Source organism: Caballeronia sp. LZ008, from assembly GCF_031451435.1.
GTDB classification, from domain to species: Bacteria; Pseudomonadota; Gammaproteobacteria; order Burkholderiales; family Burkholderiaceae; genus Caballeronia; species Caballeronia zhejiangensis.
In genome coordinates this window covers 633400-748742 of record NZ_JARUXK010000001.1, presented here as the reverse complement: position 1 = coordinate 748742, position 115343 = coordinate 633400, and the positions used below count along the sequence as shown (strand labels likewise).

At 64.2% G+C, this 115343-nt stretch carries 102 protein-coding genes and 6 tRNA genes (1 of these 108 running past the window's edge); 63 read left to right on the top strand and 45 right to left on the bottom strand.

Annotated elements, in window-relative coordinates:
- The first annotated feature begins 1193 nt into the window (after positions 1-1193).
- The 3 genes from QCE49_RS03525 to trmB all read left to right on the top strand — a co-directional run bounded on the left by QCE49_RS03525 (position 1194) and on the right by trmB (position 2699).
- Complete coding sequence (locus QCE49_RS03525) at positions 1194-1754, top strand: YggT family protein (protein WP_008350879.1); 561 nt, start codon at positions 1194-1196, stop codon at positions 1752-1754.
- A 54-nt stretch (positions 1755-1808) separates the two neighbouring features.
- A tRNA-Gly gene (locus QCE49_RS03520) sits at positions 1809-1883 on the top strand.
- Positions 1884-1958: 75 nt separating this feature from the next.
- Positions 1959-2699 carry a tRNA (guanosine(46)-N7)-methyltransferase TrmB gene (trmB, locus tag QCE49_RS03515; protein ID WP_250456527.1) on the top strand — a complete coding sequence of 247 codons (741 nt, stop codon included), beginning with the start codon at positions 1959-1961 and terminating at the stop codon, positions 2697-2699.
- A 69-nt stretch (positions 2700-2768) separates the two neighbouring features.
- Here trmB and QCE49_RS03510 read toward each other — a convergent pair whose 3' ends face one another.
- The 3 genes from QCE49_RS03510 to QCE49_RS03500 form a co-directional block, all read right to left on the bottom strand.
- Positions 2769-3602 carry an undecaprenyl-diphosphate phosphatase gene (locus QCE49_RS03510; RefSeq protein ID WP_034471340.1) on the bottom strand — a complete coding sequence of 278 codons (834 nt, stop codon included), beginning with the start codon at positions 3600-3602 and terminating at the stop codon, positions 2769-2771.
- Positions 3603-3664: 62 nt separating this feature from the next.
- A complete protein-coding gene (locus QCE49_RS03505; protein ID WP_008350882.1) occupies positions 3665-4258 on the bottom strand; it encodes a DUF1439 domain-containing protein in 594 nt (197 codons plus the stop codon).
- 72 nt (positions 4259-4330) lie between these two features.
- Positions 4331-4618 carry a YkgJ family cysteine cluster protein gene (locus QCE49_RS03500; RefSeq protein ID WP_250439322.1) on the bottom strand — a complete coding sequence of 96 codons (288 nt, stop codon included), beginning with the start codon at positions 4616-4618 and terminating at the stop codon, positions 4331-4333.
- Between the two features lie 148 nt (positions 4619-4766).
- On the opposite strand from QCE49_RS03500, the gene hemN reads away from it, so the two are divergent.
- From hemN to QCE49_RS03460, 8 genes are all read left to right on the top strand, one after another.
- Positions 4767-6149 (top strand): oxygen-independent coproporphyrinogen III oxidase, encoded by a 1383-nt coding sequence (hemN, locus tag QCE49_RS03495; RefSeq protein ID WP_250439320.1) that lies wholly within the window; start codon positions 4767-4769, stop codon positions 6147-6149.
- Positions 6150-6295: 146 nt separating this feature from the next.
- Positions 6296-7675, top strand: coding sequence for an amidase (locus QCE49_RS03490; protein ID WP_250456528.1), 1380 nt, complete (start codon positions 6296-6298; stop codon positions 7673-7675).
- Between the two features lie 145 nt (positions 7676-7820).
- Positions 7821-8339 carry a disulfide bond formation protein B gene (locus tag QCE49_RS03485; RefSeq protein ID WP_033536679.1) on the top strand — a complete coding sequence of 173 codons (519 nt, stop codon included), beginning with the start codon at positions 7821-7823 and terminating at the stop codon, positions 8337-8339.
- A 465-nt stretch (positions 8340-8804) separates the two neighbouring features.
- Positions 8805-9830 (top strand): xanthine dehydrogenase accessory protein XdhC, encoded by a 1026-nt coding sequence (xdhC, locus tag QCE49_RS03480; RefSeq protein WP_250456529.1) that lies wholly within the window; start codon positions 8805-8807, stop codon positions 9828-9830.
- A 40-nt stretch (positions 9831-9870) separates the two neighbouring features.
- The gene (locus tag QCE49_RS03475; RefSeq protein WP_008350888.1) at positions 9871-10893 is read left to right on the top strand and encodes an adenosine deaminase; all 1023 of its coding nucleotides are present in this window, start codon (positions 9871-9873) and stop codon (positions 10891-10893) included.
- Between the two features lie 9 nt (positions 10894-10902).
- Positions 10903-12273, top strand: a complete 1371-nt coding sequence (locus QCE49_RS03470; protein ID WP_250456530.1) for an NCS2 family permease — start codon at positions 10903-10905, stop codon at positions 12271-12273.
- Positions 12274-12298: 25 nt separating this feature from the next.
- Positions 12299-13627: a guanine deaminase gene (gene guaD, locus QCE49_RS03465; protein ID WP_309805711.1), complete on the top strand. Its 1329-nt coding sequence runs from the start codon at positions 12299-12301 to the stop codon at positions 13625-13627.
- A gap of 149 nt (positions 13628-13776) precedes the next feature.
- On the top strand, positions 13777-14211 hold the full coding sequence (locus tag QCE49_RS03460) for a hypothetical protein (protein ID WP_008350894.1): 435 nt from the start codon (positions 13777-13779) through the stop codon (positions 14209-14211).
- Here the strand turns inward: QCE49_RS03460 and QCE49_RS03455 are convergent, their stop codons facing one another.
- The 8 genes from QCE49_RS03455 to QCE49_RS03420 form a co-directional block, all read right to left on the bottom strand.
- The gene (locus QCE49_RS03455) at positions 14212-15276 is read right to left on the bottom strand and encodes a 2-aminoethylphosphonate aminotransferase (protein WP_250439294.1); all 1065 of its coding nucleotides are present in this window, start codon (positions 15274-15276) and stop codon (positions 14212-14214) included.
- The gene (aepY, locus tag QCE49_RS03450; RefSeq protein ID WP_250456531.1) at positions 15276-16433 is read right to left on the bottom strand and encodes a phosphonopyruvate decarboxylase; all 1158 of its coding nucleotides are present in this window, start codon (positions 16431-16433) and stop codon (positions 15276-15278) included. The genes QCE49_RS03455 and aepY overlap by 1 nt, the downstream gene beginning before the upstream one ends.
- Complete coding sequence (gene aepX / locus QCE49_RS03445; protein WP_250456532.1) at positions 16426-18123, bottom strand: phosphoenolpyruvate mutase; 1698 nt, start codon at positions 18121-18123, stop codon at positions 16426-16428. The genes aepY and aepX overlap by 8 nt, the downstream gene beginning before the upstream one ends.
- A complete protein-coding gene (locus QCE49_RS03440) occupies positions 18120-18896 on the bottom strand; it encodes an NTP transferase domain-containing protein (protein WP_008350902.1) in 777 nt (258 codons plus the stop codon). The genes aepX and QCE49_RS03440 overlap by 4 nt, the downstream gene beginning before the upstream one ends.
- A gap of 24 nt (positions 18897-18920) precedes the next feature.
- A complete protein-coding gene (locus QCE49_RS03435) occupies positions 18921-19937 on the bottom strand; it encodes a flippase-like domain-containing protein (protein WP_008350904.1) in 1017 nt (338 codons plus the stop codon).
- A complete protein-coding gene (locus QCE49_RS03430) occupies positions 19934-20746 on the bottom strand; it encodes a 2OG-Fe(II) oxygenase (RefSeq protein ID WP_008350907.1) in 813 nt (270 codons plus the stop codon). The genes QCE49_RS03435 and QCE49_RS03430 overlap by 4 nt, the downstream gene beginning before the upstream one ends.
- Entirely contained in the window at positions 20743-21441 is a 699-nt protein-coding gene (locus tag QCE49_RS03425; protein WP_008350908.1) for a CDP-alcohol phosphatidyltransferase family protein, read from the bottom strand. Before QCE49_RS03425 ends, QCE49_RS03430 begins: the two co-directional genes overlap by 4 nt.
- Positions 21442-21628: 187 nt before the next feature.
- Positions 21629-22348, bottom strand: a complete 720-nt coding sequence (locus QCE49_RS03420; RefSeq protein WP_051079049.1) for a DUF4136 domain-containing protein — start codon at positions 22346-22348, stop codon at positions 21629-21631.
- 223 nt (positions 22349-22571) lie between these two features.
- Between QCE49_RS03420 and pepN the strand changes: the two genes are divergently transcribed.
- The 3 genes from pepN to QCE49_RS03405 all read left to right on the top strand — a co-directional run bounded on the left by pepN (position 22572) and on the right by QCE49_RS03405 (position 26646).
- On the top strand, positions 22572-25289 hold the full coding sequence (gene pepN / locus QCE49_RS03415; RefSeq protein WP_250456533.1) for an aminopeptidase N: 2718 nt from the start codon (positions 22572-22574) through the stop codon (positions 25287-25289).
- 165 nt (positions 25290-25454) lie between these two features.
- On the top strand, positions 25455-26474 hold the full coding sequence (locus QCE49_RS03410) for a class 1 fructose-bisphosphatase (protein ID WP_008350914.1): 1020 nt from the start codon (positions 25455-25457) through the stop codon (positions 26472-26474).
- Positions 26475-26570: 96 nt separating this feature from the next.
- A tRNA-Thr gene (locus tag QCE49_RS03405) sits at positions 26571-26646 on the top strand.
- Between the two features lie 370 nt (positions 26647-27016).
- Here QCE49_RS03405 and QCE49_RS03400 read toward each other — a convergent pair.
- Positions 27017-27271, bottom strand: coding sequence for a hypothetical protein (locus QCE49_RS03400; protein ID WP_144403752.1), 255 nt, complete (start codon positions 27269-27271; stop codon positions 27017-27019).
- Between QCE49_RS03400 and QCE49_RS03395 the strand changes: the two genes are divergently transcribed.
- Positions 27270-27419: a hypothetical protein gene (locus QCE49_RS03395; protein ID WP_008350916.1), complete on the top strand. Its 150-nt coding sequence runs from the start codon at positions 27270-27272 to the stop codon at positions 27417-27419. The two genes, QCE49_RS03400 and QCE49_RS03395, sit on opposite strands and share 2 nt — an antisense overlap.
- A 234-nt stretch (positions 27420-27653) precedes the next feature.
- The gene (locus tag QCE49_RS03390; protein WP_250456534.1) at positions 27654-28256 is read left to right on the top strand and encodes a chorismate mutase; all 603 of its coding nucleotides are present in this window, start codon (positions 27654-27656) and stop codon (positions 28254-28256) included.
- Positions 28257-28263: 7 nt separating this feature from the next.
- On the opposite strand, the gene QCE49_RS03385 is transcribed toward QCE49_RS03390, so the two are convergent.
- Positions 28264-29409, bottom strand: a complete 1146-nt coding sequence (locus QCE49_RS03385; protein ID WP_008350920.1) for an exonuclease domain-containing protein — start codon at positions 29407-29409, stop codon at positions 28264-28266.
- Between the two features lie 1242 nt (positions 29410-30651).
- Between QCE49_RS03385 and QCE49_RS03380 the strand changes: the two genes are divergently transcribed.
- The gene (locus QCE49_RS03380) at positions 30652-31794 is read left to right on the top strand and encodes a porin (RefSeq protein ID WP_008350922.1); all 1143 of its coding nucleotides are present in this window, start codon (positions 30652-30654) and stop codon (positions 31792-31794) included.
- A 71-nt stretch (positions 31795-31865) separates the two neighbouring features.
- Here the strand turns inward: QCE49_RS03380 and greB are convergent, their stop codons facing one another.
- A complete protein-coding gene (gene greB / locus QCE49_RS03375) occupies positions 31866-32417 on the bottom strand; it encodes a transcription elongation factor GreB (RefSeq protein ID WP_008350924.1) in 552 nt (183 codons plus the stop codon).
- A 172-nt stretch (positions 32418-32589) separates the two neighbouring features.
- Here greB and QCE49_RS03370 point away from each other — a divergent pair.
- Positions 32590-32666: transfer RNA gene (locus QCE49_RS03370), tRNA-Arg, on the top strand.
- 87 nt (positions 32667-32753) lie between these two features.
- Positions 32754-32830, top strand: a tRNA-Arg gene (locus tag QCE49_RS03365).
- Positions 32831-32891: 61 nt separating this feature from the next.
- Here QCE49_RS03365 and QCE49_RS03360 read toward each other — a convergent pair.
- The 5 genes from QCE49_RS03360 to QCE49_RS03340 all read right to left on the bottom strand — a co-directional run bounded on the left by QCE49_RS03360 (position 32892) and on the right by QCE49_RS03340 (position 37822).
- A complete protein-coding gene (locus tag QCE49_RS03360) occupies positions 32892-33383 on the bottom strand; it encodes a phage protein NinX family protein (protein WP_008350926.1) in 492 nt (163 codons plus the stop codon).
- Between the two features lie 62 nt (positions 33384-33445).
- The gene (locus QCE49_RS03355) at positions 33446-35842 is read right to left on the bottom strand and encodes a bifunctional (p)ppGpp synthetase/guanosine-3',5'-bis(diphosphate) 3'-pyrophosphohydrolase (protein ID WP_008350928.1); all 2397 of its coding nucleotides are present in this window, start codon (positions 35840-35842) and stop codon (positions 33446-33448) included.
- Positions 35843-35914: 72 nt separating this feature from the next.
- Positions 35915-36118: a DNA-directed RNA polymerase subunit omega gene (rpoZ, locus tag QCE49_RS03350; protein ID WP_006999799.1), complete on the bottom strand. Its 204-nt coding sequence runs from the start codon at positions 36116-36118 to the stop codon at positions 35915-35917.
- Positions 36119-36187: 69 nt separating this feature from the next.
- Positions 36188-36862, bottom strand: a complete 675-nt coding sequence (gene gmk, locus QCE49_RS03345) for a guanylate kinase (protein WP_008350937.1) — start codon at positions 36860-36862, stop codon at positions 36188-36190.
- Between the two features lie 9 nt (positions 36863-36871).
- Positions 36872-37822, bottom strand: a complete 951-nt coding sequence (locus QCE49_RS03340) for a YicC/YloC family endoribonuclease (protein ID WP_008350939.1) — start codon at positions 37820-37822, stop codon at positions 36872-36874.
- A gap of 244 nt (positions 37823-38066) precedes the next feature.
- On the opposite strand from QCE49_RS03340, the gene rph reads away from it, so the two are divergent.
- The 6 genes from rph (at position 38067) to QCE49_RS03310 (ending at position 42685) form a co-directional block, all read left to right on the top strand.
- Positions 38067-38825 (top strand): ribonuclease PH, encoded by a 759-nt coding sequence (gene rph, locus QCE49_RS03335; RefSeq protein ID WP_250456535.1) that lies wholly within the window; start codon positions 38067-38069, stop codon positions 38823-38825.
- The gene (gene rdgB, locus QCE49_RS03330; RefSeq protein WP_008350944.1) at positions 38818-39435 is read left to right on the top strand and encodes an RdgB/HAM1 family non-canonical purine NTP pyrophosphatase; all 618 of its coding nucleotides are present in this window, start codon (positions 38818-38820) and stop codon (positions 39433-39435) included. The genes rph and rdgB overlap by 8 nt, the downstream gene beginning before the upstream one ends.
- On the top strand, positions 39432-40655 hold the full coding sequence (gene hemW, locus QCE49_RS03325; RefSeq protein WP_250456536.1) for a radical SAM family heme chaperone HemW: 1224 nt from the start codon (positions 39432-39434) through the stop codon (positions 40653-40655). Before rdgB ends, hemW begins: the two co-directional genes overlap by 4 nt.
- Before the next feature lie 11 nt (positions 40656-40666).
- Positions 40667-41875, top strand: coding sequence for an MFS transporter (locus QCE49_RS03320; protein WP_175981895.1), 1209 nt, complete (start codon positions 40667-40669; stop codon positions 41873-41875).
- Between the two features lie 45 nt (positions 41876-41920).
- Positions 41921-42010 (top strand) — tRNA-Ser (locus QCE49_RS03315).
- A 357-nt stretch (positions 42011-42367) separates the two neighbouring features.
- Entirely contained in the window at positions 42368-42685 is a 318-nt protein-coding gene (locus QCE49_RS03310) for a hypothetical protein (RefSeq protein ID WP_034471367.1), read from the top strand.
- Between the two features lie 14 nt (positions 42686-42699).
- On the opposite strand, the gene QCE49_RS03305 is transcribed toward QCE49_RS03310, so the two are convergent.
- Together QCE49_RS03305 and QCE49_RS03300 are read right to left on the bottom strand one after the other, a co-directional pair.
- On the bottom strand, positions 42700-42870 hold the full coding sequence (locus QCE49_RS03305; RefSeq protein WP_175981760.1) for a hypothetical protein: 171 nt from the start codon (positions 42868-42870) through the stop codon (positions 42700-42702).
- Positions 42871-42948: 78 nt separating this feature from the next.
- Complete coding sequence (locus tag QCE49_RS03300) at positions 42949-43107, bottom strand: hypothetical protein (protein ID WP_008350949.1); 159 nt, start codon at positions 43105-43107, stop codon at positions 42949-42951.
- A 140-nt stretch (positions 43108-43247) separates the two neighbouring features.
- On the opposite strand from QCE49_RS03300, the gene QCE49_RS03295 reads away from it, so the two are divergent.
- A complete protein-coding gene (locus QCE49_RS03295) occupies positions 43248-43727 on the top strand; it encodes a TonB family protein (protein ID WP_008350950.1) in 480 nt (159 codons plus the stop codon).
- 302 nt (positions 43728-44029) lie between these two features.
- Entirely contained in the window at positions 44030-45334 is a 1305-nt protein-coding gene (locus QCE49_RS03290) for an MFS transporter (RefSeq protein WP_034471371.1), read from the top strand.
- Positions 45335-45355: 21 nt separating this feature from the next.
- Here the strand turns inward: QCE49_RS03290 and QCE49_RS03285 are convergent, their stop codons facing one another.
- The gene (locus QCE49_RS03285; RefSeq protein ID WP_034471373.1) at positions 45356-46540 is read right to left on the bottom strand and encodes an OpgC domain-containing protein; all 1185 of its coding nucleotides are present in this window, start codon (positions 46538-46540) and stop codon (positions 45356-45358) included.
- Positions 46541-46800: 260 nt separating this feature from the next.
- On the opposite strand from QCE49_RS03285, the gene QCE49_RS03280 reads away from it, so the two are divergent.
- Positions 46801-46980 (top strand): hypothetical protein, encoded by a 180-nt coding sequence (locus QCE49_RS03280; protein ID WP_250456537.1) that lies wholly within the window; start codon positions 46801-46803, stop codon positions 46978-46980.
- Positions 46981-47332: 352 nt separating this feature from the next.
- Here QCE49_RS03280 and minE read toward each other — a convergent pair whose 3' ends face one another.
- The 5 genes from minE to map all read right to left on the bottom strand — a co-directional run bounded on the left by minE (position 47333) and on the right by map (position 50903).
- Positions 47333-47587: a cell division topological specificity factor MinE gene (gene minE, locus QCE49_RS03275; protein WP_008350955.1), complete on the bottom strand. Its 255-nt coding sequence runs from the start codon at positions 47585-47587 to the stop codon at positions 47333-47335.
- Between the two features lie 9 nt (positions 47588-47596).
- Positions 47597-48412, bottom strand: a complete 816-nt coding sequence (gene minD / locus QCE49_RS03270) for a septum site-determining protein MinD (protein ID WP_008350957.1) — start codon at positions 48410-48412, stop codon at positions 47597-47599.
- A gap of 88 nt (positions 48413-48500) precedes the next feature.
- Positions 48501-49268 carry a septum site-determining protein MinC gene (gene minC, locus QCE49_RS03265; RefSeq protein ID WP_250456538.1) on the bottom strand — a complete coding sequence of 256 codons (768 nt, stop codon included), beginning with the start codon at positions 49266-49268 and terminating at the stop codon, positions 48501-48503.
- A gap of 154 nt (positions 49269-49422) precedes the next feature.
- Complete coding sequence (locus QCE49_RS03260) at positions 49423-49947, bottom strand: GNAT family N-acetyltransferase (protein WP_008350962.1); 525 nt, start codon at positions 49945-49947, stop codon at positions 49423-49425.
- A gap of 173 nt (positions 49948-50120) precedes the next feature.
- Positions 50121-50903: a type I methionyl aminopeptidase gene (gene map / locus QCE49_RS03255; protein WP_008350964.1), complete on the bottom strand. Its 783-nt coding sequence runs from the start codon at positions 50901-50903 to the stop codon at positions 50121-50123.
- Between the two features lie 249 nt (positions 50904-51152).
- Between map and QCE49_RS03250 the strand changes: the two genes are divergently transcribed.
- Positions 51153-51503, top strand: coding sequence for a hypothetical protein (locus tag QCE49_RS03250; RefSeq protein WP_034471379.1), 351 nt, complete (start codon positions 51153-51155; stop codon positions 51501-51503).
- Positions 51504-51582: 79 nt separating this feature from the next.
- Here the strand turns inward: QCE49_RS03250 and QCE49_RS03245 are convergent.
- The 3 genes from QCE49_RS03245 to QCE49_RS03235 all read right to left on the bottom strand — a co-directional run bounded on the left by QCE49_RS03245 (position 51583) and on the right by QCE49_RS03235 (position 54505).
- A tRNA-Ser gene (locus tag QCE49_RS03245) sits at positions 51583-51673 on the bottom strand.
- 101 nt (positions 51674-51774) lie between these two features.
- Positions 51775-53073, bottom strand: coding sequence for a serine--tRNA ligase (serS, locus tag QCE49_RS03240; RefSeq protein ID WP_008350969.1), 1299 nt, complete (start codon positions 53071-53073; stop codon positions 51775-51777).
- Positions 53074-53188: 115 nt separating this feature from the next.
- On the bottom strand, positions 53189-54505 hold the full coding sequence (locus QCE49_RS03235; RefSeq protein ID WP_250456539.1) for a replication-associated recombination protein A: 1317 nt from the start codon (positions 54503-54505) through the stop codon (positions 53189-53191).
- 160 nt (positions 54506-54665) lie between these two features.
- Here QCE49_RS03235 and cytX point away from each other — a divergent pair, with 160 nt between their 5' ends.
- Positions 54666-55994, top strand: a complete 1329-nt coding sequence (cytX, locus tag QCE49_RS03230) for a putative hydroxymethylpyrimidine transporter CytX (protein WP_250456540.1) — start codon at positions 54666-54668, stop codon at positions 55992-55994.
- A gap of 3 nt (positions 55995-55997) precedes the next feature.
- Here the strand turns inward: cytX and speB are convergent, their stop codons facing one another.
- Positions 55998-57023 (bottom strand): agmatinase, encoded by a 1026-nt coding sequence (gene speB, locus QCE49_RS03225; protein ID WP_175981751.1) that lies wholly within the window; start codon positions 57021-57023, stop codon positions 55998-56000.
- 115 nt (positions 57024-57138) lie between these two features.
- Between speB and QCE49_RS03220 the strand changes: the two genes are divergently transcribed.
- Complete coding sequence (locus QCE49_RS03220; RefSeq protein WP_250456541.1) at positions 57139-58041, top strand: LysR family transcriptional regulator; 903 nt, start codon at positions 57139-57141, stop codon at positions 58039-58041.
- A 23-nt stretch (positions 58042-58064) separates the two neighbouring features.
- Here QCE49_RS03220 and lolA read toward each other — a convergent pair whose 3' ends face one another.
- Both lolA and QCE49_RS03210 read right to left on the bottom strand, forming a co-directional pair.
- Entirely contained in the window at positions 58065-58745 is a 681-nt protein-coding gene (gene lolA, locus QCE49_RS03215) for an outer membrane lipoprotein chaperone LolA (protein WP_081851844.1), read from the bottom strand.
- A 26-nt stretch (positions 58746-58771) separates the two neighbouring features.
- On the bottom strand, positions 58772-61087 hold the full coding sequence (locus QCE49_RS03210; protein ID WP_008350980.1) for a DNA translocase FtsK: 2316 nt from the start codon (positions 61085-61087) through the stop codon (positions 58772-58774).
- A gap of 354 nt (positions 61088-61441) precedes the next feature.
- Here QCE49_RS03210 and trxB point away from each other — a divergent pair, with 354 nt between their 5' ends.
- From trxB to QCE49_RS03185, 5 genes are all read left to right on the top strand, one after another.
- Positions 61442-62437 carry a thioredoxin-disulfide reductase gene (gene trxB / locus QCE49_RS03205; RefSeq protein WP_008350982.1) on the top strand — a complete coding sequence of 332 codons (996 nt, stop codon included), beginning with the start codon at positions 61442-61444 and terminating at the stop codon, positions 62435-62437.
- 156 nt (positions 62438-62593) lie between these two features.
- A complete protein-coding gene (locus QCE49_RS03200) occupies positions 62594-63430 on the top strand; it encodes a Smr/MutS family protein (RefSeq protein WP_008350985.1) in 837 nt (278 codons plus the stop codon).
- Positions 63420-64040: a trimeric intracellular cation channel family protein gene (locus QCE49_RS03195; RefSeq protein WP_008350988.1), complete on the top strand. Its 621-nt coding sequence runs from the start codon at positions 63420-63422 to the stop codon at positions 64038-64040. The genes QCE49_RS03200 and QCE49_RS03195 overlap by 11 nt, the downstream gene beginning before the upstream one ends.
- A gap of 143 nt (positions 64041-64183) precedes the next feature.
- Complete coding sequence (locus QCE49_RS03190; RefSeq protein ID WP_008350990.1) at positions 64184-64837, top strand: protein-L-isoaspartate O-methyltransferase; 654 nt, start codon at positions 64184-64186, stop codon at positions 64835-64837.
- A gap of 54 nt (positions 64838-64891) precedes the next feature.
- On the top strand, positions 64892-65215 hold the full coding sequence (locus QCE49_RS03185) for a rhodanese-like domain-containing protein (RefSeq protein WP_008350991.1): 324 nt from the start codon (positions 64892-64894) through the stop codon (positions 65213-65215).
- Positions 65216-65234: 19 nt separating this feature from the next.
- On the opposite strand, the gene QCE49_RS03180 is transcribed toward QCE49_RS03185, so the two are convergent.
- The 4 genes from QCE49_RS03180 to hemC form a co-directional block, all read right to left on the bottom strand.
- The gene (locus QCE49_RS03180) at positions 65235-66812 is read right to left on the bottom strand and encodes a GDSL-type esterase/lipase family protein (RefSeq protein ID WP_175981745.1); all 1578 of its coding nucleotides are present in this window, start codon (positions 66810-66812) and stop codon (positions 65235-65237) included.
- 186 nt (positions 66813-66998) lie between these two features.
- Entirely contained in the window at positions 66999-68192 is a 1194-nt protein-coding gene (locus QCE49_RS03175) for a heme biosynthesis protein HemY (protein ID WP_008350996.1), read from the bottom strand.
- A complete protein-coding gene (gene hemDX, locus QCE49_RS03170) occupies positions 68192-70261 on the bottom strand; it encodes a fused uroporphyrinogen-III synthase HemD/membrane protein HemX (protein WP_250434119.1) in 2070 nt (689 codons plus the stop codon). Before hemDX ends, QCE49_RS03175 begins: the two co-directional genes overlap by 1 nt.
- Entirely contained in the window at positions 70261-71268 is a 1008-nt protein-coding gene (hemC, locus tag QCE49_RS03165) for a hydroxymethylbilane synthase (RefSeq protein WP_008351000.1), read from the bottom strand. Before hemC ends, hemDX begins: the two co-directional genes overlap by 1 nt.
- A gap of 335 nt (positions 71269-71603) precedes the next feature.
- Here hemC and ppc point away from each other — a divergent pair, with 335 nt between their 5' ends.
- The gene (gene ppc, locus QCE49_RS03160; protein ID WP_250456542.1) at positions 71604-74681 is read left to right on the top strand and encodes a phosphoenolpyruvate carboxylase; all 3078 of its coding nucleotides are present in this window, start codon (positions 71604-71606) and stop codon (positions 74679-74681) included.
- 753 nt (positions 74682-75434) lie between these two features.
- Here the strand turns inward: ppc and QCE49_RS03155 are convergent.
- Positions 75435-76199, bottom strand: a complete 765-nt coding sequence (locus tag QCE49_RS03155; protein ID WP_008351004.1) for a class I SAM-dependent methyltransferase — start codon at positions 76197-76199, stop codon at positions 75435-75437.
- A 103-nt stretch (positions 76200-76302) separates the two neighbouring features.
- Between QCE49_RS03155 and QCE49_RS03150 the strand changes: the two genes are divergently transcribed.
- The 19 genes from QCE49_RS03150 (at position 76303) to QCE49_RS03060 (ending at position 95626) form a co-directional block, all read left to right on the top strand.
- On the top strand, positions 76303-77109 hold the full coding sequence (locus QCE49_RS03150; RefSeq protein WP_250456543.1) for a helix-turn-helix transcriptional regulator: 807 nt from the start codon (positions 76303-76305) through the stop codon (positions 77107-77109).
- A gap of 55 nt (positions 77110-77164) precedes the next feature.
- Positions 77165-78568 (top strand): argininosuccinate lyase, encoded by a 1404-nt coding sequence (gene argH, locus QCE49_RS03145; protein ID WP_008351007.1) that lies wholly within the window; start codon positions 77165-77167, stop codon positions 78566-78568.
- Between the two features lie 143 nt (positions 78569-78711).
- Positions 78712-79641, top strand: a complete 930-nt coding sequence (locus QCE49_RS03140) for a bestrophin family protein (protein WP_008351010.1) — start codon at positions 78712-78714, stop codon at positions 79639-79641.
- A 106-nt stretch (positions 79642-79747) separates the two neighbouring features.
- Complete coding sequence (gene gstA, locus QCE49_RS03135) at positions 79748-80353, top strand: glutathione transferase GstA (protein WP_008351011.1); 606 nt, start codon at positions 79748-79750, stop codon at positions 80351-80353.
- Between the two features lie 231 nt (positions 80354-80584).
- On the top strand, positions 80585-81100 hold the full coding sequence (locus tag QCE49_RS03130) for a spore coat U domain-containing protein (protein WP_244807785.1): 516 nt from the start codon (positions 80585-80587) through the stop codon (positions 81098-81100).
- A 68-nt stretch (positions 81101-81168) separates the two neighbouring features.
- Entirely contained in the window at positions 81169-81576 is a 408-nt protein-coding gene (locus QCE49_RS03125; RefSeq protein WP_144403598.1) for a hypothetical protein, read from the top strand.
- A gap of 391 nt (positions 81577-81967) precedes the next feature.
- A complete protein-coding gene (locus QCE49_RS03120; protein ID WP_250456544.1) occupies positions 81968-84094 on the top strand; it encodes a glycosyl hydrolase family 18 protein in 2127 nt (708 codons plus the stop codon).
- Between the two features lie 78 nt (positions 84095-84172).
- On the top strand, positions 84173-84643 hold the full coding sequence (gene gspG / locus QCE49_RS03115) for a type II secretion system major pseudopilin GspG (RefSeq protein ID WP_008351020.1): 471 nt from the start codon (positions 84173-84175) through the stop codon (positions 84641-84643).
- 17 nt (positions 84644-84660) lie between these two features.
- Complete coding sequence (locus QCE49_RS03110) at positions 84661-85845, top strand: type II secretion system F family protein (protein ID WP_034474466.1); 1185 nt, start codon at positions 84661-84663, stop codon at positions 85843-85845.
- A 3-nt stretch (positions 85846-85848) separates the two neighbouring features.
- Positions 85849-87492, top strand: a complete 1644-nt coding sequence (locus QCE49_RS03105; RefSeq protein ID WP_250456545.1) for a GspE/PulE family protein — start codon at positions 85849-85851, stop codon at positions 87490-87492.
- A gap of 12 nt (positions 87493-87504) precedes the next feature.
- Entirely contained in the window at positions 87505-88347 is an 843-nt protein-coding gene (locus tag QCE49_RS03100) for a hypothetical protein (protein WP_250456546.1), read from the top strand.
- Positions 88344-89090 carry a hypothetical protein gene (locus tag QCE49_RS03095; RefSeq protein ID WP_309805699.1) on the top strand — a complete coding sequence of 249 codons (747 nt, stop codon included), beginning with the start codon at positions 88344-88346 and terminating at the stop codon, positions 89088-89090. The genes QCE49_RS03100 and QCE49_RS03095 overlap by 4 nt, the downstream gene beginning before the upstream one ends.
- Positions 89087-89611, top strand: a complete 525-nt coding sequence (locus tag QCE49_RS03090) for a hypothetical protein (protein ID WP_250456548.1) — start codon at positions 89087-89089, stop codon at positions 89609-89611. Before QCE49_RS03095 ends, QCE49_RS03090 begins: the two co-directional genes overlap by 4 nt.
- Positions 89608-90171, top strand: a complete 564-nt coding sequence (locus QCE49_RS03085) for a hypothetical protein (protein WP_008351026.1) — start codon at positions 89608-89610, stop codon at positions 90169-90171. Before QCE49_RS03090 ends, QCE49_RS03085 begins: the two co-directional genes overlap by 4 nt.
- Positions 90168-92165, top strand: a complete 1998-nt coding sequence (locus tag QCE49_RS03080; RefSeq protein ID WP_250481505.1) for a secretin N-terminal domain-containing protein — start codon at positions 90168-90170, stop codon at positions 92163-92165. Before QCE49_RS03085 ends, QCE49_RS03080 begins: the two co-directional genes overlap by 4 nt.
- A gap of 22 nt (positions 92166-92187) precedes the next feature.
- A complete protein-coding gene (locus tag QCE49_RS03075) occupies positions 92188-92655 on the top strand; it encodes a type II secretion system protein (RefSeq protein ID WP_008351029.1) in 468 nt (155 codons plus the stop codon).
- 5 nt (positions 92656-92660) lie between these two features.
- A complete protein-coding gene (locus QCE49_RS03070) occupies positions 92661-93038 on the top strand; it encodes a type II secretion system protein (protein WP_008351031.1) in 378 nt (125 codons plus the stop codon).
- Positions 93013-93525, top strand: coding sequence for a type II secretion system protein (locus QCE49_RS03065; protein ID WP_008351032.1), 513 nt, complete (start codon positions 93013-93015; stop codon positions 93523-93525). The genes QCE49_RS03070 and QCE49_RS03065 overlap by 26 nt, the downstream gene beginning before the upstream one ends.
- Before the next feature lie 52 nt (positions 93526-93577).
- Positions 93578-95626 (top strand): glycoside hydrolase family 19 protein, encoded by a 2049-nt coding sequence (locus QCE49_RS03060; protein ID WP_250458227.1) that lies wholly within the window; start codon positions 93578-93580, stop codon positions 95624-95626.
- Between the two features lie 53 nt (positions 95627-95679).
- Here the strand turns inward: QCE49_RS03060 and QCE49_RS03055 are convergent, their stop codons facing one another.
- Entirely contained in the window at positions 95680-96507 is an 828-nt protein-coding gene (locus QCE49_RS03055; RefSeq protein ID WP_250458226.1) for a lytic transglycosylase domain-containing protein, read from the bottom strand.
- Positions 96508-96670: 163 nt separating this feature from the next.
- Between QCE49_RS03055 and QCE49_RS03050 the strand changes: the two genes are divergently transcribed.
- A complete protein-coding gene (locus QCE49_RS03050; protein WP_008351040.1) occupies positions 96671-97531 on the top strand; it encodes a 2OG-Fe(II) oxygenase in 861 nt (286 codons plus the stop codon).
- A 43-nt stretch (positions 97532-97574) separates the two neighbouring features.
- Here the strand turns inward: QCE49_RS03050 and QCE49_RS03045 are convergent, their stop codons facing one another.
- Positions 97575-99137: a lytic polysaccharide monooxygenase gene (locus QCE49_RS03045; RefSeq protein ID WP_250458225.1), complete on the bottom strand. Its 1563-nt coding sequence runs from the start codon at positions 99135-99137 to the stop codon at positions 97575-97577.
- A gap of 319 nt (positions 99138-99456) precedes the next feature.
- Between QCE49_RS03045 and QCE49_RS03040 the strand changes: the two genes are divergently transcribed.
- The 4 genes from QCE49_RS03040 (at position 99457) to QCE49_RS03025 (ending at position 104208) form a co-directional block, all read left to right on the top strand.
- Entirely contained in the window at positions 99457-99975 is a 519-nt protein-coding gene (locus QCE49_RS03040) for a spore coat U domain-containing protein (RefSeq protein ID WP_250458224.1), read from the top strand.
- Positions 99976-100079: 104 nt separating this feature from the next.
- Complete coding sequence (locus tag QCE49_RS03035) at positions 100080-100805, top strand: molecular chaperone (protein WP_250458223.1); 726 nt, start codon at positions 100080-100082, stop codon at positions 100803-100805.
- A gap of 22 nt (positions 100806-100827) precedes the next feature.
- Positions 100828-103242 carry a fimbria/pilus outer membrane usher protein gene (locus tag QCE49_RS03030; RefSeq protein ID WP_250439159.1) on the top strand — a complete coding sequence of 805 codons (2415 nt, stop codon included), beginning with the start codon at positions 100828-100830 and terminating at the stop codon, positions 103240-103242.
- A 3-nt stretch (positions 103243-103245) separates the two neighbouring features.
- On the top strand, positions 103246-104208 hold the full coding sequence (locus tag QCE49_RS03025; protein ID WP_250458222.1) for a spore coat U domain-containing protein: 963 nt from the start codon (positions 103246-103248) through the stop codon (positions 104206-104208).
- Positions 104209-104236: 28 nt separating this feature from the next.
- Here the strand turns inward: QCE49_RS03025 and QCE49_RS03020 are convergent, their stop codons facing one another.
- The 4 genes from QCE49_RS03020 to apbC form a co-directional block, all read right to left on the bottom strand.
- A complete protein-coding gene (locus QCE49_RS03020) occupies positions 104237-106522 on the bottom strand; it encodes an arginine/lysine/ornithine decarboxylase (protein ID WP_008351050.1) in 2286 nt (761 codons plus the stop codon).
- 91 nt (positions 106523-106613) lie between these two features.
- Positions 106614-107183, bottom strand: coding sequence for a dCTP deaminase (gene dcd / locus QCE49_RS03015; protein WP_008351052.1), 570 nt, complete (start codon positions 107181-107183; stop codon positions 106614-106616).
- A gap of 161 nt (positions 107184-107344) precedes the next feature.
- Complete coding sequence (locus QCE49_RS03010) at positions 107345-107878, bottom strand: superoxide dismutase family protein (protein ID WP_008351054.1); 534 nt, start codon at positions 107876-107878, stop codon at positions 107345-107347.
- Between the two features lie 119 nt (positions 107879-107997).
- Positions 107998-109086: an iron-sulfur cluster carrier protein ApbC gene (gene apbC, locus QCE49_RS03005; RefSeq protein WP_034472904.1), complete on the bottom strand. Its 1089-nt coding sequence runs from the start codon at positions 109084-109086 to the stop codon at positions 107998-108000.
- A 260-nt stretch (positions 109087-109346) separates the two neighbouring features.
- Here apbC and QCE49_RS03000 point away from each other — a divergent pair, with 260 nt between their 5' ends.
- Positions 109347-110003 carry an OmpA family protein gene (locus tag QCE49_RS03000; RefSeq protein WP_008351059.1) on the top strand — a complete coding sequence of 219 codons (657 nt, stop codon included), beginning with the start codon at positions 109347-109349 and terminating at the stop codon, positions 110001-110003.
- 314 nt (positions 110004-110317) lie between these two features.
- On the top strand, positions 110318-112465 hold the full coding sequence (metG, locus tag QCE49_RS02995; RefSeq protein WP_008351060.1) for a methionine--tRNA ligase: 2148 nt from the start codon (positions 110318-110320) through the stop codon (positions 112463-112465).
- 64 nt (positions 112466-112529) lie between these two features.
- Here metG and QCE49_RS02990 read toward each other — a convergent pair whose 3' ends face one another.
- On the bottom strand, positions 112530-115343 hold the 3' portion of the coding sequence (locus tag QCE49_RS02990) for a translocation/assembly module TamB domain-containing protein (RefSeq protein ID WP_250458221.1). Its footprint extends 1344 nt past the window's final position; only the last 2814 of its 4158 coding nucleotides appear in the window; its start codon lies beyond the right edge, outside the window; the stop codon is at positions 112530-112532.

Here is a 115343-nt window from a genome sequence, read left to right as displayed (position 1 = left end):
AGCCGGGCGATGGCCGCAAACAGGCTCCGATCGACCGTTCGGCGGACCTGCGCGCGGTGGCTCGACTCGATATACGCCATAAGTTAAAAAACGGCGTAACGTCTATTTACAAAAGAACGGAAAAGCCCCGACGGACAATGCGTCCGCCGGGGCTTCTCATGTATTGCGCGAGATTCTTAAAAGCTCGAAGCGTCGTTCAACCCACTTTGACGTAAGCGAATTCACGCGTGACGTTCGGCGGCACATAAGCCGCGCCGATAACGACGCGAGGCGTCAGTCGCTTTTTCTGATCCCACCAGCGGCGCCGTTGGGCTTGGCTCAAAAATCGCAGATGCTTTCTATAAGAGAAAATGCTCACGGCAACCTCCGAACGTAGCGAATGAAACCTTGATGGGAGAGTGGGCCGCATCCCGCCGCGCCTGCGCTCCCGCTGAAATCGTCTTCTCTTTAGTATCGAGCGCCCTGTTCGTTCCTCAATGTACGCAAAGAAACCAAGCCTTCACGTCGATATGCGATTGATGTGTGTCAAACCACATTCAGCGAAAAGCATGCTTTTTGGCCGGAAAATTCGTCCTGTCCGATTTCTCGCCCACTCATTCGAAGGGAAACAATCCCGCCCAATGAAGCGCTCGGCCCTTTCGCTTTCCGTCTTTATATCCTGCCAGTTTTGCGTCAAATACGCTTTTCGCGATCGTCTCAAAATGGCAACACTAGGGTTTTCCGACACTGGCGTTTCATGCGGATGAGTCTCCTGCGATTAACTTTCGCGTACCTTTCACGCAATCGCCCGACCAATCGCGCGCGGCGCGTGCGACAACGTCCCCAAGCGGCTGCAAAGCCATGTTAAGGTGACGTCCGGCGCCCCATCAGGCAAGCCTGTTGGGCGGGGAGTTCGAATCGCCGAGAACAGAAAAACGCGAAGCTTCGTCTAACGGCGTGCGTGCGACGGGCGCGCAAACGCGCATGATGCGCCGCGCGCCGCGCGCCGCGATGACTTCGACGAGATACTCAGTCCAGAGAACGAACAATGATCAAGGTCAGCATTCAAGATTCGCGCCGCGCGGACGGCCGCCATCCAGACATCACTCGCGGGCGGCTCTGCGCCCGCTAGCGCCTTTCGTCTCCCTTCACCTTTCGCTTAACCCGACCCGGCGCACGTCGCAACACTGCGCACGCATCCTAGAGGACCCGAGATGTTCGGCGATATCGCCCGTTTTCTGCTCAACACCCTTTTCACCCTGTTCGGCGCGGCGCTCCTGCTGCGCGCATGGATCCAGGTCGTGCGGATGCCGCCCTACAACCCCGTGTCGAACGCCGTGATGCAGGCGACCAACTGGCTCGTGCTGCCGCTGCGCAAGATTCTTCCCGGCGGGAAGATCGACTGGGCGAGCATCGTCGCGGCGTTCATCGCCTCGGCTGTCTACGTGACGCTGATGGTCGTGCTCGCGGGCGTCGATCCGACGCTCATGGCGCCGACCCTTCTGCTCGTTGCGTTGCTGACCGTCGTCAAATGGGCGCTGAACCTGATTATCTGGGTGACGATCCTGATGGCGCTCCTGTCGTGGCTCAATCCGCAGTCGCCGGCGATGCCGCTGCTGTATCAGATCACCGCGCCGTTTCTCGATCCGCTGCGGCGCATCCTGCCGCGACTCGGTGGCATCGATCTTTCGCCGATTCTGCTCTTCGTGATCGTCCAGGTGCTGCTGATGGTCGTGACGCGCGTCGCCGTCTCGATGACGCTCTTCGGCATCTGAAACCCGCGCGCAATTGCGCCTCGGGACGCGTTGCGCTTACAATAGCCGGCTCATGCGGGCGTCGTATAATGGCTATTACCGTAGCTTCCCAAGCTACAGACGTGGGTTCGATTCCCATCGCCCGCTCCAGAATCCCAGCGAAAGCCGCCCCAAGTCACGTTTGGGCGGCTTTTTAGTTTCGCGCATCCGTTCCAGCATCGCCTCATGAGCCACGATCCCCAAGACGAAGCCGACGACAACGGCACGCACCCGTCCGACGTCAACGAAAACGCCACGCTGCGGCATCGGCGCATCCGCAGCTTCGTCACGCGCGCGGGGCGCGTATCGCCGGGCCAGCAGCGCGCGATCGACGATCTCGGCCCGCGCTACGTCGTGCCCTACACGCCGCAGCTCGCCGACTGGGACGCGCACTTCGGCCGCCACGCGCCGCGCGTGCTCGAGATCGGTTTCGGCATGGGCGCGACGACGGCGGAAATCGCGGCCGCGCGTCCGGGCGATGACTTCATCGGCGTCGAAGTGCACGAGCCGGGCGTCGGCGCGCTGCTGAAGCTGATCGGCGAGCAAGGGCTCGGCAATATCCGCATCCTTCAGCACGACGCCGTGGAAGTGCTCGAACACATGATCGCGCCCGACAGTCTCGACGGCGTGCACATCTACTTTCCGGATCCGTGGCACAAGGCGCGCCATCACAAGCGCCGCCTGATTCAGCCGAAGTTCGTCGCGCTGCTCGTGTCGCGCATGAAGCCGGGCGGCTATATCCATCTGGCGACCGACTGGCAGAACTATGCCGGGCAGATGCTCGAAGTGCTGTCGGCGGAACCGGCGCTCGAAAACACCGCCGACGGCTACGCGCCGCGCCCCGATTTCCGCCCGGTCACGAAGTTCGAGCGGCGCGGCCTGCGGCTCGGCCACGGCGTCTGGGATCTGATGTTCCGCCGCCGCTGAACGGCATCGCCCAGAAAGGAAAACGCCACGGCAAGCCGTGGCGTTTTCCTTTGCGTGGCGAGAGCGGGATCAGTCGGCCCAGCTCAATCCGCCGCTGTATCCGACGATCAGGATCAGCAAGCCGAAGCCGATGCGATACCACGCGAACGCCGTGAAATCGTGCGACGCGACGTAGCGCAGCAGCCAGCGCACGCAGACGAACGCGCTGACGAAAGCCGCGACGAGCCCGATGACGAACAGCCCGATATCGTTCACGGTCAGCGTGCGCCAGTACTTGGCCATTTCGTAGAGCGTCGCGCCGAAGATGATCGGAATGGCGAGGAAGAACGAGAACTCCGTCGCCACGCGCCGTTCGAGCCCGAACAACATGCCGCCGATGATCGTCGCACCCGAACGCGAGGTGCCCGGAATCAGCGCGAAACATTGCGCGAGGCCGACCTTGAAGGCATCCCCATAGGAAAGATCGTCGACGGAATGCACGCGCGTGATGACGCCCCGCTCGCGCTGGCGCGACTCCGCCCAGAGAATGACGATGCCGCCGACGATCAGCGCGACCGACACCGGCACCGGCGAGAACAGCACCGCCTTGATGTGCTTTTCGAGCAGGAGACCGAGCACGATGGCCGGAATCGTCGCGATGATGACGTTGAGCGTGAAGCGCCGCGCATCGGAGCGTGCGGGCAGGCCGGCGACGACGGAGCCGATCTTCGCGCGGTATTCCCAGCAAATCGCGAGAATCGCGCCGAACTGGATGACGACGTCGAAGGTTTTCGATTGCGCGTCGGTGAAATTCAGCAAGCTGCCCGCCACGATCAGATGCCCCGTGCTCGAGACCGGCAGAAATTCGGTCAAGCCCTCCACGACGCCCAGGATGAGCGCCTTCACCATCAATATCCAGTCCATCCGTCAGCCCTTGTTCGCGGTGTAGCCGTAGGTTTTGATGCACATTGCGCAGCGATTTCGATTCACTTCTCGACAATCTGCACACGTATGCCGTTTGTAAGGACTGTGATTGTACCGGGTTCGTAAGACACCCCGGCGAACTGGAGCTCCTCGGGCTTGAAGGTGTGGATCGGATAGCGGTCGAGCAATTGCGCCGCGAGTTGCGCGCCGACCGACGCGATCTGCTGGTTATATTGCGCGGCATCGCCCGTGAACTGCGCATCGTCGACGGACGGCGACACGAGAATGACCGAACGGCTCGGCGCATCGTAGCCGAGCTGCGTCGAGAGCGTGAACGCGCCGATCACGGGATTCGGCATGAACGGCGTCGAAAGTCGCGCATCGACGCGCACGGTCACGCGATTGCGATCCGGCGCCATCCCGACGACGGGATTGCTCAGGACGACGTCGAAAATCTGCGAAGCCGTGCGTTGCAGCGGGAACTTGCGCGCGACGGCGGCTTGCACCTGCTGCGTCGAGAATGTGTAGTGATCCGGAATGAAGGGGAATATCGAGTTCGAGGCCGCGTGGGCCTTCGATGCGAGTGCGAGCGCGGGCAGCGCCATCAGCCCTGCCCGCACGAACCGGCGCCGCAGCGGCGCGACGGGTTCCGTCATGCTTGATCCTCCAGTGTTCTTCTTCGAATTTGCGCCGTCTTCGGCGCGGTCCGCGAATTGGACTGTCGATCGTCACGACAGTTGCGTCGGCTGCGTCGCTGTTTCGAGCCGCTCGATCCACGTCAGCGCATATTCGCGCGTCTCGCCGCACATCTCGTGCGAAGGCTGCAATCCGCCGCAGCACGCCGGCCTGCGCGGATCGCCGAAAATCCTGCAGCGCAGATCGTCGCCCAATTGAACGCAGCGTTCGCCCGCGCGCTTGCCATCCGGCATCCCCGGAATCGGACTCGAGATGGACGGCGCGATGCAACAGGCGCCGCAGCCCTGGCGGCAGGCATGGGGCGAAGAATCGATCGACATGGCGTGACTCAACAGCGCAAAAAGAACCGGCATTTTCTCATGCCTCTTCTTTGCGGTTCGTCAAATGCTGCCATTGGGCTGCGACCTTATCACGCAATGTTCGCGCGCATCGTCCGACTACACTCGGACGTTCCCCCCGAGGTCCGCCATGACTCCCGCCGCCCCGCTCTTTCGCCCCGACCTGCTCGCGCGCTACGACGCGCACGGTCCGCGCTACACGTCCTATCCGACCGCCGTCCAGTTCACCGATTCCTTCGACGCCGCGCACTATCGCGAAGCCGCGAGCCAGTCCAACGCGAACGCCGATCTCTCGCTCTACTTCCACATTCCGTTCTGCGACACCGTCTGCTTCTACTGCGGCTGCAACAAGGTCGCGACGAAGAATCGCGCGCACGCTCGCCCGTACCTCGATCGCATGAAGCGCGAGCTGGCGCTGCAAGCAGCGCTTTTCGATACGTCGCGCCCGGTGACGCAGCTTCACTGGGGCGGCGGCACGCCGACTTTCCTCTCGCACGACGAGATGGCCGAGCTGATGTCCGCGACGCGCGAGCACTTCAATCTCGTTTCCGACGAGCGCGCGGAATATTCGATCGAAGTCGATCCGCGCGAGGCGTCGGCGCAAACCGTCGCGTTGCTGCGCGAACTCGGCTTCAACCGCCTGAGCCTCGGCGTGCAGGACTTCGACGAACGCGTGCAGCGCGCCGTCAATCGCATTCAGCCGCGCGAAATGACCGAAACCGTGCTCGACGCCGCGCGCGCGAACGGTTTCAAGTCGGTGAGCGTCGATCTGATCTATGGCCTGCCGCATCAGAGCGTCGAAAGCTTTTCGCGCACGCTCGACGCGATCGTCGATCTGAAACCGGATCGCGTCTCCGTGTTCGGCTACGCGCACATGCCGGCACTCTTCAAGATGCAGCGGCAGATCGACGAAAGCGCGCTGCCTTCACCGGCCGTGCGTCTCGCGATTCTCGAGCGCGTGATCGGGCGCATGAGCGACGCGGGCTACGTGTACATCGGCATGGATCATTTCGCACTGCCCGGCGACGAGCTCGCGCGCGCCTTCGAAGCCGGCACGCTCCAGCGCAACTTCCAGGGCTACAGCACGCATGCGGATTGCGATCTGATCGGCATCGGCGCGTCGTCGATCGGCAAGATCGGCGATGTCTATGCGCAGAACGCCCGCGAACTCGCCGACTATGCCGCGGCAATCGACGCGGGGCGGCTCGCCATCGCGCGCGGCGTGCGCCTGTCCGCCGACGATGCACTGCGCCGCGACGTCATCATGCGTCTCATGTGCGGCGGCGAGCTGCGCTTCGACGATGTCGCGAACGCGCACGGCATCGAATTCCCCGCCGTTTTCGCCGACGAACTCGCGCGCCTCGCGCCGATGGCCGGCGATGGCCTCATCGATCTCTCGCGCGACGCGATCCGCGTGCTGCCCGCTGGCCGCATGCTGGTGCGCAACGTCGCATCGGTATTCGACCGCTATCTGGGTCAATCGAGTCTGCGGCGCTTCTCGCGCACGATCTGAGCGGTGTTCGATCGGCGTCGGTGGCTTAGAATGACAGCCACCTTGGACGCCCCGGCTTTCGGCTGCGGCGTCCATCCACTCACTGCCGATGCGAAGCGCCGGGCATTGCCGGCTTCTCGCAGACGGCGACGCCACTGCCCGACGCCATGCCGACCACTTCGCCGCAGTTCGCCCCTCTCGCCCAACTCGCCGCCGATCTGAAAAGCGGCCGCACGACGAGCCGCGCGCTCGTCGAGACGGCGCTCGAACGGATCGCCGACCCGGCGGGCCAGGGCTCGACTGTTTTCCTGCATGTCGATGCCGATCACGCACGCGCCGCCGCCGATGCGCACGACGCGCTGCGCCGCGCCGGGACCGTGCTCTCGCCGCTCGCGGGCATTCCTGTGTCGATCAAAGATCTCTTCGATGTCGAAGGCCAGGTGACGCGCGCCGGCTCGAAGGCGCTCGCCGACAACGCGCCCGCCAGCGCCGACGCCGTGACCGTCGCGCGCCTGCGCCGTGCGGGCGCGGTGATCGTCGGGCGCACCAACATGAGCGAGTTCGCGTTCTCGGGCCTCGGGCTCAATCCGCATTACGGCACGCCGCGCTCGCCGTGGCGCGCGAACGAGCCGGGCGACGCGCGCATCGCGGGCGGCTCGTCGTCGGGCGCGGCGGCATCGGTCGCCGATGGCATGGCAGCCGTCGCGCTCGGCACCGACACCGGCGGCTCGATCCGCATTCCGGCCGCGCTGTGCGGCCTCACCGGCTTCAAGCCGACCGCGAGCCGCATCCCGAAGCAAGGCGGCGTGCCGCTGTCGAAAACGCTCGATTCGTTCGGTCCGATCGGCGTGTCGGTCGCATGCTGCGCGCTCGTCGACCGGATTCTCGCGGGGCGCGATCCCGGCGTGCCCGCGACGCGCCCGCTCGAAGGCGTGCGCCTCGGCGTGCTGACGAACTACGTCACCGATGGCGTCGAGGCGAGCGTCGCCAGCGCCGTCGCCGCGGCCGTCAATCATCTCGCGGCGGCCGGCGCGCTCGTGGAAGACGTGCGCTTTGCGCCGCTCGATCGTCTGCCGGAGATCAATCGCTATCCGCTCGTCGCGATCGAAGCGTATGCGTGGCATCGCAAGCTGATGGCCGAGCGCGGCGCCGATTACGATCCGCGCGTGCTGGCGCGCCTGCAACGCGCCGAAGCGGCGAGCGCGGCGGATTACATCGACTTGTGCGAGGCGCGCGCCGCGATGATCGAAGCCGCGCGCACGACGCTCTGGCAACGTTTCGACGCGATTCTCTGCCCGACGGTGCCGGTGCTGCCGCCGCGCATCGCCGATCTCGAATCGGATGACGACGCCTTCACGCGCACCAACGCGCTGATCCTGCGCAATCCGACCGCGTTCAATTTTCTCGATGCCTGCGCGCTCTCGCTCCCCTGCCATCCGCGCGGCGAGGCGCCCGTCGGCCTGATGCTCGCGGGCGCGCCGAACTCCGACGACACGTTGCTGTCGATCGGACGGGCGGTCGAAGCGGTGCTGGAAACGACGCGCTGAACGGGCCGGGAAACTCGGCCAATCGTCGCGGCTGATTTTGCGCACCGGGCGTTCGCGCTAGAATTCCCCGCGATCCCCGCGCAACTCAGGTGCTTCCTTCTCGAATCGTTGCGAAATAATGAACAACTCTTTACATCACTTCACGATGCATCAGGACGACCGGGTGATGCGCCGCGAGCGCCGCCTGCTCGTGCTGCTCGGTTTGGTCAGTCTCGGTCTCGTCGGCGGTGCGCTGTATCTGCAGTTCTTCCATAACGAAGATCCCTGCCCGCTTTGCATCATCCAGCGCTATTTCTTCGTGCTGATCGCGATCTTCGCGTTTCTCGGCGCGGCATTCCGCAACTGGCGCGGCATTGCGCTTTTAGAGACGCTGGTCGCGATTTCGGCGCTCGGCGGTCTCATCACCGCGATTCGCCACGTCTATGTGCAGTCGCATCCCGGCTTCAGTTGCGGCTTCGACGCGCTGCAACCGATCGTCGACGGCCTGCCGCCCGCAAGCTGGCTGCCGCAAGTGTTCAAGGTCGCCGGTCTGTGCGAAACGCCGTATCCGCCGATCCTCGGACTCTCGCTGCCGCAGTGGTCGCTGATCGCGTTCGCGCTGATCTTCGTGCTCGTCGCGGCCAGCCTGCGATTCAAGCGCAAACTGCGCTCGACCGTCCGGTAATGTGTTCCGGGCGGCCGTCCGCGCCGCCCGTCCTTCCCCGCTTCATCGCGCTTTGCGCGCTTTCTCTTTCCCGCATCAGCGCATCCGCATAATCTTGATACGTCTGCCGCAATGTTTTTGAGATATTGCGGTGTTAAGGTCGTGTCTGGATGGCGATCTACGTGCGCGCAGTCCGCTTCGCTCAAAGGCAACCGGTTTTTTTCACGGTAACGCATGAAACGAACGGAAACCGCGTAACGCGCGCCCGGTCCGCAATGTCTTCCTGAATCATGACAACGCAAACCATCCGCTTCCCTTCGGCTCTGCGCCCTATTCCTATGCGCTCGCACGCGTTTGCGTGTGCGCGCTTTTCCCGCTTTTCTCTCGCTGGCCGATGGGATGTCCATCGCCCGGTAAACTAGCGTCTGCGACGACGCAAATCCGGGCAAACCCCGCACAAACCCGATCACTTCCGGAGCTCACTCGATGCAAGTTTGGCTGAACGACCTGCAACACCTGCTCGCGCACGGCGACGCCGTCGTGCTCGTGACGGTCGCGCGTGTCGAAGGCTCCGCGCCGCGCGAGCCGGGCACGAAGATGATCGTCACCCGCGAGGACGCGCGCTACACGATCGGCGGCGGCCATCTGGAATGGAAGGCCATCGAAACCGCACGGCAAGTGCTGAAGGACGGCATGCGCAGCCCGCGCATGCGCAGACTCGAGCGTTTCGCGCTCGGCCCGAGCCTCGGCCAGTGCTGCGGCGGCGCCGTCGTGCTCGCATTCGAGCGGCTCGACGTCGCGGATCTGAACTGGGTGACGACGCTCGGCAAGCGCACCGCGCAAGGTTTATCGACCGTGCGCAGCGTTTCCTTCGCGCCGGATCCCGAGCTTCGCGATGCGGTGATGCTCTCCGATCCCGAACCGGGCGCGACCGACGCCGACTGCCTGCTGTGGGACGGCGCCGGTTTCGACGAGCGCGGCGCGCTTTTGACCGAGACCATCGCGCCGAACGACTTTCAGGTCGTGCTGTTCGGCGCGGGCCATGTCGGGGCAGCGCTCGTGCGCGTGCTCGCGACGCTGCCGTGTCACGTGACCTGGGTGGACGAGCGCCATGCGGCATTTCCCGCACCGCAGTTCGTGCCCGATAACGTGACGATCGAGCCGACCGACGCGCCCGACGAAGCTGTCGATAATGCGCCGCCCAACGCGTACTTCATCGTGATGACGCACAACCACACGGTGGATCTCGCCCTGGCCGAATGCATCCTGCGGCGCGGCGACTTTGCGTTCTTCGGCATGATCGGCTCGTTCACGAAGAAGAAGCAGTTCGAGCATCGGCTCGCGGCGCGCGGCATCGACCCGGCGCGCATCGCGCGGATGGTGTGTCCGATCGGCATCGACGGCATCGTCGACAAAGCGCCCGAAGTGATCGCCGTTGCAGCGGCAGCCCAACTGCTGCAGGCGGTCGAAGCCAACGCTTCGAGCCATGCGTCGTCGCAACAGACCGCCTGACCCACAGGCGAACTTGTAGCCCCAAAACTCAAAAGCCCAAATGAATCCCACACTCGCCGACAAGATTGCGCACGCGCCGAAAGCCGAGTTGCATATCCATATCGAAGGGTCGCTAGAGCCGGAACTGATCTTCGCGCTCGCGAAGCGCAATAACGTGAAGCTCGCGTACGACTCGATCGATGCGCTTCGCGCGGCTTACGCGTTCACCGACTTGCAGTCGTTTCTCGACATCTACTATGCGGGCGCGAGCGTGCTGCTCACGGAGCAGGATTTCTACGACATGACGATGGCCTACGTCGAACGCGCACTCGCGGATCACGTCGTGCATGCGGAAATCTTCTTCGATCCGCAAACGCACACGGAACGCGGCGTGCCGATCGAAACGGTCGTCGCGGGCATCGACGCCGCGCTCGCGGAAGGCGAAAAGCGCGGCTTGTCGAGCAAGCTGATTCTCTGCTTCCTGCGCCATCTGTCCGAAGACGACGCGCTCGCCACCTTCGACAGCGCGTTGCCGCTGTTCGACAAGTACGCACATCGGCTGATCGGCGTCGGGCTGGATTCGTCGGAACGCGGCCATCCGCCGTCGAAATTCGAGCGCGTGTTCGCGAAAGCGCGCGAACGCGGTCTGAAGCTCGTCGCGCATGCGGGCGAAGAAGGACCGCCGTCGTATGTCTACGAAGCGCTCGATCTGCTGAAAGTGGATCGCGTCGATCACGGCGTGCGCAGCATCGAGGACGCGGCGCTCGTCGCGCGTCTCGCCGATGCGCGCATCGCATTGACGGTGTGCCCGCTCTCGAACATCAAGCTCTGCGTATTCGACGACATGACGAAGCACACGCTGAAGGATCTGCTCGATCAGGGCGTCGCGGTGATGATCAATTCCGACGATCCGGCGTACTTCGGCGGCTACGTCAACGCGAATTACTTCGCGATCGTCGATGCGTTGAAGCTCACCGATCACGAGGTCTACACGCTGCTGAAAAACAGCCTCGAAGCCTCGTTCGTCACCGAAGAAGAACGCGACGCGATGGTCGCGCGCCTGGATCAGCACTGGAAGCAGTAAGCAAGCACGATGCAAACAACCGCAACAACACAACAAGACAGCACCGCGCTCGAACGATTCTTCGGCATTCGCGCGGCCGGCTCGCGCACGAAGACGGAAATCGTCGCGGGCATCACGACGTTCCTCACGGCGATGTACATCATCGTCGTCAATCCGGGCATTTTGTCGGCGGCGGGCGTGCCGTTTCCGGCGGCGCTCACCGCCACGGTCATCGTCAGCTTTCTCGGCAGCTGCGCGATGGGCCTGTATGCGCGCAATCCGGTGCTCGTCGCGCCCGGCATGGGCATGAACGCGCTTTTTGCGTTCGTCATGGTTCACGGCGGCAAGATGCCGTGGCAGACCGCGCTCGGCTGCGTGTTCTGGTCCGGCGTGATCTTCGCGATTCTCGCGGCGTTCAACGCGCGCAAGCTCGTCGTCGATGCGATTCCCGCGAATCTGCGGCACGCGGTCTCGTGCGGCATCGGACTCTTCATCAGCCTGATCGGGCTCGTGAACGCGAAGTTCGTCGTCGGCGATCCGGTGACGATCGTGCATTCGGCGTCGCTCAATCCGGTGGTCGTCACGTTTCTGATCGGCCTCGCCGTCACGACGATTCTCGTCGCGCGCAAGGTCACGGGCGCGCTGATGCTCGGCATCGTGTTCACGACGATCATCGCGATTCCGATCGGCCGCTTCTACGGCGACGGCACCGCCTACTGGCCCGCCGCCATCGCCACGAAAACGCTCGTCAACTGGAACGGCCTCTTCGCCGCGCCGGACTTTTCGGCGCTCGGGCAGCTCGATCTGATGGGCTCGCTGAAGGTCATCTACTGGCCGTTCATCTTCGTGATGCTGTTCACGTCGTTCTTCGACGCGCTGTCCACGTTCATGGCGATTTCGGAAGCCGGCAAGCTCTACGACAAGGACGGCAATCCGCGCAACATCCGCCAATCGATGATGGTCGACTCCTTCTCCGCGCTCATTTCCGCGCCGCTCGGCACGAGCCCGGCGAACGCGTACATCGAATCGGCGGCGGGCATTTCGGCGGGCGGACGCACGGGTCTCGTCGCGGTCGTCGCCGGATTGTGCTTCCTGCCGTTCCTGTTCCTTTCGCCGCTCCTGTCGCTCGTGCCGGCGATCGCGACCGCGCCCGCGCTCGTGCTCGTCGGCGTGTTCATGATGGAAGCGATCACGAAGATCGAATGGCATCGCTTCGACGAAGCCATTCCCGCGTTCCTCGCGATGATCCTGATCCCGCTGACGTACTCGATCACCGATGGCGTCGCGTACGGCTTTCTCGCGTTCGTCGTGCTGAAGTCGGCGACCGGGCGCGCGCGTGAGATCAAGCCGGCGATGTGGATCATCGCGGCTTTCTCGTTAGTCCTGCTTTCGCAGCTTTGAAAATCAGTTACGGAGACGTTGCACCATGACTCAGACCGCCTACCGCGCCCAATTGCTGACCTTTCGCGAGGACCCCGCGCATGCCGCCGACGGCGCGGTGTACGAGGCCGATGGCCTCCTCGTCGTCGATGACGGCAAAGTGGTCGCGGCAGGCGCGTATGCGTCGCTGCGCGACACGCTCGCCGCCGACGCGACCGTCCACACGATGCGCGACAAGCTGATCGTGCCGGGTTTCATCGACTCGCACATCCACTATCCGCAGACGGACATGATCGCGTCGCCCGCGCCGGGCCTTTTGCCGTGGCTCAACACGTACACGTTTCCGACCGAGCGCGGCTTCGAGAATCCCGCCGTGGCGCGCGAGACGGCGAGCTTTTTCATCGACGAGCTGCTCGCGTGCGGCACGACGACCGCGCTCGTCTACTGCACGGTTCACAAGCAATCCGCCGATGCGTTCTTCACTGAAAGCGAAGCGCGCGGCACGCGCATGATCGCGGGCAAGGTGCTGATGGACCGCAACTGCCCCGAGTTTCTGCGCGACACGGCGCAATCCGGCTACGACGACAGCGCCGAACTCATCGCGCGCTGGCACGGGCGCGGCCGTCAGCAGTACGCGCTGACGCCGCGTTTCGCGCCGACATCGACAGAAGCGCAGCTCGAAGCATGCGGCGTGCTCGCGCAGAAGCACAACGACGTGTTCATCCAGACGCACGTCGCGGAAAACACCGACGAGATCAAATGGGTCGAGAGCCTGTTTCCGGGACATCGCAGCTATCTCGACATTTACGATCACTACGGCTTGCTGCGTCGCCGCGCGGTGTACGGCCACTGCATCCATCTCGACGACAAGGACCGCGCGCGCATGGCGGAAACGGGCTCGGTTGCATCGCACTGCCCGACTTCGAACCTCGTCCTCGGCAGCGGCTTGTTTGATTTCGAGAAAGCTGGCGAGTCAAACATGCCGGTCGCGCTCGCGACGGATGTCGGCGGCGGCACGTCCTTTTCCATGCTTCAGACGATGGGCGCCGCGCACAAGATCGCGCGTCTCACCGGCCATCATCTGACCGCGACGCGCATGTTCTGGCTCGCGACGACAGGCGCCGCGCAAGTGCTCGAACTCGACGACAGGATCGGCACGCTCGCGCCCGGCAGCGAGGCGGATTTCGTCGTGCTCGATCCGAACTCGACGCCGCTGCTCGCGCGCCGGACGTCGCGCACCGAATCACTGGAAGAACTGCTGTTCGCGTTCGCGCTGCTCGGCGACGATCGCGCGGTCTTCGAGACCTACGCGGCTGGCAAGCGCGTGCACGCGCGCGACACGCGCAACACGGCGAAGCTGGAACTGGCGGCCTGACGCGTTCAGGAATCCGCGCAACCGACGCCCTTCCTTCGAAGGGCGTTTTTGTATGTAGCGTCACGCAAACCGCGACGATCCACTCGACGGAATGAGCACTTTTGTTGCAATCTCGTTAAAGTGCTGGCTGTTACGTTCGCTGCTTCGCCATGATCGCTGCCCGACTCGTTCGCTTTGTTCTGCCGATGACGCTCGCGTCGCTGGCCGCGCTCGCCCACGCGGAAGCGCTCGATGCGCAACTCGATTGCAAGTCGACGCCGCACGCTTTCATCGCGCCGCTGCAAGAAAACAATTTGCTGGAAAAGAAGCCGATGCGCGTCGAGCCGAACTCGATCAACGCGTTCCGCGCGGCGAAAGGCGCGACGCTGACGGCATATGGATTCAAGGTCTACGCGCTGGTGGCGTATCAGAAGGACGATCCGCTCTTCAGGCAGGGCAAGGGCGAGCCGATCGGGGATGCGGCATACGGCGCGGTCGTCTGGGGCGGCGACGCCGAAGTCGAGCAGAAAGTGCGCGCGGCGGGCAGCGACGCGGTCGTGCGCCACGTCGCGCCCTTCATCACGGCGATTTTCTGCAAGCTGTAATCAGCGCAGCAGCGTCACGAACGACGAAATCAGGCGATCCATGTCGTTCGCGTCGAGCGCGCCCATCGTCGAGATGCGGAACAGTTCCTTCGACAGGCCGCCCTGCCCCGCATAAATCACGAAGCCCTTCGCCTTGAGCGCGTCGTGCAGCGTTTCATACGTGACGCCCTTCGGCAGCCGATACGCACGCAACACCACCGACGACTCTTCCGGCGGCAACGCGCTCTCGATGCCGAGCGCAGCCAGCCCCGCGCGCACCTGTTCGGCGAGCTTCGCATAACGCTGATGCCGCGCGCGCCAGCCGCCTTCTTCCTCGAACTCGCGCAGCGCCTCGACGAGCGCGTAATACGCATGCACCGACGGCGTGAACGGCGTGTTGCGCTCGTCCTGCAGCTTCGCGAGACGCGCGATGCCGAGGTAATAGTTGCGGCTCGCGGCCTGCGCCAGCGCATCGCGACGCGCGATGACGAACGCCGCGCCCGGCACGCCGTGCAGGCACTTGTTCGCGGTCGCGGCAATCGCGGCGATGCCGCCGCCCGCGAAATCGATCGCTTCGGCGCCGAAGCTGCTCACCGCGTCGAGCAACAGACCGACGCCGCGTTCCTTGCACGCGCGCGAAAGCTGATCGATCGCGTTCAGGCGGCCGGTCGTCGTTTCGTGATGAATGATCGCGACATTGCTGAACTTCTTCGTGTCGAGCAGGCCGACGATCGCGTCGATGTCCGGCGCCTGCATCCACTCGTATTTGACGACCTCGTGATCGATCCCGTACTGCTTCGCGATCTGCGCGATGCGATCGCCATACACGCCGTTTTCCACGATGAGCAGCCGCCCGCCCTCCGGCACGAGCCCGGCGATCATGCTTTCGACCGCTGCGGTGCCCGAACCGGTCATCAGCACGGCGCTCCACACGGCCGGATCGAGCGCGTAAGCGGCGACGAGACGCTCGCGCGCTTCGTCCTGCAGATCGAAGAACTCCGGCTCGCGATGGCACAAGTCGGTTTGCAGCAGGCTCTTGCGCACGCGTTCGCTCAGCGTGACAGGGCCCGGATTGAGCAGCAGCATCAACGGCCTCCTATGTGTTGTTGCAGGCGCGCGCGTACATCCTCGGGCGTGATTTTCGGACGAGGCAAGTCGGCGGACGTGCCGGTTCTGATCGACAGCCGCGCGAAACGCACGCCGCCGACATCTTTCGCTTCGAAGAGACGATCGATCACGCCGATGTCGTCGCCGTCGAGCGCGAGCGCATAGCCGCACGCCGATGCGATCGACGCGAAATCGACTTCGCGCGACACCGTCGCCTGGCCGCCGGTCGATTCGTGCGCGCCGTTGTCGAGCAGCAGGTGAACGAGATTCGACGGGCCGTATGCGCCGAGCGTCGCGAACGCGCCCATCCGCATGAGCGCGGCGCCGTCGCCATCGAGCGCGACGACGGTCAGATCCGGACGCGAGAGCGCGAGGCCGAGCGCCATCGGCGTGACGCAGCCCATCGAGCCGACGAGATAGAGCTGATTCTCGCGGTCGTCGATCGCGTACAGCTCACGTCCGCAAAAACCGGTCGATGCGAGCACGACCGTCGCATCCTTCGGCGTCTTCGCGATGACCTTTTGCAGCGCGTCGTGGCGCGTCACGCGCTCGCCTTCGAAGCGCTGCACGCTCGCCGGATTCGCATTGACGCGCACGCCGGACAAGCCGGTTTTCTTCAGCTCGTAAGGCGCGACGCTGCCCTTTTGCATCACGAGCGCGTACGGCCGGCCCGTGCGGTCCATGTAGTCGGTCGCGCGATCGAGCGCCGGGCCGATCTCGCCGGCTTCCGTGGGGAACAGCTCCCACGGGATTTCCATCGTCTCGAGCATCTGCGGCGTGATGGGGCCCATCAGCGCGTGCTGCGGCTCGTCGTGGACGCCCGGCTGGCCGCGCCACGTGACGATCAGCAATTGCGGCAGACGGAAGGTCCACGTGAGCGACGTCAGCGGGCTTACGGCATTGCCGAGACCGGAGTTCTGCATCATCGCGATGCCGCGACGCTTCTTCCCGCCGCCCAACGCGACGCCGGCGATCAGCGCGACCGCGTCGCCTTCGTTCGCCGCCGACACGTAATGCAGTGATTCGTCCTGCAACACGTAGTTGATGAACGGAGTCAGAAACGAGCACGGCACGCCTGCATACCAGTCGAAGCCTCGCTCGCGCGCCGCCTCGACAAACTGGGCGGCCTCAATCACGCGCGTTCTCCGTGCTTTCCGAGCCGATCGGCGTCTGACCGTGCGCGAAATCGCCCGCGCGACGGAAATCGTCGAGATCGTTCACGCCGCGCCAGTGGCCGTGCACGTATTGCACTTCGATTTTCTGGCCATCGGCGATCAGCGCGTTGAGAAGCGCGGCCGTGTCGAGCGTGTCGAAATCGGCGCGTTGCTGCAGCGTGCCGAGCGTTGCGAGCAGGCGTTCGCGCGCAGCGGCGCGCACCTTGACGAGGCCCATCCAGCGGCCTTGCGGCGCGCGTCCATCGGCGATCGTCTGGCCCGCGCCGACCACGCTTTCGAGCCACACTTTCTGGCCGAAGAGCGCGCGGTCGTCAGCGGTCGAGCAGTACGCGAAATCGGTTGCCGCCGCGCCCGCCTGTAGCGTCTGCGACGAATCGACGACCACGCAGAAGTCGCTGTCCGACTCGACCAGATCGCGCAGGATGTAGCTGCGGAACAGCAGGTCGCCGTAGGAAATCACAGTGTCGCCGTTCATGTGCTGGACGGCGCACGCGAGCGACGCAAGTTCGCCCGTGCTTTCGTGCTTCTCGTTGACGACGAGGCGGATGCCGCCCTTCTCGATCGCATCGGCGCGATATCCGCCGACCACGGTGATGTCGTTGATGCTTTCCTTCTTGAACGCCTCGACGAGATGGCGCAGCAGCGGCTTGCCGGCGACCGGCAGCATCACCTTCGGACGCGCTTCGGTCAGCGCTTCGAGGCCCGCGCCGCGGCTCGCGGCGAGCACGATCGCGCTGCGCTTCTCGTTGGCCGCGCTCAGGTAGATGTTCTCGGCGGCGGAATATTCGTCCGCGTCCTGCAGACGGAAAATCTCGTTCACCGACGCGATGCGGTCCTCGACGTTGACGAGCGTCTCGCTGTCGTGGATTTCCTTCGCGATCGCCTGCATCGCCGAAACCGAGCCGCGAATCAGATGATTCGCCCAGATCACGCAGCTGATGCCCGCCTGACGGAACGCATCGGTGGGCGTGCTGTAGTACTTCGTCGGCACGATGACGAGCGGACCGCGCCCCGCCCATTCGCGCGCGAACGTGAGGATTTCGTCGGGCTTCGAGAGCTTGCTGTGGATGAGAATCGCATCCGCGCCCGCCTGGCGATACGCTTCGGCGCGCTTCAGCGCCTCTTCCATGCCCCAGCCGGCGATCAGCGCTTCCACGCGCGCGACGATCGAAAAATTCGGATCGCTTTGCGAATCCTTGCCCGCCTTGATCTTGCCGCAGAACTCGTCGATATCCGCGAGCGGCTGCGCTTCGCCGTTGATGAAGCTGTTGGTCTTCGGAAACTGCTTGTCCTCGATGCACACGCCCGCGATGCCGCGTTGCTCGAGCTTGCGCACGAGACGCCGCACGTTGTTGAAGTTGCCGTAGCCGGTATCGCCGTCGAGCAGGATCGGCAGATCGCTTGCGTCGGCCATGAATTCGAGGTTGTCGACGACCTGCGTCCAGCTCGCTTCGTTGTTGTCGCGCACGCCGAATTGCGCGGAGATCGACAGGCCCGAGCCCCAGATCGCCTTGAAGCCGGCTTCCTTCGCGATGCGCGCCGAAATGCCGTTGTGCGCTTCCATCAGGAATTCGAGGCGGTTGCTTTGCAGCATTTCGCGCAGGCGCAGCGTGCGCGAGTAGCCAACCGGGATTTGCGTGGGTGCGTTCATTGTTGCGAGGCTCCTGCAAACTGACGCAGCGCGTTGAGCGACGGCAATACTTCGTCCGCGGCGCGCTTCACGTCGTTCTGAAAATCGATTTCGATCCACGGCGCGCCGGTCACATCGGCGATATCGAACGCGTGGGACTTTTCCAGCAACAGGTCGCGCACCGCTTCTTCGTGCGGCATCTTCGCGCGGCCCGTCGCGACATAATCGGCGCAGATTTCGGCGAGGCGCGTGGCCGTCGCGTGATCGAAGCGGAAGAAGCCGACGGATTCGCCGATCGTGTCGTACTTCAGCCCCGCCGCGACCTGCTTGCGCAGTTCGACCGGCACGCCGTTCTCGACGCACAGCTTCACCGGCTCGTCGCCGGCTTCGAAATCGCGATCGATCAGCAGACGATTCAACGAGCCGCCCGCGACGAGCGGCTCGAAGATGCGTTCGTCGTAGAGCACGTCGGCGTCCATCAGGAGGACGTCGCCGCCGCGCGTCATCGCGTCGCGCGCGGTGTGCACGGACAGCACGCTGCCGAGCGTGAATTCGTCGTTGACGACGATTTCCGTCTTCGGCTTCCAGTCGATCGCCGCAAGCTCCGCCTCGATCTGCTCGCTCTTGAAGCCGGTCACGAAGACGACTTCATCGACGTTCGCGGCTTTCAGAAAGTGCAGATGGCGTTCGAGCAACGATGCATCACCAAAGCGCAGCAGACACTTCGGCTTTTGCTGGCCTTCGGGCTGAACGAGGCGCAAGCCCATCCCGGCCGCAAGAATAATTGCGCGCATGCTTGTGTTCCCTTCGTGGGTGGGTCAGTCGATATCCGGCACGCGCGCGAGACGGCGGCGCTGCCAGCCTTTTTCAACGAAATGCAGATAGACGATGCCCGGCACGCCGAGCAGCAGTTCGCGCGCGCGCTTCGCAAGCGACAGCGCGAGCGCCGCTTCCGGCGGCAAGCCGACCAGACGCGCAAGCAGCAGATAGCCGCCTTCCTGCACGCCGAGCGAGCCGGGAATGGCGAAGGCCGCACCGCGAATCGCCTGGCCGAGACTTTCGAGCAGCAACGCTTCCGCCCAGCCGACCGGATGGCCGAGCAGATGCAGCGCAAGCCACACTTCGCCCGTGCCGACGATCCAGCCGACGAGACTCAGCCCGAAGCTCGCCGCGACCTTGCCGCGCTCGCGATACATCTCGTGGACGGCGGCGTCGACGGCTTCGGCGCGCGTGACGAGCGACGACCAGTCGCGCTTCGCCGAGAACTTCGCGGCGATGCCGGACGCAAAGCGCATCGCGCGGCCGAAGAGACCGCGCCGCTGCGCGAGATAGAAACCGAAGATCATCAGACCGATCACGCCGATCACCGCGAGCACGGCGATCGTGACCGTCGATGACGAGCCGCCCGCCGCATAGCCTGTCAGCAGCACGACGCCGATCAGCGCGAAGATCAGTTGCGCGACGGTCTGCATCGTCGTGCTGACGGTGATGACCGCGGCCGCGTCGCGCGCGCGCATGCCGCGCTGCGCGAGATAGCGGACCATCAGCATCGGCCCGCCGATCTGGCCCGCGGGCATCAGGCTATTGACCGATTCGCCGGCCCAGCGCGCGAGCAAGGCGTCGCGCAGGGACACGTCGCGTTCCTTGCTGGAGAAGAGCACGCTGATCGCGCCGGCATCGACGACGAGCGGCACGAAGTGAAACGCCGCGACCGCGATCAATCCCCAGCCCGCCGCGGCCAGCGTCGATGCAACCGAACCGAAGCCTTGCCAGCCGAGCAGCGCGATGAACAGCACCACGCCGACCGACAGCAGGAATGTGCCCGCGCGGCTCATGCCTGTCCGTTCTTGCCGCCCTTGCGGCGAAAGACCTGCCTGAATCCGAAATACGCGATCGAGTCTTTCATGTTCGAGATGAAGCGCTGAAACGGACGCATATTCGGGTTCGTCACGTACTCGAACGTGAGCGACACGCGCATCTCGTTTTCGCCGAGCGGCGTGACGCGATGGCGCAGCTTGTCGCCGTCGAAAAACACGAACGCGCCGGGCGGATATTGCACGGAGCCCGGCTGATCGGGAACCGCCGGATTCTTCGTGTGCAGTTCGTAATCGAGCTTGCAGGACGAATCGTCGATCACGCCGAGCAGGAGCGTGTAGCGGCGGCCATCGTAATACGACGTGTCGTAATGCCAGCCGATGTGGTCGCCGGGCTTCGTGTAAAAGTAAAGCGCGTAGGCGTGAGGATCGTCCTCCGGCGAGAGTTGCAGCTTGTCGCCGGTGATCGATTCCAGCCACTTGATGAGCGCTTCCGATCGATACAGGTCGGCGATGAACGGCGCGAGCTTGTCGAGCGTGTGACGGCTCACGCTGCCGCCCGCCTTGTGCCCCGGCAGATAGTTGCGGTTCACGGACGGCATCACGTCGTGCACGGCGGCGATCAGCCGCTCGGTGTAGTCGCGCGGCAGGAAGTCTTCGATATAGAGAAACGAGCCTTGCTGGCCGTACTCGTCGCGCAGCTTCGGCGTCTGCAGCGCGGCGAGGCGCGCGTTCATCGTCGAATCGATATCGCGCTTCGACGGGCGCGCGGTCGTCGCCGTCTGCGCCGGTTGTGTCAGCGTGCTCTCCGGAGTTGCCGTATCGCTCATCTCACCGCCTGGAAATCTTTGTCGTCTTTTGCATGCGTGGCCTGCGCGCGGCGTTTCGTCTGCGCGACGACGCGCTGATAGTCCACCGCCACATAAATGGCGAAGAGCGGCGCGCCGATCGCCGCGGCGATCAGAAACGGCGTCATGCCGTTCAGAATGGTCACGAGCGGAAGCAGATACAGCACGTCTTCCGTTTCGAATCCGGCCAACGACGCCTGTTTCGTGCCCGACTTGCCGATCATCGATTCGATACGCATGCGCAGGAAAAAGATCAGCGCAACCGCCACGCCCGCCATGCCGCCGAGCCATTGGGCGGGCACGATCATCGACGGATGATGAACGGCCACGTAAAACCCGATGCCGAGGAACAGCAGCACGGTCACGAGCGCATCGCACGCGAGATCGTAGAAATGGCCGATCTTGCTCGACTGGCCGCTGATGCGCGCGAGTTCGCCGTCGGTGTGATCGACGAAATTCGACAGCGCGATGAGAAGCGCGCCGAGCGTGCACATCCAGAACTGGCCGAGCGACAGATACCACGCTCCAGCCAAGCCGATGGCGAGGCGCAGCGTGGTCAGATGGTTGGGCGTTACCGGCGTGCCGACGAGCGGCGTGACGAGACGGCGTGCGAGCCGCGCATCCCATGTGGTGGGCTCGGGAACGGCTTCAGGATTGGGCGGACACGATTTTGTCATCCCGGGAATATATCGCTAATTGACCGAAGCTGCATATATTGCGGCCCGGCGCCGCCGCGATATTTCCCTGTTTAGTCAAGGGCGGCGGGCGTGTTTGAAACATTTCCCGAAGCCGTAAAAGGCAATGCTCACTGCGCATGACGGCAAAAAATTCCGATGCCGTTTTCGCGTCGCTGCGACGGCCCGATCAATCGACGGTTTTCGCTGCGGGCGCGGGTGCGACGCTGCGCTCGTTCGGTCCGGCCGACGCGGCCGTTTCGTTCGACATGCCGCCGCTCTTGTCCACCGGCAGCGTCACCGTTCTGACGGTGCCGTTACCGAGCGGAAAGTCCGCCAGTGCGCTGCGCACGAGATACGGCATCGCCTGATACAGCGACGGATCGCCCGTCGCGTTCACCGCCGTCACCTTGTACGTCTCGCGGCCGGTCTTGCGGTCGTTCATGCGGATCTGCAGCGCGTGGGTATAGACCGGATAGCTCTGATCGACGTAACCCGTCGCGCCCCACGAACCGTACGGCCCCCACCCGCCCCACGGTCCGCCCCAGTATGGGCCGGCGCCCCACGGACCGTACATCGGCCACGGATCGTAGTAGACCGGTTGACGCACGGTCACCATGTCGCCGCGAACCGAATAGGCGATCGCGATCTGATAGTTCGCGCTCGCCTCGGGCGCCTGACGGAAGTTGTACTTCGCGAGTTCGTTGGCGACGAGCGTCTCGTAGGTCGTCTGCTCGATGCTGTTCTGCTGCTCGCTCTTGCGCGTGAACGCGTAGGTGCGGGTCGCGTCGCTGCCGCTCCAGTCGGAGAATGCAGTGACCTGCGTCTGCACGTACGTCGTGCAGCCGGCGAGCCACATCGCCGCCAGCATCAGCGGCCATGTGACGAGCGTCCTGATCGGGAATTTCATGGTCGTCCTCACTTCGTTCAGCACCCTTCTCCGTTATAGACAGCACCGCCTTGCGTCGCATGGCGGCGTCCTTGTTTTGTGGGGTCCACGACGCGTGGCGCCGCCCGATTCACGATCGCCGGGCGGCTTGTACAATGATTCGACCAGGCGCGCACGCGTTGGTGCGCTAAAAGCGCACGCGCGAGACGCCGGCGCCGTTCAATCCAAACATGAAGATCTTGCCATGTCTACCACGACCGCATCCGCTGTGATTCGCCGCCAGGACTACACGCCGCCCGCGTTCCTGATCGATTCCGTCGCGCTCGAATTCGACCTCGTGCCATCGCGCACGGTCGTGAAGAACACGATGAAGCTGCGGCGCAACCCCGACGCCCAAGGCGACGCATCGCGCCTCGAACTGATGGGCGAGCAGCTCGAATTCGTGAGCGCGGCGATCGACGGCGTCGCGCACGCGGATGTCCGCGTCAATGAAAACGGACTGTCCATCGGCAGTATTCCCGCGGATGCTTTCGAGCTTAGCATCGAGAGCATCTGCAATCCGGCCGAGAACACGACGCTCTCCGGACTTTACGTCTCCAGTGGCAACTTCTTCACGCAGTGCGAAGCCGAGGGCTTTCGGCGCATCACCTACTTCCTCGATCGCCCGGATGTGATGGCTACCTACACCGTCACGCTGCGCGCCGATAAGACCGCGTGTCCGGTGCTGCTGTCGAACGGCAATCTGATCGAGGAAGGCGATCTGCCCGATGGCCGCCACTTCGCCAAATGGGAAGATCCGTTCAAGAAGCCGAGTTATCTGTTCGCGCTCGTCGCGGGCAAGCTCGTGTGCATCGAGGAACGCATCGAATCGGGCTCGGGCAAGGAAAAGCTGCTGCAAGTCTGGGTCGAGCCGCACGATCTCGACAAGACCCGTCACGCGATGGATTCGCTCATCAACTCGATCCGCTGGGACGAGAAGCGCTTCGGCCTCGAACTCGATCTGGACCGCTTCATGATCGTCGCGGTGAGCGACTTCAACATGGGCGCGATGGAGAACAAGGGCCTCAACATCTTCAATACGAAGTATGTGCTCGCAAACCCGGAAACCGCGACGGACACCGACTTCTCCAACATCGAGGCCGTGGTCGGCCACGAGTACTTCCATAACTGGACCGGCAATCGCGTAACCTGCCGCGACTGGTTCCAGTTGAGCCTGAAGGAAGGCCTGACCGTGTTTCGCGATCAGGAATTTTCCGCCGATATGGCCGCCGGCGACGTCGAGGGCGCGGCGAGCGCCGCCGCGCGCGCGACCAAGCGCATCGAGGACGTGCGCGTGCTGCGTCAAATGCAGTTCGCCGAGGACGCCGGCCCGATGGCGCATCCGGTGCGCCCGGAAAGCTACGTCGAGATCAACAACTTCTACACGATGACCGTCTACGAAAAAGGCTCGGAAGTCGTGCGGATGTATCAGACGCTTTTCGGTCGCGACGGCTTCCGCCGCGGCATGGACCTGTATTTCAAGCGGTTCGACGGCCAGGCCGTGACCTGCGACGACTTCCGCCAGGCGCTCGCCGACGCGAATCATCGCGATCTCGCGCAATTCGAGCGCTGGTACAGCCAGGCGGGCACGCCGCGCGTGTCGGTGCGTGCAAATTACGACGCCGCGACGAAGCGCTACACGCTGACGCTCACGCAGGGTTACGGCGACGGGTCGGAAGCTGCGCGCGAAACGCAGAAGGGGCCGCTGCTGATTCCGTTCTCGGTCGGCCTGATCGGCCAGAACGGCGCGGACTTGCCGCTGCGCCTCGAAGGCGAGAAGGAACCGAACGGCACGACGCGCGTGCTCGAATTCACGGAGCGCGAGCAGTCGTTCACTTTCGTCGACGTGAACGAGGCGCCGCTGCCGTCGCTGCTGCGCAATTTCTCCGCGCCGGTGATCGTCGAATACGACTATACGAACGATGAACTCGCGTTCCTGCTCGCGCACGACAGCGATCCGTTCAACCGCTGGGAAGCCGGCCAGCGGCTCGCCACGCGCGAGTTGCTGGCGCTCGCCGAGCGCGCGGCCAAGGGCGAGGCGCTCGCCATCGACGATCAGGTGATCGCCGCGTTCGCCCGCGTGCTCGACGACACCACGCTCACGCCCGCCTTCCGCGAGCTCGCGCTGATGCTGCCGTCGGAGAGCTATCTGGCCGAGCAGATGACCGTGTCCGATCCCGCCGCCGTCCACGCTGCGCGCGTGTTCATGAGCCGCCGTCTCGCGTCGCAAATGCGCGACAAATGGCTCGTGACGTACGAAGCGAACCGCACGCCGGGCGAATATCGTCCGACGCCGGAAGACGCGGGCAAGCGCGGCCTGAAGAACCTCGCGCTCGCCTATCTCAGCCAGCTCGACGATCCGCGCGGCGCCGTCAAGCTCGCGCAGGCGCAGTACGACGCCGCCAACAACATGACCGACCGCTCGGCGGCGCTTTCCGCGCTGCTGCTTGCGAGCGCGACCAAGGGCGCGGATGCGACCGTCGCGGACGCGGCGCTCGCGGACTTCTATCGCCGCTTCGAGAACGAGGCGCTCGTCATCGACAAGTGGTTCGCGCTTCAGGCGACGCAGCGCGGCGGTCCGGATCGCAAGGTAATCGAGATCGTGCGCAAGCTGATGCAGCATCCGGCGTTCAACATCAAGAATCCGAATCGCGCGCGCTCGCTGATCTTCAGCTTCTGCAGCGGCAATCCCGCGCAATTCCACGCCGCCGACGGCTCCGGCTACGCGTTCTGGGCCGAACAGGTGATCGCGCTCGACGCGCTCAATCCGCAGGTCGCGGCGCGGCTCGCACGCGGGCTCGAACTGTGGCGCCGCTTCACGCCGCAGTTGCGCGAGAAGATGCACGCGGCGTTGAGCGACGTCGCCGCGAAGGCGAAATCGCGCGACGTTCGCGAGGTCGTCGAAAAGGCGCTCGCTGCTTAAGCGCTGTTTCGTCGGGAGTTTTTGGTGTTTAGCGGCCGCCGCGCGAGAACCTCGCGCGGCGGCCGTTCTCGCTTATGGCGGATGCAGGCGGTCGCTGTCACATGGAGCGGCCGGGTCGAGCGGTTAGAATCGTGAATATTCGTCTAACGCTCACGGAGCCTAAGCATGTCCTCCATTTCCAGCCGCACCACGCTCTCGAAGTATCTGATCGAGCAGCAGCGTGAACATCAGAACCTGCCTGCCGACTTGCGTCTGTTGATCGAAGTCGTCGCGCGTGCCTGCAAGCAGATCAGCTATCACGTCAGCAAGGGCGCCCTAGGCGAGGCGCTCGGCTCGGCAGGCAGCGAGAACGTCCAGGGCGAAGTGCAGAAGAAGCTCGACGTGCTTTCGAACGAAATCCTGCTCGAAGCCAACGAATGGGGCGGCAATCTGGCCGCGATGGCATCGGAAGAAATGGAAAAGATCTTCCCGATTCCGAATCGCTACCCGAAGGGCAACTATCTGCTGACGTTCGATCCGCTCGACGGCTCGTCGAACATCGACGTGAACGTGTCGATCGGCACGATCTTTTCGGTGCTGCGTTGCCCGGACGGCGCCGATCCGAGCGAAGCGGCGTTCATGCAGCCGGGTTCGCAGCAGGTCGCGGCGGGCTATGCGGTGTACGGTCCGCAAACCGTCCTCGTGTTGACGACCGGCCACGGCGTGAACTGCTTCACGCTCGATCGCGAGCTCGGCTCTTGGGTGCTCACGCAGCGCGACATGAAAATCCCCGTCGAGACCCGCGAATACGCGATCAACGCGTCGAACAGCCGTCACTGGTATGAGCCGGTGCAGCGCTACATCGGCGAGCTGAACGACGGCAAGGACGGCCCGCGCAAGGAAGACTTCAACATGCGCTGGATCGCATCGATGGTCGCGGACGTGCATCGCATTCTGAATCGCGGCGGCATCTTCATGTATCCGGCCGACAAGCGCGATCCGTCGAAGCCCGGCAAGCTGCGTCTGATGTACGAGGCTAACCCGATGTCGTTCATCGTCGAGCAGGCGGGCGGCGCCGCGACCAACGGCGAACAGCGCATCCTCGATATCGTTCCGACGAGCCTGCATCAGCGCGTCGCCGTGTTCCTCGGCTCGAAGAGCGAGGTCGATCGCGTGACGCGCTACCACGTCGAAAAGAAAAATTGATCTAAGGTATTGCCAAAGCCAGAAAGGCTCTGCATAATCTCACTTCTTCGTTGCTGACGAACTAAACGAACGCAAAAAACGAAGAAAAAATTCGGAGCCGGAATAGCTCAGACGGTAGAGCAGCGCATTCGTAATGCGAAGGTCGGGGGTTCGATTCCTCTTTCCGGCACCACAAGAATTCAGGCAGTTCTAAAAACCCGCGATCACGCATGTGTCGCGGGTTTTTGCTTTTTGCGCCGCGTTTCTCGAAACCCCCGCAATCTTTCGCACTTTCGCAACGATCGCCATCGCGACACACAGGTTTGCGATTCGAACCGAAAATCGGCTTCAGCGATTTCACATTCGGCAGCACCCGCGCGCCTTATTCGTCTTATATGTGCGCTTTCGTACAACAACGAGCCATTTTCCGCTGCGCACCATGAAGCGTCAACGCTGGTTTCCCGGTATCGTTATATCCATAGAGGAAAAGCTACAGTTTAAGTACGCGCTGATGCCTTTCGGGGTACAGCCCAAGCTGGATGCGGCTCGCGGGGCGGCAGTCGCTAGGCGATAAAACGTAGTTTTTGCAGCAACGAATACAGCGGCCGGCAATCAATTACCGAAGCCATTCCGGTCCCGACACGAACGATCATGCGTTCTTGATGAAACGCGCCGATTCGGCTCAAGCAGAAGCGGTGGCGATCCGATAACGCATCTATGGAAGGAACCGTAATCGGCAATTCGGCTGCATGCGGCGGCGCAATAGCCGCATCGACCGTGTTAGCGCAATTGTTGTAGTCATTCAGGAGAGAAATCATGGACGCAAAACCGACGAAAATCCCGACGCCCGACAAGGTGCTTTGTCCGGATCCGGAACCGGTTGGCGTCGAGTTTCTCGCGACGGAGCTGCCCGAGCATGTGCGCGCGTTCTTCGACGAACAGCGCGACTCGGCGCAGTCGAAGTAGGCGGACCCGCTGGATCACGCCGTCGTCGTGAGAACGACGCCCGCCGCGCGCGGCGCACTCGGACCATCCGGTCCGCACATGGCTCACGCCAGGACGCGTCGCGCCTCTCGTTCATGACCGCATCGGGGCGGGTCGTGCGCTACGGCTCGCCTCGTGAAATCCCCTCCGCCAGTTGGCTGCCGTCGTTCCCGTTTGACCGCGGTGCGCTATTCTGGCGCTTTTGCCCGGATACCGATGCGCCGCCCATCGCCCCCTTCTCTCCTCGCCTCCGCCGCGTTCGCCTGTGCGCTTGCGTTCGCCGCGCCCTCTTCCGTGCATGCAGACGGCGACGACACTCCGTTCACCAACCTCATCGCCCTCGTCTCCCAACGGCTCGCACTCGCGGAGCCGGTCGCGCGCTGGAAGTGGGCGCATCACGAGCCGATCACCGATGCGCCGCGCGAAGAAAGGTTGCTCAAGCACGTCGAGGAAAAGGCCGGCGCCGCGCAGGTCGATCCCGAATTCGCGCGTCAGTTCTTTCGCGATCAGATCGAAGCCAGCAAGGATGTGCAGAACGCGCTCTTCGCGAACTGGCGCGCGCTGAAAGCTGCGCCGGAAGAAGCGCCGCCCGATCTCGCCAAGGACACGCGTCCGAAGCTCGATCGGCTGACGCAGTCGCTCGTCTCGGCGCTCGCGCATGTCGAGCCGATCCGCCATGCCGAAGACTGCCCAGTGCGGCTCGCGGAAAGCGTCGCGCGATGGAAGCATCTGTCGCGCTACAACTCGTCGATGAACGCGCCGCTCATGCGCGCGCTGTCGCACGTCTGCGCGTCCGGCGGCGTGGGCGCGGTGGGGTGACGGCGCGTCAGATGGCGGACGCGAGCGTTGCGGCGACAAGCGGTGTCGCGACGAGACCGCGCGCGAGACGCTCGCTTAGAATTCGATAAGTGGACAGCTCGAACGCGGGAGAATCCGCGCTTGCGCGCAGTGCGCCGGCTTCCTCGAGCGTGCCGGCCGTGCCGAGATAGCGCCAGTTGTCGATGACATGCCACGCGCGTTGCCCCGATGCCGCATCGCACTCTTCGATCGCGATAGCACCCGCATACGGCCAAGGCGCGCCGCGAACGTCGCCGGAACGCGACTTCGGCGCGCGGTTGTGCGCTGGACGCGCGCTCGCGATCCATTGCGCCTCGGCCAGCAATGCCCCGATTTCGCCGCCCGTCGCCTTCCATTCGAGACGACGCACCAGCGCGGCGAGACGCAGATCCTTCGCCGAGCGCCGCGGGCCGACGAGATGCGAACGCACACGCTGACGCAAGCGCACGCTGCGGCCAGCGTAGAGCGGCGCGTCGTCGTCGCCATAAAACATGTAGACGCCGCAGCCCGAAACGATCTGCTCGATCGTGTCCTCGTCGATGTGCGCGGCGAGCTGGAACCGGCGCGTCACGCGTTCGAGATGCGTGCGCATCACATCCGGCGCATGCGCGCGATGCAGGTGCTGCCAGAATTGCCACAGCAAATCGGCATCGGCGAGCGCACGATGCCGCGCCGCCGGCACGAGCGCGTGGCGCGCGACGAGCGCATCGAGACCGTGACGGCTTTCCGCCGGATAAACGGCGCGGGAAAGCTGTACCGTGCACAGCACGTCGGGCGCGAAGCGAAGGTCCACGCGCCGGAATTCGTCCTTCAGAAAGCTGTGGTCGAAGTGTGCGTTGTGCGCGATGAAAAGGCGGCCCTTCATGCGGTCGAGCAAGCCGGACGCCAGCTGCTCGAACGTCGGAGCCTCGCGCACCATTGCATCGGTGATGCCCGTCAACTGTTGCACGAACGAAGGAATCGGCCGCTGCGGATTGACGAGCGATGTCCACTGCGACACGCCCGCCGGCCCGACTTCGACAACGCCGATCTCGGTGATTCGGTCCACGCCGAATGTGCCGCCGGTCGTTTCGAGATCGACGAAGACGATGGGTTCGGAGGGATAAGCGTAGCTTGCGGACGGATCGGGATGCATCGTGAACGGCGAGAGACGGCGGGATGCGCCTTGGATGGAGCGAATGCTGGATTGCCCATTCTAACGCAGCCGGAAGCGGCGGACTTTTACCGGAACAGTCGGTGGGCGGGACGAGTCGGCTTTTTTGGCTAGTTTTTGCTTCAGTTAAAACCACACCATTTTGATAGTTTTCCATTAAGCCGATGCTGAATTTAACGCATCGCAATGGCGGATAACCCTTAAAAGCATTTCCGGATTATCAAGGATACGAGTTTGCGGCCGTCGCGGCTCGCTGAGCCGCAGGAAGGCGAACCTTGCGAGGCTTGGGCGAGGGCCGTTGCGCCGCGCTCGCCCGTGGCTGCCGCCCGCCAGCGTCCATTTAGGGCGCTGACCGTTTTCTCGCTTAGTTAATCGGTCCGCATTAAATGAAAATAGCGCAAGCACGGTTTATCGGCGAAAAAGAACAGCGACGCAACGCGGCTTCTCCTATACCGAACGATATTAAGACTTTAGTGCCTCCGGGCTGCACAGAGCATTATATTAATCGTCAGCGCCTTTCGTCTTGCCCGATTCTCCGACATTAACCGACGTGCAAACTAAGTCGCAACTTAAATGTAATGAAACAAATCGGCGATGATTCCGCTCGACCGATTCGAGCAATGATGCCAAACGCTCGTCGCGTCTTCCTTACTGCGCGCAGCCGCCGCTCAAAAGCTTTCGCGACGCGGACGCGAACCCAAGTCCCACAAGGCTCCGGGCAAAAAAAAAGCGCGACCGGGAAGTCGCGCTGACAAAGTTTGGAGATCTTTTTCCGTCAACGAAAAAGTCTGCTTCGGAAAGCAGAGACGACAGTATAACGATGCGGCCCGCATTCATTACCCGCAAAAGCAGCAAACTTCTGTTTCAAATATCTCAACAATCGAATTTCCAGAAGTTTCCCGTTGTTTTCTTGCGGCAATCGTGTCGCGCATGCGCAACGTCATTTGGTTGACACCGCATCTCTTACGACTTTATTCGCGGATAAACCCTTGTATATAAAGAAAAATACGCGTTCGGTCGATCATTGCCGCATCCACAATGATTTATTGTGGAAATTGGAACGCCTTGCGCTGTAACACCGTCTTTACACTTCGTCTGGTCCGGAAACAAATGTGTCGGTGACGCCGATCCATTGCTCCTCCGCCCGCGCCTCTCGCAGCGCGCCGGAGCGAGGTTTCCTCAAAGCCTGGGTCCCCGGCCCTATCTGCTCTCGGAGTTACAAAGATGAAAAAGACTCTCATGGTCGCCGCCCTGTCGGGCGTTTTTGCTACCGCCGCCCATGCGCAAAGCAGCGTCACGCTGTACGGCCTGATCGATGCGGGCATCACCTACACGAACAACCAGCAAGGCCACAGCAACTGGAAGGCGACGAGCGGTTCGGTCAACGGCAGCCGTTGGGGCCTGCGTGGTTCGGAAGACCTCGGTGGCGGCTTGAAGGCGATCTTCACGTTGGAAAACGGCTTCAACATCATGAACGGCACGAACGGCCAGGGCGGTCGTGAGTTCGGCCGTCAGGCGTTCGTCGGTCTGTCGAGCAACCAGTTCGGCTCGATCACGCTCGGCCGTCAATATGACTCCGTGGTCGACTTCCTCGGGCCTCTGGCTCTGACGGGCACGCAATACGGCGGCACGCAGTTCGCTCACCCGTTCGACAACGACAACCTCGACAACACGTTCCGCGTCAACAACTCGGTCAAGTACACGAGCGCGAACTACGCTGGCTTCAAGATGGGCGCGATGTACGGCTTCTCGAACGAAGCCGGCGGTTTCGCGGATAACCGTGCGTACAGCGTCGGCGCGTCGTACAACTACGGCCCGTTGAACGTTGCTGCAGCGTACATGCAACTGAACAACGTCGGCTCGCCGACGAACAACACGGCCGGTGCGGTCACGACCGACAACACGCCTTTCGTCGCTTCGCGTCAGCGCATCTTCGGCGGCGGCATCAACTACGCGTTCGGCCCGGCAACCGTCGGCTTCGTGTTCACGCAGACGATGCTCGACAACGCGACGCAGCTGACGAACGTCGGCTCGCAAGGCGCTGGCAACATCGCGCTGAACGGCGACAGCATGCGCTTCACGAACTACGAAGTGAACGGCCGCTACAACCTGACGCCGGCTCTGTCGATCGCAGGTGCGTACACGTACACGGATAGCCGTATCGAAGGCGAAAAGCCGAAGTTCCACCAATTCAGCCTGCAAACGGCGTATGCGCTGTCGAAGCGCACCGACGTCTACCTGCAAGGCGAATACCAGCACATGACCGACCAGGACGGCCTGCCGGTCGGCGCGGTGATCAACGGCGTTGGTATGTCGTCGAACGGCAACCAGGTTTCGGCGACGGTCGGCATGCGTCACCGCTTCTAAGCTTCACAAGCAGTCCCGCTGTAGAAAAGCCGCTCTTCGGAGCGGCTTTTTTTTCGTCGTTGCGCGTCGCTTCAGCGTGGATATCGGACGTCCAGGATGTCGATCTGCTGAATGCCTGCAGGCGTGTGCAACGGCACCGTATCGCCGATCTTCGCCTTTAGCAGCGCGCGCGCGACCGGCGAGATCCAGCTCACGTAGCCGCGATCCAGATCGACTTCGTCGACGCCGACGATCGTCACCGTCTTCACGTCGCCGTCGTCGCCCGCGTAGTCCACCGTCGCGCCGAAGAACACCTGATCGACATTCTCCTGCTTGCTGCTGTCCACCACTTCCGCGAGATCCAGGCGCTTGCCCAGGAAGCGGATGCGCCGGTCGATCTCGCGCAGCCGCCGCTTGCCGTAGATGTAGTCGCCGTTCTCCGAGCGATCGCCGTTCGAAGCGGCCCACGAAACGAGCCGGACGACTTCCGGGCGCTCCGTATCGAGAAGCTGCAGCAACTCGTCACGCAGCCGCTGATGGCCTTGAGGCGTGATGTAGTTCTTCGTGCCCGCCGGGACGTCGGGCTGGCCGAGTTCGAGGTCGTCGTCGGTGTCGTCCGACTCTTTGACAAATGCCTTGTTCATGATGCCGCTCGTTGCCGATTGATGTCGAATTCCGGGTTGTACTTGCTTTCGAAACATCAACTTACCACGTCGAGGCCATCTTTCGTCGGAGGCGCATCGACCGAAAATTCGAAATTCTGGCCAAAACCCCTTCCTTTTCAGAATAGGCTTGGCTATAATTCCGCTTCTGCGTGCGGCTGTAGCTCAGTTGGATAGAGTACTTGGCTACGAACCAAGGGGTCGTGGGTTCGAATCCTGCCAGCCGCGCCACCTTTTCGGATGTTCTCGCTCTGACGAGGTCATCAAGCGCTTAACCATTAGCGCGTTGAAGTAACATAGTGTTGTACCGTTTTGCGTGCGGCTGTAGCTCAGTTGGATAGAGTACTTGGCTACGAACCAAGGGGTCGTGGGTTCGAATCCTGCCAGCCGCGCCATCTTTCGAAGGGCCTTCCATACGGAAGGCCCTTTTTGTTTGTCCCGACCGTAGCGCGCAATCTACTGTCGCGGCACCGAGCCGATATCGCCGATACCCAGGTCCGGCCTCGGCACATCCTCCACCGAAGCCACCGCGCTCGACTCCCCGATCGCCTCAGCCCGCGCGCCGAGCAGCGTCTGAGAACGGCGCGGGAATTCGTCGTCGACGGCATCGCCGAAAGCATGCCGCACGAACGCCCGCAGCAAGGCGATGCGTAGCGACGCGCCGCGCCCTTCCACGGGTTTGCCGTCCTTGCCGAACGTGACGGTGCAGACCACTTCCCCGCGCCCGTGATCGTGCATCTCGAGCTTGCAGGCGCGCTCCAGAACCACGGCCGCTGCATCCCATGACGTCGATGGCAGGAAACGCCCGTCCCAGGGTTTGCCGCGATCGTTGCCGCGAATGGACAGCGTCTCGCCGCTATCGGTGAAGTGAATTTCCCGGATGAATTCGTGCAGCCCGCGCGCGACCCAATAGTCGAGCGTGGCGCCTTCGAGATCGGATGTGTTCATTACGGCGCTCTCTCCTGTTCGTCGAACGACGACAGGCATGCACGCCGCATACCCGCGCCGCGTCAGTAGTCGGCGCGCTCGCGGTCGATGCGCATGCCGCCGTCCTGATTGCGGTGATGCGGTTCGTCGCTCGGACGCTCGCGCGCGATGCGCATCACGTCCGGATTGGTGCGCACGCGGCGCATGACGTTCGCCAGATGCACGCGGTCGCTCACCTGGATCACGAAGCGCAGCAGCTTCGCTTCCTGCGACACGTCTTCGTCCATCGCGATATGCACGATGTTCGCGTCCGCCGACGTGATGTCCGCCGCGACGCGCGCGAACACGCCCTTCGTGTTCTTCACGAGCACCTTGACGGCGACGTCGAACAGACGGCCCGGCTGCGGCGCCCACGCGACGTCGATCCAGCGGCCCGGATCGCGCCGATGGATGCGCTGCGCCACGCGGCATTCGGTCGTATGGATGGCCATGCCGAGTCCGATGCCGATATAGCCCATGATGTCGTCGCCCGGAATCGGTCGGCAGCACGGTGACAGTTGCACCGACATGCCTTCCGTACCCGTGATGACGACCGGCGGCGCGGTATTCGTGTTGTGATGCTCGCGATGCGGGTGATCTTCGTCATCGGCGATGCCGTTCATCAGCACCTCGATGCGCTTGGCCATGACCGCCGCCACGCGCCGGCCGAGACCGATATCGGCGAAGATTTCCTGACGCGTCTTGTTGCCGGTCCAAAGCACGAGCTTTTCCCATACTTCCGGCGTGACGTCGGATAGCGCGAGACCGTAACCCTTGAGACTCTGATCGACGAGCCGCTCGCCCAACTGGACCGACTCGTTCAGTCGCATCGTCTTCAGATAGTGACGGATGGCCGAGCGCGCCTTGCCGGTGCGCACGAAGCCGAGCCACGCCGGATTCGGCTTCGAGTACGGTGCGGTGATCACCTCGACGATGTCACCGCTCTTCAACTCCGTGCGCAGCGGCAGCAGTTCGTTGTTGATCTTCACCGCGACGCACTGGTTGCCCAGGTCGCTGTGAATCGAATACGCGAAGTCGAGCGCCGTCGCGCCGCGCGGCAGCGGCATGATCTTCGACTTCGGCGTGAACACGTAGACGGCGTCCGGGAACAGGTCGATCTTGACGTGTTCGAGGAACTCGCTCGAGTCGCCCGCCTCGCTCTGAATGTCCAGCAGCGACTTGAGCCATTGATGCGCGCGCTTCTGCACGTCGTTCAGATCGGCGCCGCCGTTCTTGTAAAGCCAATGCGCCGCGACGCCCGCCTCGGCGATCTCGTGCATCTTGCGCGTGCGGATCTGGAACTCGATCGGCGCGCCGAACGGGCCGACCAGCGTCGTGTGCAAGGATTGATAGCCGTTCACCTTCGGAATGGCGATGTAGTCCTTGAATTTGCCCGGCACGGGCTTGTAGAGCGCATGCAGCGCGCCGATGCACGTATAGCATTCGAGCGCGCCCTCGACGACGACCCGAAAGCCGTACACATCGAGCACCTGCGAGAACGACAACTGCTTGTCGCGCATCTTCTTGTAGATGCTGTAGATCGTTTTTTCGCGGCCGGTGACTTCCGCGTTGATCTTCGCATCCGCGATGGTGCGCTGCACCGCTTCGAGAATCTTGCCGACCACTTCGCGCCGGTTGCCGCGCGCCGCTTTCACCGCTTTTTCGAGCGTCGCGTAACGATTCGGATTGAAGTTCGCGAACGACAAATCCTGCAACTCGCGATACGTATTGTTCAGACCGAGCCGATGCGCGATCGGCGCATAGATATCCAGCGTCTCGCGCGCGACGCGCCTGCGCTTTTCCGGCGGCACCGCGCCGAGCGTGCGCATGTTGTGCAGCCGGTCCGCGAGCTTGACGAGAATGACGCGCACGTCGCGCGCCATCGCGAGCAGCATCTTGCGGAAGTTTTCCGCCTGCGCTTCCTCGCGATTGCGGAATTCCATCTTGTCCAGCTTGGACAAGCCGTCGACCAGTTCCGCGACCTTGGCGCCGAAGCGCTCCGCGATTTCGGTCTTGGTCACGCCCTGGTCTTCGATCACGTCATGCAGCAGCGCCGCCATGATCGATTGCGCATCGAGCTTCCAGCCCGCGCAAATTTCCGCGACCGCGACCGGATGCGTGATGTACGGCTCGCCGCTCTGCCGATACTGGCCGAGGTGCGCTTCGTCGCTGAAGTGGAAAGCCGCCTTGACTTCCTTGATCTCTTCCGGAGTGATGTAGCTCGCGAGCGCGTTCGTGAGTTTCGCGATTGAAACGACGTCGTGCTTGCGCGGCTGCTCCGGCGTGGCGGTCGGTCCGAACAGATGGCGGAAGGATTGTTCGAGAACCGCGTCGATGTACTTGCGCGCCGCGTGCGGCTTTTCGGCATCGAGCATCGAGTCGGCGTCGACTTCGATATCGGGATCCACGGCGGTGGAGATGGGCAACGGTGTCTGACTCATCTTCCCCTCCGTGGTGACGTGACGCGCTGGGTTGTCGGTTGCAAAAAATGAAACCGTGTGGAACTGCGGCCCTTAGACGGGCACCTTCTTCAACATTTCGATGCCAACCTGGCCCGCGGCGATCTCGCGCAGCGCGACGACGGTCGGCTTGTCGCGGCTTTCGATCTTCGGCGTGTGGCCTTGTGCGAGCTGGCGCGCGCGATACGTTGCCGCAAGCGCGAGCTCGAAGCGATTCGGGATTTGTTTCAGGCAGTCTTCGACAGTGATGCGGGCCATGTTTGTTTCCTTCGGAATATGGGTTTTATTCTACCTTATGTGACCGATCGACCCGGCCACTGCAATGCGTCACGCTTGCGGCGTGGAGTGGATGCCGAGGTCCACGAAAAGCTGCGTGTTGCGTGCGTATTGCGACGTGAAGCGCAGGCGCGTCGCGGCGACGAGACAGCGCAGTTCGTTAAGCGCGCGATCGAAGTTCTCGTTGATGACGACATACTCCGCTTCCGATGCATGCGCCATCTCGCTGCCGGCCGCGAGCAGACGCCGCACGATCACTTTTTCGGAATCCTGGCCACGTTTCTTGAGGCGGTCTTCGAGCGCATCGAGCGACGGCGGCAGAATGAAAATCTCCACCGCATTGCGGAACTGCTTCTTCACCTGCTGCGCGCCCTGCCAGTCGATTTCCAGCAGCACGTCATGGCCCTGCTTCATCTGCTCCGCGATCCACAGCTTCGATGTCGCGTAGTAGTTGCCGTGCACTTCGGCGCTTTCGAGAAACTCGCCCTTGTCGCGCCGCTCCATGAATTCATCGACGGACACGAAGTGATACTGCACGCCATTGGTTTCCTTCGAGCGCGCCTCGCGCGTCGTATACGAAACCGACAGCAGAATGTCCTTGTCCTCGGCGAGCAGCGCGTTCACGAGCGTGGACTTGCCCGCGCCCGAGGGCGCTACGACCATGAACAGGTTGCCCGGATAGATGCCCGTGTAATGGCTGTGCGAGCGATGCGTGGTATTCGGCATGATGTTGCGTTACTCCAGATTCTGTACTTGCTCGCGCATCTGCTCGATGAGCAGTTTCAGCGTCATCGATGCGTCGGCGAGTTCCTTCGCGGCGGCCTTCGAGCCGAGCGTGTTCGCTTCGCGGTTGAGCTCCTGCATCATGAAGTCGAGACGCTTGCCGACCTTGCCGCCCTTTTGCAGCACATGGCGCGTTTCGTTCAGATGCGCGGTGAGTCGCTGCAATTCTTCCGCGATGTCGATGCGAATGCCGTACATCGTCACTTCCTGGCGGATACGCTCGGCGATTTCCTCGCGCGGCACGCTCGTCGTGACCGCGCCGCCGCCTTCGGTCGTCGCGATGCCGAGCGCGTCCTGCAGCCGCTCGACAATTTTCTGCTGATGCTTCGCGATGAGTTCCGGCACGAGCGGCGTGATGCGCGCGACGATCGTTTCCATCTCCGTCACGTTGTCGATCAGCACTTTGCCGAGCGCCGCGCCTTCGCGCGCCCGCACTTCGATGAGATCGGCGATCGCCTGCTTGCCGCACGCGAGCACGGCCTCACGCAACGTTTCCTGCGACACCGAGCTTTCCGCGAGCACGCCGGGCCAGCGCAGGATTTCGCCGGTACGCATGCGCTCGGCGTCGGGGAAGATATCGAGCACGGCGCGTTCGAGCGCGGCGAGCTGCGTGAGCGCGTCGCGATTGAGCGCGCCCGCGTTTGCCGTCTGCTCGACGCGATTCAGGTTGATGCGGATATCGACCTTGCCGCGCGAGAGCTTGGTCATCAGCATTTCGCGCAATTGCGGCTCGGTCGCGCGCACGTCTTCGGGCATGCGGAAGTTCAGGTCGAGAAAGCGCGAATTCACCGTGCGCAATTCCACCGATACACCGACGCCCGAACCGCCCGCGCCATTGGGTCCCGCGCCATCCGCGACGACTTCGCGCGTCGCGCTGGCATAGCCTGTCATGCTGTAGATCATGGTACGTCTCGCGATAGAGAGCCTTCGTTGCGAAGACCCATTCGATACGAAACGCCCGGCGCTGTCGAAAGTGCCTGTGAGTGGCCTGCGTTGGGCCGCCGGGCGAGGAACCCGCATTATCCCATTTTTACCGCGAAAGCCGCCCGGACGGCGGACCGGCGCGCATGGCGCACGCGCAACGCCTGAAAGTGAATGACGATAAAATCGCTGGGTTTGCTGGTTCCACACTCTTCTTCCGACATCCATGACCGACTCTCCCCTGCTCAAGCCTTCTCCCCCGCGTCCGAGCGGCCGCCGTGCGAATCAGCTGCGCGACGTACGCATCACGCGGCATTACACGAAGCACGCGGAAGGCTCGGTGCTCGTCGAATTCGGCGATACCAAGGTGATCTGCACGGCGAGCATCGCCGAGCGCGTGCCCGAGTTTCTGCGCGGCCGGGAGCAAGGCTGGCTCACCGCGGAATACGGCATGCTGCCGCGCGCGACGCACACGCGCAGCGACCGCGAAGCCGCGCGCGGCAAGCAGACGGGCCGCACGCAGGAGATTCAGCGGCTGATCGGCCGCGCATTGCGCTCGGCGTTCGATCTGGACGCGCTCGGCGCGCGCACGCTGCATATCGATTGCGACGTCATTCAGGCCGATGGCGGCACGCGCACGGCGAGCATCACGGGCGCGTTCGTCGCCGCGCACGATGCGGTCGGCAAACTGCTCGCGTCGGGCAGGATCGCGAAGTCGCCGGTGAAGGATTTCGTCGCGGCGATTTCGGTCGGCATCTTCGCAGGCTCGCCCGTGCTCGATCTCGACTACGACGAAGACTCGCAATGCGATACCGACATGAACGTCGTGATGACGGGCGCGGGCGGCTTCGTCGAAGTGCAGGGCACGGCGGAAGGCGCGCCCTTCACGCGCGACGAGATGAACGAGCTGATCGCGCTCGCCGACAGCGGCATCAAGGCGCTGATCCTGAAGCAGAAGGAAGCACTGGGGATTCGCGGTGTCTGACGTCAATGGTCTTGGGCGCGTCGTGCTCGCATCGAACAATGCGGGCAAGCTGCGCGAATTCGCATCGCTGCTGGATGCGGCGGGCATCGAACTGATCGCGCAGGGCGAACTCGGCGTGCCCGAAGCGCCCGAACCGCACCCGACCTTCGTCGAGAACGCGCTGGCGAAGGCGCGGCACGCCGCGACGTTCACCGGCCTGCCCGCGCTCGCCGACGATTCCGGCCTTTGCGTGCGCGCGCTCAACGGCGCGCCGGGCGTGTATTCGGCGCGCTATGCGTCGATGAGCGGCGGCGCCAAAAGCGATGCCGCGAACAACGCGAAGCTCGTCGCCGACCTCGCTCAGCACACGGATCGCCGCGCTTACTACTTCTGCGTGCTCGTGCTCGTGCGTCACGCGGACGATCCCGAGCCGCTCATCGCGGAAGGCCGCTGGCATGGCGAAGTGATCGATGCGCCGCGCGGCGCAAATGGCTTCGGCTACGATCCGCACTTCTTCCTGCCGACGCTCGATGCGACCGCCGCCGAACTCGATCCCGCGCGCAAGAACGCGCTCAGCCATCGCGCGCTCGCGTTGCGCGAGTTACTGCAACGACTGAAGGAACTTGCGTGAGCGCCGGACCGAAGACGATCAACATCGTGCAGGCGTTCACGTCGCCGGGAAGCATCCGGCTGACGTCGCTGCCGCCGCTTTCGCTGTACGTGCATTTCCCGTGGTGCGTGCGCAAGTGTCCGTACTGCGACTTCAACTCGCACGAGTGGAAGGACGACACGTTTCCCGAAGAACGTTATCTCGATGCCCTGCGCGCCGATCTCGAAAGCGCGCTGCCGCTCGTGTGGGGACGGCAGGTGCATACGATTTTCATCGGCGGCGGCACGCCATCGCTGTTATCGGCGAAAGGGCTGGACCGCCTTCTCTCCGATGCGCGCGCGCTGCTGCCCATCGATGCCGACGCCGAAATCACGCTCGAAGCGAATCCCGGCACGTTCGAGGCGGCCAAGTTCGCGTCGTTTCGCGCGAGCGGCGTGAATCGTTTGTCGATCGGCATTCAGAGTTTCAACGAGGCGCATCTGAAGGCGCTCGGCCGCATTCACGATGCGATGCAGGCGAAAAAAGCCGTCGAGATCGCCGCGAAGCACTTCGACAACTTCAATCTCGATCTGATGTTCGCGCTGCCGCAGCAATCGCTCGACGAGTGCAAGCACGATATCGAGACGGCCATCTCGTTCGCGCCGCCGCATCTGTCGCTGTATCACCTGACGATGGAGCCGAACACGGTCTTCGCCAAATACCCGCCCGCGCTCCCCGACGACGACGCTTCCGCCGACATGCAGGACTGGATCCACGAGCGCACGCGCGAGGCCGGTTACGCGCGCTACGAAGTGTCGGCGTATGCGAAGCCGCACCGTCAGAGCAGGCACAACCTGAACTACTGGCGCTTCGGCGATTACCTCGGCATCGGCGCGGGCGCGCATACGAAGCTGTCGTTTCCGTCCAAGATTCTGCGTCAGGCGCGCTTCAAGCATCCTTCGAGCTATATGGATCACGCGCTTTCGCCGGCCGAAACCGCGATCCAGGAAGAACGCGAAGTCGGTCCGCGCGATCTGCCGTTCGAGTTCATGCTGAACACGCTTAGGCTCGTCGAAGGCTTTCCGGTGCATTCGTTCGTCGAGCGCACGGGACTGGCGCTGTCCGCGATCGAGCAGGCGCTCGCCGAAGCGGAAAAACGCGGGCTCATCACGCGCGACATCGAACGCATTGCGCCGACCGAACTCGGCCAACGCTTTCTCAACGATCTCCAGGAACTGTTCTTGAAGGATCCGCACAATTGAGCGCGCCGACGATGGCGCCGAACTCGGTGATGCGGCATCGCCCGTTCGCGCTTTTCTGGAGCGCTCGGGTGATGTCGTCGGTGGCGTTTCAGATGATGTCGGTCGCGATCGGATGGCAGGTTTATTCGATCACGCATAGCGCCTACGCGCTCGGTCTCGTCGGCCTCGCGCAATTCCTGCCGATGTTCGTGCTGACGCTCGTCGTCGGGCACGTTGCGGACCGTTACGACAGACGCGTGATCGCGTACGTGTGCCAGTCGATCGAGGGCATCGCCGCGCTCGTGCTGTGTCTCGGCGCGTGGCACGGCTGGCACGATGTCGCGCCGATCTACGCGATCGCCGCCGTGACGGGTGCGGCGCGCGCGTTCGAATCGCCGTCGATGGCCGCGCTCTTGCCCAATCTCGTCGCCCGCAATCAGTTGCAGCATGCGAGCGCGTGGTCGACGTCGGCGAATCAGACGGCGCAGATCCTGGGTCCCGCGATGGGCGGCGTGCTCTACGGGTTCGGCGCGCTGACCGTGTACGGCGCGGTGAGCGTCGCGTTTCTCGTCGCGGCGTGCGCCGTGGCCGCGATCAGAATCGACGAAGCCGTGCGTATGCGCGCGCCGCTCTCGTTCGAAGCGCTCTTTTCGGGTATCGGTTTCATTCGCAGCAAGCCGGTGATTCTGGGCGCGCTGTCGCTCGATCTTTTCGCCGTGTTGCTCGGCGGCGCGACCGCGCTCCTGCCGGTCTATGCGCGCGACATCCTGCATACCGGACCGTGGGGACTCGGCGTTCTGCGCGCGGCGCCCGCGGCCGGCGCGCTGGCCGGATCGATCTGGCTCGCGCATTTTCCGCTGCGGCAGCGCGCGGGCAATGCGCTGTTCGGCGGGGTGATCGCGTTCGGAATCGCGACGATCGTCTTCGGACTGTCGCGCAATATCTACGTGTCGCTGATTGCGCTGGCGGCGCTGGGCGCGTCGGATGTGATCAGCGTCGTCGTGCGGATGTCGCTCGTGCAATTGCAGACGCCCGACGAAATGCGCGGACGCGTCGGCGCGATCAATTCGCTGTTCATCGGCACGTCGAATCAGCTCGGCGAGTTCGAATCGGGGATGACGGCGGGACTGCTCGGCGCGGTGCCGGCGGTGCTGATCGGCGGAATCGGCACGATTGTCGTCGCGCTGTTGTGGATGCGCCTTTTTCCCGCGCTCAAGGCGACGAAATCGCTCGAAGGATGAGCGTTCCTGCGCGGCTGCGAGTTGCGCTACAATACGCGCCTTGCTGGAGGTGTGGCCGAGCGGTTTAAGGCACCGGTCTTGAAAACCGGCGAAGGAGCGATCCTTCCGTGAGTTCGAATCTCACCGCCTCCGCCAGATCAAATCAAGCCTCGTAAGTTCAAACGCTTACGGGGCTTTGTCTTTTGCCGCTCCGTTTTCGCGACGCGCTCGAACGCGCCAAGGCTGGCCCGTTGCTTCGCTATCCTGAACCATCAATTTCAGACAAAACGCCTATCCGACGTCTCCGGAGCCACGTATCTTCCCTTCTGCCTCCTTCCGAGTTCCCCCCATGCTCGATTCGAAGGAGGTCTTCAATGGGAAAGGTTGGACTTGGGCCTCGCACTCGCGAGGCTTTTTTTCGTCCGATGCCACGCCCCGAGAAACAATCGACGTGAACACTACGGCCATAACGCCATCTAACCGCCTCATCGATCACAACGCGGAGAGTCGCCCATGAAGTCAGGCCGCATCATGCCCATCCTCGTCGGCTGCATCGCCGCCGTGAGCCTGTCGGCGCATGCCCAGCCTCAGCCAAACGCGCAATGGCGCGCGACCGAAACAACGCTCTTCGACCTGATTCAAAACGGATATGGGATCGTCGCGGTGACGAGCGTGGCCGCGCGCAACTCCGGCCTTCCCGAAGACACCTACGTGCTTCAGAAAAACAATAGCCTCTACCGCTGCGTGGAAACGCGCGCGGCCGAAACCGGCGCGGTCAGATCTGCCGCGCCGATGCGCTGCGCCGAACTCGTCAAGCCCTACACCGAATAATCGAAACCGAACGCTCAATTGTCATCGGATCTGACGGGCGGCCGGACGTGCGGAACCGGCTCCGCCTTCGCAGCGTCCTGTTTGGGCGCGGCGCGTTGCGATTCGCTCTTCGAATGCGCCGCGGAAGCCGGTTGCTGCTTCGTTGCGGGCGCGCCCGACGGTGCAGGATCGTTCTTGCGTGTCATGGCATTCTCCCGAAATCCGGGGACATCCCCTTTCCACATTAGCACCGCGCCGCCGATACCGCACACGCCATGCACGACTCAGCCGACCGGCGCCTCGCCCTCACCCGACTGCTTGCCCGGCCTGTCGTTCGGACCTTGCTTGCGGTTGTCGTCATCGCGCTCGGGCAGCTTGCTTTTCTCGTTGTCGCTGTGCTCGGCCGTCTTTCCGTCTTCCGGACGGTTGGTCTCGCTGTTCATGGCGCCCTCCTTAAAGTGCTTTCGAATGAAAGCATCGGCAGCAAACTGCGCGCCTGAATGCGTCCGGGCGCACGAATTCGGTTCGCTGACGGCCTTTGCAGCGACTACCATTTAAGTAACGCCATCCCGCCATTGTTGCGATGTCCGCGTCACGTTTTCGCCGTACCGCCGCCGCGCTCGTCCTTGCGTCGGCGATGAGCGCCTGCACGATCACCCCGCCCCCCAGCGTCGTGGCTGCGCGCGCGCCGGCGCCGGCCGTCTCCGGTCAAACGCTCGACGAGTACAAGGCGCGCATCGCGCAGCGCATCTTCGAGCGCAATCCGTCGCTCGTGCTGAAGGGCACGCCGCAAGCGATGCTGCGCTCGTTCGTGCTCGTGTCGTTTACGGTGGATCGCGGCGGGCGGCTCGTCGAATCGTCGGTGTATCGCACCAACGGCGATGATGAAGCCGAAGCCACCGCGCTCGCCTCGCTGCGCCGCGCATCGCCGCTGCCCGCGCCGCCCGCGCGCCTTTTGAACGGCAACGGCCAACTGGAGCTTTTCGAAGGCTGGATGTTCAACGACAACGGCCAGTTCCAGCTACAGACGTCGCATTCGCCGCAAGCCACGACCATTGATTGATTGGCGCTCGGCCGGCACGCTCGTTATAATTTTTTGCACCCCGGCCGGACCCGCTTCCGGCGTGGCCTGCGCCTCGCGCTCACCCCGCGCGTCCGGCGCAGCGCCCGAGCGCAGCCGAACTGCGCCGCGACACCGCGCGCCACTCACGCGCCGTCCAACCCTGGCTTCCCGCCATTGCATCGCAATCCCTACAAAAAGCTGACGCGCGCCGGACGACGACATCGTTCGTCATTCCGATCGCTCTTGCCCGGCGATGCGCGCGACAATGCTTCGCACCAAGGCAACACGACAACGGAGACAACATGGCCTCACCCTCGCTTTCCGCCGCAAAGCCCGGCGACGGATCCCAAAGCGCTTCCCGCGTGATTTTCGCGAGCTTCATCGGCACCGCGATCGAGTTCTACGACTTCTATGTCTACGCGACCGCCGCCGCGCTGGTCATCGGACCGGTGTTCTTTCCGCACGACTCGCCCGCCGCGCAGGCGCTCTCGGCGTTCGTCACCTTCGGCATCGCGTTCTTCGCGCGGCCTATCGGCTCGTTCATCTTCGGACACTTCGGCGATCGCATCGGCCGCAAATCGACGCTCGTCGCCTCGCTGCTCGTGATGGGCCTCTCGACGACGCTCATCGGCTTCGTGCCCGGCTACGATTCGATCGGCAGCGCGGCCCCGATCCTCCTGTGCATCCTGCGGTTCGGCCAAGGCATTGGGCTGGGCGGCGAATGGGGCGGCGCGGCGCTGCTCGCGACCGAATACGCACCGAAGGGCAAACGCGGTCTCTTCGGCATGTTTCCGCAGCTCGGGCCGTCGATCGGCTTTCTCGCGTCGAACGGTCTGTTCTTCGGTCTCGCGCTCTCGCTCTCCGATGAGCAATTCCGCAGCTGGGGCTGGCGCGTGCCGTTCATCGTGAGCGCGGTGCTGGTCGCGCTCGGCCTGTACGTGCGCCTGAAGATCGCGGAAACGCCGGCGTTCCGCGCGGCCGTCGAGCGCGAAGAACGCGTCAAGGTGCCGGTCGCGACGCTGCTCGGGCGCCATCTCGTGCCGACGCTGCTCGGCGCGTTCGCGATGGTCGTCTGCTACACGCTCTTCTATATCTCGACGGTGTTTTCGCTGTCGTACGGCGTGGCCAAACTGCATTTCGCGCGCGAGACCTTCCTCGGCCTTCTGTGCCTCGCCGTGGTGTTCATGGCGCTCGCCACGCCGATCTCCGCGATCGCGAGCGACCGTTTCGGACGCAAGCCGGTGCTGATCGTCGGCTGTCTGCTGGCGATCCTCTCCGGCTTCGCGATGGCTCCGCTCCTCGGCAGCGGCGACACAATCCAGGTCGCGCTCTTCCTGACGATCGAGCTCTTCCTGATGGGCGTCACGTTTGCACCGATGGGCGCGCTCCTGCCCGAGCTCTTCCCGACCAACGTGCGTTACACGGGCGCGGGCGTCGCGTACAACCTCGGCGGGATTCTGGGCGCATCGGTGGCGCCGTACATCGCGCAATTGCTCGCCAATCGCGGCGGGCTCGCGTGGGTCGGCGGATATGTGTCGGCGGCTGCGGCGGTGAGTTTGATCGCCGTGCTGTGTATGCGCGAGACGCGCCACATCACGCTGGAGTAAGCACGAGAGAAACCGGCGCGCTCAGCGATCGCGCCGGTTCGTGGCGTGCGCCGGGACCGGCCTGCCCTCGATGACGGGCATACGCGGCGCCGGCCGCTCGACGCTCTTCGCACGCGCCGCTTTCGCCGCCTTCCGATCCGCCCAGAAGCGCGCGAGCGCAAGCAGGCCGACGATGGCGATGCCATCGGCGATCAGCCCCAGAATCCAGTGCGACGGATACCGCCCGAGCCCGAGCACGCCCATCGCGCGCAGCGCCGAATCGAGCACGAGCGACACGCATGTGCCCGCGATGAAGCACACGAGCCCCTGCTGGCCGATCGTGACGACGCCCGGCAGCCTGCGTGCGAGCTTGCCGACCCAGCCCGCATACACGCCGCGCGCGACGATCCACGCGATGGCGGCGAAGCTCACGATGCGCAGCGTCGCGAGATTCTGCTTCATGTATCCCGGCGGCGCCTGCGTTTCGAGGAAGAGCTTGGCGAACGCGAAGGTCAGCGCCAGCGCGATCGCCCCGGCGGTCAGCCAGCGCGCGAATCGGCCGGCGTGGAATTCGTCGCTGATCGGCTGCACGCGCGCGAGCACGCCGGTCATGAACATCAACTGCCACGCGAACGGATTGAACGACCACGCTTCGCCGTATGTGCCCGGCAGGAAGCGCAGCAGCGGCATGGCCGCGAGCCACACAAGCAGGCTGCCGAAAATGGCGATGACGGGTTTCTTCTGCGCGAGCGGCACGATCGCCGGGACTGCGAGCGCGAACACCGAATACATCGGCAAAACCGCCGACAGATACGGCTGCTGACGCAACAGCACGATATCGACCGCAAGGCCGAACGGCCGCGTGAGAAAGTTCGGCCACTCGGTGTACTGGACCATCGGCGTGTCGACTTGAAGCGCCATCAGGATCGCGCCGCCGACCAGCATCAGAAACGCCGTGAACAGATACGCGCGATAAATTTCCCAACTGCGTTTGAAAAAGCGTCGGCGGGCGGCTGAATCGCTACGGCGAGTCGCAAGCGCCGTATAAGCCGCCGCCGACGCATAACCTCCGAGAAACACGAAAACTTCGGCGGAATCGCAAAACGCATACTGGTGCAGCGTAAAGCGCGATAGCACGCTTCCCGTTATATGGTCGACCGCGATAATGAGCAGCACGATTCCTCGAAAGAAATCGACTTCGAGAGAACGTGTCGTCGGGGAAGTCATCTGGCGAATGCTCCACGGACCTGCGGTTTCGGCGCGCCGCCGGACGGGCTGGCGCGCATACGCGGTTTGTACCTGCTCCGAAAGGAAAATTCCCTTAATCAACGAGTATTTAAATTAACACTCGGTGCCAGTCGGCAAGCTGGCGGCAAAATGACTTTTTTGTCCGCTTTCCAGCAAATATGCCGCTGCCTATACTCGAAACAAGTTCGACAAAAACGATGCGCGGAAAACTTGTGCCGCGAACCAGAAGGAGGCCGGGCATGCGTATTCATGTTGAGAGCGCTCATCTCGTCGCGATGATCGCCATCGCGCTTTCGACCGCGTTGCTGCTCGCGATCAGGTTCCGACCGGCGACATGGCGAGGCGTGCTCGCCGAAGCCGTCATCGCGAATGTCGGCGCGATCCTGGCCGTGCTCGCCTTCGAAGTGCTGACCGCCTGAGCCGCGCGCGCCGCCATCAGACGCCGGACATACAGAAAAATTTCAAATCGGTTGAACTTTCCCCCGCGCGGGCACTCTTAGCAGGTAATGCCGTTCGTCGGATCGCTCGTCGAACCTAACGCACGGCTCTCATCTCCTCTCCGCTCCTGCTTATGGCGGGAGCGTTTCTTGGGCGCCCGGCGAAAGCCTCGCGCCTGTTCTTTTTTCTGGCCCCGGAAAACGCTGATCGACCGCGCATCGGCGGCGTCGAAATGACACGCGCAAACGATAACGCGCCAAGCAAAAGAGCCAGAATCCCGAGATTCTGGCTCTTTCGATAAACGCGGCGCGCAAGCACGCGCCGCACGCGGCATCACGCCTGCGGAATTTCGATCTTCACTTCCAGCACTTCGAGATCGTCCTGACGTTCGAGGCTGACTCGAATATCGTCATCGGAAATCTTCACGTACTTCGAAATCACGGCAACCAGTTCCCGTTGCAACGCCGGCAGATAATCGGCGGCGGCTTTGCCACCCGCGCGCTCGTGCGCAATGATCAACTGCAAGCGTTCCTTCGCGACCGTAGCGGACTTCTTCTTCTCGCCCAGCAAAAACGAAAGAATCGACATTGCGTCCCCTTACTTGGTGCCGAAGATGCGTTGCAGCAAACCGGGCTTCTGATAATCGGTGAAGCGCAGCGCCTTTTCCTCGCCGAGGAATCGCGACACCACGTCCTTGTACGATTCCGCGACATCCGTGCCATCGAGATGCACGGCCGGCAAACCCTGGTTCGATGCGTGCAGCACCGCTTCCGATTCCGGAATCACGCCGATCAGATCGATGCGCAGGATTTCCTGGATGTCGGAGAGCGACAGCATTTCGCCCTCGCTTACGCGCTTCGGGTTGTAGCGCGTGATGAGCAGATGTTCCTTGACCGGTTCCTTGCCTTCGATCGCGCGCTTGGTCTTCGACGACAGAATGCCCAGAATGCGGTCCGAATCGCGCACGGACGACACTTCCGGATTCGTCACGATGAGCGCTTCGTCGGCGAAGTGCATTGCCATCAGCGCGCCGGATTCGATGCCCGCCGGCGAATCGCAGACGATGTACTCGAAGTCCATCTTGATCAGCTCGTTGATGACCTTCTCGACGCCTTCGAGAGTCAGCGCGTCTTTATCGCGCGTTTGCGATGCCGGCAGGATGTAGAGGTTCTCGCACTTCTTGTCCTTGATGAGCGCCTGATGCAGATTCGCTTCGCCCTGGATGACGTTGATCAGGTCGTACACGACGCGGCGTTCGCAACCCATGATGAGGTCGAGATTGCGCAGACCGACGTCGAAGTCGATCACGGCCGTCTTGTGGCCGCGCAATGCGAGCGCCGATGCGAAGCTCGCGCTGGTGGTCGTCTTGCCGACGCCGCCCTTTCCCGAGGTCACCACAATGATTTTTGCCATACAAGTACCTTGTGTTCGTCAATAAGTCCGCTTGCGTTGCCTGCGAGCGCGCGCCAAGGGCATCGGGCGCGCGGATCGATGCAACCCGTCAGGTCAGACGCAGCGGTTCGATCATCAGTTTTTCTTCGTTCAGCCAGATCTGCACCGGCTTGCTGAGCACGTCGGCCGGCAGCGGGTTCTCGGTCGTTCGATAGATGCCCGCGATGGAGATGAGTTCCGGCTCGAGACAGGTGCAGAAGATGCGCGCGTCGAGATTGCCGTGCACGCCCGCGAGCGCGCGGCCTCGCAACGGCGCATAGATATGGATATTGCCTTCGGCGATCACTTCGGCCCCGTACGACACGAGCCCGAGGACGATGAGATCGCCCTTCGCATAGACCTGCTGCCCCGAGCGCAGCGGACGATCGATGATGGTCGCCGGCGCCGGCAGCGCGGGCGGCGGCGGCGTGTTCGCGACCGCGGCTTCGATCACCGCGGCAGCTTCGGTGTTGGGCTTCGCTTCGTCGACGGAGGGCTTGGGCGCGCCGCGCCGGTCACGTGCTTCGAGAACAGGCAGGCCGCCCGCGTTCGCCCATTGAATCGCCCACGTCTGCTCGGGCAGCGCGACGATGCCGATCGGACGCATGTGGACGTCTCTCAGCACCTTCTCCAGATCGGCAAGCGCGACACGTTCGCCTTCGGCGAGACGGCGCACGTCGATGGCGACGACATCGCCTGCGAAAAATTCGGGAGTCGCTTCGAAGCGCCGCGTGAGTTCAGTGCGCAGGGCATCGAGGTCGGGAGTCTTGACGACGAAGAGAAGCGTGTCGACGGAGCCGCTGCGCAGTTCGAAGAAGGGCGTTTTGTTGAGCGACATAGGAACGGCCAAAAATTTTGCGTATTTTACAGGCGTTGTCGCACACGGCCATAATTTTTAGGACCGATTTCAGCTATCGGAAACGAGAAGTGCGTGCGACGAACGCGCACGACGAAGATGCGTGAAGCGAAGACGAAGCCGAAGCGGAGGCGCCTCAGTCGTCCTCTTCGGGATGCATGTGGCGCACGAAGAGCGACTCGGCTTCTTGCTCGTGAGACGGCATCGCGCGACGATCGCCGGTGGGACCGAAGCCGAGGCGCTCGTAGAAGCGCACCGCGGTGCGGTTCTCCTCCGATATCCACGCATGCACCTCTGCGACGCCTTGCTGCGCGAGCCATCGCGACGCGACGTTCACGAGCAGTTCGCCGCCACGCAGATGCCGCACGGCCGGCGCGACCCACAGCGCGCTCACGAATGCGCGCTCGTTCGGCGCCTCTTCGATGTACGCGTGCACGAGACCGCAAGGATGGCCTTCGGTGTAGAGCAGAAACGTCGCGAGCCGGGGCGAACTCGCATGCAGCGACGCGGTGTCGTCGAACGACGACGGATCGACGAGCAGCGCATCTTCCAGCGTTTCGCCGAATGCGTATGGCGCTTCGCGCAGCGATGCCGTGCGAAGCTCGCGCAAGACCGAACCTTGTTGCGCGGCGATGCGGCTGACGGTCAGTGAGGGACTCATGCGGGCGCTCATGCGGACAATTTCTCTCTGGCTTTCAGGCGGGATACGCGTGCGGCTCTGTCGGCCGGTCCGGCGCTCGGGCCATCGGCATAGCTTCAACCGAACGGGCGAACCCGTCAATTCCTAAATCCGGGAAAGTGCTTTACAACGCACACGGCATGGCGAACGCGCGCTCATGGCGCTGCATAGCTGCCCGTGCCATCCGGCCACGGCGTGAGCACTTCGAAGCCGTCGTCGGTCACGGCGACCATGTGCTCCCACTGCGCGGACAACGAGCGGTCCTTCGTCGTCACGGTCCAGCCGTCGCGCGACTGCTGCGTGCCGGCGCGGCCCGCATTGATCATCGGCTCGATCGTGAAGACGAGGCCCGGCTTCAGACGCAGGCCCGCGCCACGCTGACCGTAATGCAACACTTGCGGATCTTCGTGATACACGCGGCCGATGCCGTGTCCGCAATACTCGCGCACCACCGAGAAGCCTTCCCGATGCGCGACGCTTTGAATCGCCGCGCCGACGTCGCCGAGCGTCGCGCCGGGACGCACTTCGCGCATGCCGGCGACCATCGCTTCGTAGGTGGTTTCGGTGAGGCGGCGCGCCTGCTCGCTCGGTGTGCCGGCGTAGTACATGCGGCTCGTGTCGCCGTAGTAGCCGTCCTTGATGATCGCGACATCGATGTTGATGATGTCGCCTTCCTTCAGTTCCTTCGCCCCCGGAATGCCGTGGCATACGACGTGATTCACCGACGTGCAGATCGTTTTCGGAAAGCCCATGTAGCCGACGTTCGCGGGCACGGCCTTCAGTTCGTTGACGATGAAGCGATTGCAGATGGCGTCGAGTTCGTCGGTGGTGACGCCCGGGCGGACGTATTCGCCGATCATCGCGAGGACTTCGGCGGCCATGCGGCCGGAGATGCGCAACTTTTCGATGTCGGCGGGTGTCTTGAGGGTGATGGCCATTGAGCAATGCGAATGGGTTCGTGCCGCCTCGCGCGCGCCTTTTCGCCGATGTTCGACGCAGGCGGCGCGCGAGGACAATGGGCCCGATGATAGCACTCCCGCGCAGCCTCTCCGCTCGCGGAGGCGCATCGGCGCTGCATTTCGAGCCTTCAGGCGCTTTGTTTGTACGTGCGTCGCCGTCGTCGTTCGATCTTGTGATGAGCGACCGTTTGTGTTTTAGTGGCGCGACTTCTGACCTGCCGGAGTGTTATGAACCTGCATCGATCTGCTTCTCTTTGCGCCGTGCTGTCGGGCGTCGCCACCCTCGCCGCCTGCAGTTCGACGAGCGATCCCGAACTGCGTGCGTCGAAACCCGTGATTCATGTTTCGTCGGCGCGGCCTGCGTCGGATATATCGAGTTGTCTGCAACGCATGATTCCGTCCGCGCAGACGCGACGCGATCAGGGCTCGACGGAGTTGCTGGTCGGCTCCAATGCGTGGCTCGTGACGCTCACGCCTTCGGCTTATGGATCGATCGTGAAGGTGCAGCAGTCATCGAGCGACGATGGCGGCGTGCCCGAACCCGAATTGCGCTTCGATATCGCGAGGTGCACGACCTGAAGACGCGCTCTGCCTCGACGAAGCGGAGCCACCAAAGCAAAACCCCGCAAGCCTTTCGACTTGCGGGGTTTTTGTGTCTTGGCGGAGAGGGTGGGATTCGAACCCACGGTACGGGAAAACCGTACGCCTGATTTCGAGTCAGGTACATTCGACCACTCTGCCACCTCTCCGTCTACCCTTGCGGGTCTTCGTGAACTGGTCGTTGCTCAACGAAGAACGAAAGTATATCGAACCCTTTCGCGCTTTCCAAGCCCCTTTTTGAAAATAAACATCAGGCCGACGCGGAAACTTCGATTCTTTCCGCGCCGCGCATGTACGGACGCAGCACTGTGGGAATCGTCACCGAGCCGTCCGCATTCTGGAAGTTCTCCAGCACCGCGACGAGCGTGCGGCCGACCGCCAGGCCCGAGCCGTTCAACGTATGCACGAACTCCGGCTTGCCCTGCGCATTGCGGAAGCGCGCCTGCATGCGACGCGCCTGGAACGCCTCGGTATTCGAGCAGCTCGAAATCTCGCGATACGTGTTTTGCGCCGGCAGCCACACTTCCAGATCGAACGTCTTCGCCGCCGAAAAGCCCATGTCGCCGGTGCACAGCGTAATCACGCGATACGGCAGTTCGAGCTTCTGCAAGATCGTCTCCGCCTGGCCGACCATCTCGTCGAGCGCGGCGTACGAATGCTCGGGCGCCACGATCTGCACCATCTCGACCTTGTCGAACTGATGCTGGCGGATCAGGCCGCGCGTATCGCGCCCGTACGAGCCCGCTTCGGAGCGGAAGCACGGGGAATGCGCGGTCAGCTTCACCGGCAGCGCGTCGGCTTCGAGGATGCTGTCGCGCACCGTGTTGGTGAGCGAGATCTCCGACGTCGAGATGAGGTACTGCGTGACCGTGTTCTCGTCGCCGCCTTTCTCGACGCGGAACATGTCGTCGGCGAACTTGGGCAGCTGGCCCGTGCCGTAGAGAATCTCCGGATTCACGATGTACGGCGTGTACGCCTCGGTGTAGCCGTGCTGCTCCGTATGCGTGTCGATCATGAATTGCGCGAGTGCGCGATGCAGCCGGGCGATCGGCCCGCGCAACAGCGTGAAGCGCGCGCCGGAGAGCTTCGCGCCCGTTTCGAAATCGAGACCGAGCGGCGCGCCGACATCGACGTGATCCTTGACTTCGAAGTCGAACGAACGCGGCGCGCCCCAGCGCCGCACTTCGACGTTCTGCGTCTCGTCGTTGCCGACCGGCACGCTTTCGTGCGGCAGGTTCGGCACGGTCAGCATCAGGTCCGACAGACGCTTCTGGATCTCATCCAGCTTCGCCGCCGATTCCTTCATCGTGTCGCCGATGCCGCTCACTTCCGCCATCACCGCCGACGTGTCCTCGCCGCGGCCTTTCATCGCGCCGATCTGCTTCGACAGGCTGTTGCGGCGTGCCTGGAGTTCTTCGGTGCGGGTCTGGATCTCGCGACGCTCGGCTTCGAGCGCGGCGAACGCGGCGACGTCGAGCGTGTAGCCTCGAGTGGCGAGACGCTTCGCGACGCCGTCCAGGTCTTTGCGGAGGGTTTGGATGTCGAGCATGGCGGGGCTGCTTTGTTAAGTAATCGGAAACGCCGATTTTAGCGCACGGTCATCGCGCGCCGGGCGGGATCGGCGAAACGCGGCGAGCGCGCGCGCGAAACGAACCGCGCCGGTTTCAGCGCTTCTTCTCGTCGCGATGCTCGCGCCGCCACGCATCGTCGAGTTCGGCGAGACGCGAGAGCTTTTCGCCGATCTTCCCTTCGAGTCCGCGCGGCGTCGGCTTGTACCAGTACGGATCGCGCATGCCGTCGGGCAGATAAGTCTCGCCGGCCGCGTAGGCGTCGGGCTCGTCGTGCGCGTAGCGATATTCGTGGCCGTAGCCGAGTTCCTTCATCAGCTTGGTCGGCGCGTTGCGCAGATGCACCGGCACGCCGCGCGACTGATCCTTGCCGACGAAGCGCCGCGCTTCGTTGTACGCGTTGTAGCCGGCGTTCGATTTCGGCGCGACGGCGAGATAGATGAGCGCCTGCGCGAGCGCCAGTTCGCCTTCGGGCGAGCCGAGCCGCTCGTAGGTTTCGGCGGCGTCGAGCGCGATGCGCGCGCCGCGTGGATCGGCGAGGCCGATGTCCTCCCACGCCATCCGGACAATGCGCCGCGCCATGTAGCGCGGGTCCGCGCCGCCGTCGAGCATGCGGCAGAACCAGTAGAGCGCCGCGTCCGGATTGCTGCCGCGAACCGATTTGTGCAGCGCGCTGATCTGGTCATAGAACGCGTCGCCGCCCTTGTCGAAGCGGCGCAGGTTTTCGGCGAGCGCGCTGCCGAGCAGTGCGCCGTCGACCTCCGTCTGCTTTTGCTGCGCCGCCGCGCGCGCGACGATTTCCAGATTGTTCAGGAGCTTGCGGCCGTCGCCATCGGCGGAACCGATCAGCGCGTCGCGGGCTTCGTCGGTGAACGTGAGGCCGCCGAGTTCCTTCGTTGCGCGTCCCAGCAGTTCCTTGAGTTCATCGGCGTCCAGACTCTTCAGCACGTACACCGCCGCGCGCGACAACAATGCGCTGTTCACCTCGAACGACGGATTCTCCGTCGTCGCGCCGACGAACACGAACAATCCCGATTCGACGTGCGGCAAGAACGCATCCTGCTGGCTCTTGTTGAAGCGATGCACCTCGTCGACGAACACGAGCGTCTGATGCCCGTTCGCGCGATGAATCTGCGCCGTTTCCACCGCCTCGCGAATGTCCTTGACACCGGACAGCACCGCCGACAGCGAGATGAACTGCGCGTGAAACGCATCGGCCATGAGACGCGCGAGCGTGGTCTTGCCGACGCCGGGCGGGCCCCAGAGAATCATCGAATGCGCCTCGCCCGATTCGAAGGCGACGCGCAGCGGTTTGCTCGGCCCGAGCAGATGCTTCTGGCCGATCACGTCGTCGATGGTGCGGGGGCGCAGGCGCTCCGCGAGCGGAACGGTGCCACGGTTTTCTTCGAACATGTGCTGTGCGATGCAGATTGACGCAGTTGGGCGGATCGCGGCGATAATCTCGCGCTTCGGCAAAGGCGCGGCGCGGCCGCAGAATCGGGTCATTATGACAGCCTGAGGGCCGCGACCAACGCGGGCCACGCCTGAACAATCCATATAAGGACGCAATCCGATGGGGCAAGAGCACACCACGAACGCCGCAGCGCACGGCGAAACTTCGACTTACGCGCCGCTCACGCCGGTGCCGCCGGAGCGGCGCGCATTCGGCACGAGCGACGCCTTCGCGCTCTGGTTCTCGCTCGGCATCGGCCTGCTGGTCGCGCAGGCGGGCGCGCTGCTGGTGCCGGGATTGTCGCTGCCGCACGCCCTCGCGGCGATCGTCATCGGCACGGTGATCGGCGTCGTGCTGCTCGCGCTCGCGGGCGTCGTCGGCACGGATACGGGGCTTGCGGCGATGTCCTCGCTGCGCCCGACGCTCGGCGTGCGCGGCGCATCGGTGCCGGCGGTGCTCAACGCAATTCAGCTCGTCGGCTGGGGTTCGTTCGAGATCATCGTGATGCGCGATTCCGCCGACGCGCTCGCGAAGCAATCCTTCAATCTCTCGATGCCGCTCGTCTGGACGCTCGTCTTCGGCGCGCTCGCCACCTTGCTCGCGGTGAGCGGCCCGCTCTCCTTCGTGCGCCGCTTTCTGCGAACGTGGGGAATCTGGCTCCTGCTCGGCGGCGCGGGCTGGCTCACCTGGAATCTGCTAGCGAAGCACGATCTCGCCGCGCTGATGGCGCGTCCCGGCACCGGCGAAATGGCGTTCGGCGCGGGCATCGATCTGGTCGTCGCGATGCCGCTGTCGTGGCTGCCGCTGATCGCCGATTACACGCGTTTCGGCAAGAGTGCGGGCGGCGCGTTCCGCGGCACGCTTCTCGGCTACGGCATCGCGAATCTGTGGTTCTATGCGCTCGGCGCGATCTACGGGCTCGCGGCGGGCGGCGGCGATGCGCTTCTCACGACCGCGTTCGCGCAGGCGGGCGGCGGACTCGCGCTCTTCCTGATCCTGATCGACGAAACCGACAACGCCTTCGCCGATATCCACTCCGCCGCCGTATCGACGGGCACGTTCTGGGCGCGCGCGAGCGTGCCGCTGCTCTCGTGCGCGTTCGGCGCGCTGTGCACGCTCGTCGCGCTCGTCGTCGAGATGGGCAAGTATCAGAACTTCCTGCTGCTGATCGGCTCGGTGTTCGCGCCGCTCTTCGGCGTCGTGCTGGCCGATCACTTCATCGTGCGCAAGCGCCGCATCGAAGCGGCCGTGCTCGCCGATGTCAACGGCCGCTATGGCTTCTCCGGCGGATGGCACGTCAGCGCGTTCATCGCATGGGGCATCGGGATCGCGGCGTATCACGCGATCAATCAATGGCTGCCGAATCTCGGCGCGACGCTGCCCGCGCTCGCACTCGGCGCGGTGTGCTATCTGCTGCTCGTGTCGGGCAGACGTCGCGCCTACGCGTAAGCGTTATTTCGCCGCGCGATACTCCACGCCCGGCAGCACGCACAGCAACTCGAACGCGAGGTTCGCGCCGAGCAGCGCGGTCGTGCCGAACGGATCGTAAGGCGGCGCGACTTCGACGAGATCCGCGCCGACGATGTTCAGCCCGCGCGCGCCGCGCACGATCTCCAGCGCTTGCGGCACCGTCAGCCCGGCGATTTCCGGCGTGCCGGTGCCGGGCGCGAACGCGGGATCGATGCCGTCGATATCGAAGGTGATGTACACCGGCCCATCGCCCATCTGCGCGCGCACTTCGTCCATCAACGGAACGAGCGACTTGTTCCAGCATTCCTCCGTCTGCACGACGCGAAAGCCCTGCTCGCGGCACCAGTCGAAATCGCCCGCTTCGTAGCCCGTGCCGCGCAGCCCGATCTGCACGACGCGCGAGCAATCGAGCAGGCCCTCTTCCACCGCGCGGCGAAACGGCGTGCCGTGCGCGATCTTCTCGCCGAACATCGTGTCGTTGACGTCCGCGTGCGCGTCGATATGAATCAGCCCGACCTTGCCGTGCTTCGCGTGAATCGCGCGCAGGATCGGCAGCGCGATGGTGTGATCGCCGCCGAGCGTCAGCGGCTTGCAGCCGTGCTTCAGGATTTCGCGATACGCGCGCTCGATGCGGTCGATCGAATCGAGCAGGTTGTACGGATTGATCGCGACATCGCCGATATCAGCCACGCGCAGCGAATCGAACGGCGCGGCGCGCGTCGCCATGTTGTACGGACGCAGCAGCACCGACTCGCTGCGCACCTGACGCGGGCCAAAGCGCGCGCCCGTGCGATTCGACGTGCCGAGATCGAACGGCACGCCGACGAAACACGCATCCAGCCCTTCCGCCGATTGAACGTGCGGCAGACGCATCATCGTCGTGATGCCGCCGCAGCGCGGCATCTGATTGCCGGAAAGCGGCTGCGGACGCTCGGCGCGCTGTTCGAGGAAATGCGAATCGAAGTGTTCGGCTGGAGCGAAAAGCGACGAAGGCGAGGAAGGATTCATGGCGTCGAATGGCGGCGGGTGGTCGATCCGACAATTAATAGCCGCTTTCCCGCGGAGATAAAATGGCGAAGAAATCAACTTAACATCGATATTTATCGATGTATCGACGGCGGCCATGTTCACTCACCTTTCCGATCTGGATCTGCGCCTGATCCGCGTGTTTCTCGCCATCGTCGATGCGGGCGGCGTCTCGTCCGCGCAAGCGACGCTCAACGTCGGGCAGTCGACCATCAGCACGCAGCTCGCGACGCTGGAAACGCGGCTCGGCTACCGGCTTTGCGAGCGCGGACGCGGCGGCTTCGCGCTGACCTCGCGCGGCGAGCCGTTCGTCGAGGCGTGCCGGACGCTGCTCGCGGCCATCGACACCTTCGATTCGACCGCGCGCAATGTCGGCAAGAAGCTCGTCGGCACGCTGACGCTCGGGATGATCGGCAACACGCCTGTCAGCGCGAACGCGCGCGTCAGCGAGGCGATCGCGCGTTTCCGGCAGCGCGACGAATCCGTGCGCTTCGCGGTGCTCGTGCGCTCGCCCGGTGAACTCGAAGAGATGCTGCTCGCCGAACGCATCCAGATGGCGATCGGATACTTCTGGCATCGCGTGCCGTCGCTCGAATACACCGAAATTTTCGCGGAGGATCAACTCGCGTATTGCGGACGCGAGCATCCGCTGTTCACGCGCGCGGGACGCGTCGCCGTACCAGAAGCGTTCGAGCACGACTGGGCGTGGCGCAGCTATCCGCTGCCGGAAGCGGGCGAGCTGACGCCGCGCAATATCGGGGCGGTCGCGGACAACATGGAGGCCGTCGCGATGCTCGTGCTGTCGGGCCGGCATCTCGGCTATCTGCCCGAGCATTTCGCCGCGCCCTACGTGAAGGAAGGGTTGCTCGCGCCGTTGAACCCGAAAGCGATGCGCTATCGCGTCGCGTTTCAGATGGTCACGCGCGCTGAACGCTCGGGCAGCGCGAAACGGGAAATCGTGGAAGCGTTCGTCGAGGACATGCAAGCCGCGCACGCCTGACGCGCGCGGCCGGACCTGAAACCTCAGCCGTTGATGACATCCGCGCCCTTCGGCACGGTGAATTTGAACGTATCGCTCTTGATGGGCGGGTTCTTCTGGATGTTCGAGAACGTCAGCAGCGTCACGTTGCCGAAAACGTCGTGCAGTTCCATCGCCTGCAGGTTGCCGTCCTTGAAGCCGATGCCGACCGTCTCGAATTGCGTGTCCTTCGCCTTGGGCGTGAGTTCGAGCCAGTCGATGCCGCCCTTCTCCCCCGCGTCGCGCAGGTTAAAGTTCTTTTCCAGATCGTTACTGCCGAAGAGAATCGCCGCTGGGCTCGCACCGAGCGCGCCGCCGAGCGTGCGTACCGTGACCTGGTTCAGATCCTTGTCGTAGACGTAGAGCTTGTCGCCGTCGGCCTGGAGAATTTGCGAATACGGCTTCTGATACGACCAGATGAACTTGCCCGGCCGCGCGAACATGAACGTGCCGCTGGAGGCTGCGCCCTTGGTCGGCACTTGCGTGGACGTCGCGCCGTTGTTGGTCTTGCCGGGCGCCTTGATTTCCTGCTGCGTGAAGTCGCCGCGCGCCGCGTGGACTTGCGACACGAACGCCTTCAATTGCTCCGTGCCGCTCGCGAATGCGTGCGATGCGACCAGCATCGACGCCGAAACCAGCGCCGTGCCGAATGCCTTGACGAAACTGCGCCCCGTAAACTGCTTCATGCTTATGTTCTCCATATAACGCGCGGTCATTCCGCGTCGCGCGCCGGCGTGAGGATTTCGCGGTTGCCGTTCGACGACATCGCCGACACGAGCCCCGAGTTCTCCATCTGTTCGAGCAAACGCGCCGCCCGGTTGTAGCCGATGCGCAAATGCCGCTGCACGAGCGATATCGACGCGCGACGGTTCTTGATGACGACCTCGACCGCCTGATCGTACAAAGGGTCCGACTCGCCATCGGCGCCGCCGGTTCCGCTTGCGCCCGCCGAGCCTTCGTCGCCATCGCCCGCGAGGCCGCCTTCCAGAATGCCCTCGATATAGTTCGGCTCGCCCTGCTCCTTCAGCTTGTCGACGACGCGATGCACTTCTTCATCCGACACGAACGCGCCGTGCACGCGTACAGGCAGGCCCGAACCGGGCGGCAGATAGAGCATGTCGCCCATGCCGAGCAGCGACTCCGCGCCCTGCTGATCGAGAATCGTGCGCGAATCGATCTTCGACGACACCTGGAACGCCATGCGCGTCGGCACGTTCGCCTTGATGAGGCCGGTGATCACATCGACCGAAGGACGCTGCGTCGCGAGAATCAGATGGATGCCCGCCGCGCGCGCCTTCTGCGCAATGCGCGCGATCAGCTCTTCGACCTTCTTGCCGACGACCATCATCAGATCGGCGAGTTCGTCGATCACGACGACGATGTTCGGCAGACGCGTGAGCGGCTCCGGCTCGTCGGGCGTGAGGCTGAACGGATTCGGAATGTTTTCGCCGCGCTTCTTCGCTTCGTCGATCTTCGTGTTGAAGCTCGCGAGATTGCGCACGCCCATCTTGCTCATCAGCTTGTAGCGGCGTTCCATTTCGGCGACCGCCCAGTTGAGCGCGTGGCCGGCCTGCCGCATGTCGGTGACGACCGGACACAGCAAATGCGGAATGCCTTCATAGACGCTCATTTCGAGCATCTTCGGATCGATGAGGATGAGCCGGACCTGATCCGCGCTCGCCTTGTACAAGAGCGAGAGAATCATCGCGTTGATGCCGACGGACTTGCCCGAGCCCGTCGTGCCCGCGACGAGCAAGTGCGGCATCTTCGCGAGATCGGCGCAGACCGGATTGCCGCCGATGTCCTTGCCGAGGCCCATCGTCAGCGGCGATGCGCCGTTCGCATAGACTTCGGAGCCGAGAATTTCGGAGAGCTTGACCGTCTGACGGCGCTGATTCGGCAATTCGAGCGCCATGAAGTTCTTGCCCGGAATCGTCTCGACGACGCGAATCGACACGAGCGACAGCGAGCGCGCGAGATCCTTCGCAAGACCGACGATCTGGCTGCCCTTCACGCCCGTCGCCGGCTCGATTTCATAGCGCGTGACGACCGGCCCAGGATACGCCGCGACCACGCTCACTTCGACGCCGAAGTCCTTCAGCTTCTTCTCGATGAGACGCGACGTGTATTCGAGCGTATCGGCGGCGATGGTTTCCTGCGTCTTCGGCGGCGGATCGAGCAGCGCGAGCGGCGGCAAGGTGGAATCGCCCGGCAGGTCCTTGAAGAGCGGCACCTGCTTTTCCTTCTCGGCGCGTTCGGAACGCGCGGGCGCGGGCGCGGCGGGCACGATCATCACCGGCTCGTGATCCTCGCTCTTCTCGCGCGAACGCACGACCTTGCCTTCGCGCTTGACCGCGGCCGCTTCGCCCAGCTTGCGATCGCGTCCGGCTTCGCGGCGCAGTTGCGCGCCGGTGATCGCATCGAGAATGCCGTCGCCGACCTTCTCGCACACGGACAGCCACGAGAAGCGGAAATACAGCGAGAGGCCGATCGCGAGCGCGATCAGCAGAAACAGCGTCGCGCCCGTGAAGCCGAGCGCGTGCGATACATGGCGCGCGACCACATCGCCGACGACGCCGCCCGGCGCGCGCGGCAACTGCACCTTGAGCGACCACATGCGCAGTGCCTCGATGCCGTCGGAGGCAAGCAGCACGAGCACGAACGCGAACGCTTCGGCGAGCCAGGTGCGGTCTTTCGGCGCGTCTTCGTCGACGACCGGCGGATGCGTGATCTTTCGATAATTCGCGATGATGCGCCGCGCGAGCAGCACGATCAGCCAGTAGGACGAAAGCCCGAAGACGAGCAGGAGGATGTCCGACGTGTACGCGCCGACGCGCCCCGCCCAGTTCGCGATGTGATCGACGCTCACCGCGTGGGTCCAGCTCGGATCCTTGCGGCTGTACGACAGGAGCGCCATGACGAGAAACAGTCCGAGTGCGACCTGGAGAATCCAGCGAATCTCGGTGAAGAGCCGCGACATGCGGTGCGGCAATGCCTGCGGGCTCGCGGAATAGGTAGCTTTGGCCATTGATTCGGTGTCGCTTTGTATCGCTTTTTTGCGGCTCGCGCCTGTTGCGCAAGAGCGGCATGGAACGGTGAACTATTGTAAACGCTGCATTGCGGTGAAAGGCGCAAAAACCGGCGCGTTCTTGCAACCTGTAACACTCGTCACGCGCGCGTCATGTCGCGGTTTCGGCCCGGCGCGGCTATCAATCCGATTGAAAGGTTCATTCGGAAGGCTTTTTCCGACGCCTTTATAATCGTCGTTTTGCACTCAAATACGGTTCATCGGATGTACCGGGCGTCGAGATTGCTGCGTCGCAGGCAATCGCTCGCGCGCCTCGAGGCGCGCATCCGAAACCATCAATAACGGACCATCATCATGTCTTCGCCCAAACACGCCAAAGTGCTGATTCTCGGTTCCGGCCCCGCCGGCTACTCCGCCGCCGTCTACGCCGCGCGCGCGAACCTGTCGCCGCTGCTCATCACCGGCCTCGCGCAAGGCGGCCAGCTGATGACCACCACGGACGTCGAGAACTGGCCGGCGGATCCGTCGGGCGTGCAAGGCCCCGAACTGATGCAGCGTTTCGAGGAACACGCGCGCCGCTTCAACACCGAGATCGTCTTCGATCACATCCACACCGCGAAGCTCAACGAGCGCCCTTTCCGTCTGATCGGCGATTCCGGCGAGTACACCTGCGATTCGCTCATCATCGCGACGGGCGCATCGGCGCAATATCTCGGCGTGCCGTCGGAAGAAGCGTTCATGGGCAAAGGCGTGTCGGCCTGCGCAACGTGCGACGGCTTCTTCTATCGCAACGGTGAAGTCGCGGTGATCGGCGGCGGCAATACGGCCGTCGAGGAAGCGATCTATCTCGCGGGCATCGCGAAGAAGGTCACGGTCGTGCATCGCCGCGACAAGTTCCGCGCCGAGCCGATTCTCATCGACCGCCTGCTCGCGAAGGAGAAGGAAGGCATCGTCGACATCAAGTGGAATCACGTGCTCGACGAAGTCACCGGCGATCAGTCCGGCGTCACCGGCCTGCGCATCAAGGACACGCAATCGGGCAAGACGACCGACATCGCGCTGCAAGGCGTGTTCGTCGCGATCGGCCACAAGCCGAACACCGATCTCTTCGTCAACCAGCTCGAGATGAAGAACGGCTACATCATCACGAAGGGCGGCACGAGCGGCGACGCGACCGCGACGAGCATCCCCGGCGTGTTCGCGGCGGGCGACGTGCAGGATCACGTCTATCGCCAGGCGATCACGAGCGCGGGCACGGGCTGCATGGCCGCGCTCGATGCGCAGCGTTATCTCGAAACCATCGACGAAACGCCGACGCCGCATTCGATGAGCCACGAAGCCGACCGCTGATCGGGCGGCGCGAGCCGCTAGAATGCAGCCACGACGGGCCACGGTTCACTCCGCCGGCCCGTTTTCGTTTCGGCGCGCGCATGCCGTCGTTTCACGCGGCGGCGCCGGCGCGCGGCGCGCCGAGTCCGATCCCCGACCCATTCCGCTGGCCGAACGATGCCGAAGAATCTCCCTCATCCGAACGAACCGAAAGTCCGTCGCAAGGAAGCGCCGCGCCCGGCCGCGCCCGCGCAAAAACCGGTGGATGCGCGCGATGTCGCCGCCGCCGTGAAACGCGAAGGCCTGTCGGGTCTGTCGTCGCTGAAGGGCGCGCTGAAGGCCGACGCCGAAAAGCGCGAAGTCCAGCGCGTCGCGGCGGCGCGCGCCGAGCGGGAAGCCGTCGCGGATGCCGACGAGTTTCGTCGCGCGATCGGCGAAATCGAGCCGCTCAAGACGCCGCCGCGCACGACCGTCACGCGCGTACCGCCGCCGCCCGTGCCGCTGCAGAGCCGCCGCGACGAAGAAGCGGTGCTGCAGGAAGCGCTCTCCGACGAATACGATCCCGAAAGCCTGCTCGACATCGACGAAACGCTGTCGTTCTATCGTCCGGGCGTCAGCCAGGAAGTCGTCAGAAAGCTGCGGCGCGGGGCGTGGATCGTGCAGGCGCAGCTCGATCTGCACGGCATGCGCCGCGAGGAAGCGCGCGAGGCGCTCGCGGAGTTCATCCGCGAATCGGTGAAGCGCGGGCTGCGCTGCCTGCGCGTCATTCACGGGAAAGGGCTCGGGTCCATCGGCAAGGAGCCGGTGCTGAAGGGCAAGGTGCGCGCGTGGCTCGTGCAGAAGTCGGAGGTGATCGCGTTCTGTCAGGCGCGGCCGCACGACGGCGGCGCGGGCGCGGTGCTCGTGCTGCTGCAGCCGGGCGGCACGCCGCGTCATCACAATCATCCGCAGGACAAGTCGCAGGACCGGAGCCTCGGCAAGAACAGCAATCCGGGGCCGGACAGTGCATCCTAGACTCACCCTCGCCATCACCATCATGGAGGCGCTCGCGATTTTCGCGTACGCCTTCTCCGGACTCATCGAGGCGCGCAAGCGCCGGCTCGACGCGGTAGGCGCGTTTCTCGTCGCGCTCGTGACCGCGTTCGGCGGCGGCACGGTGCGCGACGTGCTGCTCTCGCGCCGGCCCTTCTACTGGGTCGAGCATCAGGACTACGTGCTGTTCATCTTCGCGATGGCGATCTTCGCGCCGCTTTTTTTGCGCGTCACGTCACGCCTCTTCGACCAGCGCGCGCTGCTCGTCACCGATGCGATCGGGCTCGGACTCTTCAGCGTGTCGGGCACGTCGATCGCACTCGACGCCCAGATGCCCGCCTTCACCGCGACGATGATGGGCGTCATCACCGGCGTGTTCGGCGGCGTGCTGCGCGACGTGCTCTGCAACGAGATTCCGCTGATCCTGCGCGACTCGCGCCCGTACGCGGTCTGCGCGTTCGCCGGATGCTGGATGTATCTCGGGCTCGAACGGCTCGACGTCGACACGATCTACAACGTGCTATTTTCGACGGCGTTCATCCTGATCGCGCGGCTCATCACCTTCAAGTTCGATATCCGCCTGCCGCATTAGCCGCACGGGAGGCCAGCGCGTCGGGCGCAGGTCGGGCGCAAAGCAGGCGGGAAAACCCTTCGATTTGCTACAATCGCGTAGTTTTCTAGCCCCGCATCCGGCCGCGATGCAAGCCGCTCCGGTCGCCATCACGCACACAGAACATGAACATCGAGCAAGCGCGTTTCAACATGATCGAGCAACAGATTCGTCCGTGGGAAGTGCTGGACCAGGACGTCCTGAACCTGCTCGCGATCGTCAAGCGCGAGAACTTCGTTCCCGCCGCGTACCGCAACATCGCTTTCGCCGATCTCGAAATTCCGCTGCCTGGCGGCGAGCGCATGTTGTCGCCCAAGGTCGAAGCGCGCGTCCTGCAGGAACTCGCGATCCACAAGGGCGAAACCGTGCTGGAAATCGGCACCGGCTCGGGCTACATGGCGGCGCTGCTCGCGCACCGCGGCCGCAGCGTGACGACGGTCGAAATCTCGCCGGAGCTCGCCGCTTTCGCGCAGCAGAACCTCGCGGCGAACGGCGTGACGAACGTCGACGTGATCACCGGCGACGGCGCGCTCGGCTGGAATCAGGGCGCGCCTTACGACGTGATCTGCGTGTCGGGCGGGCTGCCGGTCATGCCGCAGGAATTTCTGGAACAGTTGAAGATCGGCGGGCGCATCGCGGCGTTCGTCGGCTCGGCGCCGGTCATGAAGGCGCAGATCATCACGCGCGTGGACGAAAAGCAGTTCCGCGTGTCGGATGTCTTCGAAACGCTCGTCGCGCCGCTCAAGAACGCGGTGCATCCGTCGCAGTTCAAGTTCTAAGCCGAAAGCGCGCTGCCGGCCTTATCCGGTAGCGCGCATCTTGCCGGAATCTCCATGCAAAACCTGACCGCACCCGAACTCGCCGCGTGGCTCGCCGATTCGTCGCGCCCCGCTCCCGTTCTGCTCGACGTGCGCGAGCCTTGGGAAATCCAGACGGCGAAGATGGACAACATCGTGTCGATTCCGATGCGCGACATCCCCGCACGCAGCGAAGAACTCGACGACGAAGCGCAGATCGTCTGCATCTGCCATCACGGCGCGCGCAGCGCACAGGTCGCGATGTTCCTCGAATCGCGCGGCTTCACGAAGACGTTCAATCTCTACGGCGGCATCGACGCATGGTCGCGTCAGGTCGATCCGTCGGTTCCGACGTACTGAAAGCGCTCGGCGCGGCGCTTCATCCCTCGCTCGACCAGAGTGCGGTGCCGCGCGCCGAAAAGATGACGAGATAGCCGTTCGGCAAGATAGTCGCGTAGGCGCCCGGATGGCCCGACGTGTGCGTCTGCCAGACCGTCGCGCCATTGTTGTCGTACATCGCCAGATTGCCGTCCTCCTGCATGCGCAGTTCGACGCCCGGCGTGCCGCTCACCTGCGATGACCAGATCGTCGCGCCATCCTTCACCGCGACGAGATAGCCGTCGCCGCGCAAGTTCACCTGCACGTTTCCACTGCACGCCGCGATCGATTGCCCTTCCGCAAGGCCTTCGCCCATCGCGATGCGCCCGCACGCCGTCGGCGCGTTGATCGGCGGCAGCGCGGCGAACCAGCCCAGATCGACCGCATTGGCGATCGCCAGCATGCCGGCATCGTCCGGATGAAGGTCGTCGCCGCTGTTGTAGGCGCGCGCGAACGCCGTCGAGTCGTGCGCGCCGGCCGGGTGGCCCAGCGCCGCGGCCTGATCCAGCACGGCATCGCAACCGCTGCTCTTGCTGCGCAGATAAGCGTTCACCGTCTGGCGCGTGTTCTCGATCTCGGGCGTCCATTCGTCGAGGCCTTCGAAGGGCGTAAGCGTCGAGCAGATCAGGCCCACTTTCGCCGCAGCCGCCTGGTGAACGAGTTGCTGATACGCGCCGATGAGCTGCTGCGCGCTCGGCGGATTGCCGCTGATTAGATTGTTCACCGCGTCGTCGGAGACGATCACCCATTTGACGTTGGACTGCGCGAGCACGTCGCGGGCGAAGCGCGTCAGCCCGGCTTGGCCCGAACCGTTCGTGAAGAAATCGTTGCCGCTGATGCCCTGATTCAGCACGCCGACCGTCATGCCTGAGCGGATCAGCCGCTCCGCGAGGCGGTTCGGCCAGCGCCGGTTCGTATTGGGCGTCGACGCGATTCCGTCCGTGATCGACGCGCCGAAGGTGACCACCGCGCCCGTCGCCGCGGCGTTCATCACATCGACATTGGTGAGGAAATAGTACGACTGCTCGCCCGCCGCGTTCACGACGCCGCCCGTGAACGCCGGGTCCGCGCTGACGTCGCCCGGTGCGATCCAGTTGTCCTGCAAGCCCTCGACGTGCCCGGTCGATCCCGGCGGCGTCTGCGACGGAATATGGAAGCTCACGGAGATGTCCGCGAGCGCCGGCACCTGAAACGGAACGGGGTCGGTCTGGACGGTGCCGCCGACGGGAATCGTCACATAAGTCTGCCCGTTGAAGGTCGCGGCCTTGTCGCTGCCGGCGATCGTCCGCGCGCCGCTCGCGCGACGGGCGACATGCACGTCGCCGAGCGTAACGGGCTGCGTGCCGAACAGATTGGAGAACGTCAGGCGCGCCGCCGTCCCGCCGATGCTCGTCCGCACGACGTGGCGAATCGTCTGATTGTTGAAGCCCCGGTCGGCGGTGACATCGGGCGCGGCGGCCCAGGTTCCGGTCCACGGCGCGGACGTGATAACGCCCTGCGCGAAGTAATGCGACGTATCGGGCCAGGACAGAAAAACGACGAGCGCAAGCCCGATCAACGTGTGTAGCGCCCGTCTCACGCCGCCTCCTTTTCTTTCGATCCTCGTATCGGTGGAAGGAAACTAGACCATCTTACAAGCGCATCGGCCGTGCGGTGGCGTACAGACAACGCAAAAACGCCGGTCCGGAAAGCGCGTGCAAAAAAAATGGGCTGCATGAGCATCGCGCCCGTGCAGCCCGTTCCTGAACGCGTCAGGCGAGCGCAATCAGACGACGTTCATCGCCAGCGCGCTTGCGCGGTAATGTTCCGCGGCCTTGTCCGCGTCGCCGAGCTGTTCGTGCAGACGGGCGAGCGCGCGATGCGTGCGAATCTTCAGCGGTTCGTTGTCGGCGAGCTTCAGCGCCGATTCGAGGAACGCCTGCGCCTTGCCCCACAACTGCTGATGCAGGCAGAGACGTCCGAGCGTGAAAAGCAGGTCGGCGTCTTCGGTGCGTTCCTTCTGCCACGCTTCGGCGCGCTGGATCAGCGGGAAAGCGTCGCCGCCGACGATGCAGTCCGGATAACGCCGCAACAGCCGCGCGTCCCAGTTGTGCGCGAGCGCGTCTTCGACGATCTTCTTCGCCTCCGCGCGACGATCGAGCGCGATCAGCAGTTCCGCGGCGAGATCGGCGAGACGCGGCGACTGGCGCTCGGTCGCCGACAGCGATTGCCACAGTTCGAGCAGCGCGTCCGGGTTATGCCGGCGATCCCGCAGCAGATTTTCCGCCGCGACCTGGCGCAGCCGCACCGCGACCGCCGGATGCAGCGCCTCGCGCTTCTCCAGCATCCGCACGAGCTTCAGCACTTCGCCCCAGTTCTTCAATTGCTGCTGCGCGCGCAGCGCGATTTGCTGCGCGTGGATGCGCCGGCCGCCCTGCGCCTGCATTTCGGTGAGCGCGACGAGCGCGCCGTCGGCGTCGCGGCCATCGGCGCGCATGTCGGCGGTGGCCATCAGGCGCGCGTCCTGCCAGTCGGCGCCGGAAACCTGCGCGAGCCACTCGTCGCGGCGCGCATATTCGTGCAGACGATGCGCCGCGTTCGCGCCGATCAGCCCGGCCGCACCCTTGTTGTCTTCGACGGACAACGCATCGCGCGCGGCCTTCTCGGCTTTCGAGAAACGTCCGGCGTACAGATGCCCGACCGCATCGCGCAGCGACGCATTCGCCTTCGCGATCTTGCTGCGCGTGCGATACGCGGCGACGCGCGACGGCATCTTCCAGACGCCACGCACCGCGCGGATGATCGCGTACAGCACGATGAACAGCACGACGAGCGCGACCGCGAACAGATTGAGCGACATGTCCACGCGATACGGCGGGATCACGAGCAGGATTTGTCCGTTGTTGAAGCCGCCGACGGTCGCGACGATCACCGCGACGGCGAACAGCAGCGCGAGCCAGATGAGTCCACGAATCGTCATCATCCGCCTCGCTTGAACTGATGGACGGCGGCGAGGCTCGCGTTCAGGTTCGGTACGGCGACGGCGAGCGACGCCTGATCGACCTGCTTCACGAGCTCGCGCACGGCCTGCACTTTCTTCGACGAGGCATCGAAGTAGCGGCCGAGCGCGGCGTCGGCGGCGTGCAGGTCCGACTTGAGCGTCGGCTCGCTGCGCGACAGCAGCGAAAGACGCGCGGACAGCAGCCGCAGCTTCACGTTTTCGCGCACGAAATAACCTTGATCGGGCGATGTGAGCATCGCATCGGCGTTATCGATGCGGCGCACCGAGACGAGGCTCGACAACTGCTGGCCGATGCCGTTCGTGATCTGATGCCACAGCACCTTCCAGCGCGGCTCGCCGGTCGCCGCCGCGATCGACGCGCTGTTGGCCGGCTCGGCGGCCTGCGCGCGGGCGCGGGCGATCGGCGCCTCGCCCGAAAGCGGCAACTGGTCGATCTGGTCGATGGCCGTGTCGAGCTTGATCGCGAGACCGGTGAGATCGGTCGTCGGCGTGGCTTTCAGCTTGTCGATGTCCTGCGCGATCGCCTTGCGGATCGCGACGACCTGCGGACCGGTGGTCGCGGCAAGACGCGTGTCGGCGCTTTGCAGCGCGAAAAGCGCGAGTTGAACGTTGCCGGTGAGTTGCAACTGCTGGCTCGCGCTCGACAGAATCTGCTCGACTTCGGCGACGGTCCAGTCGTCGCGATTGCTCGCGAGATCCTGATATTGCTGCTGCAGCGCCTGACTGTGCGCTTCGGCATCGGCGAGCTTGCCCTGCAACTGGATGATCTGCGTGTTCAACGCGGTGGTCGCGCTCGCGGCCTGATCGGCCTTCGCGCGCAGATCGGCGTTCTGCTCGTCGGACTGGGCGAGGCGCTGCGACAGTTGCGCGTCGGTGCGCTCGAACTTGCGGTTCAGGACGAAGGCGCCCGCGCCCGCCGCCACCGCCAGAATGACGACGACGAACCACAACACCACGATGCCCGCGCCGCCGTTCTTCTTCTGCTGCTCATAAGGCGTGAAAGGCGTGTTCGGCGGCAAGGGCGGTGTCACGTTCGGCTGAGGTGAAGCTTTCTTGGAATCGTTCGAATCAGTCATGCGTGATTGAGCCGTTTGTTGGGCCGGCGCGGTGGCCGGATTGGCGTCCGTCGGCGCGGATGAGGAATTTATCGAAGCCGATGCGCTCGCGTGCGCGTGAGCCTCCGGATCGCGTTGGAGCGGGAACAGCGCTTCCAGCGCGTGCGCGATGCGCTCATCGCCCGCGCCGGACACCGTAATCCTATCAAAACCCGCTCCCCGCGCGGCCTCGGCGATGCGCGGGTGCGGGCAGACGAGCGGCGCGCGCTTGAGCAGCACGATTTCGTCGGCGGTGAGATGTTCGTGGGCGAGCTCGTCGAGATTGCGCACGCCTTCCGAGCTTGTCAGCAGCCACGCGTGCGGTTCTCCGGCCAGCAATTCGTGGATGCGCTCCCACTTTTGCATCGACGGTTCCGGCAACACGCGGCGATAGGCGGCGGCCTTTTCGACCCGCGCGCCTGCTTGCGCGAGCCGCTCGGCGAGCCATTCGCGGCCGCCGTCGCCGCGCACGATCAGCACGCGCTTGCCTTCGAGACCGTTCGTGCCGAAATGCGCTTCGATCGCGGTGAAGAGCGCCTCGGAATCGAAGCGCGGATCGAGCGCTTGCGCCGACGGACTGATCACGCGATGCGACGGCGCGTGCACGCCCTGACGCGCGAGCGCCGCGACCGAGCCCGGACCGACGACCGCGACGGGCAAATCGACGGGCCACGGCGCGGCGAGCCGCGAGAACGCATGATCGATCGCATTCGGCGACACGAACACGACGAGCGCATAGCGCCCCGGCGCTTCCGGCGGCAGAAAAAGCTCGTCGAGCGCGGCGCGCAGCGGCGCATCGTCGGCGACGGGCGCGATATCGATGAGCGGAAATTCCAGCGCGTCGAAGCCGGCGCTCGCAAGGAGCGCGAGCAGCGCGGACGACTGTCCGGCGGGACGCGTGACGACGACGGTGGCGCGGCGCTCGCTCGCCATCAGGACTTCGGCCCCGAGGGCGCGGTGTTCGGGCCGTCGGCGCGCGACATAGTGCTGAGCGCGGCGACGATATCCATCGCGCCTTGCGCTTCGAGATCCGACGACACGCGCTGGCCGAGCGCGAGCGCGGCGGCGAGATCGGGCGCCTGCACGCTTTCCTCCGCGCGCAGCACGCGCTTGCCGTCGGGCATCGACACCGCGCCGCGCAGATGCAGCGCGCCGTCGCGCCATACGGCGTACGCGGCGAGCGGCACTTCGCAACTGCCGCCGAGCGCGCGCGACACCGCGCGTTCCGCCTCGACCGCGAGCGCGGTGTTTTCATCGTGCAAAGGTGCGAGCCACGCGGCGAGATCGGCGCGGTCCGCGCGAATCTCGATACCGAGCGCGCCCTGCCCCGCTGCCGGCAAGCTCTCGGACGGATCGAGCAGCGCACGGATGCGCGCTTCCAGACCGAGACGCTTCAAACCCGCCGCCGCGAGGATGATCGCCGCGTACTCGCCGCGGTCGAGCTTGGCGAGACGCGTATCGAGATTGCCGCGCAACGGCCGCACTTCGAGATGAGGAAAGCGCGCGCGAATCATCGACTCGCGACGCAGGCTCGACGTGCCGACGATGCTCCCCGCAGGCAGCGCATCGAGCGATGCGTAATGCGGCGACACGAAAGCGTCGCGCGGATCTTCGCGCTCCATGATGGCGCCGAGCGTGAAGCCTTCGGGCAGTTCCATCGGCACGTCCTTGAGCGAATGCACGGCGAGATCGGCGCGGCCCTCGGCGAGCGCGGCTTCGAGCTCCTTCACGAACAAACCCTTGCCGCCGACCTTCGACAACGTGCGATCCAGAATCTGATCGCCGCGCGTCGTCATTCCGAGGATTTTCACGTCGCAAGATGGATATAATTTGTGCAGCGCACACCGCACGTGCTCGGCTTGCCACATCGCAAGCCGGCTTTCCCGCGAAGCGATGATGATGCTCGCGGGCGGTGTCGTTGAATGCGTCTCGGAATTCATTGATGCTCGATCGAATGACGGGATGGATGAATAGACATTAGCGAACAATGGTAGCACGCACGCCAAGGTCCACCGACACCCGGGCAGCGCGCGAGAGCCTTGTCCGATGCGCCTTTCGGGGCGTCCGTGGTGTGTTCGTAGCGGCGTGAACGACGGCCCCGGCCGCGTCGCGCGCGATGAACGCTTCAGGGCGCGAAGAATGCCGCGGCATGCTGTCGCCGGTTTGACGCACGGCCGTTCGCGCGGCCCGCGATTTTCTGCCGATGCGGCGCCCGTCGAGGTCGCCGGATCATGTCGATGTACCCTGGCTTCGCAGCTTTCGAGAGGAACCCAACGTGACGTCATCCGGATCGGCTCGCCCGGCGCGCCGCAACGCCGCATTGCCCAAGTCTTCCTCCTCCGACGCGCCGCGCGCGGCGTCGTCGCCCATCGTCACGACGAAGGCCGCGACGGCCGCGAAGGCTTCGAAAGCCGCCATCGCGCCGAAGCTCGCGAAGAAAGCCATCGCGACCAAGACCGCGCCGACGCAGCTCAAAACGCCGCGCCCCAACGGCGCGGCCGTCGCGAAAGCCGCGAAGCCCACGAAGCCCGCGAGCCGCACGCGCGACGACAAGGACCGCCCGCTCTTCGAAGACATCCGCTTTCTCGGGCGTGTGCTCGGCGAAGTGCTGCGCGAGCAGGAAGGCGACGCCGTGTTCGAGGTCGTCGAGGCCATTCGTCAGACGGCCGTGAAGTTCCGCCGCGAGGACGACGTCGAAGCCTCGCAGACGCTCGAAAAGAAGCTGCGCGCGCTGTCGCCGGAACAGACGGTGTCGGTCGTGCGTGCGTTCAGCTACTTCTCGCATCTCGCGAACATCGCCGAAGACCGCCATCACAATCGCCGGCGGCGCATTCACGCGCTCGCGGGCTCGGGTGCGCAGCCGGGCACCATCGCGTATGCGATCGAGCGCATGCGCGAGCACAAGAACATCAGCGCGACGCGCAAGCTGCTCGAGAGATTTTTCGGCGATGCGCTGATCGTGCCCGTCCTCACGGCGCATCCGACCGAAGTCTCGCGCAAGAGCATTCTCGACGCGCAACACGATATCGCGCGTCTGCTCGCCGAGCGCGATCAGGAACTGACCGCGCGCGAACGCGCACAGAACGAAGCGGTGCTGCGCGCACGCGTGACGTCGCTGTGGCAGACGCGCATGTTGCGCGACGCGCGCCTTTCCGTCGCCGATGAAATCGACAACGCGCTGTCTTACTATCGCGCGACCTTTCTCGCCGAAATTCCCGCGCTCTACGCCGATATCGAAGCCGCGCTCGCGGAACACGGCCTGCCCGTGCGCCTGCCGCCGTTCTTTCAGATGGGAAGCTGGATCGGCGGCGACCGCGACGGCAATCCGTTCGTCACCGGCGAAACGCTCGAAAACGCGATCACGCGTCAGGCGATCGTCATCTTCGAACACTATCTGGAAGAGACGCACAAGCTCGGCGCGGAATTATCCGTGTCGGACCTGCTCGCCGGTTCGAGCGATGCCCTGAAAGCACTCGCCGATGCCTCGCCCGACCAGTCGCCGCATCGCAAGGACGAGCCGTATCGGCGCGCGCTCATCGGCATCTACACGCGGCTTGCGGCGAGCGCGCGCGTGCGGCTCGGCGAAGGCGTCGTGACCGTGCGCAGCGCGGGTCCGGGCGCACCGCAGATTCGCGCGACGCCCTACGCCGATGCCTCCGAATTCGTGCGCGACCTGCACGTGCTGATTGATTCGCTCGCGGAGCATCACGGCGCGTCGATGTCGAGCCTGCGTCTGTCGCCGCTCGCGCGCGCCGCCGAAGTGTTCGGCTTCCATCTCGCGAGCATCGACTTGCGGCAAAGCTCGGACATTCACGAGGCCGTCGTGAGCGAGCTGCTCGCGCGTGCGGGCGTCGTCGAGGATTACGCGTCGCTCACCGAAGAGCAGAAGCGCGAAGTGCTGCTGAAGGAGCTCGCGCAGCCGCGCCCGCTGCGCCTTCCCTACGCGCAATATTCAGATCTCGCGAAAAGCGAGCTCGGCGTGCTCGAAGCGGCCCGCGAGACGCGCGCGAAGTTCGGCGCGCGCGCGGTGCGCAACTACATCATTTCGCATACGGAGACCGTCAGCGACTTGCTGGAAGTGATGTTGCTGCAGAAGGAAACGGGCGTGCTGCAAGGCTATCTCGGCGCGAAGGGCGATTCCCCGCGCGACGGCCTGATGGTCATTCCGCTCTTCGAGACCATCGCCGACTTGCGCAACGCGCCGGTCATCATGGGCGAATTCTTCGCGCTGCCGGGCATCGACAAGCTCATCGAAAATCAGGGCAACGAGCAGGAAGTGATGCTCGGCTATTCGGACAGCAACAAGGACGGCGGTTTCCTCACGTCGAACTGGGAGCTGTATCGCGCGGAACTGGCGCTCGTCACGCTGTTCAAGGAGCGTGGCACGACGCTGCGCCTCTTCCACGGACGCGGCGGCACGGTCGGACGCGGCGGCGGCCCGACGTATCAGGCGATTCTGTCGCAGCCGCCCGGCACCGTCGACGGGCAAATCCGCCTGACCGAGCAAGGCGAAGTGATTGCGAGCAAGTTCGCGAACGCGGAAATCGGGCGGCGCAATCTGGAGACGGTCGTCGCCGCGACGCTGGAAGCATCGCTGTTGCCGCACGAGAACGCGCCCGCGCAGTTGCCGCAATTCGAAGCGGCGATGCAGACGCTCTCCGATTCCGCGATGGCCGCGTATCGCGCGCTCGTCTACGAGACGCCGGGCTTCACCGACTACTTCTTCCTGTCGACGCCGATTTCGGAGATCGCGGAGCTGAACATCGGCAGCCGGCCGGCGTCGCGCAAACTGCAGGATCCGAAGCAGCGCAAGATCGAGGATCTGCGCGCGATTCCGTGGGGCTTCTCGTGGGGCCAGTGCCGTCTCTTGCTGACGGGCTGGTACGGCTTCGGCAGCGCGGTCACGGCGTATCTCGACCGCGCCGGTTCCGACGATGAACGCGCGAAACGTCTCGCGACGCTGCGCAAGATGCACAAGACGTGGCCGTTCTTCAAGAACCTGCTGTCGAACATGGACATGGTGCTCGCGAAGACCGATCTCGCCGTCGCGTCGCGCTATGCGCAGCTCGTCACCGACAAGAAGCTGCGCAAGACCGTGTTCGACAAGATCGTCGCGGAGCATCAGCGCACGTGCGACGTGCTCGGCGAAATTACCGGCAAGATCGATCGTCTTTCGGACAACCCGCTGCTCGCGCGTTCGATCAAGAACCGCTTCCCTTATCTCGATCCGCTCAATCACTTGCAAGTGGAGCTGTTGAAGCGTCACCGCGCGGGCGATCAGAACGTGCGGCTGCGGCGCGGGATTCATTTGACGATCAACGGGATTGCCGCGGGGTTGCGTAATACCGGCTGATGCCTTCCCTTGGCGGGGCGTTTTGGTTCGGGATGCAACGTTGCCTCGATGTATGCGTGGGTTTCGGCGGATCCCGATTTCGTGTCGGTCTATTGGCGTTGCCCCTGTGCGGGGCGGCACCTACTTTCTTTGCTGCTGCAAAGAAAGTAGGCAAAGAAAGCAGCTTTTCAGGCCCACGGTCACACGCACGTTGGGTAGTTCTCTCGTCCCGGGCGGCACTCGCCTAAAGAGTGCCCTCAAAGGACCAATCGGGCTTGGCTCGCGCACGGTCTGCCGCCCGAAGGTGTTCAGAACATTGGTTCAGCACGAAATAGCTTCGGCACAGCGCTTCGCGCTGCCGTAGGGCATGCAAGGGAAACCATCGGTTTGCGTGCGCAGTGCGATAGCGATGTTAATAGCGAAGCACTGGCAGTCCCGCTTAACCGGTCGGCCGCGAAGCGGGCTGGAGCTGTTTGGTGCTGAACCAGTTCGTTGTGTGGTGCGATGTGGCAGACCGTGCGCGAGCCAAGCCGGGTGATTGTGATGAGGGCACTCCTTAGGCGAGTGCCACCTGGGACGAGAGAACTACCCAAATTGCGTGTGACCGCGGGCCTGAAAAGCTGCTTTCTTTGGTCACTTTCTTTGCAGCAGCAAAGAAAGTGACTGCCGCCCCGCACAGGGGCAGTGCTAATAGACCGACGCGAATAAGGGATCCGGCGAAATCAACAACCGTCACCGACACGAACCCGAGGATCGAGCGACATCCAACAATCTTCAACCACGCCGCTTCCCCTCCACCATCACCGCATCGAGCTCGAACGAGCAATCATCCTTCACGTTGAAATACTGCCGCACCTCATCCGGCGCGCTCGCCCACATCGATCTGATGGCCGTTACGCGCTCGGCCGGCGTACGCATCCGCGTCACCCACGACTCGAATTCCAGCGGGATGCGCCAGCGCTCGGCGATTTGCGCATCGAAACCGGCGGCATCGAGCATCGCGATCCATTCGTCGGCGCGATAGTCACGGATATGCGACGCATCGCGCAGGATTTCGATCGCCTGAATGTGCGTGTCGTAGAGCGGATCGTCGATGCCCGCGATATCGATGAACTTCAGCCGCCCGCCAGGCTTCAACACGCGATGCACTTCGGCAAGCGCTGACGAAACGTCGCGCCAATGATGCGCGCTCATCCGGCTCACGGCCCAGTCGAACGACGCATCCGCGAACGGCAGCGTTTCGGCCGCGCCCTGCTGCGTGCGAATCGTCGTCAGGCCGCGTTCCTTCGCGGCGGCTTCCACGGTCGCGAGCATCTGCGGGGCGATGTCGTACGCCACCACTTCGCGCACGTGCGGCGCGATCGCAAAGCTCGCGTGTCCCGCGCCGCATCCCATGTCCAACACGCGCGCGTTGCCGCAAGTGGCCGCGAACGTCGCGGAGAGATTCTGCAGATCCGCGCCGCTCGCATGGACGGCGCTCGTGAGATACGCGGCAGCGGTGCTGCCGAATGCGTCTGCGACCTGATCGTGGTGTTTCATCGTGGGCTCCGGTTTCGTCGTGGTCTTGTGTCGCTACAATAGAACCCGCTTTGTACCAGTACAAGTTGTGCAGTTATTCTGGTATGTACACCACCTGCCACGCATGAATCACATCGACAAGAACGAAACCCTCGCCGATACGTCCGCGCACGCGCTCGGCGAGTTCATCCGCGCGCATCGCGAAAGGCTGTCGCCGCAAGCGGTCGGACTCGCGCCCGGCCCGCGCCGCCGCACGCCCGGCTTGCGCCGCGAAGAAGTCGCGCAACTGTGCGGCGTGAGCCCGACCTGGTACACCTGGATCGAGCAAGGCCGGCCCGTGTCCGCTTCCGCCGATGCCCTCGCGCGCATCGCCGTCGCGCTGCAACTGTCGCGCGCCGAACGTGCGTATCTTTTCGAGCTCGCCGCCCAGCGCGATCCCGCCGAGCCCGATCCGGCTTCGCAGGACGCGCCCGCCGCGCTGCTCCAGACCGTCGGGCTGATCGCCGCGCCCGCCTACGTGCTCGATCGTCAGTGGAACGCGCTGCGCTGGAACGAGCATGCGTCGGCGCTGTTCGTCGGCTGGCTCGACGGCGAGCACGACCGCAATCTGCTCACGTACACGTTCACGTCGCCGGCGGCGCGCGCGCTGATCGTCGACTGGGAAACGCGCGCGCGGCGTCTCGCGGCCGAATTCCGCGCCGATTCGATCCGCCATCTGAACGATGCGCCGACGCGCGCGCTCATCGACGATCTCTCCGCCGCGAGCGATGCCTTCGCGCGCTACTGGGCGTCGCAGGACGTGTTCGAGCGCGAAGGCGGCGAGCGCGCGTTCAATCATCCGTCGCGCGGGCGCGTCGTGTTCAATCAGATCACGTTCAAGCCCGCGCATCGCGAGGATTTGAAGCTCGTGATTCTGGTCGGATCGGAATAGTGCCGAATGTTAAAATTGTCGACTTCCCGAAGCCCGAACCGCTGAAAACATCACCATGACGTCCCAACTCCACAAAAAAGGCGAAGCCTGGTCGGCTCGCTTCTCCGAGCCGATGTCGGAGCTCGTCAAGCGCTACACGTCGTCGGTGTTCTTCGACAACCGGCTCGCGCTCGTCGACATTCAAGGCTCGCTCGCGCACGCGTCCATGCTTGCGGCGCAGAAGATCATCAGCGCCGACGACCTCGCCGCCATCGAGCGCGGCATGGCGCAGATCAAGGGCGAAATCGAGCGCGGCGAGTTCGAGTGGAAGCTGGATCTGGAAGACGTGCATCTGAACATCGAGGCGCGCCTGACGGCGCTGATCGGCGATGCGGGCAAGCGCCTGCACACCGGCCGCTCGCGCAACGATCAGGTCGCGACCGACATCCGCCTGTGGCTGCGCGGCGAAATCGACCGCATCGGCGAGCTGCTGAAGGAGTTGCGCGTCGCGCTCATCGACATGGCCGAAAAGCATGCCGACACCATCATGCCGGGCTTCACGCACCTGCAGGTCGCGCAGCCGGTCACGTTCGGGCATCACCTTTTGGCCTATGTCGAAATGTTCTCGCGCGATGCCGAGCGCATGCGCGATCTGCGCCGTCGCGTGAACCGTCTGCCGCTGGGCGCGGCGGCGCTCGCGGGCACGAGCTATCCGATCGACCGTCACGCGGTCGCGGCGGCGCTCGGCTTCGACGGCATCTGCGCGAATTCGCTCGACGCCGTGTCCGACCGCGACTTCGCGATCGAATTCACGGCGGCGGCCGCGCTCGTCATGACGCACGTGTCGCGCTTCTCCGAAGAACTCGTGCTGTGGATGAGCCCGCGCGTCGGCTTCATCGACCTGGCGGACCGTTTCTGCACGGGTTCGTCGATCATGCCGCAGAAGAAGAATCCCGACGTGCCCGAACTCGCGCGCGGCAAGACGGGCCGCGTGAACGGCCATCTGATGGCGCTGCTCACGCTGATGAAAGGCCAGCCGCTCGCGTACAACAAGGACAATCAGGAAGACAAGGAGCCGCTGTTCGATACCGTCGATACGGTCGCGGATACGCTGCGCATCTTCGCGGAAATGGCCGCGGGCATCACGGTGAAGCCGCAGGCGATGCGCGCGGCCGCGCTGCAAGGCTTCTCGACCGCCACCGATCTCGCCGACTATCTCGTGAAGCGCGGCCTGCCGTTTCGCGACGCGCACGAAGCCGTCGCGCACGCGGTGCGTATCTGCGACGATCGCGGCTGCGATATCGCGGACCTGTCGCTCGACGCGATGCGTATCGAACTGCCGAACGTCGCGCATCTGATCGGCGAAGACGTGTTCGACTATCTGACGCTCGAAGGCTCGGTCGCGAGCCGCAATCATCCGGGCGGCACCGCGCCGGATCAGGTGCGCGCGGCGGCGAAAGCGGCGCGCGCGGCGCTCTGATCACATTGTCGCGTTGCTGATCTCGAAGGCCGTTCGCAAGGACGGCCTTTTCGTTTCCGCACGCGACGTCATGTCTCGCGCGCGATGCACCTTATTTTCGAGATAATCGGAAATTCATTGCGGTTTCACCGGCAAGCTCGTCCATGATCATTCGCCCCAAGCTCAACTGGTTCCGGCTGCTGTTCGTGTGGCGCGGCTCCGTGCTGCCGCAACTGCTGCCGCGCCTCGGGCTGATCTTCGCGCTGTCGCTCGCGGCGATCTTCATGCACGACCACATGCGGCACTATCCGCTCGGGCTCGGCACGCCGCCGTTCGCGCTCGTCGGCATCGCGCTCGCGGTGTTTCTCGGTTTCCGCAATAGCGCGAGTTACGAGCGATGGTGGGAAGGCCGCAAGCTGTGGGGCACGCTGCTCAACACATCGCGCGCGCTGGCGCAGCAGGCGCTGTCGCTGCCGGACAATCGCGACCGCGCTGAGGAGCGACGTTTTCTGTCCGCGCTCGGCGCGCTGCCTCACGCGTTGAGACATCAACTGCGCAACACCGACGCGCTCGCCGATCTCGCGCCCCGCCTCTCGCCTGAACTGCACGCACGCGTGGCCGCCGCGAAGTTCCGGCCCGCGCTGATTCTGCTCTGGCTCGGCGAATGGGTCGCCGAACGCAAGCGGGAAGACGCGCTCGACGGCTATGCCGTCCTCGCGATTCAGCACAATCTGAACGCGCTTTCGGATGTGATCGGCGGATGCGAGCGCATCGCCTCCACGCCGCTGCCCTTCTCCTACTCGGTGATGATTCACCGCACGATCTACCTCTTCTGCGTGATGCTGCCGTTCGGCCTCGTCGATGGCGCCGGCCTGCTCACGCCGCTTTTCGCGTTGCTCGTCGCGTATGCGTTCATGGCGCTGGAGGCGATCGCCGCGCAGATCGAAGATCCGTTCGGCCTCGAGGAAAACGATCTCGCGTTGAACGCCATCTGCGACGCGATCGAAGCCGCGCTGCACGACATGGCCGCCGACCCCGACTTCCCGATGCCGCCGAAGACCGTCGCATCCTCGCGCGATTTCATCCTCGATTGATCGCGGTTCGATCTTTCATCAAACGACAAAATTCGTTTCGCGATAGCGGATGCTGCGCAAGCACGACATCGTTCATAATCGTGCGACTCATCCTGGAGGAATTGTTTTGAAACTGTTCTACAAGGCAGGCGCCTGTTCCCTCGCGTCGCACATCGCGCTCGAAGAATCCGGGCTCGCCTACGAAACCGAAGCCGTCGATCTCAAGACCAAGCTCACCGCGAGCGGCGCGGATTTCACCAAGATCAACGCGAAGGGTTACGTGCCCGCGCTCCTGCTCGACAACGGGGAACTGCTGACCGAAGGCCCGGCGATCATGCAATACATCGCCGATCAGGTTCCGGCGAAGCATCTCGCGCCGCTCAACGATGCGATGGCGCGGTACCGTCTGCAAAGCTGGCTCACGTTCATCGGCACGGAACTGCACAAGAACTTCTCGCCGTTCTTCAACCCGGCCGCAAGCAGCGACTGGAAGGCCGCGGCGATGGCCAATCTCGAACGCCGTCTCGCCTACGTCGCGCAGCAAGTCGATGACAAGCAGTTCCTGCTCGGCAACGAATTCAGCATCGGCGATGCGTATCTGTTCACGGTTTTGAGCTGGGCGAAGCATATCGATCTCGACCTCGGCAAGTGGCCCGCGCTCGTCGCGTATCAGGCGCGTGTCGGCGCGCGCCCGGGCGTGCAGGCCGCGCTCAAGGCCGAAGGACTGATCTGAATCCACGTCGTCTCCGTTAGCCAGGCGGCCTCCTTCGGGAGGCCGTTTTCACATGTAGCGTCGGCATCTCGATAAACGCGTCAGCACAATGCCATCCGGCGAAACCGCTCGTTTCACCATCTCAAATAAGAGTCGTCTCATTCAGTCTTAGACACGCGCTCCCTATCATTTGCTCATGTTCTCGCGACGCCAAACGCAATCGGCGTCGTCAATCTGATACCGGAGATTCTCATGCGCAATCTGTTCAGCAAAGCCGCCGTCATCGCCATCGTTGCCGGCGCCGCCACGCTCGGCGTCGTCGCTTCGCCCAATGCAATGGCCGCCAGCAAGAGCGCGACCTTCGATGTCACGCTGACCGTGCAGGACGACTGCTCCATCGCCGCGAACCCGCTGAATTTCGGCAGCACCGGCGTGATCAGCAACAACCTCGATCAGACGACGACGCTCTCGGTCACATGCACCAAGGGCACGGCCTACAGCGTCGCGCTCGACGCGGGCACCGCGAACGGCTCGACTGTCGCGGACCGCAAGATGAGCAACGCGGCCGGCGATGCATCGGTCGAATTCAATCTGTATCGGGATACGGCGCGCACGCAGGTCTGGGGCAATACGGTGGACAGCGACACGGTCGCAGGCACGGGCGACGGCTCGAACCAGAGCATCACGGTTTATGGCCGCGTGCCGTCGCAAGACACGCCGGCTGCGGGCACGTATTCGTCGACCATCACCGCGACGCTGGTTTTCTAAGCATTTCGGTTTCCTTTTTTCAAAGGCGCGGGGCTTTTTAGAAAGCACCCGCGCATATGCACTGTTGCATGGCGCGAAAAATCAATATCCCCTCGGGTCCATTCATGAAAAGTCACTCGCTCTACCATGCCGCATTCGCCGCCTTGATTGCGGCGGAAACGCTTGCTGTGTCTCCCGAAGGTTTCGCGAAAAGCGGCACGGCTAAAATGGACATCGCTCTGACAATCGAAAATGCCTGCTCGATCGTCACGCCCGGCGCTCCTGTCGAAATCGATCAGGCAAGCCGCGTCGCGGTGAATTGCGGCGGGACCAAAACGCCGTATCGCGTCGGCGTCGAAGCGAGATCGGCTTCGGGTGAGGCGCTATCGTTGCAATCGATCGAGCACACGTCTCACGTCAAGGACGCGGCGGCATCGACCAGTGTGTCCGGCAGCGAAAACTATCCACCGATCGTTGCCGTCACGGTTCAGTTCTGACGCACCGATACGCCGATATACCGGCAGGCGATTAAAGCGATCCCGCATACGGACCTGCGGCGCGTTTCACATTCGCATCGCTGCATGCATCAACGATCCATATCGCCGGAATGCCGATTGAAAATAACGGCCCGATGTCGAACTCACGACGTGCATATTCAAATCGACGGTGCCATATTTCGAAGCAGTATTCTTTGCGTCGCGTAAAAAGCACGCCTATAAGAAAACCAGAAGGAAAACTAATCATCAATTTCCAACTTGCTTAGTGGAGAAGCTTGGATTATCAATATATCCGCGTATAGGCGCTTGAAATGCGCGGCGTTTGAGGCAAACAGCTTGACAATGTAGAGAATCGAAACCAACCATAATCGAAACAAAGGAGGCCATTCTCATGAATCGCCTTGTTAAGCATTCCAGAATTAGCGCATTGACGCTGGCATTGCTGGTTGCCTATTCAGTCAGTGCCAATGGCGCCGAGTGGCAGGAAGGGACCACATATTCGGCAGGCGCCACCGTCACTTACAACGGCCACACGTATCAGGCGCTGCAATCGCATACCGCCTACCCCGGCGCGGGATGGACGCCTTCCACCACGCCGACGTTGTGGAAGGATCTCGGCGCAACGGGCGGCACGCCGACGCCGACGCCGACACCGACTCCAACCCCGAGTCCCACGCCGACACCGACTCCAACGCCGACTCCAACACCCACGCCAACGCCAACGCCGACTCCGACTCCGACTCCGACTCCGACGCCCACGCCGACACCGTCGGGCGCCGCGTGTTATGACGCGTGGTCGTCGACGCAGGCTTATGCGACGGCGGGCACGCGCGTGACGTACAACGGCCGCAATTATCGAAACAAGTGGTGGACGCAGGGCGAAAATCCGGCGCAATCCGGGCAATACGGCGTATGGGAAGATCTCGGCGCGTGCTCGGGCGGGCCGTCGCCTGCTCCTGCTCCTGCGCCGACGCCGGTTCCGACACCGACGCCAACACCCGTTCCGACGCCCACGCCCACGCCCACGCCGACGCCGACGCCCACGCCCACGCCGACGCCGACGCCGGTTCCAACACCAACGCCGACGCCCACGCCGGTTCCAACACCGACGCCAACGCCGGTGCCAACGCCGGCCCCAACACCGACGCCGACACCCACACCCACACCCGCACCCTCCCCCTCAGGGGCGCGTGAAATCGGCGGCTACTTCGCGCAGTGGGGCATCTACGACCGCAACTACAAGCTCAAGGACGTCGACACGACCGGCTCTGCCTCGATGCTCACGTTCATCAACTACGCGTTCGGCAACCTCTACCAGAAGAACGGCGGCTACGAGTGCGGCATCATCAACAAGGCCGAGCCGGGCGCGACCAATCCGAACGCCGCGGACGCAGGCACCGGCGGCGACGCCTGGGCCGACTATCAAAAGAACTTCGGCGCCAACGAAGCCGTCAGCGGCAAGGGCGACACCTGGGACTTCCCGACGAACGATCCGCGCTACGGCAAAGCCGGAGCCGGCCCGCTGAAAGGGAACTTCAATCAGCTCAAGCAGTTGAAGGCCAAGCATCCGAACCTGAAGGTGATCATTTCGCTCGGCGGCTGGACCTGGTCGCGATGGTTCGGCAAAGCGGCGGCAACCGACGCGCTGCGCAAGCAGCTCGTGAGCTCGTGCATCGACGTCTACATCAAGGGCAATCTGCCCTATGACGCCGGCTCGAACGCGGGCGGCGACGGCATCGGCGCGGACGTGTTCGACGGCATCGACATCGACTGGGAATTCCCCGGCGGCGGCGGCCAGCCATACAACGCCGTCGATCCGAACGACAAGAAGAACTACACGCTGCTGCTCGCCGAGTTCCGCAAGCAACTCGACGCCATCGGCGCCCAGAACGGCAAGCGCTATCTGCTGACGGTCGCGATCGGCGCGGGCGGCGACAAGATCGCGATGACCGAGCCGGGCGAATACAGCAAGTCGCTCGACTGGATCAACATCATGTCGTACGACTTCCACGGCGGATGGGAAACCAACGGGCCGACCGACTTCCAGGCGCCGCTCTACGGCGACCCCGACAGCCCGAACTACAAGGCGGGCCAGTATGCGCCGACCTATAACGTCGACGGCGCGGTGAAGGCGCTGCTCGCAGGCGGCGTGCCGACATCGAAGATCGTGGTCGGCGTGCCGTTCTACGGACGCGGCTGGACCGGCGTCACCAAGGGTCCGCAAGGCGACGGCCTGTATCAGAAAGCCACCAAGCCCGCGCCGGGCAAGTACGAGGAAGGCATCCAGGACTACCGCCTCCTGAAGAGCGCGGCCGGCACGGTGTACGAGCATCCGGTCGCGAAAACCGCGTACAAGTTCGACGGCACCACCTGGTGGTCCTACGACACGCCCGGAACCATGAAACTCAAGATGGACTACGTGAAAGCGCAGAACCTGCGCGGCTCGTTCGCCTGGGAACTCGACGGCGACGGACCCAACGCCGAGTTGCTGAAAGTGATGAGCGACGGACTGAAGTGATGCTCGACGGGCCGCGCGCGTATCGCCCGACCGGGCAGACGCGCGCGGCGCCGAGATCCGAACCTGCCGGGGGCTGCCATGTATAACCATTTGACGAAGGCTGCCGCACTGAGGGGAAAGCTGACGCAGACCGGCATCGGCTTGCGCCGGCGCGGCTTCACCTTGCTCGAACTGCTGGTGGTGCTGCTCATCATCGCGCTATTGGCGGGCTATGTCGGACCGAAGCTCTTCGGCGAAGTGGGCAAGGCGCGCAGCAAGACGGCGGCATCGCAGATGAAGGGCATCGAAAGCGCGCTCGACCGTTATCGGCTGGACACCGGGCACTATCCGGGCACCGACGCCGGCCTCGCCGCGCTGATGACCAACGTCGGCAACACGTCGGGCTGGGAAGGTCCGTACATGAGCAGCGCGATTCCGAACGATCCGTGGGGCAAGCCGTATATCTATCGATCGCCGGGCGAAGGCGGCAAGGATTACGACCTGATGACCTACGGCGCCGACGGCAAGCCGGGCGGATCGGGCGAGGACGCGGACATCGTCGCCAAATGATCCGCGCGGTGAGCGCCATGCGATATCGCGTACGGGTCGAAAGCGACGGCGGCCAGCAGGAGCTGGAACTCGACGCCGCCGATGACGCCCAGTTGCGCCAGAGCGTCGCCGACATGGGTCTGTCGCTCATCGAAGCGACGCCGCTCGAAAAGCGCAAGGCGGGCTTCACGTTCCGCAAGCCCGTGTTCGAGCGCGCGCTCTTCACGCAAGAGCTGATCGCGCTGCTCGAAGCGGGCCTGAGCCTCGTCGAGACCGTCGAGACATTGCGCGACAAGAGCCGCGACGGGCTCAATCGCACAGTGCTCGCGCAGATCGTTTCCGCGCTCTACGAAGGCGAGCCGCTGTCGCGCGCGCTCGAGCGGCAGCCCGCGCATTTTCCGCCGCTCTACGTCGCGACCGTGGCCTCCGCCGAACAGACCGGCCATCTCGCCGAGGCGCTCAAGCGCTATCACCACTACGACGCGCGGCTCTCCGTGGTGCGCAAGAAAGTCGTGTCGTCGATGGTGTATCCGTCGATCGTCATCGCGACGGGCGCGCTCATCGTCCTGTTTCTCGCGTTCTACGTGATCCCGAAGTTCAGCCAGGTGTTCGCGTCGATGAAGGAGATTCCGTTCTCCGCGCGCGTGATGCTCGCGTGGGGAAATCTCGTCGAGGCGCACGGCGGGCTGCTGCTCGCGGGCGTCGTCGGCGCGATCGTCGGCGCGGGCTTGTCGTTGCGCAGCGAGAAGGTGCGCGCGCGGCTCTTCGAAGCGTTCATGCGGCTGCCGAAGCTCGCGGACTATCAGCGCCTCTTCGCGCTGACGCGCTTCTACCGCACGCTCGGCCTCTTGCTCGCGGGCGGCATGTCGATGGTTACGTCGATGGAACTCGCCGCGCAGGTCTTGCCCGCGCAATTGCAGACGGCGCTCGCGCAGGCGCTCGACGAAATTCGCGCGGGCAAGCCGCTCTCCGGCGCGCTGCCCGCCGCGAACCTGACGACGCCGGTGGCCGAACGGCTCATCCGCGTGGGCGAGCAAAGCGGCGAGCTGGCCGGCATGGTGACGCGCTCGGCCGAGTTTTGCGACGAAGAGCTGGACCGCGCGATCGACACGCTGATGCGCGTGGTCGAGCCCGTCCTGATGCTGGTGGTGGGCAGCATCATCGGGACGATCATCTTCCTGCTCTACATGCCGATCTTCCAACTGGCCGGAGCCGTGGGGTGAATCATGGAACAAGCCGCGCACATCGCGCCCGATACGCGCACGCGCCAGCAGCGATTCTGGGACGATGCCGATCACGATCCCGCCGACTATCTGAATAACGTGACGGCGACGCTCGGCCTGCGCGGCTTCGACGCGCAAGCGCTCGAAACGCTCACGCCGCGCTTCGACCTGCTCTCTTTCGGCGACGCGATGTCGCGCAAGTGCCTGCTCGCCGACGACCCCGGCGCGCACTTGTGGCTCGTGCTCGCCGACCCTTTCGACGCCAACATGCGCGCCTGGGCGATGAACCGCGTGAAGAAGCCCTTCGCGTTCGCGTTCTGCGTGCCCGCCGAACTGATGGCGTACCTCGCGCTGCATGAATCGGCGCATCAGGCGCTCACGCAGATCAGCGTCGAGGGCAAGTCGTCGGCGAGCGCCGATGCGGGCGTCGAGATCACGCTCGCCACGCTCGCCGCCGACGTGCATCCCGTGATCCGGCTCGTCAATTCGTCGCTGTACGACGCGCTGCGGGCCCGCGCATCGGATATCCATATCGAAAGCACGGCGGCGGGACTCGTCATCAAATACCGCATCGACGGCGTGCTGCAGGAAACGGCGAGCGCGCCGGGCATCGACACGGCCGAGCAAGTGCTGTCGCGCCTGAAGGTCATGGCCGATCTCGATATCGGCGAGCGGCGCATTCCGCAGGACGGGCGCTTCAAGGCGATCATCAATCAGCGCGAGATCGATTTTCGCGTCTCGATCATGCCGTCGATCCACGGCGAAGACGCCGTGCTGCGCGTGCTCGACAAGCAACGCGGCGAGGCCGGCGCCACCGCGCTGCGGCTCGATTCGATCGGCCACGAGCCGGAGATCGTCGAGGCGATCCGCACGATCGCGCACGAGCCGTACGGTCTCCTGCTCGTGACCGGGCCGACCGGCTCGGGCAAATCGACGACGCTCTACGCGACGCTCACCGAAATCAATACCGGCGACGAGAAGATCATCACGATCGAAGATCCGGTGGAATACGAGTTGCCGGGCGTGCTGCAAATTCCCATCAACGACAAGAAAGGGCTCACGTTCGCGCGCGGCCTGCGCTCGATCCTGCGGCACGATCCGGACAAGATTCTCGTCGGCGAAATCCGCGATGGCGAAACGGCGGGCATCGCCGTGCAGGCAGCGCTGACCGGCCACCTCGTGCTGACGTCCGTCCACGCGAACAACGTCTTCTCCGTGCTCGACCGCTTCCTGCACATGGGCGTCGACATGCACAGTTTCGTCGACGCGCTGCTCGGCGCGGTCGCGCAACGGCTGATGCGCAAGAACTGCCCGCATTGCGTGCGCGACGACGATCCGCCCGACGACGCGCTGCTGCGCGCTTCGGCGCTCACGCGCGAAGAGATCGCCGGCTGGCGTTTCCGCAAAGGCGCGGGCTGCGAGGCGTGCAGGCGCACGGGCTATCTCGGACGTCAGCCGATCGCGGAAGTGCTGCGCCTGAACGATGCGATCAAGCAATGCTTCGTCGAGCGGCGGCCGATCGTCGAGCTGAAGCAACTCGCGTATCAGAGCGGCTTCGTGCCGCTGCGCGGCATCGCGTTGCGCGCGGTCGCCGACGGACGCACGACGCTCGCCGAAGTCAATCGCGTCACGATGGTCGAAGGCTGACGGGGGCGAATCATGTCGCGTTGGTCGGACCATCTCGAAGCGTTGCGCAGCGTCGCGAAGAAGCGGCCGAAGCTGAATGCGCCGTCGATCAAAACGCCCGCATTCATGAGCCGCACGACGATCTGGATCGACGGACGGCACGCCCGCACGTTCGGCGGCGCGCCGATGCCGCTGTCATCGGCGAACGATGTCGCCGCGGCGCTCAAGGTCATCGAAACGCTCGCGCCGAAGCCCGCGAACCTCGGTCTGCATGCGCTGCGCGTGGTGGTCGGCGCACCGTTCGCGCGCTATCACGCGCTGCCGTGGCAGCCGCTGCCGAAACCGCAGGACTGGGTCGCCGCCGCACGCGTGCAGGCCGTGCAGATGGGCGCGGGCACCGAGGCGTGGCGCTACGCCGTCACCGATGGCGCGTGGGAACAGGGACGCCTCGCCGCCGCGATATCGGAGGCGCTGTGCGCGGGCATCGAGCGTCTGTGCAAGACGCGCAAGCTGCAACTGCTCGGCATCGAGCCGGCGTATACCTTCGCGATGCAGAAGCATGCGGCGCGCATCCGCGACGGCGCGATCGCGATCGTCGCGCTGGAGGAAACGGAGCGTGACGCGGCCATCGCGCATATCGGGCTGCGGCGCGGCGGCGGATGGACGGCCTTCATCGCATTGCCGGTGACGCGCACGCGCGAGGGCGCGCTCGATGGCGTGCTGCGCGACGCGTTCGCGCTCTGCGCCGATACGCCGCCCGAACGCCGCTACGTGATTGGACCGGGCGGACCGGGCGGACCGGACGCGCGCGAGCGCTGGTCGGCCGACGCCGCGCTCGTCGAATGGCTGCCCGCGCCCTGGGATGCCGCGACATGAAAGCGCCCGTCATCGACCTGCATCGTCCCAACCGGCCCGGCGCGGCCGTGGGGCTGCTCGCGCTCGTCGTCGGGATCGTCGCGCTGATCGCGGCGATGCAGTATCGCGACGCGCTCAAGGAACAAGGCGAGGCGCTCGACGAACGCGAGGCGACGATCGCGAAGCAGGAAGCGAAGTTTCATGTGATCAGCAACGCGCATCGCGAGTCCGGCGACGCGCGCATGGCGCAGTTGATGGCGCAGCAGCGCTACGCGACGGAACCGGCGCGCGATCTGATCGAAGGCGGATGGCATCCGAATATCGCGCTGCTGTCGCTGGATTTCGTCACCGCGTCGCGGCAGATCAACATGCAGTTCGAGACGCGCTCGGTCCAGGAAGCGATCTCTTACGCCGACTGGCTTCAGGCGCAGCCCGGCGCGGAAAGCGTCGCGATCAAGCGGCAGATTCAGAAGCCGGGACCGCCGGCGCCATCGGTGGAGACGTCGTTGCAGGTCACGTGGAAGGCGTTCGTCGCGCGCCCGGTGGCGGCTTCGGCGGTTGCGGCCGCTGTTTCGGCATCGGCGGCATCGGCGGCATCGGCGGCATCGCCGGCGGCTTCGGCGGCATCGGCGGCATCGGCGGCATCGGCGGCTTCGGCGGCTTCGGCGGCATCGGCGGCATCGGCGGCTTCCGCCGCTCCGGCCGCATCGCAAGCGCGGCCCCAGGCGAGCCACGCCGCCCATCCGAGCGGAGCGCGCCGATGAACCGCCTCGTCTGGGAACTGCGGCGCGCGCAGTGGCGGCTCGGCACCTTCGGGCTGCTCGCGGTACTGCTCATCGCGGGCGCGGCGATCGTCGCGCTGACCGACATCCTGCCCTTGCATCGCGACATCGGGCAGCGTGAGGCCGATCTGAACGCGCGCGCCGTCCATCTGACGCAACCGCCGCCACCCTCGCCCGACGAAGCCGTCGCGCCGGTCAGCCCCGAGGAGCGTTATTTCGTGTTCCTGCACAGTCTGCATGCGATCGCGGCGAAGAACGGCATCGCGATTCCGCAGATCACGTATCAGCTCGCCGCGCAGGAGAAGGACGATCCGTCGCTGCGGCGCTATGTCGTCGAGACGACGTTCAGCGCCACTTATCTGCAGTTCCGCGGCTTCATGCACGAACTGCGGACGCTGCCGGGCCTGCGCTGCGAACGGCTCACCCTGTCGCGGCCGAATATCGGCGTGACGCAACTGGAGGTGCGCCTGCAATGCGCGTTTCTCGTGGAAGCAACGAAATGAGCCGGCTCGACCTGCGCACCCTGAAGATCTCGCGTCCGGTGCTGGGGCTGATGTTGGCGGCGCTCGCGCTCGTCGTATTCACGTATTTTCGCGGCGGCGACGATACGGCGCCCGAACCGCAACAGTCAGCGGCGACATCGACGGCGAAGCCCGCCGCGCCCGCTTCCGCGCCGCCGGCGGCGAGCGCAGCCGATATCGTCGCGGCGGCCGGACCCGCGCCCATCGATCTCTTTCCGACGCAGAACTGGCAGCCACCGCCGCCGCCTCCGCCGCCCGAACCGCCCAAGCCGTCGAAGCCGCCGCCGCCGCCCGAGCCGCCGCCGCTGCCGTTCGCGGTTCGCTCGCTCTGGCTCGATCAGCAAGGCGTTTTCTATGTGGTCATTTCCGGCGCGAACCGCGAGTTCCCGCTCTGCATGAACTGCCAGAAGAAGGGCTTCCTGCACAAGGGCGACGTGATGCTGAACGCTTATCGCATCGACGACATCAGCCGCCGCGAAGTCCAGTTCACGTACCTGCCGCTGAAGCGCCGGCAGACGCTGTCGCTTGGAGAACTCAAATGAGCCGGCTCAAAGACGTGACGGTCTGCCTGTTGATTCCGCTCATCGCGGCATGCGCGGGGGATCTGCATCGGCAGGATCTGCAAAACCGGCTCGCGGGCATGCCGCCCGACGCCCAGCTCGAACTGCTCGCGCAGCAAAGCGCGCAGTATCCCGACGATCTGGAAATCAGAAGCTGGTATCTCGCGTTGCGGCGCAGGCTGTCGATGGAATACCTGCAACGCGCGACCGTCGCGTACCGCGCGGGCGACGCGGCGCAGGCGCTCGGCTGGGCGCACAAGGCGCAGCAGGCCGCGCCCGGCGACGACAACCCGCGCGAGATGATCGAGTGGATCGAGCGACAGGCGCCGATCGACGCGGAAGTGCGCTACGCCGAATCGGTGCGTCTGGATCAGCCGCAGGCGGCGCTCTCGGCCGTTATCGACGTGCTCGCGAAGCAGCCCGACAACGCGCGCGCGATCCGGCTGCGCGAAGAACTGCTCGCGCCGAAGGGCCAATCGATCGAGCCGAAGCTCAACAAGGACCTCGATCAACCGATCACGGTGCAGTTCCGCGATCAGCCGATCATCAGCATCTTCGAGCTGGTGTCGAACATCACCGGGCTGAACTTCACGTTCGACCGCGAAGTGCAAGCGACCGCGCCGACCACGATCTTCGCGAGCAACACACCCGTCAAGCAGGTGCTGTCGATGGTGCTCCAGGCCAATCAGCTTTCGAGCAAGATCGTGAGCGGCAATTCGATCCTCATCTACCCGAAGCGGCCCGACAAGGAAACCGAGTACAAGGATCTCGTCGTGCGGACGTTCTATCTGCAGAACTCGACGGCGGCGCAGGTGCTCGGCGTGCTCAAGCAGATGGTCAAGACGCGCGACGCCGTGCTCGACGAGCGCACCAACGCGATCATCATGCGCGACGCGCCGGACACGATCAAAGTGGCGGAGCGCATCATCCGCGCGCTCGACGTGACGCCCGCCGAAGTCGTCATCGACGCGCAGGTGCTCGAAGTGTCGTCGTCCGATCTGCTGAACATGGGTATCCAGTATCCGGACCGCATCACGTTCGGGCTCAAGTCCGGCACGATCGACGACGGCACCACGCTGCCCGACAACACCGTCACGCTCGAACAACTGCATAACCTCAACAGCAGCGACGTGCTGGTGCGGATCGGGCCGGTCGGCATCAACTTCCTGCAGACGCACGGCAAGACGCGCACGCTCGCCAATCCGAGCATCCGCGTGCGCAATCGCGAGAAGGCGAAGGTGCTGATCGGCGACCGGCTGCCCGTCGTCACGACGACGCTCTCCAGCAACTTCAGCTCCGAGAGCGTCAACTATCAGGACGTCGGCCTCACGCTGGAAGTCGCGCCGGTGATCGCCAGTCCCGACGAAGTGCAGGTGAAGCTGCGCATGAAAGTGTCGAATGTCACCGACACGATCACGACGTCGACCGGGCTCGTCGCGTACCAGATCGGCACCCGCACCGCCGAAACCGTGATGAGCGTGCGCAACAACGAAACGCAGATGCTCGCGGGCCTGCTCCAGCGCAACGATCGCAGCTCGGGATCGGGCTTGCCGGGACTGAGCCGCCTGCCGATTTTCGACCGCATCTTCGGCTCGCGCGCCGACGACTCGAAGGAAACCGAACTCGTCTTGCTGCTCACGCCGCGCATCGTGCGCAATCAGGCCGTGCCGACGGGCAACGCGATGCAGTTCGATTCGGGCACGGAAACGCGCATCAGCACCGAGCGCGATGTCGTGACCGGCAACGAGAGCTTGCGTCTGCCGCCGCCGGTCGCCGCCGCGCCGGCAGTCGCGGCCGGTGCGGTCGCCGCAGCCCCGCTGCCCGCGCCGCCCGCGCCGCCCGCTCCGTCGGCTCCATCGGCTCCATCCGTGCCGAACGAGCCGCCGAGCGCGCCGCCCATCGCGATCCTGCCGCCGCCCGCGCCGACGCTTCAGTCAACCGGCGAAGCGCAGCGGCTGCCGCGCGAGCAGCCCTGAACCGCGCAGCCGGCCGACGACGATGGAAAAGGGCTTCACGATCATCGAACTGCTGGTCACGCTCGCGATCCTCGCCGCGCTCGCGATGGTCGCCGCGCCCCTCGTGCAGATCGCCGCGCAGCGCAACCGGGAGGACGAGTTCAGGCGCGCGCTGTGGAGCATCCGCGACGCGATCGACGCCTACAAGAAAGCCGGCGACGACGGCAAGATCGACCGTCCCGTCGGCGAGACGGGCTATCCGGCGAAGCTTGCAACGCTCGTCGAAGGCGTCGTCGACAAGACGAGTCCGACGCACGCGCGCATCTACTTCCTGCGCCGCGTGCCGCGCGACCCGATGTGCGACTGCCCGAGCCGCTCCGACGACGCGACCTGGGGCAAGCGCAGCTACGCGAGCCCGCCCGATTCGCCGAGCGAAGGCGACGACGTCTACGACGTCTATTCGCTCTCCGAAGGCACCGGTCTCAACGGCGTTCCCTATCGAAAGTGGTGAGAGCCATGTGGAAGAAGGCGCTGCGCGCATTCACGCTGATCGAGTTGCTGGTCGTGCTGGCGATCATCGCGACCTTGCTCACGCTCGTCGTGCCGCGCTACTTCGGCCAGGCGGACAAGGCGAAGGAAACCGTGCTGCATCAGAACCTCGCCGCGATGCGCGATTCCATCGACCGCTTTCGCGCGGATCAGGGGCGCTATCCGCAATCGCTCGATGAGCTCGTGCAGAAGCGCTATCTGCGCGAGATACCGATGGACCCGGTCGCGGGCAATCGCACCGCATGGACGACCGAGCCGCCCGCCGACGGCACACCCGGCGTCTACAACGTGCGCAGCGGCGCGAAAGGCAAGGGCAAGGATGGCAGCGATTACAGCGCGTGGTGAGCGGCGCGGCGGCGCACGTCGAAAGCGCGAGCGCGGCTTCGGCATGTTGTGGGCGCTGATGTGCGTCGCGCTGATCTCCATCTATCTGATGGCGGTCGGCACCGTATGGACCACGCAAATCCAGCGCGTGAAGGAAGACGAGCTGCTGCGCCGCGGCGACGCGATCCGCCGGGCGATCGAGGCTTACGTCAAGGCCGACAAGAGCGGCGCGTTCCCGAAGCGCTTCGACGATCTGCTGCGCGATCCGCGCGCGTCATACGTGCAGCGCTATCTGCGCGAGGCCTATGCCGATCCGATGACCAACGACGGCCCGTGGCAGGAGATTCGCGGGCCGGACGGCGAGTTATACGGCGTGTACAGCGCATCGAACGAAGCGCCGCTCAAGAAGGACGGATTTTCCGACAGCGATGCGAGCTTCGGGCTGCAGACGAGCATTTCGGAATGGAAGTTCACGTACTACCCGGAAAAGAACATGAGCCGACGGTAGCCGACTTCAATCGTCCGGCGCGCATCCGGACCTTCACGCTGGAGAGACTGAGATGACATCGATTCGAAGAAAGCTGGCATTGCTGCCGGCCGCGCTGATGCTTCAGGCGGGTCTGACGTTCGCGCAGCAGGCCTGGACCGAGGGCACGACCTATTCGGCGGGCACGACAGTCACGTACAACGGACGCGTCTATCAGGCTTTGCAGACGCATACGGCTTATCCCGGCGCGGGATGGAATCCGGCTGCGTCGCCGACGTTGTGGAAGGATGTCGGCGCGGCGGGGACGCCTGCGCCGGCTCCGGCTCCGACGCCTGTGCCGGTTCCTGCTCCGGTTCCGGTTCCGACTCCGACGCCTGTTCCGACGCCCGCGCCGACGCCGACGCCGGTTCCGACACCAACGCCGACACCAACGCCAACGCCAACGCCGACACCAACACCGTCCGGCTGCTACACGGCGTGGTCCGCGAGTCAGGTTTATGCGCAGGCGAACACGCGCGTGACGTACAACGGGCGGAACTATCGAAACAAGTGGTGGACGCAGGGCGACAATCCCGCGCAATCGGGCGCGTATGGCGTGTGGGAAGACCTCGGCGCGTGCAGCGGCGCAACGCCGAGCCCGACGCCCGTTCCTACGCCTGTTCCTACGCCTGTTCCTGCGCCTGTTCCTGCGCCGACGCCTGTTCCGACTCCAACGCCCACGCCGACTCCGGTGCCGGTGCCCACGCCGACGCCGACGCCCGTACCTGTGCCCACTCCGGTTCCGACGCCAACGCCAACGCCAACCCCAACGCCAACTCCAACCCCAACGCCAACGCCAACGCCAACGCCCGCGTCCTACAAACCTCAAATCACCTACATCCCCGCGCCCGCCGATTACCCGACGCAGGCCCAGTTCAACGCGTCCGAGAAAGCGCTGATCGACCAATCCGGCGGCCAGATCGCGACGCTGCGCGACGCCCTGCGCGTGCTGCCCGACGACGAAGTCAACGCCGTCGTGCCGAAACGCGCCGCCAATCCGTCGAACGTGAAGCGCGTCGAAGCGATCATCCCCGAAGCGAAGTTCGACGCGCTCTTCCCTGTACGCAACATCGCTTATTCGTACGTGAACTTCCTGCGCGGCATCGCTAAATTCCCGGCCTACTGCGGCGACTACACGGACGGACGCGACGCCGACGCCATCTGTCGCAAGCTGCTCGCCACATCGTTCGCGCACTTCGTGCAGGAAACCGGCGCGAACTGGAATTCGCTGACGCCGGCGCAAGCGCGCTCGAACGACGCCGAGCACAACAACCCGGTACTCGCGACGATGCCGCAAAACACGCCGATTCCCTTCTGGCAGCAAGGGCTGTGGTTCCTGCGCGAATCGGGATACACGGAAGGCTCGGCGGTCGGCGCGTATCAGCAGTGCATCCCCGGCTCGCACGCGACGAACTGGATCTTCTATCCGTGCGCGAAGAATGCCTCGGGCAAGTATCTCGACTACTTCGGGCGCGGCGCGAAGCAGCTCTCGTGGAACTACAACTTCGGCCCGTTCTCGCAGGCGCTGTATGGCGACGTCAACATCCTGCTCGACAATCCCGGACGCGTCGCCGATACGTGGCTCAACTTCGCATCCGCGATCTGGTTCGCCGTGACGCCGCAAACGCCCAAGCCGCCGATGACCTGGGCCGTCGACGGAACCTGGAAACCGAACGCCGTCGATATCGGCAACAACATGAAGCCGGGCTTCGGCGCGACGGTGTTCATCATCAACGGCGGGATCGAGTGCGGCGGCGGCGGCGCGGAAAAATCGCAGGTGACGAACCGCATCAACGCGTACAAGGAGTTCACGCGCGAGCTGGGCGTGACCATTCCCGCCGACGAACCGCTCGGCTGCGCCAACATGAAAGGCTTCAACGAAGGCTCGGCCGCCGCGATCAAGGCGTATCTCGACAAGGACTATTCGTGGATCAACGGCAAGCCGGCGACGGGATGCAAGCTGGTCGACTATCAGATGCCCTTCTCGCTCATCAATCCGGGCGATTACAAGGCGTGCACGGACTACTTCTTCCGCGGCAAGGTGACATACAACGGCAAGGTCGAAGTCGACAACACGAAGTAAGCGCCGGCGCGTTCCCTCGCGGCAACATCCGCGCGAGGGAACGCGTGAAGCGTTCAGTGCCCGTCGCGATAACGCGCGGCGAGCGTCTTCACGCGCGACACATACGTGCGCGTCTCGTTGTATGGCGGCACGCCGTTGTAGCGATCGACGGCCGCCTCGCCGCTGTTGTACGCGGCCAGCGCGAGATCGAGATTGTTGTTGAAGCGCCTGAGCAGCCACGACAGATACTGCACGCCGCCGCGAATGTTTTGCGCCGCGTCGAACGGATCGCCGACGTTGAAGCGCGTCGCCGTCGCCGGCATCAGTTGCATGAGGCCCTGCGCGCCCGCGCGGGAGATCGCGTTCGCGCGATACGCCGATTCCGCGTGAATCACCGCGCGCACGAGCGCGCTGTCGACGTTGAACGACGCGGCGGCGGCATCGATTTCGCGTCCGTAGGAACGCGTGTCGAGCGCGAGCCCGGCAACGTTGACGTCATCGCCGGGCGAGCACAGATTGCACGTCTCCATGAAACGCAACTCGATGACCGTTACGTTCGCCGCAACGCCGGCCGGTTTCCTGGACACGAAGTGGCGCACGCCGTCTTCGACATAGCTGTAGATGCGCGCCGTGGTCTGACGTCGCGTGAGCGGCGCGGCGGGCGGCGCGGCCGACGCCATCGATGCGGATGACGGGGCAGGCGGCGTCCACTGCCAGTTCATGTTCACGCGGATGCACTTTGCGTTTTCGATGCGCGTGCTGACATACGTGACCGTGTTGTCATCGGACTCGCAGCGCAGCATCGACGCGGCGCGCGCTCGCTCGCCAAGCGCGAGGCATCCGATTGCCAGCAACAAGGCGATCACAGGGCGGCCTTCGATCCTCAACGATGCGCTTCGCATGGCGCGATTCATCCCTCATCCGACACGGCCCGATGCCGCGCCTTGAGAAAGCATAGTTCGCTTTGCGCGAGCCGCGCGGCTGTTTCAATCGCGCCGTTGTTATTCAGATGCTTTTGTGCTTCCATGAAAGGACCGATCGTTTAGTGATACTCGGAAAGCCGCCATGAGCACGATTCCCCGCTTCGATTCGACATGGAAGAACTGGCTCGACGACAACATCCGCCGCGGCTGCACGCATCAGTCGCTGATCGACGCGATGATCGCCGCCGCGTTCCATCCGAACACCGCGCGCCTGCTGCTCGCGCGCCATCTTGCCGGCGACGCGCCTCAAGCCGACGATGAAACATCGCCCGACTATCTCTACGGCACGCCGATGCTGCCGCAGGCGCGCGTGCTGACCGCGAGCGATCGATCCGCGCCCAAGGTCTTCAGCAGCGAACAGCCGGTGATCGCGCTCGTCGCCGACGTGCTCGACGACACCGAATGCGACCGGCTGATCGAGATCGGCCGCGAGCATGTGCAGCGCTCGTCCGTCGTCGATCCGGATTCGGGCAAGGAGATCACCATCGAAGAACGCAGGAGCGAAGGCGCGTTCGTCAATGCATCGACGGATGCGCTCGTCGAAACGATCGACCGAAGGATCGCCGAACTGTTTCGCCAGCCGGTAGAGAACGGCGAGGATCTGCATATCCTTCGATACGGCATGGGCGGCGAATATCGCCCGCATTACGACTACTTCCCCGAAGAGCAGGCCGGCAGCAAACATCACATGCAGCGCGGCGGGCAGCGCATCGCGACGGTCATCCTCTATCTCAACGAAGTCGAGCAAGGCGGCGACACGACGTTTCCGGACATCGGACTCGCGATTCATCCGCGGCGCGGCAGCGCGCTCTATTTCGAATACGTCAACGAACTCGGACAAAGCGATCCAAAAACGCTGCACGCGGGCACGCCCGTCGAAAAAGGCGAGAAGTGGATCGCGACGAAGTGGATCCGGCGCGGGCGTTTTCGCGCTGAAGCATGAGACTTGCGCGACGCCTCGATGCGGGCGCCGCGCTCCCCCTCTCTCATTTGCAGGCTCCGACTTTTTCCCAGGCGCCGTCCGAGTTCGTCGCCGGATCGGCGTTGGCGCTCCACCACTTGTTGCGATAGTTCATGCCGTTGTAGCTGACCGTCGTGCCCGCGGTCGCGTAAGTCTTGCTCGCGCTCCACGGCGCGGCGCACGCGAGCAACGTCTGTCCCGAACACGCGCCCAGGTCCTGCCACGATTTGCCGCTGCCCGAATTGCGCGAGGGATCGTCGGAGTTCTCCCAGCGCGCGCTGTAGTTGCGGCCACTCACCGATACGTTTTCCTTCGCCTTGTAGATCGTGCCCGACTGCCACGCGATGGCGCATGTCGCGCCTCCTGCGCTGGGTGAGGGGGCGGGGGTTGGTGTCGGCGTTGGCGCCGGTGCGGGCGTAGGCGTAGGTGTTGGCGTTGGCGTTGGCGTTGGCGTGGGCGTTGGCGTCGGCGTCGGCGTTGGCGTTGGCGTTGGCGTTGGCGTTGGCGTTGGCGTTGGCGTTGGCGTTGGCGTGGGCGTGGGCGTGGGCGTGGGCGTGGGCGTGGGCGTTGGCGTGGGCGTTGGCGTGGGCGTTGGCGTGGGCGCAGGTGAAGGCGTCGGCGTCGGTGAAGGCGCGGGTGCCGGCGCGCCGGTGTAATCGACCGCGAAGTTGTAGTCCTGCGGACTGTCGACGTAGATGCGGTTCGCCGACATCGTCTTCTGCGGCACGATGTTGCCGTTGTTGTCGATCAGCCCCAGCCGCACATGCTTCGCATCCGAGTTGACCTTCTGCGCCATCGCATACACCCAGTCCGCAGCGGCCGTCGTCTGCGCCGTCACCGTATAGCTGATCGATTCCAGATCGTGCCCGTCCGCATCGAAGACCCGCAGCGTGATCTTCATGCCTGCCGGTTGATCCAGCGCGGTCGTCGGGATCGGACGCATCTCGCGCCAGGTCGTGCGCGCGCCGTTGATGACCACGTCGCTGCACGCATAGAACGCTTCGGCGCTGTCGTTGCGCTGCCAGATCGTGTAAATGATCCGCCTGCCCGTTTTGCCCGCGGGCAGCTTGCATTGCAGCTTGTAGCGCCCGTTGTCGAGCGTCGCGCTGTTGAGTTCGCAGAACGGCTTGCTGTCGAGATCGGACCATTTCAACGGCTGATTGAAATCGTAGCCGTCCGAGGTCATGTACATCTGGAAGTAGCGCGTGACGTGCGGCGCGGTCGCGTACCAGACGAATGTGTAGTTTCCGCTCAGATCGGCCGAGATCGTCGTGGCCGGCCAGTCGCTTCGGCCGAGATCCAGACCGTAGTAGTTGGTCTTGCCGCCGCTGCACAGATGCCCGTCGGGCACGAAAGCCTTGTGATCGCCATTGGGCAGTTGATTCACGCCAGCCCAGTCGTACAGAAACGACGGCCCCGCCACCGCGACCGCAGCCTTGCACGGCGCCGACGTCGGGCTTTCCGGGCCCTCGAGGTAGCACGAATAGACGCGGCTGATCGGCGTCTCGATCGTACCGTGCGCCGACACCGCACACGGCACGGCCAACGGAAGCAGCACGAACCTCAATTTCCACTTCTCAGCGAACATGACAATCCCCTTTTTTGATTTGCTTCGCATATCTAATTCAAATGGTCGAACCGCGCCCGATCGCTCTTCATTCTAGAAGGCGCAATCGGGATGAGTTAGCACGAAGATGCTCCGTGCCGGCAGCCAGTGATTCGCGGCACGCATCAATCTCAATAACGCCCGCGACATGACCACAACAAGCGAAACACCGCGCCTGCCTATCTCAATTAAGAGTCGTCTCATTCAGTCTTAATCGCGTATTCCCTATGATTCATCCATGTCCTCGCGACGCCAGCGCGATTCAGCATCAGTCATCTTTTCGATCTCAGGAGTGTTCCTCATGCGTAACCTGTTCAAGAAAGCCGCCGTCATTGCCATCGTTGCAAGCGCCGCCACGCTCGGCGCCGTCGGTTCGCAGAATGCATTCGCCGCCACGAGCAAGACTGCGACTTTCGACGTCACGCTGACGGTTCAGGACGATTGCTCGATCGCCGCCAATCCGCTGGATTTCGGCAGCACCGGCGTGCTCACGCAGAACATCGATCAAAACGCCAGCCTGTCGGTCACCTGCACCAAGGGCACGCCCTACACCGTCGCCCTCGACGCGGGCACCGCCACCGGTTCGGCCATATCGGATCGCAAGATGGGCAACGCAGCAGGCGACGCATTCGTCTCGTTCAACCTGTATCGCGATATCGCCCGCACGCAGGTCTGGGGCAACACGGTGGACACCGACACGGTCGCGGGCACCGGCGACGGCGGCGCGCAAACCATCCCGGTCTATGGCCGCGTGCCGACGCAGAACACGCCCGCGGCTGGCGCGTATTCGTCGACCATCACCGCGACGGTCGTGTTCTAAACCTCGCATCGCGCTGCAAGCATCTCGCACTCAGCGCGACGCTTGCTTGTTCGCAGATAAATCTATATCAATGGGATAGTCGGGATGACATAAGGAGACCGACGATGCCCACCTTGCTACCGCGCGCCTGCGCGGTTTTTCTCTTTCTGCAATGCTCCGCGACGCTCGCCGCTTCATTGCAAATCTCCCCGGTAACGATCCAGCTCACTGCCGCGGAGAACGGCAAAGTCATCAACCTGAGCAACGGCGGCGACGAACCGATCCACGCTCAAGTGCGCGCGTTCGTCTGGGATCAGGCCGATGAACAGGACAAGCTGACGCCGACGCGCGAGATCGTCGCGAGCCCGCCTATCGCCGAAGTGGCCGCGGGCGGACAGCAGGTCATCCGCGTGATTCGCGCGAGCATGGAGCCGTTGCAGCAGGAGCGCGCGTATCGTCTGCTCATCGATGAATTGCCGCCGGAAGGCGCGACCGCCGGTGCGAACGTTCAGTTTCGCTTTCGATATTCTGTACCACTATTTATTTCGCCAGCCGGTGAAGCGGGCAAGCCGAAGCTGCAATGGAGCATCGTCGAGAGAAACGGCAAGCCGTTTCTGCTCGTCTCGAACAGCGGGGCGATCCATGCGCAGTTGAGCGCGGTATCGCTGAAAAACGGCGGCGCGGACATTCCGATTTCCGCGGGCCTGCTCGGCTACGTCCTGCCGGGCCGCGTGCGCGCGTGGGCGCTGCCCGCCGCCGCGAGCGCCTTGCGCGGCAAGCCGGCGGACGTCGCGGCGACGGTCAACGGCTCGGCCGTCACGGAGCGGCTCGGCGAGAGCGGCGGACCTTGATCGCTTGCGCATCGCCGCGAGCATGTCCTCGTCCGCCGACACTGCCAGGAAGACGCCGGGCCGGAAAGCTCGCGTCGCGCTGACGCTCGTTCTCGTGTCGGAAGCGGCGATCGCGCAGGTCGACATCACCGGCGGCGGCTCGCCCGCCGAACTGCCGAGCCTCTCGGGCGCAGCGCGCGGGGAGCCCTTCGGCGCGTTCGCCGAAACGAATCAGCAACTCGTGCTCGAGATCGTCATCAACGGAACGAATCTCGGCGAGCCGTCGGAGTTCGAACTGCGTCACGGTCAGCTCTATGCCGAGCCGCGCACGCTCGAAGCCGCGGGCATCCGCGTGAGCGATTTGAAACCGGACGCCGATGGCTGGCTCGCGCTGTCGTCGATTCCCGGCTTGCGCGCGACGTATGCGCCCGCGCGCCAGCAGGCGATTCTCGACGTCGACGAAGCGCGCCAGACCACACGCAAGATCGGCTACACGCTGCCGGTCACGCCGAAGGCGACGTCAGGCACCGGCTTCCTGATGAACTACGACGTGAGTTACACGCGCGAATACGGCGAAGACAGCGAAAACAGCATCGGCGTGTGGAGCGAGCAGCGCCTCTTCACGCCCTTCGGCGTGTTCGACAACACCGGCACCTGGATCAACGCGGACGGCGGCTCGAACCGATACACGCGGCTCGACACGAACTGGAGCTACTCGAATCCCGCGAAACTTTTCACGATGACGGTCGGCGATTCGGTATCGGGATCGCTGCCGTGGTCGCGCTCCGTGCGCTTCGGCGGATTCCAGATCCAGCGCGACTTCACGCTGAGGCCCGACCTCATCACGTTTCCCCTGCCGATGTTCTCCGCCTCGGCCGCCGTGCCTTCCGCCGTCGATCTCTACGTCAACGGCCTGCGCCAGTACAGCGGCGAAGTCGCGCCCGGGCCGTTCCAGATCGCGCAGGCGCCGAGCCTGAACGGCGCGGGCGTCGCACAAATCGTCGTCACCGATGCGCTCGGTCGCCGCGTCACGACGAGCGTGCCGCTCTATATCGATGCGCGGCTCTTGTCGAAGGGATTGTTCAACTATTCGTTCGAACTCGGCTTCCTGCGCGACAACTACACGGTCGAGTCTTTCGACTACGAGCGTTCGCCCATCTATAGCGGCGTGTTCAGCTATGGCGTCAGCGACTGGCTGACCTTGCAGGCGCACGCCGAAGGCGGCCAGGGACTCGTCAACGGCGGCGCGGGCGCGGTCATCGGCACCGGCGGCTTCGGCGTGTTCAGCACGGCGGCGGCCGCGAGCAAGGTCGACGGTATGACCGGTTCGCTCTACAGCCTCGGCTATCAGTACATCGGGCCGAAGTTTTCCGTCAGTCTGCAGGGCACGCAGGCGTCGAGCGGCTATCGCGATGTCGCGTCGCTTACGGGCACGTCGACGTTTCAGCATGTCTATCAGGCGACGGCGTCGGTTTCGTTCCTGCGCACGCAATCGGCGACGATGAGCTATGTCGATTCCGAGGACAGCTTTTCCGGGCACGCGCGCGTCCTCACGCTCGCGTACAACGCGCAGTTCGGGCGGCGCTGGTCGCTCTTCGCGACGGCGTACCGCGACTTCCTGCAGAAGAACGTGTGGGGCGGATCGATCGGCGTGACGGTCGCGCTCGGCGGCAACATGGCGGTCAGCACGACGCTCGCGCAATCGGGCGGCCACTCGACGGCGGACGTCACCGCGTCGCGTCCGGCCGATTTCAGCGGCGGATGGGGCTGGACGGTGCAGGCGGGCGCGGGCGCGGATTATCGGCATGGGTTCGCGGGCGCGAACTATCGGGCGAGCTTCGGGGAATTCCAGGCGACGGCGCAGCGCTTCAACGGCACGACGACGGGCACCGCCGAGATGACCGGCGCGATCGCCATCATGGACGGCGCGGTGCTGCCCGCGCGCACGATCACGGATGGCTTCGCGCTCGTCTCCACCGACGGCGTCGCGGGCGTGCCGGTGAGCCAGGAGAACCGCAAGGTCGGCGTCACGAATTCGGGCGGCCATCTGCTGGTGCCGGATCTGCAGTCGTATCAGCGCAATCAGATCGCGATCGATCCGCTCGCCTTGCCCGCCGATGCACGTATCGAAACGACGAAGCTCAACGTCGCGCCGGAACGGCGCTCGGGCGTGCTCGCGCGCTTCGGGATGTCGCGGTATCAGGGCGCGTCGGTGAGTTTCGTCGATGCGGGCGGCGCGCCGATCAAGGAAGGCGCCGCCGCGACCAACGAGAGCACGGGCGAAACGGCGATCGTCGGCTTCGACGGCCTCGCGTTCTTCAACAAGCTCGACGCCGCCAACACGGTGACGATTCGCGGACACGGCGCGAGCTGTTCCGCGCAGGTGCCGTTCGACGCCGCGTCGTCACACGAGTTGCCGCAGATCGGGCCGTTCGTCTGTCGCGGCAACGGAGGATGAATCATGCGAACGCGATCGTGGATACGAAGAGGCGCGGTCATCGTCGTCGCGATGTTTGCGCTGCTCGCGCTGCCGAAAGCGTCGCGGGCGCAGATGTGTTCGTTTTCCGTCGGCTACACGGATTTCGGCGAATACGACACGACCTATTCGGAGCCGACGGAGGTCGTCGGCGCGGTCATCATGTATTGCACCGGCTACACGACGCCGATGGTGCGCATGTGCCTGAACATCAGCACGACGTCGCCGCGCGTGCTGACCGGCCCGAACGGCGCGACGCTCGACTACAACCTATACGTCGATCCGGATCATGTGAGCGTGTGGGGCTCGATTCTCAATCCGTCGACGACGCCGTACATCATCGACCTGCCCGTGCATCCGAGCGGCAAGGTGTGGGCACAGGAGCCGTTCTACGGGCGGATTCCGCCGAATCAGCAGGTCGGATTGGGGACGTACACGCAGACGTTCACCGCCGCCGACACGTATTTCGTCTATGTGGGCTACAGCGGCACGCCGCCGAGTTGCAGCACGGCGACCGCGCCGTACAAGTCGGCGGCGTTCAACGTATCGGTCAACGTGGCGAACAACTGCAACATCTCCGCGACGCCGATGGCGTTCGGCACGCAGAGCTCTTTTCAGGAGCCGCTCGAGGCGACGAGCCGCATCACCGCGACCTGCACGTCGGGCGCGTCGTACAACATTGCGCTGAACGGAGGCACATCGGACGGCGGCGCGATCACTGGGCGCAAACTCACACGGGTGGGTGGGACCGAGACAATCGACTATCAGCTGTACATCGACCCTTCGCATACCGTCCCGTGGGGCGACGGCACGTCCGGGACGGTGATGGGCAACGGCGTCGGTACGGGCGTCGCCTACACCTTCACCGTTTATGTGCAAGTGCCTGCGCAATCGGCCCCACGGCCCGGCCCCTATCGCGACACGATCACCGCATTCATTATTTTTTGATGCGGCTCGTGATCGCCACTGCGTGCACTCAATCCCGCACGCAATCCACGAAATACTCGATCCGTCCGTTGATCATCTCGCCGACCAGCCCGTGAATATCCGTATGGAATCCCGGGAAGCGCTCGTTGAACTCGCGCGCGAAACGCAGGTAATCCACGATCGTGCGATTGAAACGCTCGCCCGGAATCAGCAACGGAATGCCCGGCGGATACGGCGTCAAAAGAATCGACGTCACGCGTCCTTCCAGTTCGTCGATAGGCACGCGATCGATCTCGCGGTGCGCGAGCTTCGCGAACGCCTCGGACGGCTTCATCGCCGGCTCCATGCTCGACAGGTACATCTCCGTCGTCAGGCGCGCGATGTTGTTCGCGCGATAGACGCTGTGAATCTGCTCGCATAGATCGCGCAGACCGATGCGCTCGTAAGACGGATGCTGCGCGACGAACTCCGGCAGCACGCGCCACAGCGGCTGATTGTTGTCGTAGTCGTCCTTGAACTGCTGAAGCTCCGTGACCATCGAGTTCCAGCGGCCCTTCGTGATGCCGATCGTGAACATGATGAAGAACGAGTAAAGCCCCGTCTTCTCCACGATGATGCCGTGCTCCGCCAGATACTTCGTCACGATCGCGGCCGGAATGCCGGTCTCGCCGAATTCGCCGTCGACGTCGAGTCCCGGCGTGATGATCGTCGCCTTGATCGGATCGAGCATGTTGAAGCCTTCCGCGAGCGCGCCGAAACCGTGCCAGCGGTCGTTGGGCTTCAGCACCCAGTCCTCGCGATCGCCGATGCCCTCTTCCGCCAGCGCGTCCGGGCCCCAGACCTTGAAGAACCAGTCGTCGCCGTATTCGGCATCGACCTTGCGCATGGCGCGGCGGAAATCGACCGCTTCCGCAATCGACTCCTCGACGAGCGCCTCGCCGCCCGGCGCTTCCATCATCGCGGCCGCGACGTCGCACGACGCGATGATCGCGTATTGCGGCGACGTGGACGTGTGCATCAGATACGCCTCGTTGAAACGATGACGGTCGAACGTGCTGTTCTCGCTGTCCTGCACGAGAATCTGCGACGCCTGCGAAATGCCCGCGAGCAGTTTGTGCGTGGAGTGCGTCGCGAACACGAGCGCGCCCGTGCGCGGACGGCCCGCGCCGATCGCGTGCATGTCCTGATAGAACGAGTGGAACTCGGCGTGCGGCAGCCAGGCTTCGTCGAAGTGCAGCGTGTCGAGCATGTCGCCGAGCAGATCCTTGATCATCTCGACGTTGTAGATCACGCCGTCGTACGTGCTCTGCGTGATCGTCAGAATGCGCGGCTTGATCTTCGGGTTCTTCGCCAGCGCCTCGCGCGCGAACGGATTCGCCTCGATCTTCCTGCGGATATTCTCCGGCTTGAACTCGTCGCGCGGAATCGGTCCGATGATGCCGAAGTGATTGCGCGTCGGCGTGAGGAACACGGGAATCGCGCCCGTCATCGTGATCGCGTGCAGGATCGACTTGTGGCAGTTGCGATCGACCAGCACGATATCGCCCGGCGCGACGGTCGCATGCCACACGATCTTGTTCGACGTCGACGTGCCGTTGGTCACGAAGAAGAGATGATCCGCGCCGAAGATGCGCGCCGCGTTACGCTCCGACGCCGCGACCGGGCCGGTGTGATCCAGCAGCTGACCCAGTTCCTCGACCGCGTTGCAGACGTCCGCGCGCAGCATGTTTTCGCCGAAGAACTGATGGAACATCTGCCCGAGCGGATTCTTCAGGAATGCCACGCCGCCCGAGTGCCCCGGACAGTGCCACGAATACGAGCCTTCGTCCGCGTACTGCACGAGCTCCTTGAAGAACGGCGGCGCGAGCGCATCGAGATACACCTTCGCCTCGCGAATGATGTGACGCGCCACGAACTCCGGCGTGTCCTCGAACATGTGGATGAAGCCGTGCAGTTCGCGCAGGATGTCGTTCGGCAGATGGCGCGACGTGCGCGTTTCGCCGTACAGGAAGATGGGGATATCGGCGTTGCGCTTGCGCACCGCGGTGATGAACGCGCGCAAGGCGACGATGGCCGTCGCCAGTTCCGGCGTATCGCCTTCTACGACGACGTTGTCCGCGTAAGGCAGCAATTCCTCGTCGTCGATCGACAAAATGAAACACGATGCGCGGCTCGACTGCTGCGCGAACGCGGCGAGATCGCCGTAACTCGTCAGGCCGAGGACTTCGGCGCCTTCCTTTTCGATCGCTTCTGCGAGCGCCCGGATGCCGGAACCCGAAATGTTTTCGGAGCGAAAGTCTTCGTCGATGATGACGACGGGGAAGCGGAACTTCATGGGGCGAATCTCCAAATGGAAACGACCGCTGCCCGAGTCGCAATCTCGGGGCCAGCGGTCTTTCGACAAGCTTGTAACGTGCGTGGTTCGATCAGGTTTTCGGCAGCGTCACGCCGTGCTGACCTTGGTACTTCCCGCCGCGATCGGCATACGACGTCTCGCACATTTCATCGCTTTCGAAGAACAGGACTTGGGCGACGCCCTCGTTCGCGTAGATTTTGGCAGGCAAAGGTGTCGTATTCGAGAATTCGAGCGTGACGTAACCTTCCCATTCCGGCTCGAACGGCGTCACGTTCACGATGATCCCGCAGCGTGCATACGTCGACTTGCCGAGGCACACCGTCAGGCACGAACGCGGAATGCGGAAATACTCGACCGTGCGCGCGAGCGCGAAAGAATTCGGCGGAATGATGCAGACATCGCCCTTGAAGTCGACGAACGATTTCTCGTCGAAGGCTTTCGGATCGACGATGGTGGAATTGATGTTCGTGAAGATCTTGAATTCGTCGGCGACGCGAATGTCGTAGCCGTAGCTCGACGTGCCGTAGCTCACGATCTTGCGGCCGTCCTCGGCCACGCGCACCTGATCGCGCACGAACGGCTCGATCATCTTGTGCTCTTCGGCCATGCGGCGAATCCACTTATCGGATTTGATGCTCATAGGGGACGCTACTCAACGGTGAACGGCTCGGTCTCGCGACCGCCGCCTGCGGTGAAACGGGGCATGGCCGGCGGCGGTTCTCGCCGCGCGGGCCAAACGAAAGCGGGTATTTTACGCGAAGCGCGCCGCCGCGCCGGGCGCTTCGCATGCCGCCGCAGCAGCTACCGCCGGATCACGCCGCAAGCGAGCGCGGGTCCGACGTTGTGCGGCGCGCTCGCGTACGGGTCGAGCGCTTCGCGGTGCAGCATGATCGCGCGCGAAATGATCGAGCGCACGCCGTCGAGCGAGACATCTGTCGCGACGATGAAGCCCGTCGCCGCGCCGGTTGCGTCCGCGTGGATGTTGCCGAGCTCGCCTTCGAGACGCGATGACGTTCGTCTGCGATCGGAAGGCAGCGCGAACACCGGACTCGCGTCCGGCCCGTTGACCGCGATGCAGTCGCCGCGCTCGTGGACGGTCAGCGCGTGATCGCTGTTCGGCGGCATGTCGGTGAGGCTGTAGGAAACCTGCACGCCGTCCGCGCGCTCGATCAGCGTGACGGTGCCGCGCGTGGCGTTGCCGGGCGTCGGATTCAAAACGGCGTCCGCGCGCTTTTCGTGATTCTGGAAGATGAGGCCGCAACCGCTCAGCATGACGCTGCAAGCGGCCATCGCGATCGAGGCGTAAAGCGCCCTTCCGTCGAATCTGTGTCTCATGCGATCCTCTCGGCGGCCCGCCGACGCCCCGTGCGTCCGCGCTGCCGCGCATCGAAGGCGACATGATACCGCGAGCCGCATCGCACAAGGCTCGCGCCGATTCGATCGCTTATTCGAAATCAGGTGTTCTGCACGACGATGCTCGGAAACTTCGAGGTCATGTCGCGCTGGCGCTCCGCAATCGAAATGGCGACGCGGCGCGCGATGGCGCGATACGTCTCCGCGATGCGGCTGTCCGGCTGCGACACGACGGTCGGCTGGCCCGCGTCGGTGCGCTCGCGAATGGCGATATCGAGCGGCAGGGAACCGAGCACTTCGACGCCGTATTCCTTCGCCATGCGCTCGCCGCCGCCCGCGCCGAAGATGTGCTCTTCGTGACCGCAGTTCGAGCAGATATGCGTGCTCATGTTCTCGACGATGCCGAGAATCGGAATCCCGACCTTCTCGAACATCTTCAAGCCCTTCTTCGCGTCGAGCAGCGCGATGTCCTGCGGCGTCGTGACGATCACCGCGCCCGTCACCGGCACTTTCTGCGATAGCGTGAGCTGGATGTCGCCGGTGCCCGGCGGCATGTCGACGACGAGGTAATCGAGATCCTTCCAGTTCGTCTGACGCAGCAATTGTTCGAGCGCGGACGTGACCATCGGGCCGCGCCAGACCATCGGATTGTCCTGCTCGATCAGAAAGCCGATGGAGTTCGCCTGAATGCCGTGGCCTTCGAGCGGATTCATCGTCTGATTGTCAGGCGATTCCGGACGGCCGGTGATGCCGAGCATCATCGGCAGCGAGGGACCGTAGATGTCCGCGTCCAGCATGCCGACAGACGCGCCTTCGGCCGCGAGCGCGAGCGCGAGATTCGTCGCCGTCGTGCTCTTGCCGACGCCGCCCTTGCCGGACGCCACCGCGATGATGTTCTTGACGTTCGGCAGCAGCTTCACGCCGCGCTGCACGGCATGCGCGACGACCTGCGACGAAACATCCACGGTCACGTTCGCGACGCCCGCGATCTGACGCAGCGCGCCTTCCACCATTTCGCGGATCGCACCGAACTGCGATTTCGCCGGATAGCCGAGCACGACACTCACCACGACGTTCGCGCCGTCGACGGATACGTTGCGAATGCTTTTCAGATCAACCAGCTTGCGGTTGGTGTTCGGATCGGTCAGTGTGGCGAGTGCGGCGTCGATCTTCGCGCGGTCAATACTCATCGAGACTCCATGGAACGATTGTTGCTGGCGCCCAGCGGCGCACGGAACACTCTGAGGAAATTGAAAGTAATTGTTAGCGCCGTTGCGTTGTAACGCTTACGCATTGCACTATCCCGCTGCAAATCTTTCCGGGACGCATCCCACCGGGCAGTCGGGCGCTTTTCTCATTATTGTAGAGGCTCGCCCGGAGGCTCGTCCGAAGACCCTTTCGCACTGTCGGCGCATGCGCCGAACGCTTGTTGAATCAAAGGAGATCGTAGATGAATACTAAGTTGATGACCCGCCTGTCCGTCGTTGCCCTGGTGGGCGCGCTTCTCGCCGGCTGTCAAACGCAGCAGGGCACCAACACCGCAGTCGGCACCGGCGCGGGCGCCGCGACCGGCGCGGCGATCGGCGCGATCTTCGGCGGCGGCAAGGGCGCGGCGATCGGCGCGGCAGCCGGCGCGGCGACGGGCGGTATCGTCGGCTACAACTGGCAGTCGATCAAGAACAAGATCTCGGGTGACTCGAAGGGCACGGGCACGCAAGTGACCGAGCAGCAGGACGGCTCGCTGAAGGTGAACATTCCGAACTCGATTTCGTTCGACACGAACAGCTACGCGATCAAGCCGTCGTTCGATCCGGTGCTGAACTCCGTCACGCAGACGATGCAGCAGCATCCGGAGCTGATCGCGAGCGTGGTCGGCCATACGGATAACACGGGTCAGGCGGCTTACAACCAGACGCTGTCGCAGAATCGCGCGCAGAGCGTCGCGTCGTACATTTCGACGCACGGCGTCGCGGCGCAGCGTCTCGCGGCATCGGGCATGGGCCAGACTCAGCCGATCGCGGACAACTCGACGGAAGCCGGCCGCGCGCAGAATCGTCGCGTGGAGATCTATCTGCGTGCGACCGCGCAGCCCGGACAAGTGCAGTAAGCGTCTGTTTTTCAAGGAGATAGCGCCGCCGCGAGGGCGGTGGCACGAGCGGTATTCAGTCGTCTGAAAAAAATTTGAAACTTGGACGCGGTGCTGCTGTCTGTCCTTACGGTAGGCGGATGGCGATGCCATCACCTGCCATTCTCCTCTTGTCGTTGTTGCTCCGGGGCCCGATTGGACCCCGGTTTTTTTTTGGGCGCTCGAAACGCACTCCGCCCCATCCACCGCCGACTCCGCCCGCCTCTCCCCGCCCTGCTAAAATCGAACTCCGCGTTTTTTCACAACCTCAAGCATTCCCACCGGGCCGCGCCTTTATGTCAGCACCGATTTCAGCCACTGCCACCGCCGCGCCTGCCGCTCAAGCCTTTGAAGGCGGCCGCCGCCAGATCCTCGTCACGTCCGCGTTGCCGTACGCGAACGGTCAGATTCATATCGGCCATATGGTCGAATACATTCAGACGGACATCTGGGTTCGGACGCTGCGAATGCATGGCCACGAGGTCTACTACGTCGGCGCGGACGACACCCACGGCACGCCGATCATGCTGCGCGCCGAGAAGGAAGGCATCACGCCGAAAGCGTTGATCGAGCGCGTGTGGAAAGAGCACAAGCGCGACTTCGACAGCTTCGGCATCTCGTTCGACAACTACTACTCGACCGATGCCGAGGAAAACCGCGAACTGTGCAACACGATCTACGGCGCGCTGCAGCAGGCGGGCCTGATCGAGGCGCGCGACATCGAACAAGCCTACGATCCGGTCAAGGAAATGTTCCTGCCGGACCGTTTCATCAAGGGCCAATGCCCGAAATGCGGCGCGAAGGACCAATACGGCGACAACTGCGAAGTCTGCGGCTCGACCTATCAGCCGACCGAACTGATCAATCCGTATTCGGTCGTGTCGGGCGCGACGCCGATCCGCAAGACGTCGACGCATTACTTCTTCAAGCTGTCCGACCCGCGCTGTGAGGAATTCCTGCGCGGCTGGGTCAGCGGTCTCGCTCAGCCCGAAGCCACCAACAAGATGCGCGAATGGCTCGGCGACAAGGGCGAAGCCAAACTCGCCGACTGGGACATTTCGCGCGACGCGCCCTACTTCGGCTTCGAAATTCCCGGCGCGCCGGGCAAGTATTTCTACGTCTGGGTCGATGCGCCCGTCGGCTATTACGCGAGCTTCAAGAATCTCGCGGACCGCATCGGCGTGAATTTCGGCGAATGGGTGAAGCCCGGCTCGAAGGCCGAGCAATATCACTTCATCGGCAAGGACATTCTGTACTTCCACACGCTGTTCTGGCCGGCGATGCTCGAATTCTCCGGCCATCGCACGCCGACGAACGTGTTCGCGCACGGCTTCCTGACCGTCGACGGCGCGAAGATGTCGAAGTCGCGCGGCACGTTCATCACCGCGCAGAGCGTCATCGACACGGGGCTGAATCCCGAGTGGCTGCGCTACTACTTCGCGGCGAAGCTGAACAGCACGATGGAAGACATCGACCTGAATCTCGAAGATTTCCAGGCGCGCGTGAACAGCGATCTCGTCGGCAAGTACGTGAACATCGCGAGCCGCGCGGCGGGCTTTCTCATCAAGCGTTTCGACGGCCGCGTGCAGGACAGCGCGATGCATCATCCGCTCGTCGCGCAACTGCGTTCGGCGATTCCGCACATCGCCGGCTTCTACGAGTCGCGCGAATACGGCCGCGCGCTGCGCACGACGATGGAACTGGCCGACGCCGTCAACGCCTACGTCGACACCGCGAAGCCGTGGGAACAGGCGAAGGATCCGGCGAACGCCGTCGCGCTGCATGAAACCTGCAGCGTGAGCCTGGAAGCGTTCCGCCTGCTATCGCTCGCGTTGAAGCCGGTTTTGCCGAAGCTCATCGAAGCGGTGGAATCGTTCCTCGGCATCGCACCGCTCGTCTGGGCCGATGCCGACAAGCCGCTGTCGTCGGCGAGCGCGATCAACGCGTACAAGCATCTGACGACGCGCGTCGATCCGAAGCAGATCGAGGCGTTGCTCGCCGCGAATCGCGAATCGCTCGCGCCGGCCGCGGAAGCCGCAGCCGCAACGGCGACGACAACGGCCGCTCCGGCCAAGACCGCCGCTAAGAAGCCGGACGATGCAGGCGTCATTTCCATCGACGACTTCGCGAAGGTCGATCTGCGTATCGCGAAGATCGTCGACTGCAAGGCCGTCGAAGGCTCCGACAAGCTGCTGCAACTCACGCTCGACGTCGGCGAGGACAAGACGCGCAATGTGTTTTCGGGCATCAAGTCGGCGTATCAGCCGCAAGATCTGATCGGCAAGCTGACCGTGATGGTCGTCAACCTCGCGCCGCGCAAGATGAAGTTCGGTCTGTCGGAAGGGATGGTGCTCGCGGCATCCGCCACGGACGAAAAAGCCGAACCGGGCCTCTACATTCTCGAGCCGCACAGCGGCGCGAAACCGGGCATGCGGGTGAAGTAACACGCATCGCATAACGAAAAGGGCACGCAGATCGCGTGCCCTTTTTGCTTGAAGCAGACGATGCTCAGTCCGATTCCACTTCCGTCGCCGATGCCCCGAACGGCGCGCTCACGCCCGACGCCCCCGAGGCCGCCGATGGCTGCACAGCCGACGCCCGCGATGCCGACGAAGACGACGACCACAGCCTCGACCAGCGATTGAAGCGCCGCGTATAAGACAGATCGACGCCCTGATACGTCCCGCCGTACACCGTCACGGCCCAGAACCGCGACAGGTTCAGCGTCGCCTTGACCGCGTTGCTCGCCGATTGCAAGCCTTGCTCGTAGCCGATCACGAGCCGTTCGTTGATCGCCTTCGACAGCAGCACGACTTGCGGATCGGTCAGGCCCACTTCGCTCGATCCGACCGTGAACTCGTCCAGTCCGACCGTCTGCGCGATCTTCGCGCCGCCGCGGCTTCCGAGCAGCGCGAGCGCGCTCGTCATCGCGCTCTGCTGGCCGACGTTGTTGCCCTGATCGGTGCCGTGGCCGAACAGCAGCCACGAGAGCTTTTCGTTGTCTGGCACGCTCGGCTCGGAAATCAGCTTGGCGACCGGCGCCTGCACCGTGCCCGTCACCTGCACACCCGCCTCGACTTCCTGATTGCGCCGCATCGCGAGAATGTTGAGGCCGGGATTCGCCACCGGCCCGTTGAACGTGAAGAAACCGTTCTCGATGTTCAGCTTGCGCCCGAACGCCGTGTACGACGAACCCGGCGTCGTCACGCGCACGTTGCCGACCGCGCGCAGCGGCATGTTCGGCGCGCTCATCGCCGTAATCGTGCCCGCGAGGCCGAGGTCCGCACCCGCGCCCTTGAAGCGGAAGTGCTGACCGAGATCGATCCCGATGTTCGCGCGCGGCGTGAACGGCCCGACCGGCTTCTCGGTCTTCGCGGTGATCGACTGGTTCTCGCCCTTGATCGTGCCATCGGGACGCTCGATCACGACATCGTCGCCGAGAGACGGCGCGGACGATTCCGGCAGATCGATGAGCGCGTGATCGACGGTGAACTTGCCGTCGATCGCCATGCCGCCCTGCAAGCCCGCGTTCGCGATCGTCGCGCTGCCGGAGAGCATCAGCTCGCGATCCGGCGATGCGAACAGCTCCAGCTTGTCCGCGATGATGCTCGCGGTCAGATCGGGCTCCTGCTGATCGAGGCGCACCTTGCCGGTCGCGCGCAGCGTGCCGCTCGCGCCATGAAACTCGACGCGCTGAAAATCGACGAGATTCTCCGACAGCGCAATGCGGATGATGCCGTCCTTCAGTTGCACGCCCTGATCGACGACCGTCGCGGAAATGTTGTCGCCCGTCAGCGAGCCCGACAGATTCGGCTTCGCGACGATGCCCGCGATCACCAGCTTGAGCGCAATCCTGCCGCCGAGCAGATAGTTCGCGCCGAGCAGGCCGCCGGTCGTGCGCAATTCCGGCACGTTCGCGTTGATGGCGCCGGTCAGCGGCGCGTTGTCGTCGATGGTGAGCATGCCGTCGCGATTGACGAGTGGCGTGTGCACGTTGGCATCGATCACGCCGATGCGGCTCGCCTGGGCGTGCAGCGACGCGTTCAGGCGGTTGCCGTCGGTGAAATCCGCGCGCGCGGCGATATCGGAAATGCCGAGCGCCGACAGGCCGCGCGTACCGTCGATCGTCACGTCGCCGGCGCGGCGCTTGATCTGCGCGTAGCCCGTCGCGGTCGCGCCGAGCGTGAAGTTCCAGTCGCCGTCGAAAACGAGATCGGTGCGGATCGGCGGCTCCGCGCCCGTCAGCGTCTGGCGCACGTCGAGCAGATGCGGCACCGACAGGTTCGTCAGCGTGCCCGCTGATTGCAGGCGGCCGTTCTCCATCGCGAACGATTTCAGATTCAGCACCGCGCCTTCCGCGACGAGCCGCGTCGCGCCGAGCACGAGACGCTTCGGACCGTAGCTCACCGAAAGCGGCGATTCGAGATTCAGCGACGGCGTGCCCTTGTTCGACAGCTTCGTGATCGCGCCGTCCCAGTGCGGGCCGTCGGGCGCGTCGGTGAACTTGCCGTTCGCGCCGAGCGCGAGATTCACGGGCTGGCCGCGCACCTTGCCGGTCGCCGTCACGTCGAGCGTGTGATGCGCGCGCGTGCCGTTCAGATTCGCGTCGAGATTCGCGATGTCGATGTCTTCCGTGCTCGCATCGCGCGCCTTCAGCGTGAAGACGAGCGCGCCGTTCGCGCCGTCGCGGATATCGGCGCGGCCTTCCGCGTGACCGAGCCGATTCGCGCCGAACACGAGGCCATCGGCCTGATAGTTCGCCGCGATGTTCGGATGCGCGATCGAGCCGGTCAGATCGCCGTCCGCCTTCGCCGTGCCCGCGATGCCGAAGCCGAGCCGTTCGAGCGCGGGCGCGTCGACCTTGAAGCGCAGCCGGTCGCCGGGCGCGCCGAAGCTGCCGTTCAGATCGACGTTGTTGCCCGCCACCGACAGCGCCGCCTTGCTCGGCAACAGCCGCATGCCCGCGACCTGTATCGTGCCCTCGCCCGTCAGCGGCAGATTGTCGTACATGCTGTCGGTGAGCTTGAAGGTCGCCTTCGTCGTGAGCGTCGGCGCGAGTTGCCCCGATGCCGCCAGCGTGCCGTTCACGCGCGCTTCCACGACACGCGCCGGCGCGGCCGGCTTGTTCGACGGCTTCGCGCCTTTCTTCGCCGGCGCGGGCTTCGGCGCGATCAACTGCTGTTGCAGCAGCAGCGGATTGAACTCGACGATTTTCGCCTTCAGGTCGTAGCTCGAATTCGCGTCCTTCTTCAGCACGCCGCTCGCTTCGACGCGGCCCTTCCCGACCGCGAGCTTCACGTCGTCGAGCGTGGTCGCTTGCGG

Coding starts and splice junctions, on each gene's coding strand:
- QCE49_RS03525 (WP_008350879.1), top strand. CDS start 1,194: ATGTTCGGCGATATCGCCCGTTTTCTGCTCAACACCCTTTTCACCCTG.
- trmB (WP_250456527.1), top strand. CDS start 1,959: ATGAGCCACGATCCCCAAGACGAAGCCGACGACAACGGCACGCACCCG.
- QCE49_RS03510 (WP_034471340.1), bottom strand. CDS start 3,602: ATGGACTGGATATTGATGGTGAAGGCGCTCATCCTGGGCGTCGTGGAG.
- QCE49_RS03505 (WP_008350882.1), bottom strand. CDS start 4,258: ATGACGGAACCCGTCGCGCCGCTGCGGCGCCGGTTCGTGCGGGCAGGG.
- QCE49_RS03500 (WP_250439322.1), bottom strand. CDS start 4,618: ATGTCGATCGATTCTTCGCCCCATGCCTGCCGCCAGGGCTGCGGCGCC.
- hemN (WP_250439320.1), top strand. CDS start 4,767: ATGACTCCCGCCGCCCCGCTCTTTCGCCCCGACCTGCTCGCGCGCTAC.
- QCE49_RS03490 (WP_250456528.1), top strand. CDS start 6,296: ATGCCGACCACTTCGCCGCAGTTCGCCCCTCTCGCCCAACTCGCCGCC.
- QCE49_RS03485 (WP_033536679.1), top strand. CDS start 7,821: ATGCATCAGGACGACCGGGTGATGCGCCGCGAGCGCCGCCTGCTCGTG.
- xdhC (WP_250456529.1), top strand. CDS start 8,805: ATGCAAGTTTGGCTGAACGACCTGCAACACCTGCTCGCGCACGGCGAC.
- QCE49_RS03475 (WP_008350888.1), top strand. CDS start 9,871: ATGAATCCCACACTCGCCGACAAGATTGCGCACGCGCCGAAAGCCGAG.
- QCE49_RS03470 (WP_250456530.1), top strand. CDS start 10,903: ATGCAAACAACCGCAACAACACAACAAGACAGCACCGCGCTCGAACGA.
- guaD (WP_309805711.1), top strand. CDS start 12,299: ATGACTCAGACCGCCTACCGCGCCCAATTGCTGACCTTTCGCGAGGAC.
- QCE49_RS03460 (WP_008350894.1), top strand. CDS start 13,777: ATGATCGCTGCCCGACTCGTTCGCTTTGTTCTGCCGATGACGCTCGCG.
- QCE49_RS03455 (WP_250439294.1), bottom strand. CDS start 15,276: ATGCTGCTGCTCAATCCGGGCCCTGTCACGCTGAGCGAACGCGTGCGC.
- aepX (WP_250456532.1), bottom strand. CDS start 18,123: ATGAACGCACCCACGCAAATCCCGGTTGGCTACTCGCGCACGCTGCGC.
- QCE49_RS03440 (WP_008350902.1), bottom strand. CDS start 18,896: ATGCGCGCAATTATTCTTGCGGCCGGGATGGGCTTGCGCCTCGTTCAG.
- QCE49_RS03435 (WP_008350904.1), bottom strand. CDS start 19,937: ATGAGCCGCGCGGGCACATTCCTGCTGTCGGTCGGCGTGGTGCTGTTC.
- QCE49_RS03430 (WP_008350907.1), bottom strand. CDS start 20,746: ATGAGCGATACGGCAACTCCGGAGAGCACGCTGACACAACCGGCGCAG.
- QCE49_RS03425 (WP_008350908.1), bottom strand. CDS start 21,441: ATGACAAAATCGTGTCCGCCCAATCCTGAAGCCGTTCCCGAGCCCACC.
- QCE49_RS03420 (WP_051079049.1), bottom strand. CDS start 22,348: ATGAAATTCCCGATCAGGACGCTCGTCACATGGCCGCTGATGCTGGCG.
- pepN (WP_250456533.1), top strand. CDS start 22,572: ATGTCTACCACGACCGCATCCGCTGTGATTCGCCGCCAGGACTACACG.
- QCE49_RS03410 (WP_008350914.1), top strand. CDS start 25,455: ATGTCCTCCATTTCCAGCCGCACCACGCTCTCGAAGTATCTGATCGAG.
- QCE49_RS03395 (WP_008350916.1), top strand. CDS start 27,270: ATGGACGCAAAACCGACGAAAATCCCGACGCCCGACAAGGTGCTTTGT.
- QCE49_RS03400 (WP_144403752.1), bottom strand. CDS start 27,271: ATGATTTCTCTCCTGAATGACTACAACAATTGCGCTAACACGGTCGAT.
- QCE49_RS03390 (WP_250456534.1), top strand. CDS start 27,654: ATGCGCCGCCCATCGCCCCCTTCTCTCCTCGCCTCCGCCGCGTTCGCC.
- QCE49_RS03385 (WP_008350920.1), bottom strand. CDS start 29,409: ATGCATCCCGATCCGTCCGCAAGCTACGCTTATCCCTCCGAACCCATC.
- QCE49_RS03380 (WP_008350922.1), top strand. CDS start 30,652: ATGAAAAAGACTCTCATGGTCGCCGCCCTGTCGGGCGTTTTTGCTACC.
- greB (WP_008350924.1), bottom strand. CDS start 32,417: ATGAACAAGGCATTTGTCAAAGAGTCGGACGACACCGACGACGACCTC.
- QCE49_RS03360 (WP_008350926.1), bottom strand. CDS start 33,383: ATGAACACATCCGATCTCGAAGGCGCCACGCTCGACTATTGGGTCGCG.
- QCE49_RS03355 (WP_008350928.1), bottom strand. CDS start 35,842: ATGAGTCAGACACCGTTGCCCATCTCCACCGCCGTGGATCCCGATATC.
- rpoZ (WP_006999799.1), bottom strand. CDS start 36,118: ATGGCCCGCATCACTGTCGAAGACTGCCTGAAACAAATCCCGAATCGC.
- gmk (WP_008350937.1), bottom strand. CDS start 36,862: ATGCCGAATACCACGCATCGCTCGCACAGCCATTACACGGGCATCTAT.
- QCE49_RS03340 (WP_008350939.1), bottom strand. CDS start 37,822: ATGATCTACAGCATGACAGGCTATGCCAGCGCGACGCGCGAAGTCGTC.
- rph (WP_250456535.1), top strand. CDS start 38,067: ATGACCGACTCTCCCCTGCTCAAGCCTTCTCCCCCGCGTCCGAGCGGC.
- QCE49_RS03320 (WP_175981895.1), top strand. CDS start 40,667: ATGGCGCCGAACTCGGTGATGCGGCATCGCCCGTTCGCGCTTTTCTGG.
- QCE49_RS03310 (WP_034471367.1), top strand. CDS start 42,368: ATGAAGTCAGGCCGCATCATGCCCATCCTCGTCGGCTGCATCGCCGCC.
- QCE49_RS03305 (WP_175981760.1), bottom strand. CDS start 42,870: ATGACACGCAAGAACGATCCTGCACCGTCGGGCGCGCCCGCAACGAAG.
- QCE49_RS03300 (WP_008350949.1), bottom strand. CDS start 43,107: ATGAACAGCGAGACCAACCGTCCGGAAGACGGAAAGACGGCCGAGCAC.
- QCE49_RS03295 (WP_008350950.1), top strand. CDS start 43,248: ATGTCCGCGTCACGTTTTCGCCGTACCGCCGCCGCGCTCGTCCTTGCG.
- QCE49_RS03290 (WP_034471371.1), top strand. CDS start 44,030: ATGGCCTCACCCTCGCTTTCCGCCGCAAAGCCCGGCGACGGATCCCAA.
- QCE49_RS03285 (WP_034471373.1), bottom strand. CDS start 46,540: ATGACTTCCCCGACGACACGTTCTCTCGAAGTCGATTTCTTTCGAGGA.
- QCE49_RS03280 (WP_250456537.1), top strand. CDS start 46,801: ATGCGTATTCATGTTGAGAGCGCTCATCTCGTCGCGATGATCGCCATC.
- minE (WP_008350955.1), bottom strand. CDS start 47,587: ATGTCGATTCTTTCGTTTTTGCTGGGCGAGAAGAAGAAGTCCGCTACG.
- minD (WP_008350957.1), bottom strand. CDS start 48,412: ATGGCAAAAATCATTGTGGTGACCTCGGGAAAGGGCGGCGTCGGCAAG.
- minC (WP_250456538.1), bottom strand. CDS start 49,268: ATGTCGCTCAACAAAACGCCCTTCTTCGAACTGCGCAGCGGCTCCGTC.
- QCE49_RS03260 (WP_008350962.1), bottom strand. CDS start 49,947: ATGAGTCCCTCACTGACCGTCAGCCGCATCGCCGCGCAACAAGGTTCG.
- map (WP_008350964.1), bottom strand. CDS start 50,903: ATGGCCATCACCCTCAAGACACCCGCCGACATCGAAAAGTTGCGCATC.
- QCE49_RS03250 (WP_034471379.1), top strand. CDS start 51,153: ATGAACCTGCATCGATCTGCTTCTCTTTGCGCCGTGCTGTCGGGCGTC.
- serS (WP_008350969.1), bottom strand. CDS start 53,073: ATGCTCGACATCCAAACCCTCCGCAAAGACCTGGACGGCGTCGCGAAG.
- QCE49_RS03235 (WP_250456539.1), bottom strand. CDS start 54,505: ATGTTCGAAGAAAACCGTGGCACCGTTCCGCTCGCGGAGCGCCTGCGC.
- cytX (WP_250456540.1), top strand. CDS start 54,666: ATGGGGCAAGAGCACACCACGAACGCCGCAGCGCACGGCGAAACTTCG.
- speB (WP_175981751.1), bottom strand. CDS start 57,023: ATGAATCCTTCCTCGCCTTCGTCGCTTTTCGCTCCAGCCGAACACTTC.
- QCE49_RS03220 (WP_250456541.1), top strand. CDS start 57,139: ATGTTCACTCACCTTTCCGATCTGGATCTGCGCCTGATCCGCGTGTTT.
- lolA (WP_081851844.1), bottom strand. CDS start 58,745: ATGAAGCAGTTTACGGGGCGCAGTTTCGTCAAGGCATTCGGCACGGCG.
- QCE49_RS03210 (WP_008350980.1), bottom strand. CDS start 61,087: ATGGCCAAAGCTACCTATTCCGCGAGCCCGCAGGCATTGCCGCACCGC.
- trxB (WP_008350982.1), top strand. CDS start 61,442: ATGTCTTCGCCCAAACACGCCAAAGTGCTGATTCTCGGTTCCGGCCCC.
- QCE49_RS03200 (WP_008350985.1), top strand. CDS start 62,594: ATGCCGAAGAATCTCCCTCATCCGAACGAACCGAAAGTCCGTCGCAAG.
- QCE49_RS03190 (WP_008350990.1), top strand. CDS start 64,184: ATGAACATCGAGCAAGCGCGTTTCAACATGATCGAGCAACAGATTCGT.
- QCE49_RS03185 (WP_008350991.1), top strand. CDS start 64,892: ATGCAAAACCTGACCGCACCCGAACTCGCCGCGTGGCTCGCCGATTCG.
- QCE49_RS03175 (WP_008350996.1), bottom strand. CDS start 68,192: ATGACGATTCGTGGACTCATCTGGCTCGCGCTGCTGTTCGCCGTCGCG.
- hemDX (WP_250434119.1), bottom strand. CDS start 70,261: ATGGCGAGCGAGCGCCGCGCCACCGTCGTCGTCACGCGTCCCGCCGGA.
- hemC (WP_008351000.1), bottom strand. CDS start 71,268: ATGAATTCCGAGACGCATTCAACGACACCGCCCGCGAGCATCATCATC.
- QCE49_RS03155 (WP_008351004.1), bottom strand. CDS start 76,199: ATGAAACACCACGATCAGGTCGCAGACGCATTCGGCAGCACCGCTGCC.
- QCE49_RS03150 (WP_250456543.1), top strand. CDS start 76,303: ATGAATCACATCGACAAGAACGAAACCCTCGCCGATACGTCCGCGCAC.
- argH (WP_008351007.1), top strand. CDS start 77,165: ATGACGTCCCAACTCCACAAAAAAGGCGAAGCCTGGTCGGCTCGCTTC.
- QCE49_RS03140 (WP_008351010.1), top strand. CDS start 78,712: ATGATCATTCGCCCCAAGCTCAACTGGTTCCGGCTGCTGTTCGTGTGG.
- QCE49_RS03130 (WP_244807785.1), top strand. CDS start 80,585: ATGCGCAATCTGTTCAGCAAAGCCGCCGTCATCGCCATCGTTGCCGGC.
- QCE49_RS03125 (WP_144403598.1), top strand. CDS start 81,169: ATGGCGCGAAAAATCAATATCCCCTCGGGTCCATTCATGAAAAGTCAC.
- QCE49_RS03120 (WP_250456544.1), top strand. CDS start 81,968: ATGAATCGCCTTGTTAAGCATTCCAGAATTAGCGCATTGACGCTGGCA.
- gspG (WP_008351020.1), top strand. CDS start 84,173: ATGTATAACCATTTGACGAAGGCTGCCGCACTGAGGGGAAAGCTGACG.
- QCE49_RS03110 (WP_034474466.1), top strand. CDS start 84,661: ATGCGATATCGCGTACGGGTCGAAAGCGACGGCGGCCAGCAGGAGCTG.
- QCE49_RS03105 (WP_250456545.1), top strand. CDS start 85,849: ATGGAACAAGCCGCGCACATCGCGCCCGATACGCGCACGCGCCAGCAG.
- QCE49_RS03100 (WP_250456546.1), top strand. CDS start 87,505: ATGTCGCGTTGGTCGGACCATCTCGAAGCGTTGCGCAGCGTCGCGAAG.
- QCE49_RS03095 (WP_309805699.1), top strand. CDS start 88,344: ATGAAAGCGCCCGTCATCGACCTGCATCGTCCCAACCGGCCCGGCGCG.
- QCE49_RS03090 (WP_250456548.1), top strand. CDS start 89,087: ATGAACCGCCTCGTCTGGGAACTGCGGCGCGCGCAGTGGCGGCTCGGC.
- QCE49_RS03085 (WP_008351026.1), top strand. CDS start 89,608: ATGAGCCGGCTCGACCTGCGCACCCTGAAGATCTCGCGTCCGGTGCTG.
- QCE49_RS03080 (WP_250481505.1), top strand. CDS start 90,168: ATGAGCCGGCTCAAAGACGTGACGGTCTGCCTGTTGATTCCGCTCATC.
- QCE49_RS03075 (WP_008351029.1), top strand. CDS start 92,188: ATGGAAAAGGGCTTCACGATCATCGAACTGCTGGTCACGCTCGCGATC.
- QCE49_RS03070 (WP_008351031.1), top strand. CDS start 92,661: ATGTGGAAGAAGGCGCTGCGCGCATTCACGCTGATCGAGTTGCTGGTC.
- QCE49_RS03065 (WP_008351032.1), top strand. CDS start 93,013: ATGGCAGCGATTACAGCGCGTGGTGAGCGGCGCGGCGGCGCACGTCGA.
- QCE49_RS03060 (WP_250458227.1), top strand. CDS start 93,578: ATGACATCGATTCGAAGAAAGCTGGCATTGCTGCCGGCCGCGCTGATG.
- QCE49_RS03055 (WP_250458226.1), bottom strand. CDS start 96,507: ATGCGAAGCGCATCGTTGAGGATCGAAGGCCGCCCTGTGATCGCCTTG.
- QCE49_RS03050 (WP_008351040.1), top strand. CDS start 96,671: ATGAGCACGATTCCCCGCTTCGATTCGACATGGAAGAACTGGCTCGAC.
- QCE49_RS03045 (WP_250458225.1), bottom strand. CDS start 99,137: ATGTTCGCTGAGAAGTGGAAATTGAGGTTCGTGCTGCTTCCGTTGGCC.
- QCE49_RS03040 (WP_250458224.1), top strand. CDS start 99,457: ATGCGTAACCTGTTCAAGAAAGCCGCCGTCATTGCCATCGTTGCAAGC.
- QCE49_RS03035 (WP_250458223.1), top strand. CDS start 100,080: ATGCCCACCTTGCTACCGCGCGCCTGCGCGGTTTTTCTCTTTCTGCAA.
- QCE49_RS03030 (WP_250439159.1), top strand. CDS start 100,828: ATGTCCTCGTCCGCCGACACTGCCAGGAAGACGCCGGGCCGGAAAGCT.
- QCE49_RS03025 (WP_250458222.1), top strand. CDS start 103,246: ATGCGAACGCGATCGTGGATACGAAGAGGCGCGGTCATCGTCGTCGCG.
- QCE49_RS03020 (WP_008351050.1), bottom strand. CDS start 106,522: ATGAAGTTCCGCTTCCCCGTCGTCATCATCGACGAAGACTTTCGCTCC.
- dcd (WP_008351052.1), bottom strand. CDS start 107,183: ATGAGCATCAAATCCGATAAGTGGATTCGCCGCATGGCCGAAGAGCAC.
- QCE49_RS03010 (WP_008351054.1), bottom strand. CDS start 107,878: ATGAGACACAGATTCGACGGAAGGGCGCTTTACGCCTCGATCGCGATG.
- apbC (WP_034472904.1), bottom strand. CDS start 109,086: ATGAGTATTGACCGCGCGAAGATCGACGCCGCACTCGCCACACTGACC.
- QCE49_RS03000 (WP_008351059.1), top strand. CDS start 109,347: ATGAATACTAAGTTGATGACCCGCCTGTCCGTCGTTGCCCTGGTGGGC.
- metG (WP_008351060.1), top strand. CDS start 110,318: ATGTCAGCACCGATTTCAGCCACTGCCACCGCCGCGCCTGCCGCTCAA.